The 115,343-nt window shown below is 72.3% G+C and carries 94 protein-coding genes and 2 pseudogenes (1 of these 96 cut by a window edge); 43 read left to right on the top strand and 53 right to left on the bottom strand.

What is annotated here, in order from left to right; translation table 11 throughout:
- Both AC0682_RS13285 and AC0682_RS13280 read right to left on the bottom strand, forming a co-directional pair.
- Positions 1-568, bottom strand: partial view of a DUF885 domain-containing protein gene (locus tag AC0682_RS13285; protein WP_478532822.1) — the beginning only. The gene continues 1,121 nt to the left of window position 1, outside the view; 568 of the gene's 1,689 nt are visible here — the first part of the coding sequence; its start codon is at positions 566-568; its stop codon lies beyond the left edge, outside the window.
- 115 nt (positions 569-683) lie between these two features.
- Positions 684-1,172, bottom strand: a complete 489-nt coding sequence (locus AC0682_RS13280) for an Lrp/AsnC family transcriptional regulator (protein WP_478532820.1) — start codon at positions 1,170-1,172, stop codon at positions 684-686.
- Positions 1,173-1,231: 59 nt separating this feature from the next.
- On the opposite strand from AC0682_RS13280, the gene AC0682_RS13275 reads away from it, so the two are divergent.
- Positions 1,232-2,458: a trans-sulfuration enzyme family protein gene (locus AC0682_RS13275; protein ID WP_478532819.1), complete on the top strand. Its 1,227-nt coding sequence runs from the start codon at positions 1,232-1,234 to the stop codon at positions 2,456-2,458.
- Here AC0682_RS13275 and AC0682_RS13270 read toward each other — a convergent pair.
- The 5 genes from AC0682_RS13270 to AC0682_RS13250 all read right to left on the bottom strand — a co-directional run bounded on the left by AC0682_RS13270 (position 2,379) and on the right by AC0682_RS13250 (position 10,747).
- A complete protein-coding gene (locus AC0682_RS13270; protein WP_478532817.1) occupies positions 2,379-3,776 on the bottom strand; it encodes a GNAT family N-acetyltransferase in 1,398 nt (465 codons plus the stop codon). The genes AC0682_RS13275 and AC0682_RS13270 overlap by 80 nt on opposite strands.
- A 135-nt stretch (positions 3,777-3,911) precedes the next feature.
- A complete protein-coding gene (locus AC0682_RS13265) occupies positions 3,912-6,611 on the bottom strand; it encodes a DUF7824 domain-containing protein (protein WP_478532816.1) in 2,700 nt (899 codons plus the stop codon).
- Positions 6,608-7,984, bottom strand: coding sequence for an SWIM zinc finger family protein (locus AC0682_RS13260; RefSeq protein WP_478532815.1), 1,377 nt, complete (start codon positions 7,982-7,984; stop codon positions 6,608-6,610). The genes AC0682_RS13265 and AC0682_RS13260 overlap by 4 nt, the downstream gene beginning before the upstream one ends.
- Before the next feature lie 108 nt (positions 7,985-8,092).
- The gene (locus AC0682_RS13255) at positions 8,093-9,685 is read right to left on the bottom strand and encodes an alkaline phosphatase D family protein (protein WP_478532814.1); all 1,593 of its coding nucleotides are present in this window, start codon (positions 9,683-9,685) and stop codon (positions 8,093-8,095) included.
- Positions 9,686-9,916: 231 nt separating this feature from the next.
- Entirely contained in the window at positions 9,917-10,747 is an 831-nt protein-coding gene (locus tag AC0682_RS13250) for an alpha/beta fold hydrolase (RefSeq protein ID WP_478532813.1), read from the bottom strand.
- A 548-nt stretch (positions 10,748-11,295) separates the two neighbouring features.
- Here AC0682_RS13250 and AC0682_RS13245 point away from each other — a divergent pair.
- Complete coding sequence (locus AC0682_RS13245; protein WP_478532812.1) at positions 11,296-12,060, top strand: GntR family transcriptional regulator; 765 nt, start codon at positions 11,296-11,298, stop codon at positions 12,058-12,060.
- 215 nt (positions 12,061-12,275) lie between these two features.
- Here AC0682_RS13245 and AC0682_RS13240 read toward each other — a convergent pair whose 3' ends face one another.
- Positions 12,276-13,433, bottom strand: coding sequence for an ROK family transcriptional regulator (locus AC0682_RS13240; RefSeq protein ID WP_478532811.1), 1,158 nt, complete (start codon positions 13,431-13,433; stop codon positions 12,276-12,278).
- Between the two features lie 390 nt (positions 13,434-13,823).
- On the opposite strand from AC0682_RS13240, the gene AC0682_RS13235 reads away from it, so the two are divergent.
- The gene (locus tag AC0682_RS13235; RefSeq protein WP_478532810.1) at positions 13,824-14,261 is read left to right on the top strand and encodes a hypothetical protein; all 438 of its coding nucleotides are present in this window, start codon (positions 13,824-13,826) and stop codon (positions 14,259-14,261) included.
- Between the two features lie 48 nt (positions 14,262-14,309).
- Here the strand turns inward: AC0682_RS13235 and mug are convergent, their stop codons facing one another.
- From mug to AC0682_RS13190, 9 genes are all read right to left on the bottom strand, one after another.
- Entirely contained in the window at positions 14,310-14,852 is a 543-nt protein-coding gene (gene mug / locus AC0682_RS13230; protein WP_478532809.1) for a G/U mismatch-specific DNA glycosylase, read from the bottom strand.
- An 18-nt stretch (positions 14,853-14,870) separates the two neighbouring features.
- Complete coding sequence (gene purB / locus AC0682_RS13225; RefSeq protein ID WP_478532843.1) at positions 14,871-16,304, bottom strand: adenylosuccinate lyase; 1,434 nt, start codon at positions 16,302-16,304, stop codon at positions 14,871-14,873.
- A 294-nt stretch (positions 16,305-16,598) separates the two neighbouring features.
- Positions 16,599-17,003, bottom strand: coding sequence for a peptidase inhibitor family I36 protein (locus AC0682_RS13220; protein WP_478532808.1), 405 nt, complete (start codon positions 17,001-17,003; stop codon positions 16,599-16,601).
- A 430-nt stretch (positions 17,004-17,433) separates the two neighbouring features.
- Complete coding sequence (locus AC0682_RS13215; RefSeq protein ID WP_478532806.1) at positions 17,434-18,924, bottom strand: protein kinase domain-containing protein; 1,491 nt, start codon at positions 18,922-18,924, stop codon at positions 17,434-17,436.
- Positions 18,921-19,655: an FHA domain-containing protein gene (locus AC0682_RS13210; RefSeq protein ID WP_478532805.1), complete on the bottom strand. Its 735-nt coding sequence runs from the start codon at positions 19,653-19,655 to the stop codon at positions 18,921-18,923. The genes AC0682_RS13215 and AC0682_RS13210 overlap by 4 nt, the downstream gene beginning before the upstream one ends.
- An 811-nt stretch (positions 19,656-20,466) precedes the next feature.
- Entirely contained in the window at positions 20,467-21,339 is an 873-nt protein-coding gene (locus tag AC0682_RS13205) for an SGNH/GDSL hydrolase family protein (RefSeq protein WP_478532804.1), read from the bottom strand.
- A 65-nt stretch (positions 21,340-21,404) separates the two neighbouring features.
- The gene (locus AC0682_RS13200) at positions 21,405-22,424 is read right to left on the bottom strand and encodes a hemolysin family protein (RefSeq protein WP_478532802.1); all 1,020 of its coding nucleotides are present in this window, start codon (positions 22,422-22,424) and stop codon (positions 21,405-21,407) included.
- The gene (locus AC0682_RS13195; RefSeq protein ID WP_478532801.1) at positions 22,421-23,758 is read right to left on the bottom strand and encodes a hemolysin family protein; all 1,338 of its coding nucleotides are present in this window, start codon (positions 23,756-23,758) and stop codon (positions 22,421-22,423) included. Before AC0682_RS13195 ends, AC0682_RS13200 begins: the two co-directional genes overlap by 4 nt.
- A gap of 197 nt (positions 23,759-23,955) precedes the next feature.
- Positions 23,956-24,417 carry a GNAT family N-acetyltransferase gene (locus AC0682_RS13190; protein WP_478532800.1) on the bottom strand — a complete coding sequence of 154 codons (462 nt, stop codon included), beginning with the start codon at positions 24,415-24,417 and terminating at the stop codon, positions 23,956-23,958.
- Positions 24,418-24,521: 104 nt separating this feature from the next.
- Here AC0682_RS13190 and AC0682_RS13185 point away from each other — a divergent pair, with 104 nt between their 5' ends.
- Positions 24,522-24,749 carry a hypothetical protein gene (locus AC0682_RS13185; protein ID WP_014157595.1) on the top strand — a complete coding sequence of 76 codons (228 nt, stop codon included), beginning with the start codon at positions 24,522-24,524 and terminating at the stop codon, positions 24,747-24,749.
- Positions 24,746-25,117 carry a fic family toxin-antitoxin system, toxin component gene (locus AC0682_RS13180; protein ID WP_478532799.1) on the top strand — a complete coding sequence of 124 codons (372 nt, stop codon included), beginning with the start codon at positions 24,746-24,748 and terminating at the stop codon, positions 25,115-25,117. The genes AC0682_RS13185 and AC0682_RS13180 overlap by 4 nt, the downstream gene beginning before the upstream one ends.
- A gap of 33 nt (positions 25,118-25,150) precedes the next feature.
- On the opposite strand, the pseudogene AC0682_RS13175 reads toward AC0682_RS13180, so the two are convergent.
- The 4 genes and pseudogenes from AC0682_RS13175 to bioB form a co-directional block, all read right to left on the bottom strand.
- Positions 25,151-25,264 (bottom strand): annotated as a pseudogene (locus AC0682_RS13175) (SAM-dependent methyltransferase); the annotation flags it as partial.
- 175 nt (positions 25,265-25,439) lie between these two features.
- Positions 25,440-26,135 (bottom strand): dethiobiotin synthase, encoded by a 696-nt coding sequence (bioD, locus tag AC0682_RS13170; protein WP_478532798.1) that lies wholly within the window; start codon positions 26,133-26,135, stop codon positions 25,440-25,442.
- A 44-nt stretch (positions 26,136-26,179) separates the two neighbouring features.
- Positions 26,180-27,523 carry an adenosylmethionine--8-amino-7-oxononanoate transaminase gene (locus AC0682_RS13165; RefSeq protein WP_478532797.1) on the bottom strand — a complete coding sequence of 448 codons (1,344 nt, stop codon included), beginning with the start codon at positions 27,521-27,523 and terminating at the stop codon, positions 26,180-26,182.
- Positions 27,516-28,787, bottom strand: a complete 1,272-nt coding sequence (bioB, locus tag AC0682_RS13160) for a biotin synthase BioB (protein WP_478532796.1) — start codon at positions 28,785-28,787, stop codon at positions 27,516-27,518. Before bioB ends, AC0682_RS13165 begins: the two co-directional genes overlap by 8 nt.
- 144 nt (positions 28,788-28,931) lie before the next feature.
- Here bioB and AC0682_RS13155 point away from each other — a divergent pair, with 144 nt between their 5' ends.
- Positions 28,932-30,104 (top strand): 8-amino-7-oxononanoate synthase, encoded by a 1,173-nt coding sequence (locus AC0682_RS13155; protein WP_478532795.1) that lies wholly within the window; start codon positions 28,932-28,934, stop codon positions 30,102-30,104.
- 25 nt (positions 30,105-30,129) lie between these two features.
- Here AC0682_RS13155 and AC0682_RS13150 read toward each other — a convergent pair whose 3' ends face one another.
- Positions 30,130-30,384 (bottom strand): DUF397 domain-containing protein, encoded by a 255-nt coding sequence (locus AC0682_RS13150; protein WP_478532794.1) that lies wholly within the window; start codon positions 30,382-30,384, stop codon positions 30,130-30,132.
- Positions 30,385-30,435: 51 nt separating this feature from the next.
- On the bottom strand, positions 30,436-31,296 hold the full coding sequence (locus AC0682_RS13145) for a helix-turn-helix domain-containing protein (RefSeq protein WP_478532792.1): 861 nt from the start codon (positions 31,294-31,296) through the stop codon (positions 30,436-30,438).
- Positions 31,297-31,541: 245 nt separating this feature from the next.
- Between AC0682_RS13145 and AC0682_RS13140 the strand changes: the two genes are divergently transcribed.
- On the top strand, positions 31,542-31,973 hold the full coding sequence (locus AC0682_RS13140; RefSeq protein WP_478532790.1) for an ATP-binding protein: 432 nt from the start codon (positions 31,542-31,544) through the stop codon (positions 31,971-31,973).
- 125 nt (positions 31,974-32,098) lie between these two features.
- On the opposite strand, the gene AC0682_RS13135 is transcribed toward AC0682_RS13140, so the two are convergent.
- Entirely contained in the window at positions 32,099-32,572 is a 474-nt protein-coding gene (locus tag AC0682_RS13135) for a C40 family peptidase (protein ID WP_478532789.1), read from the bottom strand.
- A 545-nt stretch (positions 32,573-33,117) separates the two neighbouring features.
- Positions 33,118-33,423 carry a hypothetical protein gene (locus AC0682_RS13130; protein WP_478532788.1) on the bottom strand — a complete coding sequence of 102 codons (306 nt, stop codon included), beginning with the start codon at positions 33,421-33,423 and terminating at the stop codon, positions 33,118-33,120.
- 1,094 nt (positions 33,424-34,517) lie between these two features.
- On the opposite strand from AC0682_RS13130, the gene AC0682_RS13125 reads away from it, so the two are divergent.
- The 7 genes and pseudogenes from AC0682_RS13125 to AC0682_RS13095 all read left to right on the top strand — a co-directional run.
- Positions 34,518-34,820, top strand: a complete 303-nt coding sequence (locus AC0682_RS13125) for an urease subunit gamma (RefSeq protein WP_070202554.1) — start codon at positions 34,518-34,520, stop codon at positions 34,818-34,820.
- 14 nt (positions 34,821-34,834) lie between these two features.
- Positions 34,835-35,155 (top strand): urease subunit beta, encoded by a 321-nt coding sequence (locus AC0682_RS13120; RefSeq protein ID WP_401688301.1) that lies wholly within the window; start codon positions 34,835-34,837, stop codon positions 35,153-35,155.
- Positions 35,148-36,869 (top strand): urease subunit alpha, encoded by a 1,722-nt coding sequence (locus AC0682_RS13115; protein ID WP_478532786.1) that lies wholly within the window; start codon positions 35,148-35,150, stop codon positions 36,867-36,869. The genes AC0682_RS13120 and AC0682_RS13115 overlap by 8 nt, the downstream gene beginning before the upstream one ends.
- 19 nt (positions 36,870-36,888) lie before the next feature.
- Positions 36,889-37,551 carry an urease accessory protein UreF gene (locus tag AC0682_RS13110; RefSeq protein ID WP_478532784.1) on the top strand — a complete coding sequence of 221 codons (663 nt, stop codon included), beginning with the start codon at positions 36,889-36,891 and terminating at the stop codon, positions 37,549-37,551.
- A gap of 55 nt (positions 37,552-37,606) precedes the next feature.
- Positions 37,607-38,284: an urease accessory protein UreG gene (ureG, locus tag AC0682_RS13105; RefSeq protein ID WP_478532783.1), complete on the top strand. Its 678-nt coding sequence runs from the start codon at positions 37,607-37,609 to the stop codon at positions 38,282-38,284.
- Positions 38,281-39,078, top strand: coding sequence for an urease accessory protein UreD (locus tag AC0682_RS13100; RefSeq protein ID WP_478532782.1), 798 nt, complete (start codon positions 38,281-38,283; stop codon positions 39,076-39,078). Before ureG ends, AC0682_RS13100 begins: the two co-directional genes overlap by 4 nt.
- A gap of 93 nt (positions 39,079-39,171) precedes the next feature.
- A pseudogene (locus AC0682_RS13095) lies at positions 39,172-39,753 on the top strand (alpha/beta hydrolase); the annotation flags it as partial.
- A gap of 171 nt (positions 39,754-39,924) precedes the next feature.
- Here AC0682_RS13095 and AC0682_RS13090 read toward each other — a convergent pair.
- The 7 genes from AC0682_RS13090 to AC0682_RS13060 form a co-directional block, all read right to left on the bottom strand.
- Positions 39,925-40,986: an NAD-dependent epimerase/dehydratase family protein gene (locus AC0682_RS13090; protein WP_478532780.1), complete on the bottom strand. Its 1,062-nt coding sequence runs from the start codon at positions 40,984-40,986 to the stop codon at positions 39,925-39,927.
- A gap of 65 nt (positions 40,987-41,051) precedes the next feature.
- Positions 41,052-41,768 carry a lysophospholipid acyltransferase family protein gene (locus AC0682_RS13085; protein WP_478532779.1) on the bottom strand — a complete coding sequence of 239 codons (717 nt, stop codon included), beginning with the start codon at positions 41,766-41,768 and terminating at the stop codon, positions 41,052-41,054.
- Positions 41,769-41,852: 84 nt separating this feature from the next.
- Complete coding sequence (locus AC0682_RS13080) at positions 41,853-42,011, bottom strand: hypothetical protein (protein WP_015607149.1); 159 nt, start codon at positions 42,009-42,011, stop codon at positions 41,853-41,855.
- A 66-nt stretch (positions 42,012-42,077) separates the two neighbouring features.
- The gene (locus AC0682_RS13075) at positions 42,078-43,025 is read right to left on the bottom strand and encodes a cytochrome c oxidase assembly protein (RefSeq protein WP_254813072.1); all 948 of its coding nucleotides are present in this window, start codon (positions 43,023-43,025) and stop codon (positions 42,078-42,080) included.
- 126 nt (positions 43,026-43,151) lie between these two features.
- Positions 43,152-44,177: a 6-phosphofructokinase gene (locus tag AC0682_RS13070; protein WP_254813073.1), complete on the bottom strand. Its 1,026-nt coding sequence runs from the start codon at positions 44,175-44,177 to the stop codon at positions 43,152-43,154.
- Positions 44,178-44,355: 178 nt separating this feature from the next.
- The gene (locus tag AC0682_RS13065) at positions 44,356-45,084 is read right to left on the bottom strand and encodes a type 1 glutamine amidotransferase (RefSeq protein ID WP_019766249.1); all 729 of its coding nucleotides are present in this window, start codon (positions 45,082-45,084) and stop codon (positions 44,356-44,358) included.
- A 34-nt stretch (positions 45,085-45,118) separates the two neighbouring features.
- Positions 45,119-46,357: a MurT ligase domain-containing protein gene (locus AC0682_RS13060; RefSeq protein ID WP_019766250.1), complete on the bottom strand. Its 1,239-nt coding sequence runs from the start codon at positions 46,355-46,357 to the stop codon at positions 45,119-45,121.
- Between the two features lie 114 nt (positions 46,358-46,471).
- On the opposite strand from AC0682_RS13060, the gene def reads away from it, so the two are divergent.
- Complete coding sequence (gene def / locus AC0682_RS13055) at positions 46,472-47,017, top strand: peptide deformylase (RefSeq protein WP_254813074.1); 546 nt, start codon at positions 46,472-46,474, stop codon at positions 47,015-47,017.
- 112 nt (positions 47,018-47,129) lie between these two features.
- Here def and AC0682_RS13050 read toward each other — a convergent pair whose 3' ends face one another.
- On the bottom strand, positions 47,130-47,804 hold the full coding sequence (locus tag AC0682_RS13050) for a TetR/AcrR family transcriptional regulator (RefSeq protein WP_254813075.1): 675 nt from the start codon (positions 47,802-47,804) through the stop codon (positions 47,130-47,132).
- A 186-nt stretch (positions 47,805-47,990) separates the two neighbouring features.
- Here AC0682_RS13050 and AC0682_RS13045 point away from each other — a divergent pair, with 186 nt between their 5' ends.
- Positions 47,991-49,217, top strand: a complete 1,227-nt coding sequence (locus AC0682_RS13045) for an acyl-CoA dehydrogenase family protein (protein WP_478532777.1) — start codon at positions 47,991-47,993, stop codon at positions 49,215-49,217.
- Between the two features lie 63 nt (positions 49,218-49,280).
- Here AC0682_RS13045 and AC0682_RS13040 read toward each other — a convergent pair whose 3' ends face one another.
- Together AC0682_RS13040 and AC0682_RS13035 are read right to left on the bottom strand one after the other, a co-directional pair.
- Entirely contained in the window at positions 49,281-49,769 is a 489-nt protein-coding gene (locus AC0682_RS13040) for a glutathione peroxidase (RefSeq protein WP_478532842.1), read from the bottom strand.
- A 58-nt stretch (positions 49,770-49,827) separates the two neighbouring features.
- Positions 49,828-50,352, bottom strand: coding sequence for a GNAT family N-acetyltransferase (locus AC0682_RS13035; protein ID WP_254813077.1), 525 nt, complete (start codon positions 50,350-50,352; stop codon positions 49,828-49,830).
- A 106-nt stretch (positions 50,353-50,458) separates the two neighbouring features.
- On the opposite strand from AC0682_RS13035, the gene AC0682_RS13030 reads away from it, so the two are divergent.
- Entirely contained in the window at positions 50,459-50,695 is a 237-nt protein-coding gene (locus tag AC0682_RS13030) for a DUF6011 domain-containing protein (RefSeq protein ID WP_437441653.1), read from the top strand.
- Positions 50,696-50,714: 19 nt separating this feature from the next.
- Here AC0682_RS13030 and AC0682_RS13025 read toward each other — a convergent pair whose 3' ends face one another.
- Both AC0682_RS13025 and AC0682_RS13020 read right to left on the bottom strand, forming a co-directional pair.
- Positions 50,715-51,590, bottom strand: a complete 876-nt coding sequence (locus tag AC0682_RS13025) for an acyl-CoA thioesterase (protein ID WP_254813078.1) — start codon at positions 51,588-51,590, stop codon at positions 50,715-50,717.
- Between the two features lie 31 nt (positions 51,591-51,621).
- Complete coding sequence (locus AC0682_RS13020) at positions 51,622-54,195, bottom strand: DEAD/DEAH box helicase (protein WP_478532774.1); 2,574 nt, start codon at positions 54,193-54,195, stop codon at positions 51,622-51,624.
- Positions 54,196-54,272: 77 nt separating this feature from the next.
- Here AC0682_RS13020 and AC0682_RS13015 point away from each other — a divergent pair, with 77 nt between their 5' ends.
- Positions 54,273-55,064 (top strand): metal-dependent hydrolase, encoded by a 792-nt coding sequence (locus tag AC0682_RS13015; RefSeq protein ID WP_254813080.1) that lies wholly within the window; start codon positions 54,273-54,275, stop codon positions 55,062-55,064.
- Between the two features lie 92 nt (positions 55,065-55,156).
- A complete protein-coding gene (locus AC0682_RS13010; protein WP_478532773.1) occupies positions 55,157-56,692 on the top strand; it encodes an ATP-dependent DNA ligase in 1,536 nt (511 codons plus the stop codon).
- 54 nt (positions 56,693-56,746) lie between these two features.
- On the opposite strand, the gene AC0682_RS13005 is transcribed toward AC0682_RS13010, so the two are convergent.
- Together AC0682_RS13005 and AC0682_RS13000 are read right to left on the bottom strand one after the other, a co-directional pair.
- Positions 56,747-58,108, bottom strand: a complete 1,362-nt coding sequence (locus AC0682_RS13005; RefSeq protein ID WP_478532772.1) for an NAD(P)/FAD-dependent oxidoreductase — start codon at positions 58,106-58,108, stop codon at positions 56,747-56,749.
- Positions 58,109-58,258: 150 nt separating this feature from the next.
- A complete protein-coding gene (locus tag AC0682_RS13000) occupies positions 58,259-59,281 on the bottom strand; it encodes an aminoglycoside phosphotransferase family protein (protein WP_478532770.1) in 1,023 nt (340 codons plus the stop codon).
- A 198-nt stretch (positions 59,282-59,479) separates the two neighbouring features.
- Between AC0682_RS13000 and AC0682_RS12995 the strand changes: the two genes are divergently transcribed.
- From AC0682_RS12995 to AC0682_RS12985, 3 genes are all read left to right on the top strand, one after another.
- Complete coding sequence (locus AC0682_RS12995; protein WP_478532768.1) at positions 59,480-60,151, top strand: hypothetical protein; 672 nt, start codon at positions 59,480-59,482, stop codon at positions 60,149-60,151.
- Positions 60,152-60,231: 80 nt separating this feature from the next.
- Positions 60,232-60,894, top strand: coding sequence for a DsbA family protein (locus AC0682_RS12990; RefSeq protein ID WP_478532767.1), 663 nt, complete (start codon positions 60,232-60,234; stop codon positions 60,892-60,894).
- 478 nt (positions 60,895-61,372) lie between these two features.
- Positions 61,373-62,929, top strand: a complete 1,557-nt coding sequence (locus AC0682_RS12985) for a fused MFS/spermidine synthase (protein ID WP_478532766.1) — start codon at positions 61,373-61,375, stop codon at positions 62,927-62,929.
- A 35-nt stretch (positions 62,930-62,964) separates the two neighbouring features.
- On the opposite strand, the gene AC0682_RS12980 is transcribed toward AC0682_RS12985, so the two are convergent.
- The 4 genes from AC0682_RS12980 to AC0682_RS12965 all read right to left on the bottom strand — a co-directional run bounded on the left by AC0682_RS12980 (position 62,965) and on the right by AC0682_RS12965 (position 69,357).
- A complete protein-coding gene (locus AC0682_RS12980) occupies positions 62,965-64,746 on the bottom strand; it encodes an ABC transporter ATP-binding protein (RefSeq protein WP_478532765.1) in 1,782 nt (593 codons plus the stop codon).
- Positions 64,743-66,578, bottom strand: a complete 1,836-nt coding sequence (locus AC0682_RS12975; protein WP_478532763.1) for an ABC transporter transmembrane domain-containing protein — start codon at positions 66,576-66,578, stop codon at positions 64,743-64,745. Before AC0682_RS12975 ends, AC0682_RS12980 begins: the two co-directional genes overlap by 4 nt.
- Before the next feature lie 202 nt (positions 66,579-66,780).
- Positions 66,781-68,271 carry a Gfo/Idh/MocA family protein gene (locus AC0682_RS12970; protein ID WP_478532762.1) on the bottom strand — a complete coding sequence of 497 codons (1,491 nt, stop codon included), beginning with the start codon at positions 68,269-68,271 and terminating at the stop codon, positions 66,781-66,783.
- Positions 68,272-68,811: 540 nt separating this feature from the next.
- Positions 68,812-69,357, bottom strand: a complete 546-nt coding sequence (locus AC0682_RS12965) for a MarR family winged helix-turn-helix transcriptional regulator (RefSeq protein ID WP_478532760.1) — start codon at positions 69,355-69,357, stop codon at positions 68,812-68,814.
- A gap of 107 nt (positions 69,358-69,464) precedes the next feature.
- On the opposite strand from AC0682_RS12965, the gene AC0682_RS12960 reads away from it, so the two are divergent.
- Entirely contained in the window at positions 69,465-71,291 is a 1,827-nt protein-coding gene (locus AC0682_RS12960; protein ID WP_478532759.1) for an ABC transporter ATP-binding protein, read from the top strand.
- 523 nt (positions 71,292-71,814) lie between these two features.
- Positions 71,815-72,672 carry an endolytic transglycosylase MltG gene (gene mltG, locus AC0682_RS12955; protein ID WP_478532757.1) on the top strand — a complete coding sequence of 286 codons (858 nt, stop codon included), beginning with the start codon at positions 71,815-71,817 and terminating at the stop codon, positions 72,670-72,672.
- Positions 72,673-72,708: 36 nt separating this feature from the next.
- Here the strand turns inward: mltG and AC0682_RS12950 are convergent, their stop codons facing one another.
- Positions 72,709-73,806, bottom strand: coding sequence for an NAD(P)-binding domain-containing protein (locus AC0682_RS12950; protein ID WP_478532756.1), 1,098 nt, complete (start codon positions 73,804-73,806; stop codon positions 72,709-72,711).
- A gap of 463 nt (positions 73,807-74,269) precedes the next feature.
- Between AC0682_RS12950 and AC0682_RS12945 the strand changes: the two genes are divergently transcribed.
- From AC0682_RS12945 to AC0682_RS12925, 5 genes are all read left to right on the top strand, one after another.
- Positions 74,270-74,716, top strand: coding sequence for a secondary thiamine-phosphate synthase enzyme YjbQ (locus AC0682_RS12945; RefSeq protein WP_478532755.1), 447 nt, complete (start codon positions 74,270-74,272; stop codon positions 74,714-74,716).
- 179 nt (positions 74,717-74,895) lie between these two features.
- Positions 74,896-76,488, top strand: a complete 1,593-nt coding sequence (locus AC0682_RS12940; RefSeq protein ID WP_478532754.1) for a TIGR02677 family protein — start codon at positions 74,896-74,898, stop codon at positions 76,486-76,488.
- On the top strand, positions 76,485-77,717 hold the full coding sequence (locus AC0682_RS12935; RefSeq protein ID WP_478532752.1) for a TIGR02678 family protein: 1,233 nt from the start codon (positions 76,485-76,487) through the stop codon (positions 77,715-77,717). The genes AC0682_RS12940 and AC0682_RS12935 overlap by 4 nt, the downstream gene beginning before the upstream one ends.
- Positions 77,714-81,820, top strand: coding sequence for a TIGR02680 family protein (locus tag AC0682_RS12930; RefSeq protein WP_478532750.1), 4,107 nt, complete (start codon positions 77,714-77,716; stop codon positions 81,818-81,820). The genes AC0682_RS12935 and AC0682_RS12930 overlap by 4 nt, the downstream gene beginning before the upstream one ends.
- Complete coding sequence (locus AC0682_RS12925) at positions 81,811-83,112, top strand: TIGR02679 family protein (RefSeq protein WP_478532749.1); 1,302 nt, start codon at positions 81,811-81,813, stop codon at positions 83,110-83,112. Before AC0682_RS12930 ends, AC0682_RS12925 begins: the two co-directional genes overlap by 10 nt.
- A 200-nt stretch (positions 83,113-83,312) precedes the next feature.
- Here AC0682_RS12925 and AC0682_RS12920 read toward each other — a convergent pair whose 3' ends face one another.
- Entirely contained in the window at positions 83,313-84,593 is a 1,281-nt protein-coding gene (locus AC0682_RS12920; RefSeq protein ID WP_478532748.1) for a glycoside hydrolase family 6 protein, read from the bottom strand.
- Positions 84,594-84,682: 89 nt separating this feature from the next.
- The gene (locus tag AC0682_RS12915; RefSeq protein ID WP_478532747.1) at positions 84,683-85,648 is read right to left on the bottom strand and encodes a glycoside hydrolase family 6 protein; all 966 of its coding nucleotides are present in this window, start codon (positions 85,646-85,648) and stop codon (positions 84,683-84,685) included.
- Between the two features lie 349 nt (positions 85,649-85,997).
- Here AC0682_RS12915 and AC0682_RS12910 point away from each other — a divergent pair, with 349 nt between their 5' ends.
- From AC0682_RS12910 to AC0682_RS12885, 6 genes are all read left to right on the top strand, one after another.
- Positions 85,998-87,011: a LacI family DNA-binding transcriptional regulator gene (locus tag AC0682_RS12910; protein WP_478532746.1), complete on the top strand. Its 1,014-nt coding sequence runs from the start codon at positions 85,998-86,000 to the stop codon at positions 87,009-87,011.
- A 779-nt stretch (positions 87,012-87,790) separates the two neighbouring features.
- The gene (locus tag AC0682_RS12905; RefSeq protein WP_478532745.1) at positions 87,791-88,789 is read left to right on the top strand and encodes an ABC transporter substrate-binding protein; all 999 of its coding nucleotides are present in this window, start codon (positions 87,791-87,793) and stop codon (positions 88,787-88,789) included.
- A 68-nt stretch (positions 88,790-88,857) separates the two neighbouring features.
- A complete protein-coding gene (locus tag AC0682_RS12900; RefSeq protein WP_478532744.1) occupies positions 88,858-90,420 on the top strand; it encodes a sugar ABC transporter ATP-binding protein in 1,563 nt (520 codons plus the stop codon).
- Positions 90,417-91,526: an ABC transporter permease gene (locus tag AC0682_RS12895; RefSeq protein ID WP_478532743.1), complete on the top strand. Its 1,110-nt coding sequence runs from the start codon at positions 90,417-90,419 to the stop codon at positions 91,524-91,526. Before AC0682_RS12900 ends, AC0682_RS12895 begins: the two co-directional genes overlap by 4 nt.
- A 38-nt stretch (positions 91,527-91,564) precedes the next feature.
- Positions 91,565-92,530, top strand: a complete 966-nt coding sequence (gene yjfF, locus AC0682_RS12890) for a galactofuranose ABC transporter, permease protein YjfF (protein WP_478532841.1) — start codon at positions 91,565-91,567, stop codon at positions 92,528-92,530.
- Between the two features lie 99 nt (positions 92,531-92,629).
- Complete coding sequence (locus tag AC0682_RS12885) at positions 92,630-93,697, top strand: aldose epimerase family protein (protein WP_478532742.1); 1,068 nt, start codon at positions 92,630-92,632, stop codon at positions 93,695-93,697.
- Positions 93,698-93,760: 63 nt separating this feature from the next.
- Here AC0682_RS12885 and mmsB read toward each other — a convergent pair whose 3' ends face one another.
- From mmsB to chvE, 3 genes are read right to left on the bottom strand one after another with little or no spacing between them, the layout of a single operon-like run.
- Positions 93,761-95,005 carry a multiple monosaccharide ABC transporter permease gene (mmsB, locus tag AC0682_RS12880; RefSeq protein WP_478532741.1) on the bottom strand — a complete coding sequence of 415 codons (1,245 nt, stop codon included), beginning with the start codon at positions 95,003-95,005 and terminating at the stop codon, positions 93,761-93,763.
- Positions 95,002-96,618, bottom strand: a complete 1,617-nt coding sequence (gene mmsA / locus AC0682_RS12875; protein ID WP_478532739.1) for a multiple monosaccharide ABC transporter ATP-binding protein — start codon at positions 96,616-96,618, stop codon at positions 95,002-95,004. The genes mmsB and mmsA overlap by 4 nt, the downstream gene beginning before the upstream one ends.
- Positions 96,615-97,724 (bottom strand): multiple monosaccharide ABC transporter substrate-binding protein, encoded by a 1,110-nt coding sequence (gene chvE / locus AC0682_RS12870; protein WP_478532737.1) that lies wholly within the window; start codon positions 97,722-97,724, stop codon positions 96,615-96,617. Before chvE ends, mmsA begins: the two co-directional genes overlap by 4 nt.
- Before the next feature lie 229 nt (positions 97,725-97,953).
- On the opposite strand from chvE, the gene AC0682_RS12865 reads away from it, so the two are divergent.
- The 4 genes from AC0682_RS12865 (at position 97,954) to araD (ending at position 103,364) form a co-directional block, all read left to right on the top strand.
- Entirely contained in the window at positions 97,954-99,000 is a 1,047-nt protein-coding gene (locus tag AC0682_RS12865; protein WP_478532735.1) for a LacI family DNA-binding transcriptional regulator, read from the top strand.
- 331 nt (positions 99,001-99,331) lie between these two features.
- On the top strand, positions 99,332-101,038 hold the full coding sequence (gene araB / locus AC0682_RS12860) for a ribulokinase (protein WP_478532734.1): 1,707 nt from the start codon (positions 99,332-99,334) through the stop codon (positions 101,036-101,038).
- Between the two features lie 65 nt (positions 101,039-101,103).
- A complete protein-coding gene (gene araA / locus AC0682_RS12855) occupies positions 101,104-102,612 on the top strand; it encodes an L-arabinose isomerase (protein WP_478532733.1) in 1,509 nt (502 codons plus the stop codon).
- A gap of 38 nt (positions 102,613-102,650) precedes the next feature.
- Entirely contained in the window at positions 102,651-103,364 is a 714-nt protein-coding gene (araD, locus tag AC0682_RS12850; RefSeq protein ID WP_478532731.1) for an L-ribulose-5-phosphate 4-epimerase AraD, read from the top strand.
- Between the two features lie 57 nt (positions 103,365-103,421).
- On the opposite strand, the gene AC0682_RS12845 is transcribed toward araD, so the two are convergent.
- The 4 genes from AC0682_RS12845 to AC0682_RS12830 all read right to left on the bottom strand — a co-directional run bounded on the left by AC0682_RS12845 (position 103,422) and on the right by AC0682_RS12830 (position 109,926).
- Positions 103,422-104,855 (bottom strand): endo-1,4-beta-xylanase, encoded by a 1,434-nt coding sequence (locus tag AC0682_RS12845; RefSeq protein WP_478532730.1) that lies wholly within the window; start codon positions 104,853-104,855, stop codon positions 103,422-103,424.
- A gap of 353 nt (positions 104,856-105,208) precedes the next feature.
- Positions 105,209-106,687, bottom strand: a complete 1,479-nt coding sequence (locus tag AC0682_RS12840; protein ID WP_478532729.1) for a glycoside hydrolase family 43 protein — start codon at positions 106,685-106,687, stop codon at positions 105,209-105,211.
- On the bottom strand, positions 106,684-108,903 hold the full coding sequence (locus AC0682_RS12835) for a beta-glucosidase (protein WP_478532727.1): 2,220 nt from the start codon (positions 108,901-108,903) through the stop codon (positions 106,684-106,686). The genes AC0682_RS12840 and AC0682_RS12835 overlap by 4 nt, the downstream gene beginning before the upstream one ends.
- A 9-nt stretch (positions 108,904-108,912) precedes the next feature.
- Entirely contained in the window at positions 108,913-109,926 is a 1,014-nt protein-coding gene (locus tag AC0682_RS12830; protein ID WP_478532725.1) for a LacI family DNA-binding transcriptional regulator, read from the bottom strand.
- A 261-nt stretch (positions 109,927-110,187) separates the two neighbouring features.
- On the opposite strand from AC0682_RS12830, the gene AC0682_RS12825 reads away from it, so the two are divergent.
- From AC0682_RS12825 to AC0682_RS12810, 4 genes are all read left to right on the top strand, one after another.
- Positions 110,188-111,480 carry an extracellular solute-binding protein gene (locus AC0682_RS12825; protein ID WP_478532724.1) on the top strand — a complete coding sequence of 431 codons (1,293 nt, stop codon included), beginning with the start codon at positions 110,188-110,190 and terminating at the stop codon, positions 111,478-111,480.
- Positions 111,473-112,456, top strand: coding sequence for a carbohydrate ABC transporter permease (locus tag AC0682_RS12820; protein WP_478532722.1), 984 nt, complete (start codon positions 111,473-111,475; stop codon positions 112,454-112,456). Before AC0682_RS12825 ends, AC0682_RS12820 begins: the two co-directional genes overlap by 8 nt.
- A complete protein-coding gene (locus AC0682_RS12815) occupies positions 112,453-113,283 on the top strand; it encodes a carbohydrate ABC transporter permease (protein WP_478532720.1) in 831 nt (276 codons plus the stop codon). The genes AC0682_RS12820 and AC0682_RS12815 overlap by 4 nt, the downstream gene beginning before the upstream one ends.
- A 354-nt stretch (positions 113,284-113,637) precedes the next feature.
- The gene (locus tag AC0682_RS12810) at positions 113,638-115,113 is read left to right on the top strand and encodes a non-reducing end alpha-L-arabinofuranosidase family hydrolase (protein ID WP_478532718.1); all 1,476 of its coding nucleotides are present in this window, start codon (positions 113,638-113,640) and stop codon (positions 115,111-115,113) included.
- Positions 115,114-115,343: the final 230 nt, after the last annotated feature.

The following is a 115,343-nucleotide window of genomic DNA, read 5'->3' as shown; positions in this document are numbered from 1 at the left end:
CGACGAGGTCCGCGAAGAACGCCGCGCTCTCGCCCCCGCCGCTCCACTCCGTGAGCTGCCCGACGAAGGTGGCGGTCGCGCGGGGTCCGGCGTACAGCTTGCGCTCCAGGCCGAGGCCGAGCGAGGCACGGTACCCCTCGACGGCGGCCGGGACGGCGCCCAGCCGTTCCAGGACCGCGGCCCAGTCCTCCTCCGTCGCGGTGGGCGTGAGCGTGAAGACCTGGACGAGGCTGTGGGCGGGCGAGTGCAGGTTGGAGACGGCCCGCAGGCCCTCCTCCGCCTCGTGCACCGCGAGTTCCGCCGTCAGCCGCTCCCGCAGGAGCCGCGCGCAGCGGCGCTCCTCGTCGCTGTCGGCGCCCGGCAGCCGCTCCGCGTCGTCCAGCTTCAGCAGCGTGGCGCGGATGAGATCGGCGGACGCGCTCTGGCCCGCCGGTGAGAGATCGGGCAGGCGGCGCGAGCTCTCCGGGACCCCCAGATAGGTGCCGGTGATGGGGTCGAGTTCGATGAGGGCGTCGACGTAGGCGTCGGCGATCTGACGGGGCAGCGCACTGCTCGAAGTCTCTGACATGCGGACATCCTCCAACGGCGGGCCCCTCCCCGTCACCACCGATACGGGGGCCACGTCCGAAAGACGATCACGGACCCCACTCACCGGACGATCACCATCCGGGCCCGGGGCCCGGTCACGGGCGGGCCGAGCCCCCCGGTGGCAGCAGGGGGCCGCACTCCCACTGCTGGAAGATCAGCCGGGTCTCCACCCGGGCCACCTCCCGGTGCGAGGTGAACTCGTCCAGCACCAGCCGCTGCAGATCCGCCGTGTCAGCCACCGCCACCTGCACCAGGTAGTCGTCCGGCCCGGTCAGGTGGAAGAGCGCCCGTGACTCCGGCAGCGCCCGGACCCGCTCGACGAACGGGCCGATCAGCTCCCGGCGGTGCGGCCGGACCTGCACCAGGAGCAGCGCCTGCAGGCCCCGGCCGAGCTTCGCCGGGTCCAGCCGCAGCTGATCACCGAGGATGACCCCGGAGCGGCGCAGCCGGGTCACCCGGTCCAGACAGGTCGAGGCGGCCACCCCGACCTCGGCCGCCAGCTCCCGGTAGGTGGTCCGTGCGTCGTTCTGTAGCAGTCGCAGAATATGCAGATCCACCGGATCCAGAGCGACAGAATCAGCCATATGGCGAACGTAGCACGGCCTTTCTCCCCTACGAGCCGGTAACTGTTCAGGCTGTTGTCATGGACAACGAAGTCTCGATGACGCCCCCTGCCCCCACCCCGACCAGGGCGCTGGCCACCGAAGCCGTGCACGCCGGACGCGACGACCTCGCCTCCCTCGGCCTGCACGCCCCTCCGCTCGACCTGTCCACCACCTACCCCTCCTACGACTCGCGGGCCGAGGCCGAGCGCATCGACGCCTTCGCCACCACGGGCGCCCGCCCGGACGGCCCGCCCGTCTACGCGCGGCTGGACAACCCGACCACCGGCCGCTTCGAAACCGCGCTCGCCCGGTTGGAGGGGACCGACAGCGCCGTCGCGTTCGCCAGCGGCATGGCGGCCCTCACCGCCGTCCTGCTGGCCCGCGCGAGCGTGGGGCTGCGCCATGTCGTCGCGGTCCGGCCCCTCTACGGGTGCAGCGACCACCTGCTGGGTGCCGGACTGCTCGGCACCGAGGTGACCTGGACCGACCCGGCGGGCATCGCGGAGGCGATCCGCCCGGACACCGGCCTGGTCATGGTCGAGACCCCGGCCAACCCCACCCTCGCCGAGATCGACATCCGGGCCGTCGCCCACTCCTGCGGCTCCGTGCCGCTGCTCGTCGACAACACCTTCGCCACCCCCGTACTCCAGCGGCCCGTCGAACACGGCGCCCGGATCGTCCTGCACAGCGCCACCAAGTACCTGGGCGGCCACGGCGATGTGATGGGCGGGGTCGTCGCCTGCGACGAGGAGTTCGCCGCCACGCTGCGCCAGGTGCGGTTCGCCACCGGCGGAGTGCTGCACCCGCTGGCCGGATATCTGCTGCTGCGGGGGCTGTCCACCCTTCCGGTACGCGTCCGGGCCGCGTCCGCCAGCGCCGCCGAACTCTCCCGTCGGCTGACCGCCGACCCGCGGATCGCCAGGGTGCACTACCCGGAGATCGGCGGGGCGATGGTCTCCTTCGAGGTGTACGGGGACCCGCACGCCGTGATCGCGGGCGTCCGGCTCATCACGCCCGCCGTCAGCCTGGGCAGTGTGGACTCCCTGATCCAGCACCCGGCCTCCATCAGCCACCGCATCGTGGACGAGGGCGACCGGCAGGCGGCCGGGGTCGGTGACCGGCTGCTGCGGATGTCGGTGGGGCTCGAGGACGTCGAGGACCTGTGGGCCGACCTGTGTCAGGCGCTCAGCGACGGGCCCCTTCCGCAGGCCCGGACGGCCGGACAGTCCGCTCGTCCACCGGTCGGGCAGCCTGTTCGGTCGTAGCGCCCGCCGGTTGTGCCGCACTGGTGCTCAGCCGTGCGGTGATCACGAGGGTGCCCTCCTCGATCTGGTAGTCGAGGGGCAGCCCCAGGGCGCGCATCGCGGCGACCATGCCGGTGTTGCGGGACTGGGTGACGGCGTACACGCTGTCGCAGCCCGCCTCCCTCGCGAGCTGCACCAGCCGGGCGAGCAGCTCCGATCCGATGCCCCGGCGCTGCCAGTCGTCCTCGACGAGGAGGGCCACCTCGGTCTCGTCGCCGTCCCAGAGCAGGTGGCCCAGCGCCACCAGCTTGCCGGAGGCGGTCTGGACCGCCAGGGTGCGGCCGAACCGCGGGCTCAGCAGGTGGTTGAGATAGCGGTCGGCGTCGCCCACCGGGCCGTGGTAGCGCAGCCCCAGGGTGTCCGGGGAGCACCGGTCGTGCATGGCGCGGGCCGCGGCGAGGTCGCTGCGGTCCGCGCGGCGCACGGTGATCTCGTTGCCCTCGGGGAGTGTGAGGATGTCGGCGCTCCGGGGCACCCGCGGCCCGAGCCGGGCATCGAGCTCCACCAGGGCGCGGGCCCGGGCGAACTCGGTCGGGGTGAACGGCAGATAGGGGCGCTCGACGGAGATGACCCCGCCGGACGGGTCGCGCAGCCGCATCACGGTCTCCTCCAGCACCCCTTCGACCGGGGCGCTCTGCCCGGTCGGGCGGCCGGTGACGGAGACGGCGGGCAGCGAGTGGATGGTGCAGCGACCGAGCAACTGGCGTAGGGCCAGTGGCAGTTCCGCCGCGTCGAGCGCCGTGCGGGTGGCCAGGGAGAGCACCCGGGTCGGGGTGTCGACCAGATCGTGGGTGTCGGCCCGCTCGATCCAGGTGGCCGTGCCGCCCGCCGCCTCGATCTGCCGGGTCAGCTCCTGCGACGGGAGCGAGGCGGGCGCCCGCAACAGGAACTCGTCGACCGTTCCCTGTGCCAGCGGGTGGGTCTGGAGCGTCAGGATGTCGATACGCAACCGGGCGATCACCAGGCACAGCGCGGCCAGACTGCCCGGGGCGTCCCGCACGGTCGTCCGCATCCGCCACAGCACGGTCTCCCCGCGGCCGGTCCCGCCCCCGGCCTCGGCGCCGTCCGCCGAACCGGTGGCCCCGTCCGGCGTCGGATCGGAGCTGCCCGGATCCTTGGGCGGGGGATCGTTGCTGTGGCGCCTGGCCCTCCAGGTGTGGAACGCGGCCATGGCCACCAGGGCCACGGTCGACGCCAGGATCAGGGCGGCCAGGAGCAGGTGGCTTCCGTCGGGCCGGTGCCCGAACAGGGTGGTCATCGCATCCGTCACATCAGTCATATCCTTACTGTGAACGCCTGGTGTTGCCTGATCACGAACACCTTGTGACTGATGGGTTAAGTGTGGATCTGATCGCCTATCGTCGGTTTTCGGCCGTATTCTGCACTCCTTGAGGTCATCGCCTCTTGAAGGTCATCACTCCTTGAAGGTCTTCGCCAGGCGGACGGCCTGCCGGACGGTCTGCGAGGACCCCTTGCGCCCGGCTGTCGCGGCCAGCCCGGCGATCGGCTCGATCCCCTCCGTACCGCAGCGCTCGGCGCACTCCGCCGCCACGGCCAGCAGGTCACCGATGCCGCGGGGCACCTTCTGGTACGCCAGCAGGGTGGGCAGCACCCGGGCCAGCACGCCGAGCACGGTCCGGTACGCCCCGGTGGCGGCGGCCGTCCGGGCGGAGTCGGCCAGCCGGTTGACCTTGACCAGATCGTGGTCCACGAGGACCCCCAGCTCCCGGCCGAGGAGTACGGTGTCCAGCCGCCCCTGGGCCGCCAGCACGAGGAGCGCGTCCACGGCGGCTGTCCGGTCCTCGGGGTGGCGTGCGCCCAGCCCGTACGCCACGGCGAGGTGCAGGGCGGCACCGGCCTCGCCGCCCGCCTCCACCAGCCGCGGCAGGCACCAGGCCCCACCCTTGGGTCCCTCGTCGGCGGTGTGCAGCAGATCGGGCATCAGCCAGGCCGCCAGGGTCTCCCCGTCCTCGGGCAGCGTGGCGGTCCAGTGCGGGCACTGGTCCGCACCCCAGTGGTAGCAGTTCCGGGAGTGGGACACGTGAGGGCGGCCCAGCCAGTGGAAGGAGCGCGGGAACTCCCTCTGGACCAGCGGCCGTTCCCCGGTGGCGAGCAGCACGTGCCGCACACCGGACGCCGACCGCTGCCACCAGTTGCCCGCCGAGGGGCGGTCGCTGGTCAGCCCGTGGCGCAGGACGGGAGCCAGCGGCTCATCGGCCCGTATCCACGCGGCCAGCCGGTCGCCCTCCGGTGTGCCGAGCGTCGAGGCGGCCTCGGCGGCCTCCTCCGCGCCGCTCCGGCGCACCCGCAGCAGGGCCTGGGAGAAGTCGGCGGGCCCCGGGGCGATCCCGAGCCGCCGATACGTCCGCAGCCGCTCGACCAGCTCCGCCGGGTCCAGCGATCCGGTGTGCCAGGTGGGGGTGGCGAGCAGGAAGGGGACCCGGTCGGTCGCCACGTCGCCGGCCGCCTCCCAGGCGCGGGCGAGCAGCACCCCGTTCAGCGCCGCGTGGGCACACGTGCCGGTGCCGGTCCAGCGGCCCGTCCCCTCGATCACGGCCTGGTACGACACCCGGCCCAGGAGCGAGCCCACCACCAGGGCGAGTGCGTGGTCCGTCGTCATGTACGCCGGTTCCGGCCGGTGGTCGATGCCGTGCTCGGCGTACCTCGTCCCGGCCAGGGCTTCGCGCAACGCCTCCGTCAGCCCGGCCCGGTCGGTGCGGGCCAGCCGGACGAGGCCGTCCAGGGTGCGCTCGAAGGCGGAGATCCCGGACGTGGCGGCCAGGGCCCCCGGCGTGGACCCCTGCCAGGAGCGCGACTTCAGCTGGGCCGCCACCTCCTCGACCAGCTCCGCCACGCTCCCCGGCGCCGGATCGAGCCGGACCGGCTCCGGCACGGGCGGCAGCAGCTCCTCGTACGGCCCCTCCGCCGCGTCCTCCTCGCCCACCGCCCCGAACAGCGCGGTGACCGCCTCCCGGTGGACCGGCCCCAACTGCCGGGCCGCGAAGCGCAGCTCCTCCCGCAGCGCGGCGTCGCCGGCCGGAAGATGGCGTGCGATCAGCTTGAGGGCCCGTTCCTGAAGCGCGACGTCCTCGTTCCCGAAGGCCTCCGCGACCACCGGCAGCAGCTCACCCGCCGTGGACGCGTCCCGGCTCAGCACCCTGCCCAGCAGGATCAACTGGCCGCGCACCAGCTTCTTCTCCCGGCGGAAGAGCACCGCACCCGAGGCCTCCGCCAGGTCCCGGGTGGACAGCTCGCCCCGGGCGTCCAGCCGCGTCAGCACGTCCTGGGCATGGGCGGCGACCACCGAGGTGCCGTCCGCCGCCATCCCCAGCCAGTCGCGGAGGTGCTCCCGCTCCTCGTCCTGGGTGATGCCCGACTGCTGGAGCACCGCGAGGAAGAACCGCTGGTCACCCGTCTTGCCCCCGCGTACCAGGCGGGTCACGCACCGCTCGGCGAGCTGCGACCGGTCGAGCACCCCCTCCTCGGCCAGGGTGCGGAGCGCGCCCGGCCAGTGGTCCGTCGAGTCCGCCGTCTCGTACCAGCCGACCTGCGCCGGAAGCTCCGCCATCTCGAACAGCCGGGGCGCGAGCACCGCGACATGCGGGTCGGAGCGGAGGATGCCGATGAGCGGTGCCCGGCCGGATCTGCCGCGCCACCGCGCCGTGCTGATCCGCTCCACCCAGCCCTCGACGAGACTGTCCGTCACCGGGATCGGGCTGCCGGCCATCCGGGCCAGCTCGCTGATGAACGTGAACTCCGCCTCGGAGTTCAGCGACTTCGCCGCCAGCCGCCGGGCGAGGTCACCGAGCCAGGCCGGATCACGGTCCCCCAGCGCCGCGAGGATCAGCGGGTACGGAGACCGGGACCAGCTGCGCAGATCCCGGCCGCCGATCCAGGCCGCGCAGCCCGCCGCCCCCCTCTGGCACCCGGCCCCGGCCACATGGAGCGCCTTGCGGATCCTGTCCTGGCGCTGCCAATCCCAGCCCCGGACCTCCTTGCGCAGCTCCTTCAGCTCGGCCAGCGCCGCCTTGCGCCCGGCCCGGTCCAGCCCGAGCACCAGGGCGGGGACCTCGCGGTGCGCTCCCGCGCGGACAGCGGTCAGCAGGTCGTTCATCGCACACCCCCGGCGACCGTCGCCCCGCGCCGGACCATCGTCACGGCCAGGGCGTGCTTGCAGGGGCCCCGCTTCCCCCGGTAGTCCGCCCACCACTGACAGGTACAGGTGAGTCTTCCGTCGCTCTCGCGCACCTGGTACCGCCGGTTGCCCGAGGCCACGGACGCCACCGGGCCGTCCAGCGAGACCGCCCCCGCACCGGCCAGCGCACGGGCCGCCACCAGCCGCGGGTTGTGCCGCTCGGCCCGGTCCGCGTCGTAGGGCAGCTCACGGTGGAAGTACGCCGCGTCCGCCAGGTCGTAGCCGACCCGGCCCGCCGTACCGAGCCGGGCGAGCGCGGCCCGTACCCGCTCGACGCTCAGGCCCGACTGCCCGGCCAGCGAGGCCGGTTCGATCGTGGGCTCCCACGCGAGGAGCACGGAGACCAGCTCGGCGTCGGCCGCCGCCTCGTCCGTGGCCAGCGCCTCCAGGACACCGCCCTCACCCGAGAACCCGCGCGCCGCGTCCGGCGACAGCGTCAGCGTGAGCCGCATCCCCGGCAGCACCACCTCCCAGGCGCTCGCCACCGGGGCCCCGTCGACGACCGGAGGCCCGTACACCCGCAGGGCCGTCGCATGGCGCAGCACCCGCTCCAGGGCCACCAGCCGCTCCGGCCCCGGCAGGCAGACCGCGCCCGGCACCGGCCGGGTCGTCGGCCGCAGGGCGGAGCCGGCGGCCACCACCCACCGGGCGCCCCGCGCCGCGTTCCCCGAACGGCGGGGCAGCGAGCGCAGGAACGCCACCGCCCGCGCCGCCGACAGCTCGGCCCGCAGACCGAACCCGGCCGAGGCCACCTGCGCCTCCGCGAACCCCCGCAGCCACCGGTCCGGCAGCGGCACCTTCTTCTCCACCAGCGGCCCGTCCACCGTCGTGACCGCCAGCTCCTCGGGGCCCACCCGCAGATGCAGCGGGTCGTCCGCCGTGATCCGCGACAGGGCGTCCCGGAGCGGATTGTTGACGTCCACATTGGTCGTGCCGTGGCCCGTCCGCTCGCCCTCCAGCCCTTCCTGGAGCACATCGAGGCGGGCGTACACCCCGCAGCAGCCGGAGAACGACTCGAAGCGGAGCCGGTCCCCGTTCCCCGTCACCACCGGGTCGAGGGAGGAGGCCAGGGTGCGCCGGTAGTAGCGGGCGGCGGCCACATCGGCCACCGCCAGCAGTCCACGGGCGGCTATCCGCGGGGCGGAGAGGAATCCGGCGAAGAACCGAGGATGCGCCTGTGCCCCGCGCGGGGTGAGACCGCCCGCGGTCTCCAGTCCCAGGGAGACCCCGACCTGCGAGGACTCCAGGGCGGACGGGCGTGCGTAGGCCAAGGCCTGAACGGATCGGGTCATGGAGGAAACGGTAGGACCCGCCACTGACAACGGCCCCTGGCGCAGCCGTCCGTGCAGGCCAGAGGCGCACTCCGGGGCTCTCCACGGGCCCGGGCCGGACGCACACCCTCACTGGCCGACGCGCCCCGGCCGCAGCACCTTGGTGAACAGCACCCCGCCGCCCTCCGCCCTCAGACGCACCGTCAGCTCCGCGCTGTCGCCGTCGATCTCGACCTCCCCGAAGAACTGCGGCGACTCCATCGGCGACACATTGGCCCGGTCCGGCGCCCGGACGAAGACCCGGTCGGGCCCGAACGTGCCGTCCAGCGCGTTGGCCGGAAACCCCCCTGCGGCCAGCGGACCGGAGACGAACTCCCAGAACGGCGCGAAGTCCTTGAACGCGGCCCGCTCGGGGGCGTAGTGCTGCGCCGAGGTGTAGTGCACGTCGGCCGTCAGCCACAGCGTGCCGGTGATCCTGCGGTGCTTGATGAACCGCAGCAACTCGGCGATCTGGAGCTCACGGCCGAGTGGGGCACCCGGATCGCCCTGGGCCACCGCCTCGAAGTCCGTCGCCCCGTCCGGGACCACCAGACCGAGCGGCATGTCGGCCGCGATCACCTTCCACACCGCACGGGACGCGGCAAGGGAGCGTTTCAGCCACCGCAGCTGCTCGGCCCCGAGGATGCCGGTGGTGTCGTCGGCCTGCCGGTTGGGGGAGTTCCGGTTGCGGTGCGAGCGCATGTCGAGCACGAACACGTCCAGCAGCGGCCCGTGGTGGACGGTGCGGTACATCCGGGACGGCCGCCCGGAGGAGCCGAACGGGCCGTGCGGCGCCGAGACCGGGAAGTACTCCTGGAAGGCGCGCGCGGAGCGGGCGGCGAGGAGGTCGATGTTCTTCTCGGTGTAGCGCGGATCGTCGAGGATCTGGCCCGGGTACCAGTTGTTGCGCACCTCGTGGTCGTCCCACTGGACGACGGAGGGGACCTGGGCGTTGAAGCGGCGCACGTTCCGGTCGAGCAGGTTGTAGCGGAAGTTCCCCCGGTACTCGTCCAGCGTCTCCGCGACCTTGGCCTTCTCCTCGGTCATGACGTTGCGCCAGATCCGGCCGTCGGGCAGGGTCACGCTCGGCTGGAGCGGCCCGTCCGCGTAGACGGTGTCACCGCTGCACAGGAAGAAGTCCGGGTCGAGGCGGCGCATCTCCTCGTAGACCCGGTAGCCGCCGATGTCCGGGTTGATGCCCCAGCCCTGCCCCGCGATGTCCCCGGACCACAGGAAGCGCACCCCGTCGCGCCGCCGGTCCGGAGCGGTACGGAACGTTCCGTACACCGGTTTTCCGGTACGGCGGGGGTCGTACGGGTCGGCCAGGGTGACCCGGTAGTGCACCTGCTCGCCCGCCGGAAGGCCGTACAGGGCAGTGGTGGCGGTGAAGTCCGTCCCCGGGCCGACCAGCGGCCCGTACCAGCGCCGGGTCCGGCGAAAGGACTCGGTCGCGGAGGTCTCCACCAGCATCCGGGCGGGCCGGTCGGAACGCACCCACACCAGCGCCGAGGAGGCGGTGACGCTCCCCACCTGCACCCCCCACGCCGCCTCCGGCCGTCCCGCCAGCGCCAGGGCGGGAGCCGCGCCGAGGGCCGCGGGCAGGGCCGCCGCCACGGGGACGAGCAGCGAGCCGCGCAGAACGGTACGGCGGCCGGGCGAGGGGATACGCGGACGGTGCGGCATCGGGGCAACCTCCAGGGCGGTGGGCGGAAGGGGCAGGCGGACACCCGGGCCGGTGCACCCCCGCGGTTCTCCGCAGGGCCGGTGCCGGTCTCCACGTCCATGCCTAGTGGCCAGCGGAAGCCACTGCCCCAACCCCAGGTGAACGGGGCCCGACAGAGGACCCGCAGCCCCCGGAAACCCGCCCCGGACCACGGGCATCCGTCCCCGAGCCACCGGAACGCGCCCGCCCCCTCAGCGGCTGGTGTCGAGGATGACGCGGGCCACCAGGGCCGGGTCGTCGTTCATGGGGACGTGCCCGCAGCCGGGCAGCCGCACCAGCCGGGCGTCCGGGATCACGCGCTTGGCGCGGATCCCCTGCCGACGCAGCAGGATGCGGTCGCGGGTGCCCCAGGCGACGGTGACGGGGACGCCCTTCACATCGTCGGTGAACAGGACGTTGCCGCCGGCCGCCAGCGTCTGGTGGAAGCCGGTCGCGCCCCGCAGGGCCAGGGTCTCGGCCACGACGGCCTCGGGTGAACGGCGGCCGGGCCGGGCGTAGATGGTGCTGGTCAGCGCCGTCCGTCCGGCCGCGCTGCGCGAGAGCCGCTCGATCGCCGGCACCGGCAGGGCCAGCGCGGCCCGGCGCATCGCCCGCAGGGTGCTGAAGGCGTAACGGCGCTCCGGCTCGTTCCAGAAGCCCGCGGGGGAGAGGGCGGTCACCGAGCGGACCAGCTCCGTGCGCCCCAACTCCAGGGCGAACAGGCCTCCGAGGGAGTTGCCGGCCACATGCGGGCGGTCCAGGCCCAACGCCGCGAAGAGGGCCCCGAAGATCGCTGGAACCGTCTCCAGGCTGTACGGGACTCCTTCCGGCAGGCCCGGGGAGGCGCCGAAGCCGGGCAGGTCGACGGCTATCACCTCCCGCTCGGCGGCCAGGATCCGCGTCACCGGCTCCCAGGCCTGGTGGTGGTGGCCGATGCCGTGGAGCAGCACCAGTGGCTCTCCCGCACCTGCCCGTTCGTACCCCACCGAGACCGGACGGGGGCCGTGCGCCGTATCGACGGTGAAGGAGACCGTGGTGGCCATGGAGCTGCTCCCTGAAGTGGGTAGACATCGCGTCAACAACAATTACCGCCCGGTAGCTTGGAGTTCAAGGGCTGGGGCGATTCCCCTGGATGCCGTCGGGTGCGTCGACGGGGTTGGGCCGGTGGGCGCCGACCCCGCGGGGAGGGAAGCCGGACGGGTTTCGCCGGCTCGATGCCCGAGGCGGCGGCATTCAATGCATCTATATCATTCGCAATGCGGACAAATTCTCTGGCCTGTCCGTGCTGTTCGCTCTCCAGCCGTTCTCCAGTCGTGCGCACTTTCCGGCCAAGAGGAATCCGGCTGGGCCCGCTCCGCGGTCGACCGCCCGCGGCCCCGCCGTCACCCCGGTGGTGCAGCTTCATGTCGCGCGCGGCTCACGGCCCCGCGAACGTCTTGTGAACGCTCTGCGCCAAAGTCCCGTTTCGTTCCGTTACGGAATAAGGATTGGTCTTGACCAAGGGGGTGTGCCGCCCTAGGGTCTCCACTTAAGACAGGAACCTTTCATAAATAGCGTCGTGGAAGTCGCTGGGCGATTGCGGAGGACAGTGGTGGGGACCACGCAGCTCGAATCGGTACCGGAGCCGAAGTACTGGCACCTCAAGACCGTGCTCAGTGAGGCGCTCGACTCGGACTTCGCGGTAGGTGAGATCCTGCCCAACGAGCGGGAACTCGCGGCACGGTTCGGAGTCGCGCGCGCCACGCTCCGCCAGGCTCTGGAGCAGCTCGAACTCGAAGGCCGGCTGCAGCGCCGCCGAGGCGTCGGTACGACGGTGGCTCCGCCGCGCGTCGGCGTGGCCGTCTCCACCTCCCAGCACGAGTGGGGGGGCGGAGTGGCCGACGAGGCCTGGCAGCCGGTCGACTGCGTCAGCGAGGCGGCCCCGAGCGCGGTCGCCGCCATGCTCGGCACCGGCACCGACCCCGTCCACGTGGTGCGGCGCATCCGCGACACCCACGGCCAGGCGGTGGCGGCCGAACTGCTCTACGTGCCCGCTTCCTCGGTCCCCGACCTCTCCGCGATCGACGCGCCCTCCGGTGCTGTGCGCGCCCGCGCCGTGCTGCGCGAGCTGCACCGGCTGGGCGTGGAGGGCCAGGACCGTTCCGTGGAGCTGGGATCGGCGCGCGCGGACGACGCCAAGGAGCTGGACCGGCTCCCCGGCGCCCCCGTCCTCGTGGTCACCACCCGCTACTTCGCCTCGGGCGGCACGGCGGCCGTCTCCGTCGCCACCTACCGGGCGGACACCTGCCGGCTCACCTTCGGGGACTCCGGTGCGCTGGAGATCAGCCACGACGGGCAGCAGCGCCGGGCTTCCTGACACCGGGCCCGTCGACGCCGGACAGACGACTCACTCCGGGTGTCCACCGGCCCACGCGCTTCACCCGATGGCGGTCCGCCGGGAAACCGGCCGGGCCGCCTCTCGGCGCGTTCCCCGGCCGCTGTGTGCCTTCGTCGGTGGTCTGTGTCTCCCGCCCGGGGCGCCGTCAGGGCGTCCGGCCGACCCGCGTCCCCGGCCCCTGCGGCGTCCGCCCCTCAGCGCCGAGTCGTCACCGCGCCCTCCACGGCGAACAACTGCTCCTCAACGTGGTCCAGCGCCAGCCGCAGGGCTCCGGTCGCGACGGCGGCCTCACCGAGCAGGGACAACGTCACCTGCGGCGGGCGCAGGCAGTAGCGGGCCAGCTCCCGGCGCAGCGGCTCCAGCACGCCGTCCAGACCGGCGGCCCAGCCCCCGACCACCACCAGCTCCGGGTCGAGCGCCAGCGCCAGCGCCGCCACGTCGTGCACCAGCCGCTGGAGGAACCGCTCGACGGCCGCCTGCGCCTCCGCGTCGCCCTGCCGGGCCTTGGCGAACACCACGGCCACCGCCTGCTCGTCCAGTGGCTCCAGCGGGGTCCCCGTGGTCGACAGCAGATGCTCCGGCGTCACGTCCCGGCCCAGCAGGTGCAGCGCGCCGATCTCCCCGGCCGCCCCGCCGAACCCCCGGTGGAGCCGCCCGCCGATCAGCGAACCCGCCCCCGGGCTCAGCCCCGCCAGGACGAACACGACGTCGTCGGACTCGGTGGCCGCGCCCTTCCAGTGCTCGGCGACGGCGGCGGCGTTGGCGTCGTTCTCCACGAGGACCGGGCAGCGGAACGAACGCCGTAGCCGCTCCCCGAGAGGGAGCCCCGTCCACCCCGGCAGCGCCGTCCCCAGCCGCACGGTCCCGTCGGCCTCCACGATGCCCGGGCTGCCGACGCCGACGGCCCGCAGACTGCTCCGGGCCACCCCGGTGCGGCGCAGGAGATCCGCGATCACGGCCCTCACCTGGTCGAGCCGCTCGTCCGCGTCGGCGGTCTCCGACACCGTACGGGAACCCGCCCCGGTCACCCGGCCGTCCAGCCCCGACAGAAGGGCCGAGACCCGGTGCGGGCCGATCTCGACGCCCAGCAGATGTCCTGCCTCGGCGCGGAAGCGGAATCGGCGGGCAGGCCGGCCCTGGCGCCGCGCCTCGCTCTCGTCGGGCTGGGCCTCGACCACCAGACCGGCCTCGAACAGCCCCTCGACCACGCCTTCCACCGTCGGCCGGGACAGACCCGTGATCCGGGTCAGGTCCGTCAGCGTCGGTGAGCCGGCACCTCGCAGGGCGTGCAGTACCACCGCTGAATTGATCCGCCGCAGCAGCGACGGATCTCCCCCGGTCAGCCGGCTCACGGTGCGTCCTCCCAGCTCTTGCGCATGTCTGCCGGATCGTACTCGCTGCTCGTAGGCCCTGCGAGCAGCACCGCAAGCCGGTATCGAGCCGCAACCTGCGTCCTCCCGGAGCCATGGACCGGACGCGTCCACCGCCCCGACCGCTCGCGTACGGCCCTGATCCCCAACTCCGCCGGAAGCGAACCGACATGGGGCCCGCTGTCTCGATATCGACGGTCGGCGCGGCGTGATCCCCGCGCCCGACAGCCTTCCGGGCCGCCAACCGGAGCACCTCCGTCGCCGCCCCGTCGGTTCCGCCGCCCCTCCATCCTCGGCCACGGCAGCGGGACGCGACCGGTTCACCGCACACCCGCACCTCCCTCTGTCGGTGGCGGACGGTTTACTGACGTCATGACGACCGCACACCATCTCCGCCTCATCGACGGGATGTGCGCCAGGGGCTTCCCCCCGGAGCGCACGCCCTCGGTGTGGGGGGTCAGCGGACCCGGCTACCACACGGCGTTTCTGCGCGCCGACCACGCACCGTGGGGCGACGACGAGTCGGCCGCCCCCGAACACCGGGCGCAGTGCCTGGCGGAGCACGACGCACTGCTCGCCCTCCTCGCCGCCCGCTGGGGCGAGCCGCAGGTGATGAGCCTGTGGAGTGCCCAGGAGCGGATGACGGCGGGCGAAGTGATAGCGGACCCCTGGGCGGATCCGGTGGCGGGATGCGAGTTCCTCCGCCTGTGGCGGGTGGAGGAGCGGTGGATCGCGGTCGGGCTGGTCCTGGAGGACGGGGGGCCGGGCTGCGAACTGACGGTGCTGGTGACGGTCGTCGATCCGCCCTGACGGGGAGAGCGCTTCGACCCGGGGCGGGAGGCGGAGGCCGGAAGGGATCTACGCCGCCTCCGAGGCCGCCTCACGCAGCCGGGCGTACTCCTCGGCCATCGTCTCGATCGTCCAATGGGCGTTGAGCCCACTGGGGTTGGGCAGGGCCCACACCCGCGCCCCGCCGATCGTGCGTTCCTGGCGGCCGATCCGGGCCCGCGGCTCCCCGAAGGCCGTGCGGTACGCGGTGATGCCGACGACCGCGAGCCACGCAGGCGCCAGGCGCTCGACCCGCTCGGTGAGGGCGACCCCGCCCTGGCGGAACTCCTCGGCGCCCACCTCGTCCGCCCGTGCCGTCGCACGGGCCACCACATTGGTGATGCCGAGGCCGAGCGGCAGCAGTTCGGCCTGGTCCGAGGGGAGCAGCCTGCGCGGTGTGAAGCCCGAGCGGTGGAGGACCGGCCAGAAGCGGTTGCCGGGGTGGGCGAAGTGATGGCCCGTCGCGGCGGTCGACAGGCTCGGATTGATCCCGCAGAAGAGCACCCGGAGACCGCCCGCGGCCACATCCGGAACGGTGCGGTCGCGGGCGGCGTTCAGCTCCTCGGGCGTCATCCGGTGAAGGGGCCCAGGTCAGAGGATCGAACCGGGGGCGTAGGCCGCGGCCTTCGGGTGCTGCTCGACGATCTCCTCGATCCGCGAGACCACCGCCGTCACCTGGTCGCCCGCCGCGCCCGTGAACGAGAGCTTGTCGGCCATCAGGGCGTCCAACTGGGCACGGTCCAGCGGGATGCGCTCGTCGGCGGCCAGCTTGTCGAGCAGCTCGTTGCGCTCGGCCCCCTGCTCCCGCATCGCCAGCGCGGAGGCGACCGCGTTCTCCTTGATCGCCTCGTGGGCCAGCTCGCGGCCGACTCCCGCCCGTACGGCCCCCATGAGGACCTTGGTGGTGGCCAGGAACGGGAGGTAGCGGTCCAGCTCGCGCGCCACGACGGCGGGGAACGCGCCGAACTCGTCCAGCACCGTCAGGAAGGTCTCCAGCAGACCGTCGAACGCGAAGAACGCGTCCGGCAGCGCCACCCGGCGGACCACGGAACAGGACACGTCGCCCTCGTTCCACTGGTCGCCCGCCAGCTCGCCGGTCATCGAGGCGTAGCCCCGCAGGATCACCATCAGGCCGTTGACCCGCTCGCAGGAGCGCGTGTTCATCTTGTGCGGCATCGCGGACGAGCCGACCTGGCCGGGCTTGAAGCCCTCGGTCACCAGCTCGTGGCCGGCCATCAGCCGGATGGTCTTCGCCACCGACGAGGGCGCCGCGGCGAGCTGGGCGAGGGCGGTCACCACGTCGTAGTCGAGCGACCGGGGGTAGACCTGGCCGACCGAGGTGAAGGCCTCGGCGAAGCCGAGGTGGGCGGCGATGCGCCGCTCCAGGTCGGCGAGCTTGTCCGCGTCGCCGCCCAGCAGGTCCAGCATGTCCTGGGCCGTGCCGACCGGGCCCTTGATCCCCCGCAGCGGATAGCGCGTGAGCAGGTCCTCCAGCCGGCCGTAGGCCACCAGCAGCTCGTCGGCCGCGGTCGCGAAGCGCTTGCCGAGCGTCGTCGCCTGCGCGGCCACGTTGTGCGAGCGGCCGGCGATCACCAGCTCGCGGTACTCCGCCGCGAGCTTGCCGAGCCGGGCCAGCACTGCCACGGTGCGGTCGCGCATCAGCTCCAGCGAGAGCCGGATCTGCAGCTGCTCGACGTTCTCCGTCAGGTCCCGGGAGGTCATGCCCTTGTGGACCTGCTCATGGCCGGCGAGGGCGTTGAACTCCTCGATCCGGGCCTTCACGTCATGCCGGGTGATCTTCTCGCGCTCGGCGATCGACGCCAGGTCGACCTGGTCGAGCACCCGCTCGTAATCGGCCAGCGCCTCGTCCGGCACCTCGATCCCGAGGTCCTTCTGAGCGCGCAGCACCGCCAGCCACAGCTGACGCTCCAGCTTCACCTTCTGCTCGGGGGACCAGAGGACGGCCAGCTCCGTGGAGGCGTAGCGGCCGGCCAGGACATTGGGGATGCGAGGCTTCGCAGACACAGCAGTCACGTGGACGGATTCTACGTGCTGTTCCGGCCAGCTCCTCCGCTCAGGCCGCTCCCACCCAGGTCAGGGGTGTCACCCCCCTTCAACCAGCCCGGAGACGACCTGGGGCACGCCCCCCGGTCGACCGCCTCGCCCGGCGCACAACGGACGGGGCCACACCGACCCGGAAAGGAATGATCAGGGCATAGTGGGCAATACGCCTGATCGTGCGACCGCCGAGGTCTTCAGCGCCGCCGACCAGGGGCCCCGCCGGTTCCGCACCGAGGGGCCCCAGCCGCTACGTCAGGCTCAGCACTTGGTGGCCCACTTGTGCGAGCGGAGCTTGTAGGTGCCCGCCAGGTTGCCCTTCTTGCCCAAGGTGGTGCAGCCCTTGCGGGTCTGGTAGTTGGCGCCGGAGTAGTAGATGACCGCCGTGTAGGTGCCGCTCACGCCGTTGTTGTAGACGGACCTCACGTTGTTGTCCGCGGCCCAGGAGCACTGGATGGCCCCGTTGCGCCAGTCATCGTCGTTGCCCGTCCACTGGCACATCTTCCCGGTACCGTTGTCGCCTGTGTAGAAGCAGATGTTGCCCGACTTGCAGTCCGCGTAGGCGGCGTGCGCGGGGGTCGCGGCGACGGTGAGGCCGAGGCCGGCGAGCAGGGTGGAACCGGCGATGACGACTGCCTTGCTGCGGAGCGCTCGTACGCGCTTCATGTGATGTCTCCTCCTGGTCAGGGATGGCTGGGGGCCGTGAACCGCTGGTCCGCCCCCGCCCCGTTTCACGTGACGCCGTGTGGCGCCTGATCACTCTCCCGGGAGGGGCGGGGCAGCGGAACCTGAAAGGTTCCAGGGTGCGGGTCGCAGCGTTGGCCGCGTGCGGCGCGGAGGCGCACTCCGCAACCCCGCCCCCGTGCGGACCCGGCAAGCCGTCCACGCCCGCGAACAGCGTCACCCGCGCGAGAGCGCCCTCGCTGGAGCGGGCTCTGCGCCGTCGTCCGCCCCTCCGGCTGGACCCGCCGTACGCCTCTGCCCCCGCCGCCCGTCCGTGGGGCCGGACAGGCCGTCAGGGTGCCGGGGCAGGTGCCGGTGCGACCCTGCCCCGGTGAGGGGTCGAGGAGCCCCGGGTGTTCCAGTGGCCGTCCGCTCACCAGCGGGTGAGGGTGTCGACGACCGCGGTGAAGGAAGAGCAGTCGGAGATCAGCCGATGGGATCGCGGGGCATAGGTGCCGGCGAGGTTGCCCATGCTGTTGATGGAGGTGCAGCCGGTGCGCTGGACGAGGCGGCGGCGGTCGGCATCGACGGGGCTGAAGCCGGGGCCGCGGAAGTAGGCCACGCCATTCAGGCCCCGCGCGGGGTCGATGTTGTTGTAGACGGACCGGACCGGTTGGCCTCCGGCCCACGCGCAGTTCCCGTCGCCCGCCAGCCAGTCGCTGTCGTCGCCGTGCCAACTGCACATCTCGCCGTTGCCGTTGTGTTCGCTGAAGAAGCAGACGGCGTCCTCGGGGCAGCGGTGGTAGCCGTAGGTGACCGCCCCGTCGGGGGCGACCGGGGCCTTCGAGGCCGCGGGCAGCGCCGCGTACACCGGTGCCCCGCCCTCCTGGTTCACGTACGCGTACCCGGCGGCCGTCGCGCACGCTGTCGCCAGGAGGGTACCCACGAGAGCCGCGGCCGGCACCGGGTGCCGGCGCCAGAAGTCCCTGCCGCGGTGGCGGCGGACCGGACCCACCCCGCCCGCAGTCTGTTCCACTCGCAGCAGGAGGGCCTGTGCATCGTGCGCGGCGGCCCGCTCCTCGTGGGTGCGGGCGAGGCAGTCGGAGATGATGTGCCGCCAGGGCTCGGGAAGTTCGGGCGACAGGCGCAGCTCCTGCGTGCCCTGTGCGTAGCGGGCGGCTGCGTCGCAGCGGGCCTCGGGGGTGGCGCCGGGCAGGGGGTGTGCGCCGGTGAGGACGAGATGGGCCAGGACGCCGAAGGCCCACACGTCGGCGGTGGGCCGGATGAGGGTTCCGCGGGCGCTGGTCTCGGGCCAGAGGAGCTCCGGCGGGGTGTAGTCGCGGGTGGCGAAGGCCGGGGAGTAGGCGTGGGTGCCGTCGAGTTCCGCGGAGGTGCTGAAGTCGGCGAGGCGGGTGGTGCCGTCCTTCATCAACAGGACGTTCGCCGGTTTGAGGTCGCCGTGCACCCAACCCGCCCGGTGCAACTGGTCCAGGCCCGCGCAGACCTGGGCGAGGAGGGCGGGGCCGGAGGTGGGGCGCGGGGTGCGGGCCAGGACGGAGTCGAGGCAGTCCTCTGCCTCTTCCAGTACGAGTACGGTGGCGCCGTCGAGTTCCGGGTGGTCCGGGTCGTCGACGGTGAGCGTCTCGAACATGCGGATCAGGCGGGGCGCCCGCAGGCGGCTGAGGAGTTCGACCTCCCTCTCGGCCAGGTCGCGCAGATGGCGCACCTGGCGCGGGGTGCGGGTGCCGGTCGCCAGGAACTTCAGCGCCGCCCGGGTCGGGAACCCGTCGGCGGGCGTGCTGGTGCGGGCCGCGTAGACCGTGGCGAACGCACCGGACGCGATCGGCCGCCGGACCTCCCAGCGGCCGACGCGGTAGCCCTGCGGCACGGGGACGACATGCGAGGTCCGCTCCTGTCCTGTCACAAGGGCATCTCGCTGCCGGTGGGGGCCTCGAGAACGATCAGATCGTCCTCGCGGACCAGGTCGAAACGCAGCGCGAGGGAGGCCAGGGACTCCTTCTTGCCGTTGAGGCGCCGCCCCGTCTCGGCGACGTCCGGGTCGGGACGGAGGCGGAGCTTGACGGCCAGGTAGTCCACGTTCCAGTAGACGGAGGACTGGTTGGCGGCGGGCCAGGTGGGGCGCAACCGCTCGACCAGCTCGTCGACCGTGGGCAGCGGGGCGTGCGGGGCCCCCCGCAGCCGGGGCTCGCACAGGGCGGTCAGTACGGCGAAGTACCGCTTCGTACGGTCCAGGGCGAACGCCGGTGCCGTGGCCGGGCCGTGATCGACGGCGCGGTGCCGGTAGCGGTGGCTCGGTGCCCAGACCTCGAAGTCGAGCAGGTCGCGAGCGGCCGGCAGGACCACCCGGGCGAATTCGAAGGGGATCGGGGCGTCCTGGCGGCCGGGGGCGACCTTGACGTGTTCGCCGGCCCCTTCCGGGTTCTCCACGACGTAGGTCTGGCCGGTGCTGTCGTTGCTCAGGATCCAGAACGAGTGATGCGCGGTGATCGTCCCGGCCATCCGTGACACGCCGGGGTGCGCGATGACGAGGTCGTTGTCCGCCGCCCGCCCGAAGGTGAGGCTCTGTCCCGGGGCGATCCTGAGCTGGCCCGCGGGTCCGCTGCCGCCGGGTGGTACCACGATGACGCTGTGCACGGAGTGAAGACCTTCCCCCTTGGTCCTGTGCCCGAGGCCAGGGCACCCATCTGCCGGGGCACGACGCCTGGTCCGGACGGCGTGCCCAGCCCTCGTCGGGCGGTCTGCCCGACTGCCATTCGGTGGTGCCCTTCCCCTGCCCACGACTCCGCTGTCATGGCTGTCCGCCTCGCACGGCGTCGCGGACCGTTCCGCGGTGGCGACTTGGCCCCTGCCGTTGCCACCGACCGGGCGCGCGAGGAGCCTGGCCGGTGCCTGCCGGGGTGGTCGTCGCGCTCAGTCTACGTGCCCGGACTGTGTGCGCCGCGGTGCTCGTCCGCGAGTCAGGCGGCCTGTCGCCCCCGTAAGCGCGACCAGGGGAACGGAACGTCGAGGGGCTCCTCGACACTCTCCGGGCCCGGCTCGGACGGAGGCCGGTTCTCGGCATGGGGGCGGCACGGCGTTCGGCTGTGGATCTGTGTGCGGCCGGCGGACTCGACCGGTCGTCGCGACACCTCCACCATGGAGATGTCCGACCCGGCCGCCCTTGGAGGACACTCTTCCGAATCGAATCGAATCGAATCGAATCGAATCGAATCGAATCGAATCGAATCGGGTCGGGGCGTGATCCTTCTCGGCCCGCGCCTTCGAGCTCTTCCCTCGACTGTCGGGCACACGGTGCCGGGCTCCGGACGCAGGCCCGTGCCCTGGGGGCGTCCGGATTCAGCGGTCCGGCGCCGCGCTCCGGCTCGTGGCCCGCCGGAGCGCCGGTGGCGAACAACCGCGGCGCCGGACGGGCCCGGCCCGCGAACCCCGGCCCCGCACGGGCCGGCTACGGCGCCCCGGGGTTCGTGCCGTCCTCCGGACCGCCGACGTCGGCCCGGCGCCATCCCGTCACCGGGCCGGGGGCCGCGGTGTCCGCGGGGGTGATCCAGAAGGCCGAGGCCGTCCCGGCGTCGAACTGGGCGCCCGTCCGGCCGTCGCCGGAGGACCGGCCGGTGATGCGGCGGCCGATCCAGGGCCCCAGGTGGCGGCGGGCGAAGCGGATGTCGTCGACCCGTCGGTCCGCCCAGCGCGGCGGCGGGGAGGCGGGGACCGGCTCCCGCCAGTCGAGCTCCGGCGGGAGCCCCAGCGTCTGCCAGACCGCCTCCGCGACGCGCCGATGCCCCTCGGCGGTGAGGTGCAGCCGGTCGGCGTCCCACATGCGGGGGTCGCCGAGCGAGGGCGCGGAGTAGAGGTCGACCACCGAGGCGCCGTGCCGGTCGGCCAGATCCTCGATCAGGGCGAACAGGGCCTCCATCCGGGGCCGGAACCGTTCGAACACCGGGCCGTTGCGGCCCGGGCTGCGCATCAGTACCAGGTGCTTGCAGGACGGGGCGAGCCGCTCCACCGCCTCTTCGAGCCGGCCCCTGACCATGCCCATGTCGCACTTCGGGCGCAGCGTGTCGTTCAGCCCGCCGACGAGGGTCACCACATCGGCCTGCATCGCTGCCGCCGCAGCCACCTGCTCGTCGACGATCTGGCTGATGAGCTTGCCGCGCACGGCGAGGTTGGCGTACCGGAACCCGGGGGAGCGGTTCGCGAGCCGGGCGGCCAGGACATCGGCCCAGCCCCGGTAGGTGCCGTCGGGGAGCAGATCCGACATGCCCTCGGTGAACGAGTCGCCCACCGCGACGAGACTGGTGTATGAGGCATTCAATTCCATGGCCCACCGATCGTACCGTCCCGCCGTGATGCTTCAGGGCTCCGCTGTGGTGTCCGGGACGCCGCTCAGCGTGACTGTGCCCGGCCGACCAGTTCCCGCAGGACGTCCTCCATCGTGACCATGCCGACCAGTCGGTCGCCCTCGTCGAGGACCGCCGCGAGATGGGTCCGGCTGCGCCGCAGCGCGGTGAGCACGTCGTCCAGCGGGGTCGCCGCCCGCACCCGGGCGATCGGCCGCAGCGCCGCCACCGGGAAGGGAGCGTCGCGGGGCGTGGCGTCCAGGGCGTCCTTCACATGGAGGTAGCCCAGGATGCGGCCCTCGCTGTCCCTCACCGGAAAGCGGGAGAACCCGGACTCGTGCGAGAGGCGCTCCAACTCCTCCGGGGTGGTGCCGACCCGGGTGAACAGCACCCGGTCCACCGGCATGGCCACATCCCGTACCGGGCGCCGACCCAGCTCCAGGGCGTGGTGCAGCCGCTCCGCCGAACGGTCGTCGACCAGCCCCGCCGCCCCGGCGTCCTGCACCAGCCGCGCCAGTTGGTCGTCCGAGAACGTGGCGGCGACCTCGTCCTTCGTCTCCACCCGCAGGAGCTTGAGAAGGGCGTTGGCGAAGGCGTTGACCGTGAAGATCACCGGACGCAGGGCGCGGGCCAGCGCCACCAGCGGCGGGCCCAGGAGCAGCGCGCTGCGGGCCGGTTCGGCCAGCGCGATGTTCTTGGGCACCATCTCGCCCAGCAGCATGTGCACATAGGTCGCCGCACTCAGCGCGATCACGAACGAGAGCGGGTGCACCAGCGAGTGCGGCACTCCCGCCGCCTCGAAGACCGGCTCCAGCAGGTGGGCGATGGCGGGTTCCGCCACGATGCCCAGGACCAGGGTGCTGAGTGTGATGCCGAGCTGCGCTGCCGCCAGCAGGGCGGAGACGTGCTCCAGGCCCCATACGACACTCCGGGCCCGCGCGCTCCCGGCTTCCGCCTCCGGCTCGATCTGGCTGCGGCGGACGGAGACCAGCGCGAACTCGGCGCCGACGAAGAAGGCGTTCACCAGCACCATCAGCAGACCGATGAAGAGCTGAAGGATGGTCACTGTTCCCTCTCCTCCCGCCCGGCCACGCCCGGCAGCGGTGCGTGCAGCAGCGCCCGCGCCGCGCGCCGGCCCGTCGCATCGACCACCTCGATCCGCCACCCTGCCAGCTCGACCGTGTCGTCCACCGTCGGAATCCGCCCCAGCTCCGCCGCGATCAGCCCTGCCAGCGTCTCGTAGGGCCCTGCGGGCACGCGCAGTCCGATCCGGCTGAGCTGGTCGGTGCGTGCGGCCCCGTCCGCCGACCACAGGGTGCGGCCGTCGGCGTCCTCACCGGCGGCGGCCAGGTCGGGCGTCTCGTGCGGATCGTGCTCGTCGCGGACCTCGCCGACGACCTCCTCCACGATGTCCTCCAGCGTCACCACGCCCGCCGTACCGCCGTACTCGTCGATCACCACCGCCATCGCGAGCCTGCCGGACAGTCGGTCGAGCAGCCGGTCCACGGTGAGCGTCGCCGGCACGAGCAGGGGTTCGCGCAGCATCTCCGAGACCCGTTTGCGGGGACGTTCGCCGGCCGGTACCGCCAGGACGTCCTTGATGTGGGCCACGCCCACCACGGTGTCCAGGCTCCCCCGGTAGACGGGGAAGCGGGACAGACCGGTGGCCCGGGTCGCGTTCGCCACGTCCTCAGCGGTCGCCCGCACGTCCAGGGCGGTCACCTGGACCCGAGGAGTCATCACGTTCTCGGCCGTCAGCTGCGCCAGATGCAACGTGCGTACGAAGAGTTCGGCGGTGTCCTCCTCCAGCGCCCCCTTCTTCGCGGAGTGCCGGGCCAGCGCGACCAGCTCCTGCGGGCTGCGCGCGGAGGCCAGCTCCTCGGTCGGCTCCAGACCGAGGCGGCGCACGATCCGGTTCGCCGTCCGGTTGAGGTGGCTGATGAAGGGCCGGAACACGGCGGTGAACATCCGCTGAGGCGTGGCGACCGCTTTGGCCACGGCCAGCGGCGAGGAGATCGCCCAGTTCTTCGGCACCAGCTCGCCGACCACCATCAGCGCCACCGTGGACAGTGCTGTACCGGTGGCGAGGGCCAGCGTGGACGCGGCGGTGGGATGCAGCCCCACCGCCTCCACCGGGCCGCGGATCAGCCTGGCGATCGAGGGCTCCGCGAGCATGCCGATCACCAGGTTGGTGACGGTGATGCCGAGCTGCGCGCCCGAGAGCTGGAACGTCAGGCTCCGTACGGCCTTCAAGGCGCTGGGCGCGCCCCGGTCCCCCCGCTCGGCGGCCCGCTCCAGTTCCCCGCGCTCCACCGTGGTCAGGGAGAACTCCGCCGCGACGAAGGCACCGCACGCGACACAGAGCAGCAGGGCGACGAGCAGCAGGAGCACTTCGGTCATCGGTTCACCTCCGTCCCATGATCGGGCACGGACCGCGGGACCGCGCGATGTCCTCGGCCGGGGGAGAGGCCGTTGGGGGGACCGGAGGGGAGGCCGCGGGAGAGGGCGCAGGGAGGTTGGCCCCCCGGGCGGCGGTTGCTCACATCGTTCGAGGACAGGGATCTCACCGTGGAGCGCCTGCCCCGCCGGCCACGCCCCTAACGCTTCGGACCGTCGAGGACCGCTCGGGCCGTCAGGTGCTTCACCCACCGGCTCCACTGCGGCTCGGGGCCGTATCCCGCTGCCCGCCAGGCAGGGTGTGCCAGGTCGTTGCGGTCCAGCACCATGGCGTCCGCCCGGCGCCCACCGAGGGCGGCGAACCGCTCCTCCGCCGCCGCGAGGAGGGCGCTGCCCACACCCCGGCGGCGCTGCTCCGGATGGACCGCGAGCCGGTAGAGATGGCAGCGCCAGCCGTCGAACCCCGCGATCACCGTGCCCACCAGCGTTCCGTCCCGCTCCGCCAGGATCAGTGCGTCCGGGTCCCGTTCCGCCAGACGTGCGACCCCGTCGCCGTCGTCGCTGATGCTGGTGCCCTCCGCGGCCACCTTCCAGAAGGCGAGCACCCCGTCCAGATCGGCCGCGGTCGCGGACCGTGTCGAGAGATCGTTCATGGCGGCCATCCCACCACCCGCCCGCTCCGGAAGTCGATCGCCTTTCCGGATGCCGGACCCGGCCCCCGGCCCTCCTCTTGCCCGTGCTAGCGCGACCACGCTAGCTTGGAAGGGTGCCCAAGACTCAGCTGAACGTTCGAGTGGACGAGGCCACCGCCGAGGCCGCGCGACAGCGCGCGCTCCAGAGGGGGATGAGCGTGAACCGCTATATAGAGGAGCTCGTCAAGCAGGACGCCGGCGAGGTGGGACACACCTTCGTCGAGGCCGCCGCCGACTTCATGAAGCAGTACGAGTCGGTCTTCGCCGAGGAGTTCGGCCCGGAGCGCGAAGGCACCCGTTGAACCTGCGGATCGACCTCTCCTGGCTGCTCATGGTCGCCGAGCACAAGACGCCAGGTGACCCCCAGGTCATCGACTGGGGCGCACTCGTCGCCGCGGTCGCCCGGCACGAGGCGGAGATCTTCGGCAGCGCCGTCTACAGCGACCCGCACGCGCGGGCGGCCGCCCTCCTGCAACTGCTGCTGCATGTGCCCGCCCTCGAACACTCCAACGCGATGTTCGCCTCGGCCGTCGCGTACGGGTATCTGGTCGCCTCCGGGCTGAAGGTCACCACCTCACCCGAGCAGGTGCGCGACCTGGCCCTTCTGGTCAAGCAGGGCAAGGCGGACGTCCGCGCCATCGCGGACGAGCTGCGCCAGTGGAGCTTGTGAGCGCGGCCCTCAGCCCGGGGAGCGGTCCCGAGTCACACCGACCGGCACCTCGGCGCCCAGCCCGCAGCGGACGGCGAACCGCCGCAGCGAGCGCTGCGGCTCCAGCGCCACGACCTTCGAGACGGCTCCCGGGTAGGGGGCGAAGTCGCGCGACCGCATGGCGGGCCTCCGGGAGGAGAGGGCGTACGGCTCTCCTGGCCGGTTCTCCCCCGAACGGAGCGGCACCCGCATGTGCGCGTACGGGCCCGGGCCCGCGCCGCACGTCACAGGCAGCACGCGCCTCGCAGGCGGCACGCATCCCCCAGGGGCGGCAGGCCCCACCTCACAGCGACGGCGCGCGCCACGTCCCACCCAGCTCCGGAGCCAGCCACCCCGACGCCCGTGCCGCGAAGTCGGCGCCGGGCAGCGCACCCGCACCGGCCGGTACGGCCCCCAGCAGCGGGGCGCCCGCCGCCACCGGCAGGTCCTCGATGTTGCAGCGGGACGCCAGGTCGGGCCGGTCCGGCATGGAGCCCACCACCACACCCCGGCACTCCAGCCCACGGGTCCGCAGCGCCTCGGCCGTGAGCGCCGTGGCGTTCAGCGTGCCCAGGCCGGCGGGCGCCACCACCAGCACCGGAGCGGCCAGCAGCCGGGCGGCGTCCGCGAGCGTGGCGCCCTCGTCGTCGAAACGCACCAGCAGTCCGCCCGCCCCCTCCACCAGCACCAGGTCGTGCTCGGTGGCCAGCTTCTGCGCCGCCTCGGCCACCTCGTAGGGCCGCACCGGGTCCAGCCCCGCCCGCCGGGCCGCGGTGGCGGGGGCCAGCGGCTCGGGGAACCGGGCCAGTTCGACCGGCGTCACATGGGCACCCGCCAGCCGGGCCACTTCCGCCACGTCCCCCGGCTCCCCGGGCGCGAGCCCGGTCTGCGCGGGCTTCAGCACCGCGACCCGCAGGCCCCGCGCGGCGGCGGCCACGGCGGCGGTCACCACCGTCTTGCCGATCTCCGTGCCCGTACCGGACACCACCAGAACGGTCACGCCGGTCCTCCCTCGCACAGCACCACGCGAACAACAGCCACGGGTCAGCCCTCCCGCGCCGCGGCACACACGGCCCGGCAGATCCGCCGTACGTCGTCGTCCCCGGTGACGTACGGCGGCATCGTGTACACCAGGTCGCGGAACGGCCGCAGCCACACGCCCTCGCGCACGGCCGCCCGGGTCGCCGCCGCCATGTCCACCCCGTGGTCGAGCTGGACCACACCGATCGCCCCGAGGACGCGTACGTCCGCGACCCCGGGAATCTCCGCCGCCTCCGCCAGACCGGAGCGCAGCCCCGCGCCGATCCGCGCCACCTCGCCCGCCCAGTCCTGTCCGAGCAGCAGGTCCACGGAGGCCGAGGCGACGGAGGCGGCCAGCGGATTGCCCATGAAGGTCGGGCCGTGAGCCAGCACCGGCACCTCACCGCGCGAGATGCCCTCGGCCACCCGCGTGGTGCAGAGCGTGGCCGCCATCGTGAGATAGCCGCCGGTCAGCGCCTTGCCCAGGCACATCACGTCCGGCGAGACCCCGGCATGCCCGGCGGCGAACAGCTTCCCCGTCCGCCCGAAACCAGTGGCGATCTCGTCGAACACCAGCAGCACGTCCAGCTCGTCGCACGCCTCGCGCAGCACCCGCAGATAGCCGGGGGAGTGGAACCGCATCCCACCCGCCCCCTGCACCACCGGCTCCACGATCACGGCGGCCACCTCGTGCGCGTGACGGGCGATCAGTTCCCGCAGGTGAGCGGTGTAGGCGGGATCCGGCTCCGCGTCGAAACCGTCCGGGGGCGCGTCGGCGAAGACCTGGCGAGGCAGAGAGCCGGACCACAGCTCGTGCATCCCGCCCTCCGGGTCGCACACCGACATCGGCTGCCAGGTGTCCCCGTGGTAGCCGCCGCGCCAGGTCAGCAGTCGGCGCTTCTGCGGACGGCCCGCCGAACGCCAGTACTGCAGGCACATCTTGACCGCGACCTCGACCGACACGGAACCCGAATCGGCCAGGAAGACGTGCTGGAGCGGCTCCGGAGTGATCTCCACCAGCCGGGTCGCCAGCCGGACCGCCGGCTCATGGGTGAGCCCGCCGAACATCACATGGCTCATCCGGTCCAGCTGGCCGCGCGCGGCCTCGTTGAGGACCGGGTGGTTGTAGCCGTGCACCGCCGACCACCAGGACGACATGCCGTCCACCAACTCGCTCTGCCCCTCGACGGGTTCGGCGAGCCGGAGCCGTACCCCGGAGGCCGACTCCACGACCAGCGGCTCCTGCCGGCCCGGCATCGGACCGTAGGGGTGCCAGACGTGCGCGCGGTCCAGCGCCCGCAGTTCGTCGGGGGTGTACGGCTTCGGCTCGGCCGGCCGGGCGAGCGCGGGGGCGTACGGCTCAGGCATTGGGCGCGAGATCCGTCCCCGCACCGCGACGCCGGACCGCCACCAGATCCGTACGCGCCGGGCCGGCCGTCTCGGTGGCCGCGGCCGGGCCGCTCTCCCCGCCGCCTCCGACGGCCGCATGACCACCGCACGGCCCGCAGCCACCGCCGCCGTGCGGACCGCAGCCGGTGGCAGCCGACGCGCCGGACGTCTCCTGCGCACCACAGCCAGTGGCCCCGGGCTCCTCGCGCGAACCGCAACCGCCGCCGGTCAGCGCGTCGGCCCGGTGACGGGGGAGCGTCGTCGTGCCCGCGCCCTCCACCTCGAACCCGGCGTCCGCGATCATGTCCAGGTCGGCCTGACCGGCCTGGCCCTCACTCGTCAGGTAGTCGCCCAGGAAGATCGAGTTCACCAGGTGCAGCGCCAGCGGCTGCATCGAGCGCAGATGCACCTCGCGCCCGCCCGCGAGCCGGACCTCCACGTCCGGGCAGACGAAGCGGACCATGGCGAGGATGCGCAGGCAGCGCTGCGGGGTGAGGTTCCACTCCTTGGCCAGCGGGGTGCCCTCGAACGGGATCAGGAAGTTCACCGGCACCGAGTCCGGGTCCAGGTCGCGCAGCGCGAAGACCACGTCGACCAGGTCCTTGTCGCTCTCGCCCATCCCGGCGATCAGCCCGGAGCACGCCGAGAGCCCGGCGGCCTGGGCCTGCTGCACGGTCTCCACCCGGTCCGCGTAGGTGTGGGTGGTGGTGATCGCCCCGTACGTCTCCTCGGACGTGTTGAGGTTGTGGTTGTACGCGTCGGCGCCCGCCTCGCGCAGCCGGTCGGCCTGGCCGTCGGAGAGCAGCCCCAGACAGGCGCAGACCTCCACGCCCTCGTGTTCTTCCTTGATCGCCTCGATGGTCTTCGAGACCCGGTCGACGTCCCGGTCGGTCGGCCCGCGCCCGCTCGCCACCAGGCAGACCCGCTTGGCCCCGCCCGCCACCCCGGCGGCGGCCGCCTTGGAGGCCTCGTCCGGCTTCAGCCAGGTGTACTTGAGGATCCCTGCCTTGGAGCCGAGCCGCTGGGAGCAGTACGAGCAGTCCTCGGGGCAGAGCCCCGACTTCAGGTTGACCAGGTAGTTGAGTTTCACGCGCCGCCCGAACCACTGGCGGCGCACCTTGCCCGCGGCGGCCACCACGTCGAGCAGGTCGTCGTCGGAGGTCGCCAGCACGGCGAGCGCTTCTTCGCGGGTCGGCAGTTCGCGCCGCAGCCCCTTGTCCACCAGCGTGTTCAGCAGGTCCATGAAAGATGATCCTGGCTTACGCCACCACCTCCAGCCAAGGAGGAACCGGACAGGAGACGTGGGGGAGGGTGTGTGTATTGCCACACCCTGACCTGCTGCGCGCCCCGCTAGGGTCTGTGAGCTGCCTACAAAAGGGACCGACCTATGTCCTTCGCCCCGCCCTCCGCCCCGTTCGACTGGATCGACGACGAGGCCCGCCGCCGGGCCGAGGCCGGACTCGTCCGGGCCCTCCGCCCCAGGAGCGCGGAAACCGGCCTCCTCGACCTCGCGAGCAACGACTACCTGGGCCTCACCCGGCACCCGGAGGTCACCGCCGCCGCCGCCGATGCCGCCCACCGCTGGGGCGCGGGCGCCACCGGATCGCGGCTCGTCACCGGCTCCACCGCGCTCCACGCCGAACTCGAACGGGAGCTGGCCGACTTCTGCGGCTTCGAGGCTGCCCTCGTCCTCTCCTCCGGTTACGCGGCCAATCTGGCGGCCCTCACCGCGCTCTCCGGGCGCGGTTCACTCATCGTCTCCGACACCGGGAACCACGCCTCCATCGTGGACGGCTGTCGGCTCTCCCGCGCGGAGACGGCCGTCGTCCCGCACGCCGATCCGGAGGCCGTGGCCAAGGCGCTGGCGGCCCACGACGGGCGGGCGCTCGCCGTCACCGACTCGGTCTTCTCGGTCGACGGGGACGCGGCCCCGCTCACCGCCCTGGCCGAGGTCTGCCGCGCCGCGAACGCGGCCCTCGTCGTGGACGACGCCCACGGCCTGGGTGTGCTCGGCGAGGGCGGACGCGGTGCGCTCTTCGCCGCCGGACTGGCGGGTGGCGAGGGGACCGTCGCCACGCTCACTCTCTCCAAGTCGCTGGGCAGCCAGGGCGGCGCGGTCCTCGGCCCGGCCCGGGTCATCGACCACCTGGTCAACACGGCCCGTACGTTCATCTTCGACACCGGCCTCGCCCCGGCGGCGGCGGGCGGAGCGCTGGGCGCGCTGCGGCTGCTGCGGCGGGAACCCGAACGCGCGGCCCGGGCCGGACAGGTCGCCACCGAGCTGTACGGGCGGCTCACCGCCGCCGGGCTGACGGCGGCCCGCCCGGATGCGGCGGTCGTCTCCGTCCGGGCCCCCTCCGCGGACGCGGCGGTGCGGTGGGCGGCCGACTGCCGTGCGGCCGCGGTGGCGGTCGGGTGCTTCCGGCCGCCGTCCGTGCCGGACGGCATCTCCCGGCTGCGGCTGACCGCCCGGGCGGACCTGACCGAGGAGCAGATCGCCGCCGCGGTGGCCACGATCGCGGCGACCGCTCCCCGGGGAGCCGTGACGCCGCGCGGCTGAGGCGTACGGCTCCACCGGGAGGCCTTCACTCCGCTCGGCGGAACCGGTGCGCCTCCAGCCCCGCCACGAAGGTGGTCCAGGCCGTCGCGGAGAAGGTGAGCGGCGGCCGCTGCACAGCCTTGGAGTCCCGTACGGCGAGGCGCGCGCCGCCGGAGCCCGGGCCGCGGTCCAGCCGCGCGGTCTCCACGCAGTTGTTCATCCCGGTGGAGCGGCTGCTGCGGCGCCAGAGCGGTGGCTCGGCGGCGGAAGGCGACGCGGGCGGTGCGAGACGGTCGGACATGATGCCCCCCTCGGGCAGTCGGACGTCCTGGCGAGTCGGCGGATCACCGTGCTAGGGGAAGCCGCGGCGGATCGCGGCGACGAGTTCGAGCGACCGGTCCGGCGTCAGTGCGTGCGTCTGCAGGGTGCGGAAGGCCGAGCCGTACGCCTCCAGGTCTTCTTTCCGCTCCAGATAGAGGCTACTCGTCAGGTGGTCGAGGACGACCACATCCAGATCCGAGATGTTCGGAAAGGAGAAGATGACGAAAGGGGAGGTGAGCCCGACATACCCGCCGATCGAGAACGGCAGCAACTGGACCTGTACGTGGGGGAGTCGCGCCATCAGCGTCAGGTGGTCCAGCTGTTCCCGCATCACCTCGGGCCCGCCCACCTCCCGGTGCAGCACCGCCTCGTCCAGGACGGCGGTGAACCGCAGCGGCGGATTCGCGCGCAGCACCTGCTGGCGGGTGAGCCGCACTTCGACCAGGGAGTCGAGACGGTCCGCCGGTAACCCGTCGATCGACGCCCGGGTCACCGCCCGTGCGTAACCGGCGGTCTGGAGGAGCCCCGGCACCACCGAGGTCTCCAGCGTCCGCACCGTACCGGCCTGGGACTCCAGGCTGATGAAGTCGCGGTACTGCGGCGGGATCAGCCCCCGGTAGGCGTGCCACCACCCCGCGCCCCCGCCACCCGCCGACCCCGCGAGCACGTCGAGCAGGGCGCGCAGCTGCGCGTCGCGCACGGCATAGGTGTCGAGCAGGCGCGTCACATCCTCTCGGCTGACCCCGCTGGCGCCCGTCTCGATGCGGCTCACCTTCGACTGGTGCCAGCCGAGCAGGCGTGCCGCGTCCCGGCTGGTCAGTCCGGCGGCGTGGCGCAGGCTCCGCAACTCCTCGCCGAGCTTCCGCCGTCGGACGACGGGGGCGTGCAGCATCCGGGTCTCCTCGCGCTGTGCGGAACGGAACGGGACCGGTACGCACCGCAAGGTCCGGGCCCGCAGAGGGGCCAGTGTGCCCGCTGCCGCGGCCGCAGATGACCCGAATTCACCGCTTCGAGCGACAGATATATGCATATCTTGGCCGAACGTCGTTACAGCGAGCTTCAACAGTGGCAGTCTGGCGCGAAGCACCATCCTGGCCGACCGCCGGTCGGCCGGGGCGCGAAAGGGACGGCGTCGCCATGGCAGATCATCAGGAAGCAACCGTCACCCTGCCGAGCGATCCGGTCTCGGTCTCCTCGGCCCGCAGACATGTGGCCAGGACATTGGCCGAATGGGGCCTCTCTGAGGAGTCGGAGCTGGCCGACACCGTCCGGCTGATCATCTCCGAACTGGCCACCAACGCCGTGCAGCACACCTTCGGCCAGTCGCCCACCTTCACCGTGGAGCTGCGCCTCGAACGTGACGAGGAGCTGCGGCTGGGAGTGACGGACAGTCACCCCCGGTGGCCCCGGCGGCTCCCTGCCGCCGTACGGCAGGACAACGGGCGAGGCATGGTGATCATTCGGTCGCTGGCCCATGAGTACGGCGGGCGGCTCACGGTCGTCCCGACGGCCGAGGGCGGCAAGACGGTCTGGATCTCGCTGCCCTGGGGAGCGCCGGTCCAGGGCTGACGAAACGGTTCGGGAGGGGCCGCACCGGGCCCCCGGGGCCCCTCCCGCGCCGGCGCGGGAGGGGCCCATGCGATCCACGGGGCAAGAGCGTCCACCTGGTGGGTCGGCGGACTACGACCAGGGGATCAGCGGACGCGTCCGTACGAGACGCTCGTGGACCAGATCTTCGCGAGCCGCACCACGTCCCCGGACTTGGGGCTGTGCCAGATCTTGCCGTTCCCGGCGTAGATGCCCACGTGGTAGACGTTCCGGCCGGAGTGGAAGAAGACGAGGTCCCCCTGCTTCCGCTGCGACTTCGCGACCTTGCTGGTCTTGTTGTACTGCTGCTGTGCCGTGCGGGGGAGCTTCTTCCCGGCCTTCTTGAACGAGTAGACAGTCAGCCCCGAGCAGTCGAAACGGCTGGGACCGGCGGCGCCGTACTTGTAGGGAGCCCCCTTCTTCGACGCGGCGACCTTGAGCGCCTTCGTCGAGTGGGCGGTGGCGGCCTCGGCGTCGTTGACGAGACCTGGTGCCATCATCGTGGTCGTCACGGCAAAGGTGAGGACCGAGGCCGTGCCGACCCGGGCGAGCAGAGACGGGACATGAACCTGCGCAGACATGCGCAACCCTTCGTCAGCCGCCTGTGAAGGATGACCTGTCGGGTTCGGGCTGGCGAAGTTGCCCGGCCGCGCGATGCGGCTTCACCCCGAGGGCCTTCCCGGTCTCCCGGTCGGCCCGTACTGCTCGGGTCCTCCACTCCTGCCGATCCACTTCCTGTCGACCAGTCATCCGGGAGGCGGCAGGACTCGGCGTCCACCCGGACCGCCCCGCCGCGGGTGGCGGGGGCTTGTCGTCCCAGGGATCTTGACCTACTCGGTGCCGGATTTCCGAGCCGAAACAGGGATTTGTGAGTCTCCTCACCACTGAGCCGTTCAGGTGGACAGGGCGGATTCGCTCCTGCCGACGAGCCGGGCGCACGCTCTCGTACCAGCGGCGAAAGCGGGCAATTCGAGTACGGGCCGCGCGCCGAACGCAAGTTGAGACGTCGCTCGTGAGGGTGGTCGCCTACGCCGAACGAGCGAGGAGAATCGATCGCGAGTCCGGGCGTGTCGCACCTGCTTGGAGCGGTCCGCTCCGGTCATGCGCGCCCGGCGTACGCAGCAGCTCAGTTCGGGGCCGGTGGCATCGCGACCCGCCCCGCCCGTCGCTCACCGTCCAGTGCCCGCAGCGCCCGTGCCAGCGTCGTCGCATGGATCTGCCGCTCGCCCCGCTCGTGCATCAGGGCCAGGGCGTCACGCAGGGCCGCCGCCCGGGAGGCCAGGGCCTGGGCGGCCCTGAGGGCGCTGTAGGTGTCGCTGCCCCGCGCCGGGTTGATACGTCCCACCTGGTCGAGCACGGCCAGATAGCAGTCGATGAACTCGCCCTCGGCGCGGGTCAGCGCGGGCAGGGGAGGGAACTCCGTCGGCTCCATGGGCGGTTCACCTCGCGTCATGCGGCGGCCGGAAGGGTGCGCGGTCGTCCACGACGTGGTCCACCGGCGTTGCCGCATGACTACCCGTCCGCCGGACGGGGCATGTCGCCTCCCGGCCACCGGAAGGCCCGTGGCGCAGGAGCGGGGCCGGCCCGGGGCGGCCCCGGGGCGCGACGTCCGCGCGCGGTCCGCTGGCAGGCGAACCCGTCGCTGTCCGCACAGTCTCCGGCTGCTCCCCCGCCGTGCCGAACCCGATGCCGAGGAGGACAGGCGCCTCGACGGCGGGCAGGACGCCCCCCTTGCGCGCCCAGCGCGGGCCGGACGACGGTGCGGGAGGCGGTGGCGGGCGGTGCGGGCACGCCCCGGATCGATCGCTGCGACGGGTGTCGCGGGTCGTTCCGGACCAGGCGCTTCGCCAGGGCAGCCGTCGGAGAGACGGCGCCGGTGAGCCGGGCGCGCCCTCAGGACCGCGTCGTCGTCGACGCCGCGAGCACATGCGGGCCTCCGGTCCGGCGACCACGGCTCCGTATACGGTCCGGTCCTGACCGCCGCCCGGGCCGACGCCTCGTCGCCGAACCGGTCCCCATCGAAGGCGCCGGCCCGCTGCTCGACCCCCTGCTCCAGTCGTTCGGCCGCCCGGCACCGGGCACCCCCCCAACAGGTCGCGGCGAAGGCCCAGAGGGCGAGGAGTCCCCGCGCGACGCGTGCCCCGCCGCGCAGCTCGACGAGGGGTACGCCACCGTACGGGGCGTCGGGGCGTCGGGGCGGCGCTGGTCGAGGCCCACCGGAGCGCGGGACCCTCCCCGAACACGTGGTGGCCGACCAGGTGGCGCGGACGGAGATCGGACCGCCCAGGGCTTCATCGTGCAGCAGGCGCTCTTCGGCGACCTGCACCCGACCGACGGAGAACGGCCTGCGCGGGCCGATGGACATCGGACCGCAAAAGGCCAGTTAACGCAACGGAAAAACTTCCGCCCTAACGTGCAATGCCTGGTCGCGGGAGCCGGGTTCCCCGTTCGACGGACTGCCGGACGGGGATAGGGTCCCGCTGCGCCCGGAGGCCGGTGCCGGGCGGGAGACGATGAGGTGGAAGCATGCAACTGACCCCGCACGAGCAGGAACGCCTGCTCATCCACGTGGCCGCCGACGTGGCCGAGAAGCGCCGGGCGCGCGGGCTGCGGCTCAACCACCCCGAGGCCGTCGCCCTGATCACCGCCCACCTCCTGGAGGGCGCCCGCGACGGCCGTACGGTCTCCGAACTCATGGCGTCCGGCCGCACGGTGCTCACCCGGGGCGAGGTCATGGACGGCATCCCCGAGATGCTCCACGACGTCCAGGTCGAGGCCACCTTCCCGGACGGCACCAAGCTCGTCACCGTCCACGACCCGATCGTCTGACGGGGGCGGCGCCGATGTCCCCCGTCGTCCCCGGCGAGATCCTGTACGGGGCCGGTGACATCGCCCTCAACGAAGGGCGCCCCGTCACCCGCCTCACCGTCCTCAACGCCGCCGACCGCCCCGTCCAGGTCGGCTCCCACTACCACTTCGCGGAGGCCAACCCCGGGCTGCGCTTCGACCGGGAGGCCGCCCACGGGCTGCGGCTGCACATCGCCGCCGGTACGGCGGTCCGCTTCGAGCCCGGCATCCCCGTCGACGTCGAACTCGTCCCCCTCGCCGGCCGCCGGATCGTCCCCGGCCTGCGCGGCGAGACCGGAGGTGCCCTCGATGCCTGATCTCCACCGGACTGTGTACGCCGACCTGTTCGGGCCCACGACCGGCGACCGCATCCGCCTCGCGGACACCGACCTCCTCGTCGAGATCGAGGAGGACCGCTCCGGCGGCCCGGGACACGCGGGCGACGAGGCGGTCTTCGGCGGCGGCAAGGTGATCCGCGAATCCATGGGCCAGGCCCGCACCACCCGGGCCGAGGGCGCCCCCGACACCGTCATCACCGGCGCGGTCGTCATCGACCACTGGGGCATCGTCAAGGCCGACATCGGCATCCGCGGCGGCCGGATCACCGGCATCGGCAAGGCCGGCAACCCGGACACCATGGACGGCGTCCACCCCGACCTGGTGATCGGACCCGAAACCGAGGTCATCGCGGGCAACGGGAAGCTGCTCACGGCCGGAGCGGTCGACGCGCACGTCCACTTCATCACCCCCACCCTCGTCGACCAGGCGCTCTCCAGCGGCATCACCACCCTCGTCGGCGGTGGCACCGGCCCCGCCGAGGGCACCAAGGCCACCACCGTCACCCCCGGCCCCTGGCACCTTGCCCGGATGTTCGAAGCACTGGAGGCCTTCCCCGTCAACATCGGGCTGCTGGGCAAGGGCAACACCATGTCCCGCGACGCCCTGTACTCCCAACTCCGTGGCGGGGCACTGGGATTCAAGATCCACGAGGACTGGGGCGCCACCCCGGCCGCCATCGACGCCTGCCTCACCGTCTGCGAGGAGAGCGGCGCACAGCTCGCCATCCACACCGACACTCTCAACGAGGCCGGGTTCGTCGCGGACACCCTCGCCGCCATCGCGGGACGCACCATCCACGCGTACCACACCGAGGGAGCGGGCGGCGGGCACGCGCCCGACATCATCACCGTGGTCTCCGAGCCGTACGTCCTGCCCAGCTCGACCAACCCGACCCGGCCGCACACCGTCAACACCATCGAGGAACACCTCGACATGCTGATGGTCTGCCACCACCTCAACCCGGCCGTTCCCGAGGACCTCGCCTTCGCGGAGTCCCGTATCCGGCCCTCCACCATCGCGGCCGAGGACATCCTCCACGACCTCGGTGCCATCTCGATCATCTCCTCGGACTCCCAGGCGATGGGTCGCATCGGAGAGGTGATCCTGCGGACCTGGCAGACCGCCCACGCCATGAAGAAGCGGCGCGGTGTCCTCCCCGGGGACGGGCGGGCCGACAACCGCCGGGTCCGTCGCTATGTCGCCAAATACACCATCAACCCGGCGGTGGCCCAGGGCCTGGACCGGGAGATCGGGTCGGTGGAGCGCGGAAAGCTCGCGGACCTCGTGCTCTGGGACCCGGCGTTCTTCGGGGTGAAGCCGCAGACGGTCATCAAGGGCGGCCAGATCGCGTACGCGCAGATGGGCGACGCCAACGCCTCCATCCCGACGCCCCAACCGGTCATGCCCCGGCCGATGTTCGGCGCCCTGGGCCGGTCGGCGGCCCGTGGCTCGTACAACTTCGTCACCGGTACGGCGATCGAGGACGGTCTGCCCGAACGGCTGGGCCTGGAGAAGGAGTTCAGGGCCATCACCAGCACCCGGACGGTCACCAAGGCGGACATGCGGGAGAACGACGCCACGCCGCACGTCCAGGTCGACCCGGACAGCTTCGCCGTCACCATCGACGGCGAACCGGTCGAACCCGCACCGGCGGCCGAACTGCCCATGTCCCAGCGCTACTTCCTCTTCTGAGCCGGGCGGACCACCAGTCATGTCACGCGCAGCCCTCCTCGTCCTCGCCGACGGCCGGTTCCCCGCCGGAGGCCACGCCCACTCCGGTGGTGCCGAACCGGCCGTCACCCAGGGGCGCATCCGCACCGCCGACGACCTCGCCGCCTTCTGCCGGGGCCGCCTCCACACCACCGGGCTCACTGCCGCAGCCCTCGCCGCGGCCGCCGCCCACGGCCTCGACCCGCTCGCGCTGGACGAGGCCGCCGACGCCCGCACCCCCTCACCCGCCCTGCGGGCCACCGCCCGCAAGCTGGGCCGCCAGCTGATGCGGGCCGCCCGCGCCACCTGGCCGAGCCCCGAACTCGACGCCCTCGCCGCAACCCGGCCGCGCGGCGCCCACCAGCCCGTCGTCCTCGGCCTCACCGCACGGGCGGCGGGGCTCGGGCCCGAGGACGCGGCGCACTGTGCCGCGTACGAGACCGTCAGCGGCCCGGCCACCGCCGTGGTCCGACTGCTCTCCCTCGACCCCTTCCACGCCACTGCCGTACTCGCCCGTCTGGCACCCGAGGTCGACCGGGTCGCCGCGCAGGCCGCGGAGGCCGCCCGGCAGGGCATCGGCACCCTGCCCGCCGCCTCCGCCCCCCTCCTCGACATCACCGCCGAGGCCCACGCCGCCTGGCCCGTCCGCCTCTTCGCGTCCTGACCGCCGCAGCCACCGCCCGGCCCCGACCGCACCCGCACCCCGACAGGAGCAGCCCATGCACCTCGGCCACACCCACGACGCCCCCGCCGCCGTCAGCGCCGACGCCACCCGCCCCGACGGCACCCGGCGCGCCCTGCGCATCGGCCTCGGCGGACCCGTCGGCTCCGGCAAGACGGCCACCGTCGCCGCCCTCTGCCGCGCCCTGCGCGACCGGCTCTCCATCGCCGTCGTCACCAACGACATCTACACCCGCGAGGACGCCGAATTCCTCCTCCGCAACGCCGTCCTGCCGCCCGAACGCATCCAGGCCGTGGAGACCGGCGCCTGCCCGCACACCGCGATCCGCGACGACATCTCCGCCAACCTCGAAGCCGTCGAGGACCTGGAGGACGCGGTCGGCCCGCTCGACCTCATCCTCGTCGAGTCCGGCGGCGACAACCTCACCGCCACCTTCTCCAAGGGGCTCGTCGACGCCCAGATCTTCGTCATCGACGTGGCGGGCGGCGACGACATCCCGCGCAAGGGCGGCCCCGGCGTCACCACCGCCGACCTGCTGGTGATCAACAAGACCGACCTTGCCCCGCACGTCGGATCCGACCTCCAGCGCATGGCCCGCGACGCCGAGGAGCAGCGCGGCGAACTCCCCGTCCTCTTCACCTCGTTGACCTCCGCCGAAGGCGTCGGGCCGGTCGCCGACTGGGTGCGGGCGCAGCTCGCCGCCTGGACCGCATGAGCGTCCACGCCACCGCCCGCCTCCGCGCCGAACCCGACGGCCGCGGCGCCACCACCCTGCCCCTCCTGGAGAGCGCCGGGCCCCTGGCGCTCCGCCGTACCCGCTCACCGCTCCCGCCCCACGCCCGGGTCACCGTCGTCGGCGCCATGAGCGCTCCGCTCAACGGCGACCGGCTGGAGATCGAGGCCGAGGTGGCGGACGGCGCCCACCTCACGGTCGACGCGGCGGCGGCCACGGTGGCGCTCCCCGGCGCGCGGCCCGACGGCGAGCCGTCCACGTACGACATCCACCTGACCGTGGGGGAGCGGGCCACCCTGCACTGGCTTCCCGAACAGCTCGTCTCCGCCCGCGGCAGCGACCTCCACCAGACCACCCGCGCCGAACTGGCTCCCACCGCGAGGATGTTGCTGCGCGAGGAACAGATCCTCGGACGGCACGGCGAACCCGCAGGCGCCCTCACCACCCGGCTCACCGTCTACCGTGCCGGCCGCCCGCTCCTGGACCAGCAGCTCGCCTACGGGCCGGGCGCACCCGGTGGCTGGGACGGCCCCGCTGTTCTCGGCGGCCATCGCGCGGTCGGCCAACTCCTCCTGGCCGACCCGGCCTTCGAGGACGCCCCGCACCCCGCCCGACTCCTCGGCCCCACCGCCGCCCTCACCCCGCTCGCCGGCCCCGCCGTCCTGGTGACCGCCGTGGCCGCCGACGCCCGCCTGCTCCGCACGATCCTGGACGACGCCTTGCGCGAGCTGCTGGACGGGCTGAAGGCGGGCGTCGGCGGCCAGGGAGTCCGCTGAGCGGACGCCCTTCACCGGTTATGGGTTCGGTAAAGAAACAGGTGTACGCCCTGGCCCCGGGGGCCCCGCAGGCGAAAGGATCCCCGGAGCGACTTCTGCCAGAGAGCCCCGTACTACGACTCCGCCTGGGCGCCCACCGCCAAGATCTGGAGCGCCTACCGGGCCGGTGACACCCAGGCGCTGATCGACGCCGCCGCCCCCGACATGGGCGACCTGGCGGGCAACGCGTCGGCCGAGAACGGCAACGCCGTCCACACCGCCGTCGAGTGCGCCGACGCCAAGTGGCCCGCCAACTGGCGCACCTGGGACCGGGACCACACCCGGCTCCACCGCGACCACCCGTTCATGACCTGGGCCAACGCCTGGGTGAACCTGCCGTGTGCCACCTGGCCCACCCAGCGGCACACCCCGCTGAACGTGAAGTCCGGCAAGGGCCTGCCGCCGGTCCTCATCGTGCAGGCCGAACGCGACGCCGCCACTCCGTACGAGGGCGCCGTCGAGCTGCGGCGACGGTTCGAGGGTTCCCGGCTCATCACCGGGAAGGGCGCTGGCTCCCACGGCGTCACCGGCATCGTCAACCCGTGCGTCAACGACCGGGTGGACGCCTACCTGCTCACCGGGAAGACCGACCGGCGCGACGTGACGTGTGCCCCGCACGCCACGACCAAGCCGTGACGGAACGGTGAACCGGGGGACCGAGCGGTGCCCCGGGCGGCCGGGACCGCCACCCAGCTCAGCGCGTGGCGGTCCCGGCCGTTCTCCGCCCCTGCTCCGCCCCTGCTCCGCCCCTGCTCGGTCAGCCGTGACGGCGGCCCCGGTCCCGGCCCTACGCTGTCGCCGCCGGGCTCAGGCACGGCGGCCCCGGTCGTACGCCGCCAGCCAGGCGTCCTCCGCCGCATAGTCGAACAGCGCCTCCCCGTAATTGCGCGCCATCTTCCAGAACGCCTCCCGCCAGTCCCGCCCCGCCAGCTCCCCGGCCAGCCACTCCACCGTCTCCGGCAGCGACTCGGCGTACCCCGTCACCGGCCGGTACCCCAGCTCCCGCTCCGCCGCGCCCATGTCGTACACCACCGGATGGGCCCCGCTCCACGGGGTGTCGCCCACACCTCCGCCGGGGCTCGGGCCGTCCAGCAGGACCGTCTCCGTCTCCGCCTCCCGGCCCAGCACCGCGTCGATCGCCGCCCCGATCTCCGCGACCGTGGGCGCCTGGGGATCCGCCGCGTTGAGCACCCGGGAGCCGGGCCCGCGGGCGGCCAGCCGGATCAGCTCGGCCGCGTTCGCCACATGGAGCGGGTGGAAGCGGGACTCGCCCCCGTACGCGAGGACCCGCCGCCGTCTCCCGTCCAGCAGCCGCTTCACGAAATACAGCTCACGTGGCGTGCGGCAGTACGGGCCGTGGACCGCACCCGCCCGGAGCAGCGTCACCGGCAGTGCGTCCCCCGCCGCCAGCAGCTCGCGCTCCAGCGCCACCTTCCGAGTGCCGTACGTCGCGTCCCCCGGCGCCACCGTGCGCTGGGTCTCCGGCAGCGGCACCGGATAGCGAGGGAAGCCGCCCGGGTCGGCCTGGGTGTCGAAGCTGCGGCCCCGGTCGTCCTCGTACACCGCACCGCTGGAGATCACCACCGCCGAGCCGACCCGTCCGGAGAGGGACCTCAGCCCGCGTGCGTGCGCCGGGGAGAACGCCACCATGTCGACCAGGACGTCACAGCCCTCACCGAGCGCGCTCTCCAGCGCCCCCTCCTCGTCCCGGTCGAGCGCCACCGACCGCACCCCGTCGTCCCACCGCCCGTCCCGCCCGCCGCCCCGCGAAACGGCGGTCACCTCCCAGCCGTCCCCGGCGAGCGCGCGCACCGCCGCCCGCCCGAGCTGTCCGGTCGCTCCCAGCACCCATGCGCGTCCCTGGCTCATGCACTCGACGCTAGAGGCAGCGGGACCGGCCGGACCAGGCCGATCTGCCGTCGGCGAATCCGCCGTCAGCGTCGCAGTCCGCGGAACTTCTTCGGAGGGGCCGCCTCCTGCTCGGCGGCCTTCACCTCGGCCGCGTACTCGTCCACGTACTCCTGGCCGGAGAGTCCGAGGATCGCGTACATGATCTCGTCCGTCACCGCCCGGATCGCGGCCTTCTGGTTCTCCATGCCCGCGTAGCGGGAGAAGTCCAGCGGCTCACCGAACCGGATGGTGACCCGCCTGATCCTCGGGACGACCTGGCCGGGCGGCTGGATCTCGAACGTACCGACCATCGCGCAGGGGACCACCGGCACCTGCGCGGTGATCGCCATGACCGCCACCCCGACCTTGCCCTTGTAGAGCCGCCCGTCGTGCGAGCGGGTGCCCTCCGGGTAGATCCCCAGCAGCTCGCCCTTGCCCAGCACCCCCAGCCCCTCCCGGATCGCCGCCTGCCCGGCGTCCCTGCCGGAGCGGTCCACCGGGATCTGGCCCGCGCCGCGGAAGAAGAAGGCGGTCAGCCGGCCCTTGATGCCGGGGCCCGTGAAGTACTCGGCCTTGGCCAGGAAGGTGATGCGCCGCTTGATGATGGCGGGCATGAGGAAGTGGTCCGAGAAGGAGAGATGGTTGCCCGCGACGATCGCCGCGCCCTTCTCCGGAATGTTCTCCAGGCCCTGGGTACGGGGGCGGAACAGCACCTTCAGCAACGGCCCCAGCACGACATACTTCAGGACGTAATAGAACACCGTGTGCGTCCACCTCGCTCTGCCGGGCCGGCGTCGGGGCTGCGGACAGTGCAGGCCCCGGCCGCCCGCCCGCGCAGCGCGCGGTCAGGTGTCCTGCGTGGCCAGCATGCCGAGGGTGCAGAGACCCAGCACCACCCAGCCGAACCAGAGCCAGCCACTGCTGCCCAGTGCCACCGTGTACGCCGTCACCGTCACCAGGGCCCCGACCGTCAGATATCCCATGGTCTTCGTCGATCCGGACATGCGCGTACCCTCCTCGTCGGCCGCGCGGCCGTCCACTCCATGGTCACCCCGCGGGCGCCCCCCGCGCTACCGTCGCGCCTGCAATGACGCGAGATAGGCGTTGTACGCCTCCAGCTCCTTGTCGCCGTCGCGGTCGGCGGCCCGGTCCGAGCGCCGGGCGGCCCGCTGCTCGGAGTGGTACCACTGGTAGACCAGCGCGATCAGCACCAGCACGGAGGGGATCTCGCTGAAGGCCCACGCGATACCGCCCGCCCAGTTCTGGTCGCTGAGCGCGTCGATGCCGAGCGAAGCCGGGGGATCGCTGTACGTGCCCACCATCGGTGTGGTCGCCATCATCAGCGCGATCCCGAAGAACGCGTGGAACGGCATCCCCGCGAACAGCTCCAGCATCCGCATCACATAGCCGGGGCGGTGCGGGCCGGGGTCGACGCCCATGATCGGCCAGAAGAAGACCAGGCCGACGGCGAGGAAGTGCACCATCATCCCGAGGTGACCGGCCTTGGAGCCCATCAGGAGGTCGAAGAGCGGCGTGAAGTACAGCGCGTAGAGGCTGGCGATGAAGATCGGGATCGTGAACGCCGGATGCGTGACGATCTTGACGTACCGGCTGTGCAGCAGCTTCAGCAGCAGCTCGCGCGGCCCGATCCGCCCCCGCCCGGCCGGCGGCAGCGCACGCAGCGCCAGCGTCACCGGGGCGCCGAGCAGCAGCAGGATCGGGGAGAGCATGCTGATCACCATGTGCTGCACCATGTGCACGCTGAACATGACCATGCCGTAGTCGTTCAGCTTGGTGCACATCACCAGGAGGATGCTCAGCACGCCCACGGTGAAGGCGATGATCCGGCCGACCGGCCAGCCGTCCCCGCGCCTGCGCAGCCGCACCACGCCGTACCCGTACAGGGCGAGCGCCAGGAGGCTGCCGGTCAGGAAGAACGGCTCCACGGAGAGCTCCAGCCCCCGTCCCAGCGTGAACGGCGGCAGATCCATGTTCATGCCGTGCCCGCTGTGATCCATCTGTCCACTCCCGATGGGGACACGTCCCCGTTTCGTGCCGGTTGTCCGGTACAGCGTAGAACTGCCCCCGGCCGCGGTTGCGGGCGGGGGCAGTTCTACGGAGGCGCGTCGTCGGGGCGGGACCCCCTAGAGCACGCACTCCGCCTCGGCGTACCGATCGGCCGGAACGGTCTTCAGCGTCTCGACCGCCTTCGCCAGCGGGACCATCACGATGTCGGTACCGCGCAGCGCGGTCATCATCCCGAACTCGCCCCGGTGCGCCGCCTCCACCGCGTGCCAGCCGAACCGGGTCGCCAGGACGCGGTCGTACGCGGTCGGGGTGCCACCGCGCTGGACGTGGCCGAGGATGACCGGGCGGGCCTCCTTGCTGAGCCGCTGCTCCAGCTCGCCGGCGAGCTGCGTGGCGACCCCGGCGAACCGCTCGTGGCCGTAGATGTCCTTGACGCCCTGCTCGAACTGCATCGAGCCCTCGCGGGGCTTGGCGCCCTCGGCCACCACCACGATGGCGAACTTCTTGCCCGCCTGGAACCGCTTGCCGACCAGCTTGGTCAGCTCGTCGATGTCGAAGGGACGCTCCGGCACGACGATGGCGTGGGCACCGGCGGCCATCCCCGAGTGCAGCGCGATCCAGCCGGTGTGGCGGCCCATGACCTCGACGATCAGCACGCGCTGGTGCGATTCGGCGGTGGTCTTCAGCCGGTCCAGAGCCTCGGTGGCGACGCCGACGGCGGTGTCGAAACCGAAGGTGACGTCGGTGGAGGCGATGTCGTTGTCGATGGTCTTGGGGACGCCGACGATGGGCAGCCCGGCCTCGGAGAGGAGGTTGGCCGCCTTGAGCGTGCCCTCGCCGCCGATCGGGATGATGGCGTCCAGGCCGAGGTCGGCGACATGGCCGCGGGCCCGCTCCACACCGTCGCGCAAGTGCGCGGGCTGGACCCGGGAGGAGCCGAGGATCGTGCCGCCGAGAGCCAGGATGCCGCCCACCGCGTCGAGGTCGAGCTTGCGGTAGTCGGCCTCCAGCAGGCCCTTCCACCCGTCGTGGAAGCCGATGACCTCGTCGCCGTGGTCCACCACCGCGCGGTGCACGACGGAACGGATGACGGCGTTGAGGCCGGGGCAGTCGCCGCCGGAGGTGAGTACGCCAATGCGCATGGCCCGGAAACCTTTGCAACGTTAAGTCGACGACCGGACCACGTCGTCCGGTTGGATCCCCGCCACCCTACCGGCGCGGGGTGGCGGGACCGAACCGGCCGTCCGCCTGCTGGACTCCGCTCGATCGAGCGGAAAACCCCTCAGGCGGACACCGCTCAAGCGAGCGGAAAGCCCCTCATCAGGCGGGCTGCGTCGCGGCGGCGATCCGCTCGGAGCGCAGCGCCTCGTACCAGCGGTCGTCCGTCGGCGGCAGCGCGTTCACATCGAGGGCCAGCTTCAGCAGGTGGTCCGCGATCTGCGGGTTGCGTGCCATGACGGGACCGTGCATGTACGTCCCGAAGACGGTGTCGTTGTACGCGCCCTCGGTGCCGTCCCCCGTGCCGTTGCCCCGGCCGAACCGCACCCGGGCGAACGGCCGTGCCGTCGGGCCGAGGTGGGTGACGCCCTGGTGGTTCTCGAACCCGGTCAGCGGCTCCAGACCGAGCTGCGGGTCGATGTCGGCCAGCACGTCACCGACGCACCGGGCCCCCTCGCCACGGGTCGAGACCACGTCGAGGAGACCGAGACCCGGCTCGCGCTCACCGAGGTCGTTGATGAACTCGTGGCCGAGGATCTGGTACCCCGCGCAGACCGAGAAGATGATCGCGCCGTTGGAGGCGGCCCGGCTCAGCCCGCCGTCACGGCGCAGCCGCTCCGCCGCGAGGCGCTGCGGCCGGTCCTCGCCGCCGCCGATCAGATAGATGTCGCCGGACGTCGGCACCGGCTGGTCGCTGCGCACGTCGACGCGCTGCACGTCCAGACCGCGCTGCCGGGCCCGCCGCTCCACGACCAGGGCGTTGCCCTGGTCGCCGTAGGTGCTGAGCAGGTCGGGGTAGACCCAGACCAGACGCAGACCGTTGTTGCTCATGCTTCGTCCTCTCCGGAGGTGGCCGGGGCCGGGGTCAGTTGCCGACACGACGGCGCAGGTCCTGGAAGGCGGTGTAGTTGGCGATGACCTCGATACGGCCCGGCGGGGCGTACTGCACGGCCTCGTCGAGGTTCTCGCAGACCCGGAAGTCGAGCCCGGCGACCTCCAGGCGGACCGCGAGGTCGAGCTTGCGGTCACCGAGCACGAAGATCGGGTGACCGGCGAGCTGGGTGTAGTCCACGTCCCAGAGCCAGGAGGTGTCGGTGCCGTCCGCGCCACGGGCGTTGACGGAGAGGATCACCGGCGTCGGCGGCGGGTCGATCAGTGAGAAGGTCTCCAGCCAGCCGGCCGGGTTCTTTGCCAGCAGCAGCCGCAGCTCACGGTTCTGGAAGTTCACGACGTCGTACCGTCCGGCGACCGCCTGCACCTGGTACATCCGCTCCAGGGCGACCTGCGGCGGCACCCCGAAGACGGCGGCGACGGCGGCCGAGCTGGCGGCGTTGGCCTTGTTGGCGCGGCCGGGCAGCTGGAGGTGGATCGGCCAGGCCGAACCGTGCGGGTCCAGGACGTAGTCGCCGTTGAGCGCCCAGCTCGGGGCGGGGCGGCGGAAGCCGCACTGCCCGCAGAACCAGTCGTCGCCGGGGCGCTGCATCACACCGCCGCAGGACGGGCAGGACCAGGCGTCGTCCTTCCACGCCTGACCGGCCGCCACCCACACCACGTTGGGTGAGGAGGAGGCCGCCCAGACGACCAGCGGGTCGTCCGCGTTGGCGATGACCACGGCCTTGGAGCCGGAGAGGCCCTCGCGCCAGTGCTCGGCCATCATCCGGGTCTCGGCCGCGCGGTCCAGCTGGTCGCGGGAGAGGTTGAGCAGCGCGATCGCCTTGGGGGTGGTGTCCCGGGCGACCCCGGCCAGATACTTCTCGTCGACCTCGATCACCCCGAACTTCGCGTCCGAGCCGCCGGCCAGCGCCGAGGTGATGCCCGCGGGCATGTTGGCGCCCAGCGCGTTCGACACGACGGGCCCGGCGGCCCGCAGCGCCTCCGCGATCAGCCGTGTGGTGGTCGTCTTGCCGTTCGTCGCCGACACGAGGATCACGTCCAGGTGCTGCGCCAGCCGCCCCAGCAGGTCGGGGTCGAGTTTGAGCGCCACCCGGCCGCCGATCACCGATCCGCTGCCCCGCCCCGCGGCGCGTGACACCGCCGCCGCGGCCTTGCCCGCCGTCACGGCCAGCTTGGCCCGCGGCGACAACGGCTCCGTGTTGCCTGCCATCGTCCTAGATCCTCCTTGCATCGGTCCGCGCCCAGCCTATCGATGTCCGCCCGGGCGACCGCACCGCGGCACCACGGGAACTCCCCGGTGACGGCGGAACGTACGCTTGCCCGCATGCGAAACCGCCCGATCCCCGGCAGTTCCGGACTCGTCCGTGAGATGAGTCTGCTCGGCGACCCGTTGCTCCACCGCGCCTGTGAGGACGTCACGGATTTCGGCCCCTCGCTCGCGCGGCTGGTCGAGGACATGTTCGCCACGATGTACGCCGCGCAGGGCGTCGGGCTCGCCGCCAACCAGATCGGCGTCCCGCTCAGGGTGTTCGTCTACGACTGCCCGGACGACGACGACGTCCGTCACCTGGGACACGTCGTCAACCCCGAACTGGTCGAGGCGGACGGTCTTACCGTACGCGGACCGGAGGGCTGTCTGTCACTTCCGGGTCTGGAAGCGGGCACGGAACGCTTCGACCACGCGGTGGTCGAGGGGCTGACGATGACGGGGGAGCCGGTGCGGATCGCGGGGACGGGGTGGTTCGCCCGGTGCCTCCAGCACGAGTGCGACCACCTGGACGGGACGGTGTACACCGACCGGCTGACCGGGCTGCGCCGGTCCTGGGCCCTGCGCGCGGCGCGCAGGGCGCCGTGGGCCCGCAAGGACTAGGGGCTGAGGACTGAGGCTCCGGTCCTCGGAACCCCGGGCCGCCGCCGTACGGGAGACGGGGCGGATCACCGTACGGGAGGCGGGGCGGATCACCGTACGGGAGGCGGGCGGGTCAGAACCCCGGGCCGCCCTGCACGTCACGGTCGCCCGCCTCCGCCAGCCGCCCCCACAGCAGGTCGGCCATGCTGCGCACCAGCCGCTCGCGGGAGCAGGGCCGGTCGCCCAGCCACCAGTCACCCGCCGCGTGCATCATGCCGACGATCCCGTGGCCCCAGATGCGGGCCATCTGCTCGCTGTCGGGCCCCAGGTCCACCCGCTCGGCGATCACCTGGCCCAGCTCCTCGCCGAGTCGGCGCAGCAGCGGGGCGGAGTGGCGGCCGACGTCGAAGCCCCGCTCGGAGGAGAGGGCCGCCTCCGCGGACGTGGCCGAGTCGTCGGCGGGGTGCATCAGGAAGCGGTAGACCTGGGGTCGGGCCTCGATCGCGGCGAGATAGGTGTCGAGCGTGGACTCGACCCGGGCGCGGCGCTCGGCGGGGGCGTCCAGGGCCGCGCGCAGCGCGCTGAGGAGGGCGTCGGTGTGGCGGGTGGCCAGGGCGCGGTAGAGGCCGCCCTTGTCCCCGAAGTGGCGGTAGAGGATGGGCTTGGTGATTCCGGCCTCGGCCGCGATCGCGTTCATCGAGGCCTGCGGTCCGTCCCTGAGCACCACCCGGTCCGCCGCTTCGAGCAGCTCGCGGCGGCGGGCCTCGGCGGCGGTCCGCTGCCGTTCGGCGCTCCGCGTGGTCTCCATGTCTTCTCTCCCGCCCCTGGCCGTGCAACTTCTTCACGTCTGCTTCTTCGCGCCTGCGCAACGTAACACCACGCCCGGCGCGCTTGTCGATCAGTACCGGGGCTGTTGACAGCGGCTACTGTCCGGTAACAGACTGCTGTTACCGCAAGTAACGCATGGCTTTCACGGCAGTGCATGGAGGGGAACATGGCCGAGTTCACGCTCGATCTCAACGACGACCAGAAGCAGGTCCGTGACTGGCTTCACGGCTTCGCGGCGGACGTGATCCGTCCCGCGGCCTCGGAGTGGGACGAGCGTGAGGAGACGCCCTGGCCCGTCATCCAGGAGGCGGCCAAGGTCGGCATCTACTCCCTCGACTTCTACGCACAGCAGTTCTTCGACCCTACGGGGCTCGGCATCCCCGTGGCCATGGAAGAGCTGTTCTGGGGCGACGCGGGCATCGCCCTGTCCATCGTCGGTACCGGCCTGGCGGCCGTCGGCGTCCTCGCCAACGGTACCGAGGAGCAGATCGGCACCTGGATCCCGCAGATGTACGGCGACGCGAACGACGTGAAGGTCGCGGCCTTCTGCTCCTCCGAGCCCGACGCCGGCTCCGACGTCGCCTCCATGCGGACGCGGGCCGTGTACGACGAGGCCAAGGACGAGTGGGTCCTCAACGGCACCAAGACCTGGGCGACCAACGGCGGCATAGCAGGCGTCCACGTGGTCGTCGCCGTCGTCGACCCCGGCCTCGGCTCCAAGGGCCACGCCTCCTTCATCGTGCCGCCCGCCACCCCCGGCCTCTCCCAGGGCCAGAAGTTCAAGAAGCACGGCATCCGGGCCTCGCACACCGCCGAGGTGGTCCTGGAGGACGTCCGCGTCCCCGGCCACTGCCTGCTCGGCGGCAAGGAGAAGCTGGACGAGCGGCTCGCCCGCGCCCGGGAGCGCGCCGAGGCGGGCGGCGAGCGGGTGAAGAACGCGGCGATGGCCACCTTCGAGGCCTCCCGCCCGGCCGTCGGCGCGATGGCCGTCGGCACCGCCCGAGCCGCCTACGAGGTCGCCCTCGACTACGCGAAGACGCGCAGCCAGTTCGGCCGCCCGATCATCGACAACCAGGGCATCGCCTTCCAGCTCGCCGACATGCGGACGCGGATCGACGCGGCCCGGCTGCTGGTCTGGCGTGCCTCCTGGATGGCCACCACCGGCAAGCCGTTCACCTCGGCCGAGGGCTCCATGTCCAAGCTGTACGCCAGCGAGACCGCCAAGAGCGTCACCGCCCAGGCGATCCAGATCCTGGGCGGCAACGGCTTCACCCGGGAGTACCCGGTGGAGCGGATGCACCGGGACGCGGCGATCTACACCATCTTCGAGGGCACCAGCGAGATCCAGCGCCTGGTGATCGCGCGCACGCTGTCGGGGATGCCGATCCGCTGACGGGCGCACGGCAGGGGCTGCCCGGGATCAGTGCCCCGGGCGGCCCCTGCCCTGCTCGGGTGCTCAGGAGGGCAGCTGCGCCTCGATCGCCGCCACGACCTCCGTCGACTCCGGCTCGCTGCTCGGGCGGAGCCGGGCGACCGGCTCACCGGCCGGGGAGATCACGAACTTCTCGAAGTTCCACTGGACGTCCCCGGCCTCCCCGTCCGTGTCGGCCAGCTTCGTCAGCTCCGCGTACAGCGGGTGCCGGTCGGCCCCGTTGACGTCGACCTTCTCCAGGAGCGGGAAGGTGACCCCGTACGTCGTCGAGCAGAACGTCTCGATCTCCTCCGCGCTCCCCGGCTCCTGCCCCGCGAACTGGTTGCAGGGCACGCCGAGCACGGTCAGCCCCCGGTCCCCGTACGTCTGCTGCAACCGCTCCAGGCCCTCGTACTGCGGGGTGAGCCCGCACTTGGACGCCACGTTCACCAGCAGGACGGCCCGGCCGCTCCAGGCGCCCAGGGTGGTCGGTTCGCCGGTGAGGGTGCGCAGCGGAATGTCGTGCAGCGTCATGAAGTTCTCTCCCTGATCATCGTGTGTGGTGCTCATCGTGCCGCTCCCCGGCTGCCGCTCACGGGCCGGTGAGTTCCTTGTAGTAGAAGGTGGTCGGCTTGAGGCTGCCCGCCGGATCGGCCGCGTATCCCGGTACGGAGCCGACCTCCGTCCACCCCGCCTTGCAGTACACCTGCTCGGCCAGGCTGCCGCTCTCGGTGTCCAGGATCAGCAGCGTGATGCCCTCCACCTCCGCGTACGCCTCCACCGCCGCCAGCAGCGCCCGCCCGAGCCCCTGCCCCCGGGCCGAGGGCCGCACCATCAGCTTGGCGACCTCCGCCCGGTGGCGGGCGTTCGGCAGCGGCGCCCGGACCAGGGCGATCGTCCCGGCGACCCGGCACCCCTCACGGGCGATCCAGATGGCCACCTCACCGCTCTCCACGGCCGCCGCACGCGCCCGCCACCAGACGGCCGCCGTCTCCCGGTCCAGCGGCGCCAGGAACCCCACCGAGGAGCCCTCCTCGACGGTCTCCACCAGCAGCTCGGCCATCTCATCGGCGTACGTGACCAGCTCGGGGCCGCTCACGTGGACGATCTCGGTCATGGGTACGGGGTCCTTTCGAGCGGAACAGTCACAGGGGAACGGGCACACCGGTCGGGCCCCGACAGCGGCTCCCGACCACGGCCCCCGATGAGGAAGGATCTCCCCCGTGCAGTCTTCCGAACCCTTCCCCGAACCGCTGCCCGCACTCGACCGCGGGGAGCATTCCGGTGACACCCCCTCCCGCCGCCCGATCCGCTGCCGCCTCTGCGGCCGCCCCCTCACCGGCGCCGGCTCCCGCCGCACCGGCCTCGGCCCGTCCTGCGACGCCAAACTGCACCCGCCGCCCCCGGCCATCCGCACCCGCCGCCACGAGGTCGACCAGGACCCGCTGCCGGGGACGTAGGGAGGGAGCGAGAGACCCCCTACCGGCCGTCCAGCCGCCGGAAGAGCCCCTCCTGCACCACCGACACCAGCAACTGCCCCGACCGGTCGTAGATCCGGCCCCGCGCCAGACCCCGCCCGCCCGTCGCGATCGGCGACTCCTGGTCGTACAGGAACCACTCGTCCGCCCGGAACGGCCGGTGGAACCACATCGCGTGGTCCAGGGACGCCATGTCGAAGCCGCGCGGGCCCCACAGCGGCTCCACCGGGATGCGCACCGCGTCCAGGAGCGTCATGTCGCTCGCGTACGTCAGCGCGCAGGTGTGCACCAGGGGGTCTTCGCCCAGCGGGCCCACCGCGCGCATCCACACCGCGCTGCGCGGATCGGCGTCCTTGATCTCCTCGTGGGTCCAGCGCAGCCGGTCGACGTAGCGGATGTCGAAGGGCTGGCGGCGGGCCATCCGCTCCAGGGCCTCCGGCAGCGAGCCCAGGTGCTCGCGCACCTCGTCGGCGACCGTCGGCAGCTCCTCCGGGTCCGGGACGGCCCGAGCGGGCGGCAGCTGGTGCTCGAAGCCCGCCTCCTCGGGGCGGTGGAAGGAGGCCGTCAGGTTGAAGATCGTCCGGCCCTCCTGGACGGCCGTCACCCGGCGGGTGGTGAAGGAGCGGCCGTCGCGCACCCGCTCCACCTGGTAGACGATCGGTACGCCGGGGCGCCCCGGGCGCAGGAAATAGGCGTGCAGCGAGTGCACCGGGCGCTCCCCGTCGGTGGTGCGGCCCGCCGCCACCAGCGCCTGGCCCGCGACCTGCCCGCCGAAGACCCGTTGCAGGGACTCCTGGGGGCTGCGGCCGCGGAAGATGTCGACCTCGATCCGCTCCAGGTCGAGAAGGTCCACCAGGCGCTCGGCCGGATTCGTCATGCGCTGCCTCTCCACTTGATCGGGGGGTGCCCTACAGCTGGCCGACCTTCGTGACCCGGACGACCGCCCGGCCCTCCTCGTCGGACGCTGCCAGGTCCACCTCGGCCTGGATGCCCCAGTCGTGGTCGCCCGCCGGGTCCGCGAACGCCTGCCAGACCCGCCACAGCCCGTGCGCCGGGTCCTCCTCGATCTTCAGCAGCTTCGGCCCGCGCGCGTCGGGACCGGTGCCGATCTCCTCGTGCGCGTCCCAGTACGCGTCCAGGGCCTCGCCCCACGCGTCCTCGTCCCACCCGGAGTCGCCGTCCAGCTCGCCCAGGTCCCGCACCCGGTCCAGCGCGGCCAGCTCCACGCGGCGGAACATCGCGTTGCGCACGAGCACCCGGAAGGCGCGCGGGTTGGCCGTGACCGGCTTGACCTCGTCCGCCTTCTCCTGGGCCTCCTCGGCGGTCTCCACCTCCGGGTTGGCCAGCTGCTCCCACTCGTCCAGCAGACTGGAGTCCACCTGGCGGACCATCTCGCCCAGCCAGGAGATCAGGTCCTGGAGGTCCTCCGACTTCAGGTCGTCCGGGATCGTGTGCTCCAGCGCCTTGTACGCGCTCGCCAGATACCGCAGGACGATGCCCTCGGTCCGGGCCAGCTCGTAGTGCGAGGTGAACTCGGTGAAGGTCATGGCCCGTTCGAACATGTCCCGGATCACCGACTTCGGCGAGACCGGGTGGTCGCTCACCCACGGGTGGCTGCGGCGGTACACGTCGTAGGCGTGCCACAGCAGCTCGCTCAGCGGCTTGGGGTAGGTGACCTCCTGGAGCCGCTCCATCCGCTCCTCGTACTCCACCCCGTCGGCCTTCATCTGCCCCACGGCCTCGCCGCGCGCCTTGTTCTGCTGGGCCGCCAGGATCTGCCGCGGATCGTCCAGCGTCGACTCGACGACCGAGACCATGTCCAGGGCGTACGACGGCGATTCGGGGTCCAGCAGGTCGAAGGCGGCCAGCGCGAACGTCGACAGCGGCTGGTTCAGCGCGAAGTCCTGCTGGAGATCGACCGTGAGGCGGACGATCCGGCCCTCCGCGTCCGGGACCTCCAACCGCTCGACCACTCCGCCGTCCAGCAGCGAACGGTAGATCGCGATGGCCCGCCGGATGTGCCGCAGCTGCGCCCGGCGCGGCTCGTGGTTGTCCTCCAGCAGGCTCCGCATCGCCTCGAAGGCGTTCCCCGGGCGCGCGATCACCGCCAGCAGCATCGTGTGCGTCACCCGGAATCGCGAGGTCAGCGGCTCCGGCTCGGACTGGATCAGCTTGTCGAACGTCGTCTCCGACCAGGCGACGAACCCCTCGGGGGCCTTCTTGCGGACCACCTTGCGCTTCTTCTTCGGGTCGTCGCCCGCCTTCTTCAGCGCCTTCTCGTTCTCGATGACGTGCTCGGGGGCCTGTGCCACCACGAACCCGGCCGTGTCGAACCCGGCCCGCCCGGCCCGCCCCGCGATCTGGTGGAACTCCCGCGCGCGCAGCGTCCGCACCCGGTTCCCGTCGTACTTCGTGAGTGCCGTGAACAGCACCGTACGGATGGGCACGTTGACGCCCACGCCGAGGGTGTCCGTCCCGCAGATCACCTTCAGCAGCCCCGCCTGGGCCAGCTTCTCCACCAGGCGGCGGTACTTGGGCAGCATCCCCGCATGGTGCACCCCGATGCCGTGGCGGACGTAACGGGAGAGGTTCTGGCCGAACTTGGTGGTGAAGCGGAAGCTGCCGATCAGATCGGCGATCTTCTCCTTCTCCTCCTTCGTGCACATGTTGATGCTCATCAGCGACTGCGCCCGCTCGACGGCCGCCGCCTGCGTGAAGTGCACGATGTAGACCGGCGACTGCCGGGTGCCCAGCAGCTCGGTCAGCGTCTCGGTGATCGGCGTGAAGCGGTACTCGTAGCTCAGCGGCACCGGGCGGGTCGCCGAACGCACCACGGAGGTGGGGCGGCCGGTGCGCCGCGTCAGGTCCTTCTCGAACATCGAGACGTCGCCGAGCGTCGCCGACATCAGGACGAACTGGGCCTGCGGCAGCTCCAGCAGCGGGATCTGCCACGCCCAGCCCCGGTCCGGCTCGGCGTAGAAGTGGAACTCGTCCATCACGACCTGGCCGATGTCGGCGTACTTCCCGTCGCGCAGCGCGATGGAGGCCAGCACCTCGGCCGTACAGCAGATCACCGGGGCGTCCGCGTTGACCGAGGCGTCACCGGTCAGCATCCCGACGTTCTCGGTGCCGAAGAGCTTGCACAGGTCGAAGAACTTCTCCGAGACCAGCGCCTTGATCGGCGCGGTGTAGAAGGTCACCTTGTCCTGGGCCAGCGCGGTGAAGTGCGCCCCCGCCGCCACCAGGCTCTTGCCCGAGCCGGTCGGGGTGGACAGGATCACGTTCGCCCCGGAGACCACCTCGATCAGCGCCTCCTCCTGAGCCGGGTACATCGTGATGCCCTGGCTCTCGGTCCATGACGAGAAGGCCTCGAAGAGGGCGTCCGGGTCGGCGGTCTGCGGCAGCTGGTCGATGAGGGTCACGCCCCCATCTTGCCTGTCTTCCGCCCGGATGAGGGAACCGGCGGACACGACGAAGATCATGGACGATACGCTGCGCATCCAACCAGCCCACGCCGTACCGGTGATGGGCCCATGACGAACTGGGGGCGGAAGCGACCATGATGGGACCGGCGCACTCTCTGTCAGGGGCAGCGGCCTGGCTGGGGGTGGGTGCGGCGGCTGCCGCGGCGGGCCACGCGATGCCCTGGCCCGTCCTCGTCGTCGGAGCGCTGATCTGCGCGGGCGCCGCGCTCGCCCCCGACCTCGACCACAAGTCCGCGACCATCTCGCGCGCCTTCGGGCCGATCTCCAAGACCCTCTGCGAGGTCGTCGACAAACTCTCCTTCGCCGTCTACAAGGCCACGAAGAGCAAGGCCGACCCCCGGCGCACCGGCGGCCACCGCACCCTGACCCACACCTGGTTCTGGGCCGTCCTCGTCGGCGCCGGCTGCTCCGCCGCCGCGATGTTCGGCGGACGCTGGGCCGTCCTCGGCATCCTCTTCGTCCACCTGGTGCTGGCCGTGGAGGGCCTGCTCTGGCGGGCCGCCCGGGTCTCCAGCGACGTGCTCGTCTGGCTGCTCGGCGCCACCAGCGCCTGGATCCTCGCGGGCGTCCTGGACCAGCCGGGCCACGGGGCGAACTGGCTCTTCGACGCCCCCGGGCAGGAGTACCTGTGGCTCGGCCTGCCCATCGTGCTCGGCGCCCTGGTCCACGACATCGGGGACGCGCTGACCGTCTCGGGCTGCCCGGTCCTGTGGCCCATCCCGATCGCCGGCAAGCGCTGGTACCCGATCGGGCCGCCGAAGCCCATGCGGTTCCGGGCCGGCAGCTGGGTGGAGATGAAGGTGCTGATGCCCGCGTTCATGGTGCTCGGGGGGGTGGGGGCGGCAGCCGCCCTCAACTTCATATGACGCACCCGCGGCCATCCGCCGTCCGGTGCGCGGGCGGCTTCGCGCCGCGCCTTCGGCGGGCGGTCCGCCCCCGCCCGTAGCACCATGGCCGCATGCTGCTCGCCGAGCTCGCCCAGGTCTCCCTGGAGGTCGCCGCCACCTCCGCCCGGTCCCGCAAGGTGGCGCTGCTCGCCGCGCTCTTCCGGGACGCCGGACCCGACGACGTACCCGTCGTCATCCCGTATCTCGCCGGGCGGCTGCCCCAGGGGCGGCTCGGCGTCGGCCGGCGGTCCCTCGGCGACCCCGTCGAACCCGCCGCCGAGCCCACGCTCACCGTCACCGGGGTCGACGCCGAGCTGACCGCGCTGGCCGCCGTCTCCGGGACCGGCTCCCAGGCGCTGCGGCGCGAACGGCTGCGGGCCCTGTTCGCCGCCGCCACCGCCGACGAGCAGCACTTCCTGAAGGCCCTTCTCACCGGGGAGGTCCGCCAGGGCGCCCTGGACGCCGTCGCCGCCGACGCGCTGGCCAAGGCCGCCGGGGCCCCGCCCGCCGACGTACGCCGGGCCGTGATGCTCGCCGGATCGCTCCCGGAGGTGGCCCGGCCCCTCCTCGCTGACGGCCCCGGAGCGCTCGCCGCCTTCCGCCTCACCGTGGGGCGGCCGGTCCAGCCGATGCTGGCCCACACCGCCGCCTCCGTCACCGAGGCCGTCGAGAAGCTCGGCCCCTGCGCGGTGGAGGAGAAGCTCGACGGCATCCGGGTCCAGGTGCACCGGGACGGCGACCGGGTCCGCGCCTACACCCGGACGCTCGACGACATCACCGACCGGCTGCCCGAACTCGTCACCGCCGTGGCCGCGCTGGAGGCCGGGCGGTTCATCCTGGACGGCGAGGTGATCGCCCTGGGGGACGACGGCAGGCCGCGCCCCTTCCAGGAGACCGCCTCCCGGGTGGGTTCGCGCCGTGACGTGGCCGCCGCTGCCGCCGGCGTACCGGTCGTGCCCGTCTTCTTCGACGCCCTCTCCGTCGACGGAGACGACCTGCTCGACCTTCCCTTCGCCGAGCGCCACGCCGCCCTGGCCACGCTGGTCCCCGAGACGCTGCGGGTCCGGCGCGCGCTCGTGCCCGACCCGGCGGACGCGGACGCCCGCCGGGCCGCAGAGGCGTTCCTTGCCGCGACCCTGGAACGCGGCCACGAAGGCGTCGTCGTCAAGGACCTCGCCGCCGCCTACAGCGCGGGCCGTAGGGGCGCCTCCTGGCTGAAGGTCAAGCCGGTGCACACCCTGGACCTGGTGGTGCTGGCCGCCGAGTGGGGGAGCGGGCGGCGCACCGGCAAGCTCTCCAACCTCCACCTGGGCGCCCGCCGCCCCGACGGCACGTTCGCCATGCTCGGCAAGACCTTCAAGGGGCTCACCGACGCCCTGCTGGAGTGGCAGACCGAGAAGCTGCGGGAACTGGCGACCGGCGAGGACGGACACGTCGTGACCGTACGCCCCGAACTCGTCGTGGAGATCGCCTACGACGGACTCCAGCGCTCCACCCGCTACCCGGCCGGTGTCACCCTCCGCTTCGCCCGCGTCCTGCGCTACCGCGAGGACAAGACCGCGCGGGAGGCCGACACGGTGGAGACGGTCCTCTCGCAGCAGCGCTGAGCCGCGCCCCCCGGGACAGCGGGGGCGCGGCTCGGACGCCGGTGCTCAGTGTGCTCAGTGCTTGATGACCGACGACTGCGTGTGCTCCTTGATCTGCTCGGGCGTCAGGTAGGCGCCCGTGTACTCGAAGTCCCGCAGGGTCGCCGGCTTGCGGGACTGGAACCCGGTCCGTACGAAGTCGTCCCCGGCGACCGCGTTGAGCAGCCAGTTCGTCATGACCCGGGTCTTGGCCACGTTCGTCCGCAGCGCCGACCAGTGGTAGCCGCGCGCCACCGCCTGCGCGGGCAGCCCGTGCAGCTCGATGCCGAGCGGCTTGGAGACCGCGTCCTTGCCGCCGAGGTCCACGACGAGCCCCAGGTCCTTGTGGACGTAGTCCCTGAGCGGCTGACGGCGCAGCGAGGCGATCAGGTTGTCCGCCATCACCTTGCCCTGGCGCATGGCGTGCTGGGCGGTCGGCGGGCAGACGGCCCCGTCGCCCTTCGCCAGATCGGGCACCGCCGCCGCGTCCCCGAGCGCGAACACCCCGTCCGCCCCCGGCAGCCTCATCTGCGGGGTCACGGCCAAACGGCCGCGTACGGTCTCCGCGCCCAGCGTGGCGATCAGCGGGCTGGCGGCCACCCCCGCGGTCCAGATCAGCGTCCGACAGGGCAGCACCCTGCCGTCGGTGAACGTGACCTCCTCGGCGGCGGCCTTGGCGATCGAGACGCCGAGCGACACCTCGATGTCCCGCCTGCGCAGCACGTCCAGGGCGGCGCGGCCCAGCTTGTCGCCCAGCTCCGGCATCAGCTTGGGCGCGATGTCGATCAGATGCCACTTGATCAGCTTCGGGTCCAGCCGCGGATAGTGCCGGATCGCGTTGGTGGTCAGGCGCTGGAGGCAGGCGGCCGTCTCCGTGCCCGCGTAACCGCCGCCGACCACGACGAACTGGAGGCGGGACGCCCGCTCCGCCTCGTCCTGGCTGGCATCGGCCAGATCGAGCTGGGCGATGACGTGGTCGCGGACGTACGCCGCCTCCGCCAGCGTCTTCATCCCGCGCGCATGGTCCAGCAGCCCGGGGATGTCGAAGGTCCGGGTCACACTGCCGGCCGCCAGCACGATGTAGTCGTACGGCTCGGTCACGACCTCGTCCGTGATCTTCCGGATGACGCAGACCTTGGCCTCGGTGTCCACACCGATCGCGCCGCCGGGGATGATCCGGGTGCGGTGGCGGCGGCTGCGGCGCAGCGAGACCGCCACCGACTGGGGGGTGAGCACGCCGGAGGCCACCTGGGGCAGCAGCGGCAGATAGAGCTGGTACGAGAACGGCGTGACGAGCGCGATCTCGGCCTCGCCCGGAGCGAGCCTGCGCTCCAGCCGTTGTACACATTCGACACCTGCGAAGCCGGCGCCGACGACGAGAATCCTGGGTGGTGCCACGGTCTGCGTCCCTTCTCGGGCTTGCGTGGTTCTGCGCTCGCCTGCCCCGTATACCGGCCGATGCACTCCTCATCCTCACCGGATGCACCCCGCTCCGCCTCCCGGCGGGGGTGAACGGGCCGCCGCACGGTGGACGCGCGGCGGCCCGGATCACAGGGGCGGCTCGGTGTGCAGCTCGCGCAGCCAGTGGGCCGTCTCGGCGCCTCCGGGGGCGGCCGGAGCGTCCGGAGCAGGGAACATCCGGCCCCAGGAGGCGGCCCGGCCCAGCGCCGCCAGCCGCCACGCCGGGCCCACCGCCCGCCGCAGCTCACCCGCCGTCACCCCGTCGCCCGTCCACGGCTCCAGATAGGCGTCCCGCAGCCGGGGCAGGGCCTCGGGACCGAACCGGTCCTCGGCCGACCGCGCGGGGACCAGCAGACTGCAGAATGGGTGGCCGACCAGGGCGTCGCCCCAGTCGAAGAAGGTGAACCGCCCGGGGGCGGGTCGGAAGAGCTGGCCGTCGTGGAGATCGGCGTGGTCCAGCGAATCGGCCACGCCCACCGCGGCCAGCTCCTGGCACCACTCCACCAGCCGGGGCCGCAGCGCCACCAGTGCCACCCGCTCCTCCCGGCCCAGCGCCGTGTTCTCCGCCACCAGCGTGTCGAACAGCCCCGGCAGTTCGTCCGGCCGGGCACTCGGCACCCCCAGACCGGCCACCTTCTCCGCGTACGGGACGAGCGCCCGCTGCGCCACCGCGTAACCGCGCAGGGCGTCCTCCCAGTCCGCTAGCGTGCCCGCGCCCTCGTCCAGAACCTGCCGCAGCAGCGGCCCGCCGTCCGGCAGCAGCAACCAGCCGCGCTCCACGTCGACGGCGAGCGGCGTCAGGACATGGTCCGGCACCCAGTCGGCCAGGGCGGCGGAGAGGCCCGCCTCGAAGGCGGCGGCCGGGGGTACGGCCTTGAACCACACCGGCCGGTCACCGGGGCCACCAGTGACGGAGAACCGCACGAGCACCGACCAGGGCCGCAGCCGTACCTTCCGGGGGCCGGACTCGCGCAGCCCGCGGTCCGCCAGCCGCCCCAGCACCCACTCCAGGGCCTCCGCCCGGCGGTCCGGGTCGTCCCAGGGGGTCCGGGCGTCGGGGAAGCGCCCGCGGTCCAGGATCTCGGCCGTGCCGTCGTCATTCTTGTGCATCGGACGATTCGATCATTCGGCCGATCGGCCCCGCATCCCTATTTGGGACCGCCGCCCGCCCGGCCCCGTGACCCGTCGGAGGGCGGGGGAGGAGCGGCGAGTACGCTGCCGGTGCGTGCGCGGCCGTGCGGGCGCAGGCTCGGTCGCCCCGGCCGACCCCGATCCCTCTCCTTTTCTCTCTTCTGCTCTCCCTCTCCCGTGAAAGCCACTGGTATGCCGCCGCTCCGCCCGCCCGGCCCCGCCTCCGCGGCGGCCGGGGTCGTGCGCGGGGTGCGGGCGGGGGCGCTCGCGGTGCTGTGCGTGTCGCTGCCGCTGGCCGGTCATCTGCTCGCCCGCTGCGAGGCTCCCGCGTGGGTGCTCGTCGCGACGGCCGGGATGGTCGCGGGCCCGGCGGCGGTGACGCTGACCCGGCGGCGGCTGTCGGACGCCCAGGTCGTGGGGGTCCTCGCCGCCTCCCAGCTGGCCTACCACCTGGCGTACGCGCTGCCCGGCGTCTGCCGTGCGGTGGGTACGGCAGGGGTGCCGCTCTGGTCCGGGCACGGCGCGACCACCCATGTCCCCACGGGCGTGCTGCTCTCCGGGCAGCTGGTCGCCCTGCTCGTCGCGGCCCGCGCCCTGGGCCTGACGCAATTGCTGCTCGGTCGGGGGCGGCCGCTCCTGGCTGCGGTCGGCCGCCTCCTCACCCTCGTACGGCCCCCGGTCTCCGGCCCCCGCGTCCCGTGGCCGCACGGCAGGCACCGGGGGCGCACCCGGCGCCCGAAGTCGGCCGTCCTCGCGCGGCTGCGGTCGGGGCGGGCCCCGCCGCCCACCGTCCTCGCGCCGCCCTTCCGCACCGGACCGGCTCCGGTCGGCGGCCTCTGCCTGCCCTGACGGGCCCCGCGGGAGCCCGTCCTGCCCTGCCGGGCCCACGGCCCGCCGTGCCCGGCCCGTTCCGTGAGGACGAACGACCCATGAAGAAGCATCTGATCGTCGCCGCAGTGATCCTGGCGGCCTTCGCCGCAGGCCTCGGCTCCTTCCTGCTGCTGGCGCCCGACGACCGCGACCGGGGGCTGGCGGAGGTCGAAGCCGCCGCCCAGGCCCAGCCCGTACGGGAGACCAGCCACCGGCTCACCTCGCCCGAGCGGAGCGAGCTGACGGTGGTGGAGTTCCTGGACTTCGAGTGCGAGGCGTGCGGAGCGGTCTACCCCGCCGTGGAGAAGCTGCGCGCGGAGTACGGCGACCGGGTCACCTTCATCGCCCGCTACTTCCCCATGCCGGGCCACAAGAACGCCCAGCTCGCCGCCCGTACGGTCGAGGCCGCCGCCCAGCAGGGCAAGTTCGAGGAGATGTACGGCAAGCTCTTCGCCACCCAGGCCCAGTGGGGCGAGGCCACCGAGTCCAAGGAGGCCCTCTTCCGTGAGTACGCCGAGGGACTCGGCCTCGACATGGAGAAGTTCACCGCCGCATTGAACGACCCGGCCACCACCGAGCGGATCGAGGCCGACCAGCGCGACGGCCTGGGCCTGGGGGTCCAGGGCACGCCCACGTTCTTCGTCGACGGGCTCAGGATCCCCAACCCCGCCTCGTACGAGGAGTTCCGCGCGCTCATCGAGAAGAGGCTCGCGCGCACCTGACGCCCGCGGCGCCCACAGCCTGAACGAGGGGCGGCGGGCGCGGCTCGGCCCGGGGTCCGACGCCGGATCCCGGGGCTGACGCCCCACCCGCCCTGATCCCCCGCCCCCTGCCGGTGGCCTCGGATCCGCTCGGCCGGCCACGGAGGGGCCGCGGCCTCGGATCCGTGCGCCCCGCAGGAACGGCATCCCGCTGCGCGCCATCGACTCGTAGCGCCACGGCACCCGGCCTCGGCGAGCAGGAGAGGCGCCAGAGCGCGACGCTCACCGCGGCGGTGGCCGTGAGCACGCACACGTGACCCTGGTTGGTGGACCGCCCGGGACGACGGTCGGAGGCCACGGGGGAGGGCTCCTTCTCCCTCGGCCGCCGACCGCGGGGTCGTGCGGAGGCTGGGCCACGCGTCCTCAGCAACCTCGTGGCCGGAGTCCAAGCGTCCTCCGTCCGCCCGGAGTTCCGGCGCCCGCATGCGAGGATGCTGCGGTGACCACACCGTCCTCCCCGCCCGTGGCCGACGACTCTCCCGCCCCCGACGGGCCGCCCCGCGACCGGGGCATGGGCCAACGCGCCGCGGCGGTCCTCGTGTTCGGCTCCTCGGCCGCCGTCCTGGTGGTCGAGATCGTCGCGCTGCGGCTGCTGGCCCCCTACCTCGGCCTCACTCTCGAAACCAGCACCCTGGTCATCGGCATCGCCCTCACCGCGATCGCCCTGGGCTCCTGGCTGGGCGGGCGGGTCGCGGACCGGACCGACCCGCACCGGCTCATCGCCCCCGCCCTCGGGGTCTCGGGCGTGGTCGTCGCGCTCACCCCGCTCCTGCTCCGCACCACCGCGGAGTGGGCGGCCCCGGCGTTGCTGCTGGTCGCGGCGGGGACCCTGCTGGTGCCGGGCGCCCTGCTGTCGGCGGTGACCCCGCTCGTCACCAAACTGCGGCTCACCAGCCTCGCGGAGACCGGGACGGTGGTGGGGAGGCTCTCCGGCGTGGGCACCTTCGGCGCCATCGTCGGCACGGTCCTCACCGGCTTCGTCCTGATCTCGCGGCTGCCCGTCAGCTCCATCCTGATCGGCCTCGGCGCCCTGCTGGTGATCGGCGCCGTCCTCACCGGCCGGCGGGCCCGCCGCTGGCGCCGGGCCTCGGCCGTGGCCCTGGCCACCGTCGTCGTGGGCTCCCTCGCCACCGCGTTCGCCCCCGGCGGCTGCGACGCGGAGACCCGCTACCACTGCGCCCGGATCGTCGCGGACCCCGAGCGGGCCACCGGCCGCACCCTCGTCCTGGACGGGCTGCGCCACTCCTACGTGGACGTCGAGGACCCGACGTACCTCAGCTTCGGTTACGTACGCGCCATCGCGGCGGTCGTCGACACCGAGTTCCCCGCGGGCGAGCCGCTCGCCGCCCACCACATCGGGGGCGGCGGCCTCACCTTCCCCCGCTATCTCGCGGCCACCCGCCCCGGCACCCGCAGCCTCGTCTCCGAGATCGACGGCGGGGTCGTCCGTATCGACCACGAGCGGCTGAACCTCGGGGCCTCCACCGGCATCGACGTCCGCGTCGAGGACGCCCGGCTCGGCCTGAAGCGGTTGAAGGCCGACAGCCGCGACCTCGTCGTCGGGGACGCCTTCGGGGGTGTCAGCGTGCCGTGGCACCTCACCACGTCGGAGGCGTTGCGGGACGTACGGCGGGTGCTCAAGGGCGACGGGCTGTACGCGGTCAACCTCATCGACCACGGCCGGCTGGAGTTCGCCCGCGCCGAAGTCGCCACGCTGGCCCGGGTGTTCCGGTACGTCGCCGTGATCGGCGCCCCCGAGGACATCGGCCTGGACCCGGCCGCCGCGCCCGTGGGCGGCAACATGGTGGTGCTCGCCTCCGACCGGCCCTTCGACGCGCCCGCCGTCCAGGAGGCCCTGGACGCCCGGGAGACGGACTGGCGGATCGCCACGGGCGACACCGTCACCGCCTGGACCGGGGACGCCCGGGTCCTCACCGACGACCACGCCCCCGTCGACCAACTCCTCCAGCCCCACCGCACACCGACCGTACGGTGACCTCCGGCGCTTCGGGGCCTCCGCCCCGGACGGCCTCACCCGTGCCAGGACCGCCACAGCGCCGCGTACGCCCCGTCCGCCGCCACCAGCTCGTCATGGCTGCCCAGTTCGCTGATCCGGCCGTCCTCCACCACCGCGATCACGTCCGCGTCGTGCGCGGTGTGCAGCCGGTGCGCGATGGCCACCACCGTACGGCCCTCCAGCACCCGGGCGAGCGAACGCTCCAGGTGGCGGGCAGCCCGCGGGTCGAGGAGCGAGGTCGCCTCGTCCAGGACGAGGGTGTGCGGGTCGGCCAGCACGAGCCGGGCCAGCGCGATCTGCTGCGCCTGCGCCGGAGTCAGCGCGAAACCGCCCGAACCGACCTCCGTATCCAGCCCCTTGTCCAGCCCCTTCGCCCAGCCGTCGGCGTCCACCGCGGTCAGCGAGGCCCACAGTTCGGCGTCCTGCGCGCCCTCCCGGGCCAGCAGCAGGTTGTCCCGGAGCGAGCCGACGAAGACATGGTGCTCCTGGTTGACCAGGGCCACATGTTTCCGGACCCGCTCCGCCGTCATCCGCGACAACTCGGCCCCACCGAGCGTCACTTCGCCGGTGCGCGGGGCGTAGATCCCGGCCAGCAGCCGGCCCAGCGTCGACTTGCCCGCGCCCGAGGGGCCCACCAGGGCGAGCCGGGTGCCCGGCGCCACGTCCAGCGACACCCGGTGCAGGACGTCCACGCCCTCCCGGTAGCCGAAGCGCACCTCGTCGGCCCGCACGTCCCGGCCGTCCGGCCCGACCTCCGCGCTCCCGGCGTCCGGCTCGATGTCCCGCACGCCGACCAGCCGTGCCAACGACACCTGGGCGACCTGGAGTTCGTCGTACCAGCGCAGGATCAGCCCGATCGGGTCGACCATCATCTGGGCCAGCAGCGCCCCCGTGGTCAGCTGCCCGACCGTCAACCACCCCTCCATCACGAACCAGCCGCCGAGCAGCAGGACCGCGCCGAGGATCGTCACGTACGTGGCGTTGACCACCGGGAAGAGCACCGAGCGCAGGAACAGGGTGTACCGCTCCCACGCCGTCCACTCCGTGATGCGCCGGTCCGACAGCGCCACCCGGCGCGCGCCGAGCCGGTGGGCCTCCACGGTCCGCCCGGCGTCCACGGTCTCGGCGAGCATCGCGGCGACGGCCGCGTAACCGGCGGCCTCCGAGCGGTACGCGGAGGGCGCCCGCCGGAAATACCAGCGGCAGCCGACGATCAGCACCGGCAGCGCCACGATCACGGCCAGCGCCAGCGGGGGAGCGGTCACGGTGAGCGCGCCGACCAGCAGCCCGGCCCACACCACACCGATCGCCAGCTGCGGCACGGCCTCGCGCATCGCGTTGGCCAGCCGGTCGATGTCCGTGGTGATCCGGGAGAGCAGATCGCCCGTCCCGGCCCGCTCCAGGACACCCGGCGGCAGCCCCACCGACCGCACGAGGAAGTCCTCGCGCAGGTCGGCGAGCATCTCCTCGCCCAGCATGGCCCCGCGCAGCCGCATGGACCGGGTGAACACCGTCTGGATCACCAGCGCCAGCGCGAAGATCGCGGCCGTGCGCTCCAGATGCAGGTCGGTGACCCCGGCGGACAGGTCCTCCACCAGCCCGCCGAGCAGATACGGTCCGGCGATCGACGCGATGACCGCCACCGCGTCGGCGCCGATCAGCAGCGCGAACGCCGTGCGGTGGCGCCGCAGCAGATGCCGTACGTAACTCCGTACGGTCGAGGGGCTGCCGACGGGAAGGGTGGTGGCCGACTCCGGGGCGGCCGGGTCGTACGCCGGAGGTGCGACGCCGATCATGCCCTCTCCTCGATTTCCTGGGCGTTCTGCATGGCGTTGTTCAGGGCGGGGACCGTGACGTCGTCCGCCGCGATCTCCTCGTCGGTCTCACGGGTGACGACGGCCCGGTAGCGCGGTTCGGTGCGCAGCAGTTCGCGGTGGGTGCCCACGGCGACCACGGACCCCTCGTGGACGAGGACGACCCGGTCCGCCAGGTCCAGCAGCAGCGGGGACGAGGCGAACGCGACCGTCGTACGGCCCCGGCGCAGCGCCGCCACCCCGGCGGCGACGCGTGCCTCGGTGTGCGAGTCGACGGCGGAGGTCGGCTCGTCCAGGACCAGCGCCTCCGGATCGGTGATCAGCGACCGGGCGAGCGCGAGGCGCTGGCGCTGGCCGCCGGAGAGCGACCGGCCCCGCTCGGTGATCCGGGTCCGCATCGGGTCGCCGTCGTTGTCGGGGGAGGCCTGGGCGAGTGCGGCGAGCACATCGCCGCACTGCGCGGCCTCCAGCGCGGCCTCCGCGGTGACCAGGCCGGAGGAGGGGACGTCCAGCAGCTCCCGGAGCGTGCCGGAGAGGAGCACCGGGTCCTTGTCCTGGACCAGGACGGCGGTCCGCGCGGTCTCCAGCGGGAGTTCGTCCAGCGCCACGGCACCGAGCAGCACGGACGGGGCCCTCTCCGCGGGCTCGGCGGGGTCGTCGTCGGTCCGGGCGTGGCCGCCCAGCCGTTCGGCCAGCCGTCCCGCCTCGTCCGGGTCGCCGCAGACGACGGCGGTGAACTTCCCCTGAGGGGCCATCAGCCCGGTGGCGGGGTCGTACAGGTCGCCCGACGGCACGCCCGACGCGGTGGCCGTCAGGTCGCTGCGGCGCAGCGACAGCACCCGCACGGCACGCTGCGCGGACGGACGGGAGAAGGAGTAGGCCATCGCGATCTCTTCGAAATGGCGAAGGGGGAAAATCATGAGGGTGGCCGCACTGTAGACCGTGACCAGTTGGCCCACCTCGATCCGGCCGTCCCGGACCAGCGTCGCCCCGTACCAGATCAGGGAGATCAGCAGGAGGCCCGGCAGCAGCACCTGCACCGCCGAGATCAGCGCCCACATCCGGGCCGAGCGCACGGCCGCCCGGCGGACCTCCTGGGAGGCGCGGCGGTAGCGGCCGAGGAACAGCTGCTCGCCGCCGATGCCGCGCAGCACCCGCAGTCCCGCCACGGTGTCCGAGGCCAGCTCGGTCGCCTTGCCCGCCTTCTCGCGCTGCTCGTCGGCGCGCCGGGTGGCGGGCGGCAGCAGCGGCAGCACGGCGAGGGCCAGCACCGGCATGGCGACGGCGACCAGCACGCCGAGGGTCGGCAGGTAGACGAGCAGCCCCACGCAGACCAGGACGAGGGCGGTGGCGGCCGCCGCGAAGCGCGAGAGCGCCTCCACGAACCAGCCGATCTTCTCCACGTCCCCGGTCGACACGGCCACGACCTCACCGGCCGCGACGCGCCGCGTCAGGGCCGAGCCCAGCTCGGCGGTCTTGCGCGCCAGGAGCTGCTGCACCCGCGCGGCGGCGGTGATCCAGTTGGTCACGGCCGTCCGGTGGAGCATGGTGTCGCCCAGGCCGATCGTGATGCCCAGAAGCCCCACCAGACCGCAGGCGAGCGCCAGACCGGAGCCGGAGCGGTCCACGACGGCCTGCACGGCGAGGCCGACGCCGATCGGGAACCCGGCGATGCTCAGCTGGTGGAGCAGGCCCCAGCCGAGGGCCTTGAGCTGTCCGCCGAGCTGATTGCGCCCGAGCCAGTACAGGAAGCGTGGGCCCGACCGTACGTCGGGGGCGCCGGGATCCTTATACGGAAGATCGCGAATCTGCATGACGTCCCAGGGCTCGGTACGCGCGCGACCGCGCGGATACGGGATGACCAAACCGTGCAAGGTTCGCCTCCCGCCGCCCCTGGGGGCAACCGGTTTTCGCGGCGCTCCCGCCGCCGCGCGGGTGCCCGGTTCCGTCGCCGCCCCACCGTCCCCGCACGGGCCCGTCGGGGCCCCGGGCCGAGCCGCCCGGGACCCCGAGGTGTCAGGCGGCCGGCTGCTCCGAGTCCATGCCGGACCTGGCCTTCTGCCACGCGCCCCGGGTGAAGTCCGGTATCGGCAGCGGGGCGCCCTTGGCCTTGATGGAGAGGTGGCTGAGCGGCACGGGGGCCGTCCAGACGGCGGCGTCGTACACGTCGAAGTCGGGGACCAGGCCGAGCCGCATGCACTGCATCAGCCGGAAGACCATGATGTAGTCCATCCCGCCGTGCCCGCCCGGCGGATTGGCGTGCTCCTTCCACAGCCAGTGGTCCCACTCGGCGTACTTCTTGAAGTCGTCCCACCGGTGGTCGGTGTTCGTGGGCTCCAGATAGATCCGCTCCGGATAGTCCTCGAAGACCCCCCGGGTGCCGCCGAGGCTGTTGATCCGGGAGTACGGGTGCGGGGACGACACGTCGTGCTCCAGCCGGATCACCCGGCCCTTGGCGGTCTGTACGAGGCTGATCGTCCGGTCGGCGCCGATGTACGACTCCTTCCAGCTCGGGTCGCCCGGCGGCATGTGCTCCTTCCGGTACGCGGCGAGGCCGAGGGCGGGGGTGCCGACGCTGGTGATGGAGACGGCGCGGTCGCCCCGGTTGACGTCCATGTAGTTGGCGACGGGGCCGAACCCGTGGTTGGGGTAGAGGTCACCGCGCAGCCGGGTGTGCCAGAGCCGCCGCCACGGGCCCTCGTAGTAGTCCGGGTCGAACATCAGCTGCCGGAGATCGTGGTTGTACGCCCCCGCGCCGTGCAGCAACTCCCCGAAGAGACCGGCGTGCGCCATCCGTAGCACCCGCATCTCGTTCTTGCCGTAACAACAGTTCTCCAACTGCATGCAGTGGCGCCGGGTGCGCTCGGAGAGGTCGACGAGCTGCCACAGCTCCTCCAGGCGCATCGCGATCGGGCACTCCACGCCGACGTGCTTGCCGTTGAGCATCGCCGCCCTGGCCATCGGGAAGTGCGTCTCCCAGGGGGTGGCCACATAGACGAAGTCGATGTCCCCGCGCCGGCAGAGGTTGACGTAGTCGTCCTCGCCCTTGGCGTAGACGGCGGGGGCGGGCTGCCCCGCGGCCGTCACCTTGGCGGCGGCCCTCACCGCCTTCTCCCGGACCGGATCGCAGACCGCCACGACCCGCACACCCGGCACCGCGAGGAAGAGGCCGATCATGCTGTCGCCCCGGTTGCCGAGGCCCACGATCCCGACCCGCACGGTCGAGCGCCGCTCGAAGGGGACGTCCGTCATCGTACGGCCCTGCCGGGCGGGGACGGCTGCCACGGCCTCCACGGCCCGGACGGCTTCGGCGGCCTCCGGTGCGGCGCTCCCGGCCGCCGCCGCGGAACCCCCCGCCAGGGAACTGAGCCCGAGTCCCGCACCGGCCACGCCCGCCGTGGTCCACAGCACCGAACGGCGGCTGGGATCCTGCCGGTCCACTTCGTCGCCGGTAATCCGCGGGGGGAGGTCCCCCGGTGTCCGTCCGGGCCGGGCGTCGTCGTTCATCGAGCCTCCAGGTGGGATGTGGGGGTTCTGGACGTGCGCGAGCGGGGCCCGGTCCCCTGCGGGCGCGAGTGCGCCGGGACCGGGCCTCGGTAGGACCCTGGACGGTGAGGCCGACGGTGCGCAAGAGAGCCCCATTGGACTCCCGTACTCAAACCATGGACTTTTCTCGGGGGCAGGCGAAAGCCCCGACTGGTTCAACCAGTCGGGGCCTCCGGAGCAGTGCCCATCAGGGCTTTTCGGGGCCTCGCGGACCTCGTGTGCGCTGCGGTCCGGCGGTCGGGCGGTGGCCCGTTCCACCTCGATCAGGACGGACCGGCAGGGTGGCCGGTGGCCCGTGCCCTGCCGATCTCGCACCTGGGGTCGGCCGAGAGACAGGCGTCATACGTACGGGAGTCGGCCTCGGCCGCCTCCTGGACCGTGGCGGAACCGCCCGTCGGCATCCCCTCCGCGTTCGGTACGGCCCGCGCGCGGAGCCGGGCGATGCGGCGCGCACCGACCCGGTGGGTACGGCTCGCGCGCGGGTCCCCCCGGCGCCCGCTCTCAGCAGTGGCGCTCCGGCATCGCGTCGACCAGGGCGGAGAGCAGCCCACCGAGCACCTCGCGCTGCTCGGCGGTCAACGGCGCCAGGATCTCCTCCGCGGCGGCCCGGCGCGCGTTGCGCAGGGAACGCAGCGTGGCGCGCCCCTCGTCCGTGATCTCGATCCGCACCACCCGGCGACTGTCCGGATCGGGCGCGCGGCGGACCCGCCCGCTCGTCTCCAGGGCGTCGACCAGCGTGGTCACGGCGCGGGGGACGACGTCCAGGCGCTGGGCGAGATCGGCCATCCGGGGGGCCGCGTCGTAGCCGGCGACGGTCCGCAGCAGCCGGAACTGGGCCGGGGTGATCCCGATCGGCTCCAGCTGGCGGCTCTGAATGCGGTGCAGCCGACGCGTCAGCCGCAGCAGCTGCTCGGCGAGCATGCCGTCGGGGTCGCGGTCCCGGTCCCGCTCGGAGGCGTGGGCAGGGCGGGGTACGGGGCCGGGGGCCCGGCCTGCCGGTCCGGCCGCATCCGGCGCGTCGGCGGCCGGGGAATCTGAGGCGTCCATACGCGAACGATATCAGGACCTCGTTCATTGTGAGTATAGGTAACAATGAGCTAAGCTCTGAACGTCGGACCTGTCCGGCCGTTCCTCACGCCCCACCGAAGGAGCCCATGAAACCCGACGAACCCACCTGGACGCCCCCACCCGATGCCCGCCCGGTCTCCGACCGCGCGCCCGGTGAGGTGCGCCGCATCCTCCGCCTCTTCCACCCGTACCGCGGCCGGCTCGCCGTGGTCGGGCTGCTGGTCGGCGCCTCCTCCCTGGTGTCGGTCGCCTCCCCGTTCCTGCTGCGCGAGATCCTGGACACCGCCATCCCCCAGGGACGCACGGGACTGCTGACGCTGCTCGCGCTCGGCATGATCCTCACCGCCGTGCTGAACAGCGTCTTCGGTGTCCTGCAGACCCTGATCTCGACGACCGTGGGCCAGCGCGTCATGCACGACCTGCGCACCGCCGTCTACACCCGGCTCCAGCGGATGCCGCTCGCCTTCTTCACCCGGACCCGCACGGGCGAGGTCCAGTCCCGCATCGCCAACGACATCGGCGGTATGCAGGCGACGGTGACCTCGACCGCCACCTCGCTCGTCTCCAACCTCACCGCCGTCATCGCCACCGTCGTCGCCATGCTCGCGCTCGACTGGCGCCTCACCGTCGTCTCGCTGCTCCTGCTGCCGGTGTTCGTCGCGATCAGCCGCCGCGTCGGCCGGGAGCGGAAGCGGATCACCACCCAGCGCCAGAAGCAGATGGCCGCCATGGCCGCCACGGTGACCGAGTCCCTCTCGGTGAGCGGCATCCTCCTCGGCCGCACGATGGGCCGCTCCGACTCCCTCACCAAGGGGTTCGCCGAGGAGTCCGAGCGCCTGGTCGACCTGGAGGTGCGCTCCAGCATGGCGGGCCGCTGGCGGATGTCGGTCATCGGCATCGTCATGGCCGCCATGCCCGCCGTCATCTACTGGGTGGCCGGCCTCACGGCACAGCCCGGCTCCACCGCCGTCTCCCTGGGCACGCTGGTCGCCTTCGTCACGCTCCAGCAGGGGCTGTTCCGCCCGGCCGTCAGCCTGCTCTCCACCGGTGTGCAGATGCAGACCTCCCTCGCGCTCTTCCAGCGGATCTTCGAGTACCTGGACCTCAGGGCGGACATCACCGAGCCGGAGAACCCCGTCCGCCCGGCCCGCATCCGTGGCGAGATCGCCTTCGAGAGCGTCGACTTCAGCTATGACCGCCAGGACGGGAAGGGCGCCCCCACGCTCCGGGGCATCGACGTGACCGTGCCCGCGGGCACCAGCCTCGCCGTCGTCGGCCCCACCGGCTCCGGCAAGTCCACACTCAGCTACCTGGTCCCGCGCCTCTACGACGTCACCGGAGGCCGGGTCACGCTCGACGGGGTCGACGTCCGCGACCTGGACTTCGACACGCTGGCCCGCGCGGTCGGCGTGGTCTCCCAGGAGACCTACCTCTTCCACGCCTCCGTCGCCGACAACCTCCGCTTCGCCAAGCCGGAGGCCACCGACGAGGAGATCGAGGCCGCCGCCCGCGCCGCTCAGATCCACGACCACATCGCGTCCCTGCCCGACGGGTACGACACCCTTGTCGGGGAGCGGGGCTACCGTTTCTCGGGTGGCGAGAAGCAGCGCCTCGCCATCGCCCGCACGATCCTCCGCGACCCGCCGGTGCTGATCCTCGACGAGGCGACCAGCGCTCTCGACACCCGTACGGAACACGCCGTGCAGGGAGCGATCGACGCACTCTCCGCAGGCCGCACCACGCTCACCATCGCGCACCGCCTCTCCACCGTCCGCGACGCGGACCAGATCGTCGTCCTGGACGGCGGGCGCATAGCCGAGCGCGGCACCCACGAAGAGCTGCTCCACCGGGACGGCCGCTACGCCGCGCTGGTCCGTCGTGACTCCCACCAGGCCCGGATCCCGACCTCCTGAGGGGGTGTGACAGGCAGCCGCCTCCCCGGGTATCTCCGCCCTCGGGTCCGTACGACATGATCGCCGCGCTCGAGCGCTCACCTCGGGGGCGCACTCCCCGGCTACCGGGCCGTCGACACCGTACGACCGGTCCCCACGACCGCTCCGTACACGCAGCGGCGCCGCCGCTCCCGTGGGACGGGGAGCGACGGCGCCGGGCGGAGCGATGGTCAGACGAGCCAACCCACGAAGTGGACGATGCCGGCCAGCAGGTTGGTCAGGAAGTTCATCTGGTCTTTCTCCTTGCGCGTGATGCATGTGTGGGACGTGCGCAGTAGCGGTCTGCAGCCCGGTGACTGCGCTCTGCAATCATCGCGCCCCGGAAGGGTGAAGAGCGACGAATCCGGTGACGATCACGCGTTCCAGCGAACATCCGATCCCCTGTTCGTGTGTTCTGGTGGTGCGGTACGGCGTTCGTGTCGCCGGAGCCGACGCCGCAGCCGGGCTACCGGCCCGGGGGAGCGCACCGGGTTAACGTGCCCGCATGGTGAACGAGTCCCCGGACGCCCGTCCCCGTCGCAGACTCCGCCCGACCCGCCGCGGAAAGATCGTCCTGGTCGTCGCCGCGCTGCTCGTCGTGTCGGCCGCCGTGCTGATCCCGCTCTCCCTGCTCGGCTCCGACGAGAAGGAGAAGAAGCAGGAGCGCCCGCAGAGCACCCTGGTGATCCCGGAGGGCTGGCGCGCCTCACAGGTGTACGAAGCCGTCGACCGGGCGCTCGGCCTGAAGCCCGGCTCCACGAACAAGACCGTGGCCACGGTGGACCTGGAACTGCCCGAGCAGGCCGAGGGGAACCCTGAGGGGTACCTCTTCCCGGCCACGTACCCCATCGACTCCACCACCACCCCCACCAGTCTCCTGCGCTACATGGCGGACACCGCCCGCAAGCGGTTCGGGGCCGACCACATCACCGCCGGAGCCCAGCGCAACAACGTCACCGTCTACGAGACGGCCACCATCGCCAGCATCGTCCAGGCCGAGGCCGACACCGCATCCGACATGGGCAAGGTCGCCCGGGTCATCTACAACCGGATACTCAAGGACATGCCGCTGCAGATGGACTCCACCATCAACTACGCCCTCAAGCGCTCCACCCTGGACACCACGACCGCCGACACCCAGCTGGACAGCCCGTACAACAGCTATGTACGCAAGGGGCTGCCGCCGACGCCCATCGGCAACCCGGGGGAGGAGGCCCTGCGCGCCGCCATCACCCCGACGCCCGGCCCCTGGCTGTACTTCGTCACGGTCGCCCCCGGGGACACCCGCTTCACCGACAGCTACGACGAGCAGCAGAGGAACGTCGAGGAGTTCAACCGCAACCGCCGAGCGGCCACGGGCTGATCGCCCCGCCGGAAGCAGCCGTCACCCCGGCCCTCCTCACACCGCCGCCCCGGCCCTCTCCTCCGCACGCCGCGGGCCACCGGTCTCCGCCAGCAGCCGCAGCACCGAGCGCACGGCGGCGCGCCCGGCCCGGTTGGCGCCGATGGTGCTGGCGGACGGCCCGTACCCGACGAGGTGGACGCGTCCGTCCCGGACGGCGCGGGTGTTCTCGGCCCGGATGCCCCCGCCCGGCTCGCGCAGCTTCAGCGGGGCCAGGTGGTCCACGGCGGGCCGGAAGCCGGTCGCCCAGAGGATCGTGTCCGCCTCCACCGCGCGGCCGTCGTCCCAGGCCACCCCGGTCGGCGTGATCCGGTCGAACATCGGCAGCCGGTCCAGGACCCCCTGCTCACGGGCGCGCCGCACCGCGTCGTTGAGGGGCAGCCCGGTCACGCTCACCACGCTCTGCGGCGGCAGCCCGTTGCGTACCCGCTCGTCCACCATCGCCACGGCGGCCCGCCCCCACTCCTCGGTGAACGGCCCGTCGCGGAAGACGGGTTCGCGCCGGGTCACCCAGAAGGTCTCGGCGGCGTGCTCCGCGATCTCCATCAGGTGCTGCGTACCGGAGGCACCGCCCCCGACCACGACGACGCGCAGCCCCGCGAACTCCTCCGGCCCCGGATAGTTCGCCGTGTGCAGCTGCCGCCCCCGGAATGTCTCCTGCCCCGGGTAACGGGGCCAGAACGGCCGGTCCCAGGTGCCCGTCGCGTTGATCAGCGCGCGCGGGGCGTAGGCCCCCTCGGACGTCTCCACGAGCAGCCGCCCCCCGCTTCCCTCGCGTACGGCACGCACCTCGACGGGCCGGTGCACCCGCAGGTCGAAGCGGTCCTCGTACGCCGTGAAGTACTCACCGATCACCTCGGACGAGGGACGGCCGGGGTCCGCGCCGGTCAGCTCCATGCCGGGCAGAGCATGCATCCCGTGGACCTTGCCGTACGTCAGCGAGGGCCAGCGGAACTGCCAGGCACCGCCCGGCCGGGGCGCGTGGTCCAGGACGACGAAGTCACGGTCCGGCTCCAGACCGACGCGGCCCAGATGGTGGGCCGCGGACAGCCCCGCCTGCCCGGCGCCGATCACGACCACATCCAGCTCGCGCATCCCATGAATGTTCACGTTTCTACTAACTGGCGGGGTGCCCGGGATCTTCCCGAGCACCGCGGCCCTGCCTCGCGCGAGGAGTCGCGCGAGATGGCGGGGGGGCCGGATGCCGGACCGGACTGTCGGCCCCAGCTCCTCGGCTCGTCCACGGTTCCCGTCGACCTTCTCCTTCACCCGGTCCGGGGCCACGTCCTCGGACAAACGTCGCCATGCCGGGCGGCCGCCATCCGTGCGGCGGCCGCCGCCGTCATCACCCCGGCGGGACGCCCGCCGGGGACACCGGCCGCCCGGTGTCTCGGGCGAGCGCCACCGTGGTCAGCCGGTCGTCCTCGCACCACGTGGCGACGCGGCCGTGCGAGGAGAGCGGGGCATGGTGCTGAGCGCCGTCATCCCTTCAGGAGACGACGAGAGCGTCTCGGGGTCCGGACGTGGCATCCCGCGCCCCGGAAGGGAAGATGGAGGCATGTCCGATTCCTTTACCACCACGGTCCTGAACATCTCCACGGGCACGGCGGAGACCGTCATGGACCTGACGCGGCGGTGCGAGGAGTTCCTCTCCCGCTCGGCCTCCGGCCGCGACGGCCTCCTCAACATCTTCGTACCCCACGCCACGGCAGGCATCGCCGTTCTGGAGACGGGCGCGGGCAGCGACGACGACCTCCTGGCCGCCCTCCACCACCTGCTCCCGGCGGACGACCGCTGGCAGCACCGCCACGGCAGCCCGGGCCACGGCCGCGACCACGTACTCCCCGCCCTTGTCCCGCCCCACGCCACGCTCCCGGTGATCGGGGGGCGCCTGGAGCTGGGAACCTGGCAGTCGGTGTGCCTGGTGGACACGAACAGGGACAACCCGGACCGGAAGGTGCGGTTGTCGTTCCTCGGGGCAACGGCGGACGCTGCGGATATGTAGGCGGCAGACCAGGCCCCCCGGGGTAACCGTTCAGCGCCGGGCCCTTGCGTGAGGGGTGCGCTCCTGTCGGCTTGCCGGGTGGCCCCGGCTGCCGTGGCTCACCGGTCACGACAGCGTGAATCGGCCAGGTACTCCGGTTCCTGCCGGTGGGAGTGGCGCCTGGGGGAGAATGGCCGACGATGACCGCACCCTCTGCCACCGCCTCGGCCGGTCCGGACCCCGAGCCGGACGGATTCGGCCCCTTCGCCCACCTCACCGTGAAGAACACTCCGCTCTACCGTCAGGTGATGCGGGTGTTCCTCGTCGCCAAGGAGCGGTTCGCGGTCCATCTGCGTCCTGAGGATGTGCACGCCGGGCTGCCGGCGGACGTCCGCCCCGTCGAGCCGGAGGCCGTCGTCGTCGCGCTCGACAGGCTCGTCGTCTGGGGCAACCTGCGGGCCGACCCGGATACGGCCCGTGTGACCGCCGTCGAGGACTTCTACCGGAAGCGGTTCATCTACCAGCTCACGCGCGAGGGGGAGGCCGCCGAGGAGGCGCTGTCCGCCTACGACGAGGCACTCGGCCGCCGTGGCGCACTCCAGGCCGTCGCCCTGCACGACATCGTCACCCACCTGCGCGCCCTGCTCGTCCTGGCCGCGGAGGAGGAGCCCGACCCGGCCAAGGCACACCTGGCGCTCGACGCGCTGGCCAGCCGCTTCGCGGCTCTCGCGGACAACGCCCGCGCCTTCATGGGATCTCTCCAGCGGACCATCGACCTGCACGACGTCGAGGAGGAGACCTTCCTCGCGTACAAGGACCGGCTCATCCAGTACCTGGAGCGCTTCATCCAGGACCTGATCACGCTGGGCGGGCGCATCGCCCGGCTGATCCTGGAACTGGAGGAGGACGGAAGGGTCGAGTCCCTACTGGAGGCCGCTGCCCGGCGGGAGGCCGCCGACGCCTCACCGGAGGCGGCCGCCGACGCCGAGCGCGGGGTGTACGAGCGGTGGGCCGGGCGCTGGGAGGGGCTCGGCGCGTGGTTCGTCAGCAGGGACGGGCGCGAGTCACAGGCCCGGCTTCTGCGTGGCCGGGCGCTCGGTGCGATCCCGCAGCTCCTGGCTGTCGTACGGGCACTGAACGAGCGCCGCTCGGGGCGCTCGGACCGGTCCGCCGACTTCCGGACCCTGGCCCGCTGGTTCGCCGAGGCCCCCGACGACGACGCCCGGCACCGGCTGTGGCGGGCCGCCTTCGGGCTCTATCCTGCCCGGCACCTCACCGTCGACGCCGACACACTCGCCGCCCGCGCGGCGCGTCCTGTCCCGGCAGCCACTGCATGGGCCGAGGCGGAACCGCTGCGGATCAGCCCCCAGCTGCGCCGCACGGGGAGCTATGAGCGGCGCGGGAAGCCCCGCAAGGTCGAGGATCGGGAGGAGCGGCGGCGTGTTCTCGCCGAGACGGCCGCCAAGCAGGCCGCGGAGACCGCGGCCGCCCGCGCCCGGCTCGCCACCGACGGCGTCACGCGCCTGTCGGGCCTCGGCGAGCTCGACCCGGCATCGTTCGGGCTGTTCCTCCAACTGCTCGGAGACGCGCTGGCCATGTGGCGACCCGGTATGAGCCACACCGCGGCCACCAGCAACGACGGCTCCATGGAGATCAGGCTCACCGCGCTGACCGACGGCGCCATCGCCGAGATCCGCACACCCGGCGGAGTCTTCAGCGGCCCGGACCACCTCATCGAGATCGTCGACCTGACGGACGGAGACGACCTGACGGACGGGGACCCCGACCGATGACCGCACCACCCACCGAGGTGCTGGACGGCCAGCACGCCGCCGACCTGCGTAAAGCAGCGCGCGCCCTGCTGAAACACCCCCTCATCCTCGCGCGCGGTCGGCGCGCCGACGAGTTCCGACTCGTCCGACGGCACACGTCCGAACTGCGGGAGTGGTTCGATCGCAACACGGGCTGGTCCCTCCAGGTGGACGCCGAGGCGGCGCGGCTGCGCAAGATCCCCGGCGTCCTCGCCGACCCCACGCACCCGGCCCGGGAGGCGAGCCGGGGCGCCGCCCCCTTCACCCGTCGCCGCTACGTTCTGTTCTGCCTCGCACTCGCGGCCCTCGAACGGGGCGAGGCCCAGATCGCCCTCGGCCGCCTCGCCGGCCAGATCGTCCTCGACGCCGCCGACCCCCGACTCGCCGCCGCGGGCGTCGAGTTCGCCCTGGAGCGCCGAGACGAGCGCCTCGACCTCGCCGCCGTCGTACGGCTCCTGCTCGAACTCGGCGTGCTGCGGCGTGTCGCGGGCGAGGAGGAGGCGTACGTCAGCGGGGTCGGCGACGTCCTGTACGACGTGGAACGCCGGGTCCTGGCCGGTCTCCTCGCCACCCGGCGGGGCCCCTCCACCGTCCACGCCGAAGCTCTCGACGGCCGCCTTGCCGAACTGGTCGCCGAAACCGCCCTGGACAGCGACGAGCTGCGCTTCCGGGCCATGCGCCGCTCGCTCACCCGCCGACTGCTCGACGACCCGGTCCTCTACTACGACGACCTGACCGATGCCGAGCTCGGCTACCTCACCCGCCAGCGCGGCTTCCTCACCGCCCGGATCACCGAGCTGACGGGACTCGTCGCCGAGGTGCGGGCCGAGGGAATCGCCATGGTCGACCCCGACGACGACCTCACCGACCTCCGCATGCCCGAACAGGGCACCCACGGGCACATCACCCTGCTGCTCGCCGAGCACCTCGCCGGCGCCGACGGGCCGGTCGCCCTCGGCGCCCTGGCCCTGCGGGTGCGAGAACTGGCAGCCGAGCACGGGGGCTTCTGGTCGAAGTCCGCACGAGAGCCGGGCATGGAGAGTGAGCTCGTCGAACAGGCCGTCGCCCGGCTCACCGCCCTCGGCCTTGTCTCCCGTACCCCGCACACGGTCGTGGCCCGCCCCGCCCTCGCCCGGTACGCGGTCGGCGAGACCGTCGTCCGCGAGCCCGGCTCCGCCTCCACGCCCCCGCAGCGAAAGGCCACCTCGTGATCCGCCTCCCCACCCCGCGGCGTACCCGCTGGCAGCCCCTGCGCGTCGGGCTCGTCGACCTGTTCCACTACGACGTGGAGGAGTTCCACTTCCGGGACGGGCGCCTGCTGCTCCGAGGCAACAACGGCACCGGCAAGTCCAAAGTGCTCGCGCTGACCCTGCCGTTCCTGCTTGACGGCGACCTCGGCCCGCGCCGCGTCGAACCCGACGGCGACCCCGGCAAGCGGATGGAGTGGAACCTGCTCCTGGGAGGCGAGCATCCGCACTCCGAACGGCTCGGCTATACGTGGATCGAGTTCGGCAGGCTCGACGACACGACCGGCGAGCAGCACTTCCGTACGCTGCTGTGCGGACTCAAGGCCGTCAGCGGGAGGGGCATCGCCCGCCACTGGTACGCCGTCACCCGCCAGCGTGTCGACCACGGGTCCACCGAGCGTACGGAGAGGACCTTCCGGCTGCTCGACGCCACCGGTACGGCCCTGTCCCGGGACCGGCTCGCCGAAGCGGTCGCCGGGCACGGCATGGTGTACGACCAGGCCAAGGCGTACCGCCGCGCCGTCGACGAAGCACTCTTCGGCCTCGGAGAACAGCGGTACGCCGCCCTGGTCGACCTGCTCATCCAGCTGCGCCAGCCCCAGCTGTCCAAGCGGCCCAACGAAGCCGCCCTCTCCCGCGCCCTCACCGAGGCACTGCCGCCTATGGACCAGGCGGCCATCGCCGACGTGGCAGAGGCGTTCCGCTCCCTCGACGAGGAGAAGGACGAGCTGGCCGCCGCCTCCGCCGCGGAGCGAGCCGCCTCCGCCTTCCTGGAGCACTACCGGCGCTATGCCCGTATCGCCACCCGCCGCCGGGCACGGCTTCCGCGTGCCGAACACTCCCGCTACGAGCGCGTGCAACGGGATCTGGCCGAGGCGCAGGAACGGCGGACGCGCGCCGAGGAGAAGCGGGCCGCGGCCGGGGAGGAGATCAGCTCCCTGGCAGAGACCGCGGAACGCTTGCGAGCCCAGGACAAGGCCCTGCGCGAGGCGCCCGAGATGCGTGACGCGCGCGACCTGGAACACGCCGCGGTGGCGGTGGCACGAACGGCACGAGCGGCCGACCAGGCCCGGGGCGACCGTGAGCAGGCGGCCGCCCTCCACACCAAGGCGCTCGGGCGGCTCGGCGCCGCGGAGAACAGGCTCCGTGCCGCGCGGATCAGGGCCCAGGAAGCCTTCGCCCGGGCACAGGAGCACGCCACCGCCGCGCACGTCGCCCTGCCCCTCGACGAGCATCTGCCCGAGCCAGAACTGCGGCGCGCCGCGGAGGACTCCGCGGGCCGCGCCCAGCGCTCCCTCGCCCACGTCGAGGGCCTCCTGGAAGCGGCCGAGCGGGCCGCCGCCACACACCGCCGAGCAGCGGGCCGCCTCGACGAGGCGGAGACCGACCTCACCCTGGCCGCCGAGTCGCATGCCGAAGCGGAGGAGGGCTGCGCGCGGGCCGGACAGCTCCTCCTGGACGGAGTACGCGAGCGCGCCCGGGCCTGGACGGAGCTGGCCTTCCCCGACGGGACCGGCCTCCTCGACGAACTCCAGGAATGGACGCGCCACCTCGACGGCCCCTACCCGGCACGTCTCCACGCGGCCAGGGCGCACACCGTGCGCTCGGCGGACCTCGCCGACCAGGCGGCCGAAGCCGCTCGCAGGGACTCGGAGCTGGCAGAACTCGCCGACACGGCACGGCGGGAGCTCGCCGCGCTGGAAGTCGGCGGCGGACGCGAGCCCCAGCCTCCCGCCACCCGGACACCCGGCCTCCGGGACCAGCTGCCGGGCGCCGCGCTCTGGCGCCTGGTCGACTTCCGCGACGACCTGTCCGAACCAGAGCGCGCTGGTCTCGAAGCGGCCCTCGAAGCCTCCGGCCTCCTCGACGCCTGGGTGCTCCCCGACGGCTCCGCCCTCGCCGTGAACGGGCACGACGTCCTTCTCAGCCCGTCGACCGGTCCGGTGAGCGGCCCGTCGCTGGCCGATGTGCTGCGCCCGGCCCCGGACGACGGTGACGGGCGGTCCAGGGCCCCGGACGAAGCGACGGTGGCCGGTCTGCTCGCCGCCATCGGCCTGGACAGCGGGGGAGGGGCAGGGACCTGGGTGTCAGCGGACGGCCGCTTCCGGGTCGGCGCGCTCACCGGCACGTGGGCCAAGCCCGCCGCCGCATACATCGGCGAAGGCGCACGGGAGGCGGCGCGGAGGGCCCGCGTCGTCGCGCTCGGCGTCGAACTCGCCTCTCTGCGCGAGGAATCGGAAGCCGTCGCGGCCCGCTCCGAGGCGATCGCGGGCCGCCGCCGCACGCTCGACGCCGAACTCGCCTCCGTACCTGACGAGTCGCCGCTCACCCGGGCCCACGCGCTCGTGAGCGCCGCCGCCGACACCGTGGGCAAGGCCCGCATACGGTGCGAGGAGCGGGCGGCCGAGGCGGCCGAGGCGGCCGGGCAGGCCGAGCGGGCCGCCACCGAACTCACCGAGGCCGCCACCGACCTGGGGCTGCCCGCCGACCGGTCCGCACTCACCGCCGTACGTCATGCCCTCGGCTCCCTTGCCACCGCGCTGGCCTCCCTGTGGCCCGCCGTGCGCGAACAGGCGGAGGCGGCACGCCAGGTGGACGACGAACGCGCCGAGACGGCCGACGCGGAGCAGCGGGCCGTCGACCTCGCGCAGCGGGCCGCGGACGCGGAGCGCGAGGCGGCAGCGGCCGACGAGCGCCATCTGACCCTGCGCTCCACCGTCGGAGCGGCCGTCGCCGAACTCGAACGGCGACTCGTCGAGACCGCCGAGGCACAGCGGATCTGCGAGGCCGGCCAGAAGGCCGCCCTACGGCGTCACGCGGAGGCGGACCGGGAGGCCGGCCGTGCCGAGGGGCGGATCGAGCAGTTGGAGAAGGACCTCACGGAAGCCGTCGGCGCGCGCGCGGAGGCCATCGCCACGCTCCAGCGCTTCACCGCCACGGGCCTGGTCGCCATCGCGCTGCCCGAGCTCGTGATCCCCGCCGCGGCCGACGATCCCTGGGCCGCCACCCCGGCCATCGTGTTCGCCCGCGCCATCGAGACCGGCCTCTCCTCGGCCGACGACACGGACGCCGCCTGGGAACGCGTCCAGCGCAGGCTCAGCGAAGAACTCAAGACCCTGCAGGACACCCTGTCCCGGCACGGGCACAGCGCATCCGCGCGCATGGTCGAGGACGGCATGGTCGTCGACATCGTGTACCAGGGCCGGGAGCGGGCCGTACCCGAACTCGCCGAAGCGCTCGCCACGGAGGTGGGCGAGCTGACCCGCATCCTGTCCGCCCACGAACGGGAGATCCTCGAAACCCATCTGATCACCGAGGTCGCCGGCACCCTTCAGGAACTCATCGGTGCGGCCGAGCGTCAGGTGCGGGACATGAACTCCGAACTGGAGGACCGCCCCACCTCCACCGGTATGAGGCTCCGGCTGGTCTGGCGGCCTTCGCGCAAGGCTCCGCCCGGACTCGCCCGGGCCCGGGAGCGACTGCGCCAGTCCGCCGACGCGTGGACCGCCGAGGACCGCGCGGCGGTGGGCGAGTTCCTCCAGGCCCAGATCGCCCGTCAGCAGTCCGACGACGGGTCGGGCAGCTGGCTCGAACACCTCACCGCGGCGCTCGACTACCGGTCCTGGCACGAGTTCGGCGTCGAACGCCACCAGCACGGGCGCTGGGTCCCGGCCACGGGCCCCGCCTCCGGCGGCGAACGCGTGCTCGCCGTCTCCGTGCCCCTGTTCGCCGCCGCCTCCTCGCACTACGCCAGCGCGAGCAGTCCGGACGCCCCCCGCCTGGTCACGCTGGACGAGGCGTTCGCGGGAGTGGACGACGACTCGCGAGCCAAGTGCCTCGGCCTGCTGAGCGCCTTCGACCTCGACGTGGTGATGACCAGCGAACGGGAATGGGCCTGCTACCCCCAGGTTCCCGGCATCGCCATCGCCCAGCTGTCCCGGATCGACGACGTGGCAGCGGTCCTCGTGACCCGCTGGGAGTGGGACGGTACGAGGCGGCACCGCCGGGAGGACCCCCTACGCGGTCCGGCATCGGACGCGGCCGGTCGGGAGCCGCAGTGGAGCTGACACATGACGTGCCTGCGGCACCCGGTGCCCCATCGGAGCCGGTCGCGCACGCCACGGTCGACGTGCCGCGACTGCACCGCCTTCTCGGCGTGCCGGAACTCGGCTGGCTCGTCGAGCGGGTACGCGGCCGACTCGTGGCCGGGCACCCTCTGACAGGCGCGGTCTCGCTGGCCGCTCCCACTCCGGGGCAGCGGTCCGCGGTCGAACGGCTGCTGGCCCGCCCCCCAGGTGGTGGCCGTTCCCTCACCGTACGGCTGGAAGCGGTCGACGGCGTGCTGCGCCGGTCGGGCATCAGCCCCGACGGCCTTGCCGCCGCCGTCACGGTGCTCACCGGCCCGATCACCCCGCTCGCCCAGGCCAGGGCAGAGCAGGACGCCGCCTGGGACCGGGCGTACGCGCCCCTCGACACACTGGTCGGGGACGACCGGCCCGAACTCGCCGCCTGGGCCGCGAGAGTGCGTGCCGATGGCCTTGCCCGGCGGCTGGGCCGTACTCCCGACGCCGTGCACACCCTGCTCGCCGGGGTCCGCGCCGCGCTTCGTGTGCTGCCCGTCGAGCCCGCCGTCTCGCGGGCCGCCTTCGCCGCCCGCGTCCTCGGCTCGGCCCATGCCCTGGACGACGGCACCCCGCAGGCCACGCTCACGCTGTCCGGGATCCTCGCACTGACCGGGTTCGCGGACGGAAGCGGAGCGCAATGGCGGCGGGACGCCTGGGCATCGGCGGGTCTGCTGAAGGACGAGCTGTCATCGACGGTCCTCACCCTCAACCTGCGAGGCACTCCCGCCCTCGACTGGACGGCCGACGAGGGCGAACCCTCAGTGCTGACCCTTCGCCAACTCATCCGGAGACCGCCCTCCGTCGCCTCTCCCGTGGTACGGGTCTGCGAGAACCCGGCCGTGCTCGCCGCGGCGGCGGACGCTCTGGGCCCCGCCTGCCCGCCCCTGATCTGCCTCCAGGGCCAGCCCTCGGCCGCGGCCCTCGCGCTCCTGCGCCACCTGCACGGCAACGGCTCGGACCTCCACTACCACGGCGACTTCGACTGGGGTGGCCTTCGGATCGCCGGCACCCTGCTGCGCCGCGTCCCGTGGCACCCCTGGCGGTACACCGCCGCGGACTACCGCGCGGCTCTGGCCGCGAGCGACCCGGAACACCCGCCCGGGCCTCTCACCGGGACCCCGACCCGGGCCCTCTGGGATCCGGACCTTCCCGCCGCCCTCGCAGAAGCCGGCGTCCGCGTCGAGGAGGAGCGAGAGCTGGACCTGCTGCTGTCCGACCTGGGGGGAGGGCCCTGAACGCGGGGTCCGGATTCCGCTTCTGCATGGGGATGCCGGCAGGGCTTGCGCATACGCCCGCGCCCTCAGCGGTGGCGACGTGGGGCAGCCGGACAGGAGGCCCACCCGTCCTGCGGGGAGGCGAGCCGGTCGAGCCCGGGTGAGGGCGTCCGGCCCCGGGCGAGCGGATTCCCGGAGCCGGACGGGGGCGGAGGCGCGGCTCAGCGGTTGAAGGTCAGCCGCGGCGCCGCGTTGCGGGCCAGGGTGTGGGCCTGATCGGGCCACCAGGTGCCGGCGGGCGGGTCGACGATGCCGTACTCGGGGTCGATCGTGCCTCCCGTGTTGCGGGTGCAGCTGCCGTCGGACTCACCGGGGATCTTGATCCACAGATAGGCGTCGACGAGCGGGACACCGGTGTCGGCCGTCGGGCGCGCGCCGAGGCCGCGGCCGGGCGCGTTGCACCAGATCTCCGGGTCGCCGCTGTACTTGCCGGGCTCCGGCGTCCAGGCGCCGAGTCCGTTGCGGCTGGTGTCTATCACGAAGTGGTGCAGCGCGTCGTTCGGCGGGGCCCCCACGCTCTGGTCGAACCAGGAGTCGGTCCACCGCCAGGTGGCGGGATCGGCGGAGTCGACCGCGTTGCCCGGGGCGCCGTCGTTGGGCGCGGCGGGCGAGTAGTACTGGGTGGCGCACCAGTCGGTGTGACCACGGGCGTGCGCGGGTCCTTCGGTGGCGTACCACATGCACTTGGCTATCCAGGTGCCGTAGCGCGCGTTGTGATCGGTGGGGTGGGTGTTGGACACGTTGAGGGCGAAGCCGTCGCTGTCCTGGACCCCGGCGTCGAGCAGCCGCTGTGCCATGGCGCCCACGGGCCGCCACAGGACGTTGCCCGCGTCGAGGTAGACCGCGGTGCGGGCCTTGGACTTGATGGTCCTGACGGCGTACGCGAGGTCGGCGACGCGGGCCGCCGTGAGTTCGCCGGTCGGGTCCACGTCCGGTCCGCAGTCGCTGGGGAGGAGGGCCAGGCCGTCGGGCTCGACCACGACGACGGCCTTGCTGTCACCGATGCCGTCGGCGAAGGCGTCGATCCACTGGCGGTAGGCGGCGGAGGACGCGGCGCCGCCGCTGGAGTACTGGGTGCAGTCCCGGCCCGGCACGTTGTAGGCGACCAGGACGGGGGTCCGGTCCACCGCCCGGGCCTTGCGGGCCAGGCTCTTGACCTTGGCCCGGACCTCGGCGGGTGTGCCCTCGGTGAACCACTCGGCCTGCGGCCAGCTCGCGAGCCTGGCCATGTTCACGGCGTTCGTGAGGTCGCCCTTGCCGAGGTCGGCGAGTGCCTGCCTGGCGGCCTTGCTCTGCGGGTCCACGTAGAACCTCGTGGACGGGGTCAGCGTGTTCGCGGTGGATGCGGCCTGGGCCTGTCCCTGCGTGGCGGTGAGGGCGGCGCAGGCCGCGAGCGCCGCGAGGGCGGCGGTCGCACGGCGCCCTAGGGTGCGTTGCTTCATGGGGTCTCCTGATCGATGGGGCGGGGACGAGGGGGCCGGTGGTCCCGGGGGCCCGGCCGCGGCGGACAGCGGGCCGCGGGGGCCGGAGGTCAGTAGCCGTGGATCATCTTGTAGGCGACCTCCGGAAGGAACTGGCCGGCCGTGGAGCCGAGTCCGACCCCGCAGTTGCCGTCGGACTCGCCCGGGGTCTTGATCCACAGCAGCATCTCGGCGCCGCCGCCCAGTCTGGTGGGCGTGCCGGTGCGGCGGCCGGCCGCGTTGCACCACTCGCCGTTGGAGCCGTTGCCGTTGCGGCTGGTGTCGACGACGAACGGCTTGGTGTAACCGTAGCGGGTGGCCAGTTCGCTGTTGACGGCGTTGCCGTAGGCGGTGTTCTGGGCGGTGGTGTAGTAGTTCGAGACGTTCAGGGAGAAGCCGCGCGCCTGTCGGAGTCCGGCCCCGTGGAGGCGCTGGGCCATCGTGGCCGCGCTCACCCAGCCGGGGTTGCCGGCGTCGAGGTAGACCCAGGTGTTGGGTGCCTGGCGGTTGAACTCGGCCACGGCGCCGCCGATGAGGCCCTGGCGCTCACGGATCTGGCTCTGGTTCAGGCAGCCGTAGTCCGCGAGGGAGTCGGGTTCGAGGACGACGACGGCCGGGCGGTGGGCGATCCCGCCGGCGAACTGCGCGATCCAGCTCGCGTAGGCGGAGGCCGACGGGGCTCCGCCTCCGGAGTGCCCGCCGCACGAGTCACGGAGGAAGATGTTGTACGCGACCAGGACGGGCAGCTTGTCGTGGTGGTCCGCCGCCCCGGCGTACGCGCCCGTCGCGGTGCCGATCGTGCCGCTCCAGGAGCCGAACCAGCGGGCCATGGGGGTGTTGGCGAGGGACGCGTTGATCGAAGGCGCCCGGCCGTCACCGGGGTGGCCGGCGACCCACTTCTTCGCGCTGGAATCCGGGTCGACGTAGAACCCGCTGGTCAGGGTGGTGGGGTCAGCGGCGTGGGCGGGCGGGGCGGCGGTGAGCGCCAACGGCAGCGCGGAGAGGGCTGCGAGGAGGGCGCGGATTCTGCGGCGCATGACGGTACCTCGATTTCCTGGCGGCGGACGCGTCGCGCGCTCTCGTCCCGAGCGGTGCGACGCACTGAGGAAGTGCGGTGGTGCGAGGCCCCCGTGCGGCGGGGCATCAGTGGGGGCACCAGCATCCAGCGGACCCGCAGGAGCTCGTGGAAGCGCTCCCACTGGAAGCGGTCCCAGACGAGGAACTGTGAGGCCGAGGTGTGGCCGTATCGTGAGGTGATCCGACTGGCACTGTCAAGTGTCGCTGCATGAACAGCACTTCACAGGAGGAGGGGGAACGTTTACAGTCCTGAAACTGGAAGCGCTACCAGTGCTCCAGGCGTTCGGACAGGGATGGGGAAGGCAGGTCATGGCCCAAGGTGTTCCGCACCGGCCGTCGACGCTCGACGAGGTGGCCGAACTGGCCGGAGTCTCCAGGTCGGTGGCCTCGCGTGTGCTCAACAACGCCCCGCATGTCAGCCGTGCCAAGCGGGAGGCCGTCGAGCGGGCCGTCCATCGACTCGGGTACGTGCCGAACCCGACCGCCCGGGCGCTGGCGACCCGCCAGACCGGCGCGGCCGCTCTGGTCGTCTCGGGGGAGGATCCGTCGATCTTCGCGGACCCGTTCTTCGCGCAGGTCATCGTGGGCGCCTCGGCCGCGCTGGAGGAGGCCGAACTGCACCTGATGCTGTGTCTGGCCGCCTCCGACCGGGGGTGTCGGCGCGTGGAGCGGCTTCTGCGGTCCAAGGGGGCCGACGGGGTGATGCTGATGGCGCTGCGCGAGGACGATCCGTTGGCCCGCATGGCGGAAGAGGCGGCGATTCCCGTGGTGTTCGGCGGGCGCCCGATCGGTCTGGAGCCGCGGTGGTACGTGGACGTGGACAACCTCGGAGGAGCACGCGCGGCGACCGAGCACCTGATCTCGCTCGGCCGGACCAGGATCGCGACGATCTGCGGGCGGCTGGACACCGAGGCGGGGCGTGCCCGTCACCGCGGTTACCGGGACGCCATGCTGGCGGCCGGCCTCGAACCGCTCCCTCCGGAAGGCGGTGACTTCACCGAGCAGAGCGGCGCGGCGGCCATGGCGGCGCTGTCGGTGCGCCACCCGGACCTGGACGGAGTGTTCGCCGCCAGCGACAACATGGGGGCGGGGGCGTTGCGCGCACTGCGGGATGCCGGCCGCCGTGTCCCCGCCGACGTCGCCGTGATCGGCTTCGACGACCTGGCCGTGGCCAGGGTCTCCGATCCGCCGCTGACCACGGTGCACCAGCCCGTGGAGGGCCTCGGTCGCGAGATGGCGCGCATGCTCGTCGCGCTCATCGACGGACAGGCCCCCACCCCGCTGATCCTCCCCACGTGGCTGGTCACGCGCGCCAGCGCCTGACGGGCAGCCTCGCGACCGACCGGGTCGGCCCCCTCCGCTCCGCCGCGCCGTCGTGCGCCCCCTTCCACGGGCGCCCGTTCGCGACGCGCTCCATCCGGCCCGGCGGCCACCCGGGCGGGCCGGCAGGGGCGCCGAGCGCGGCGCGGCACTCCTGGGAGCCCGGCGGCGGTCGACCGGATCCACCACCCGGCAGATCGGCTGCTCCGCCACCACCTCGCGGCCGTCCCCCCAGCCTGCCGCCGGAATCGGTGGGCCCGGCTGCCGTCCTGTGTCTCCCCGCTCGGCGCCTTGGCGGGGGCGTACGGACACGATCGGCGTTCCGGCGCCGTCCGCGTCGGTCGCGTCCCCTGCGCCCGTCCCGGAGCGCAGTCTCCTTCGGTACGCCGTGTCCATGGCAGCGAACGCGCTCCCGGCTCCGGGCCGTACGGGGGGAACGGAACCACCCGGCGCGGGGTTGCAGGGCCCGCGCGAACTCATCGACGCCCCCCCGCCGGCCTGTGAGGAGGCCTTGCCGCGTCCCGTCTGTTAGCGCTCACAACAGTCGCCATTCTCTGCCTGGGCGGCGAGAGGTTCTCCGTATCAAAAACCGGTAACGACCGTACGAACCCTTGAGTTACCTCGCTGTTAGCGCTCACAATGTGTCGCGTTCGGCAGCTCATAGGTCGTCGGATGCCGACGCACACGCCGACCCAACCACCGCTGTGCGGCCACGCCTTCGCCGGGCCCGTCCCCTTCCGGGCTCCGCCTGGTACGACGCACGTCCCGAGAGGAACCACGACATGGCCCGCAGAGCCCTCCGCCTCATCGTCGCCGTCGCCCTGGCCGGCGGCGTACTGACCGCCTGCACCACCGAGCCCGCGGACCCCGGCACCACCGGCACCGGCAAGGGCTCCTCCGACGGCAAGCTGGTGCTCGGGTTCGCTCAGGTGGGAGCCGAGAGCGGCTGGCGCACCGCCAACACCAAGTCCGTACGCGAGGCGGCCGAGAAGGCCGGTATCACGCTGAAGTTCTCCGACGCTCAGCAGAAGCAGGAGAACCAGATCAAGGCGATCCGCACCTTCATCCAGCAGAAGGTGGACGTCATCGCCTTCTCCCCGGTGGTGGAGTCGGGCTGGGACACCGTCCTGAAAGAGGCCAAGAGCGCCGGCATCCCCGTGATCCTCACCGACCGTGCGGTCGACTCGCAGGACACCTCCCTCTACCGCACCTTCCTCGGCTCCGACTTCGTCAAGGAGGGGCAGGAGGCCGGCAAGTGGCTCGTGAAGGAGTACGAGGGGACCTCCGACCCGGTCAACATCGTCGAGCTCCAGGGCACCACCGGCTCCGCACCCGCCAACGACCGCAGGGCCGGTTTCGCCGAGGTCACCAAGGGCGACGCCAAGTTCAAGGTCGTCGCTTCCCAGACCGGCGACTTCACCCGCGCCAAGGGCAAGGAGGTCATGCAGGCCTTCCTCAAGTCCCACAAGGACATCGACGTCCTGTACGCCCACAACGACGACATGGCCCTGGGCGCCATCCAGGCCATCGAGGAGGCGGGCAGGAAGCCGGGCACCGACATCAAGGTGATCTCCGTCGACGGCATCAAGGACGCCTTCGTCGCCATGCAGGAGAAGAAGATCAACGTGGTGGTCGAGTGCAACCCGCTCCTCGGCGACCAGCTCATGGACCTCGCCAGGAAGGTCGCGGCGGGAGAGAGCGTCCCCCGACGCGTCGAGGTCGAGGAAGGCGTCTTCACCCAGGACCAGGCCGCGGCCGCGCTGCCCGGACGCCAGTACTGAGCCCTCGCCCGCAACCGACCGGGGGACGGCGCTCGCGCCGCCCCCCATCCCTCAGGAGAGGAGGGCGGATGGCAGCCCCACCCACCCCCGGCACACCCCCACGCACCGACCGGCCGGTCCTGGAGGCCCATGGCATCCGCAAGGCCTTCCCCGGAGTCCTCGCCCTCGACGGCGTGGCCCTGCGCCTCTTCCCCGGCGAGGTCCACGCGCTCATGGGCGAGAACGGCGCCGGAAAGTCGACGCTCATCAAGGTGCTCACCGGGGTGCACCCGCCCGACGCGGGAACGGTCTCCGTCGACGGCATCCCCCACCGGTTCACCGAGCCACTGGAGGCGCAGCACGCCGGAATCAGCACGGTCTACCAGGAGGTGAACCTGTGCCCCAACCTCTCGGTCGCGGAGAACATACTCATCGGGCGTGAACCCCGCCGCCTGGGGCTGGTCCACTGGCCGGCCCTCCACGCACGCGCGGCACGGCTCATCACCGAGCTGGAACTCGACCTCGACGTCCGCCTCCCGCTGAGCGCGCACTCCCTCGCCGTCCAGCAACTCGTCGCGATCGTCCGGGCCGTGGACATCCGGGCGAAGGTACTCGTCCTCGACGAGCCCACCTCCAGCCTCGACCGGGACGAAGTCGCCCAGTTGTTCACCCTGGTCCGCAGACTGCGTGACCGGGGTGTCGCGATCCTCTTCGTCACCCACTTCCTCGACCAGGTCTTCGACCTGTGCGACCGGGTGACCGTCCTGCGGAACGGCCGCCTCGAAGGCGAGTACCGGATCGACGAGCTGACCCCCGTCACCCTCGTACACCGCATGGTCGGCAGCGAACTCCGCACCCTCGACGAACTGGCCGAGACGTCGCACCCCGGCGCCACGGCCGGCCCCGGCCCCGGGGGCACCCCCTTCCTCAGCGCCCGCGGGCTCGCCCGTTCCGGCGCCGTCCACCCCTACGACCTGGACATCCACCGCGGCGAGGTCATCGGCCTGGCCGGGCTCCTCGGCTCCGGACGCACCGAGGCGGCCCGGCTGCTCTTCGGAGCCGACCACGCCGACGGCGGCGAGCTCCGGATCGACGGTGAGCGTGCCTCCCTGCGGTCCCCGCGCGCCGCGATCGCCCGCAAGATCGCCTTCTGCTCGGAGAACCGCAAGGCCGAGGGCCTGATCGGCGAACTCACGGTGCGCGAGAACATCGTGCTCGCCCTCCAGGCCGCGCGTGGCTGGACCAGGCCCCTCTCCCGCGCCCGGCAGGAGGAGATCGCCGCCCGGTGGATCGAGGCCCTCGACATCCGCCCGGCCGCCCCCGAGGCACAGGTCCGCAACCTCAGCGGAGGCAACCAGCAGAAGGTGCTGCTCGCGCGGTGGCTGCTCACCGCCCCCGATCTGCTGATCCTGGACGAACCCACCCGGGGCATCGACATCGGCGCCAAGACGGAGATCCAGAAACTGGTCACCCGCCTGGCCGCGGAGGGCACCGCGGTCCTCTTCATCTCCGCCGAACTGGAGGAAGTGCTGCGGCTGAGCCACCGCGTGGGCGTCCTGCGCGACCACCGCCTCGTCGCCACCCTCCCCAACGACCCGGCCCTGACGCCCGATCGGATCCTCGGCACCATGGCCACCGGAGCCACCTCATGACACCACCTGACGACACCGGCGCCGGGCGGCGTCCGATCCGGGCGCCCGGCGCCCGGCGGCTCGCCGAGCACCGCCTGTTCTGGCCCGCCGCCGTGCTGGCCGTCCTGCTGCTGGGGAACGTCGCGCTCACCCATGACTTCCTCGCCGTCCGCGTCCAGAACGGACACCTGTACGGCAGTCCGATCGACATCCTGCAGTTCGGCGCCCCGCTGATCCTGGTCTCGCTCGGCATGACGCTCGTCATCGCCACCCGGGGCATCGACCTCTCGGTCGGCTCGACGGTCGCCATCTCCGGCGCCCTCGCGTGCGAGCACATCGCCACCGCGAAGGAACCCGGAAGCCTGACCACCCTCCTGTCGGCGATCGCGCTGGCGGTCGGCGTGGCCGCCGCGATCGGACTGCTGAACGGCCTCCTGGTCGCGCGGCTCGGCGTCCAGCCCATCGTCGCCACGCTGGTGCTCATGGTCGCCGGGCGCGGGGTGGCCCAGTTGATCACCGACGGCCAGATCATCAGCGTCTCCAGCAGCGCCTACAAGATGATCGGCGGCGGCTACTGGCTCACCCTCCCCTTCGCCGTCCTGCTCGCCGCGGCCCTCGTCGCCGTCGCCGCTCTCGTCACGCGGCGGACGGCGCTCGGCATGCTCATCGAATCAGTGGGCGGCAACCCGCTCGCGAGCCGGCTCGTCGGCATCCGGGCGGCGGGCCTCCTCGTCACGGTCTACGTCGTCAGCGCCGTGTGCGCCGCGGTGGCCGGCCTGATGATCAGCTCCAACGTGTCCAGCGCCGACGGCAACAACGCGGGCCTGTGGATCGAGCTGGACGCGATCCTCGCCGTGGTCATCGGCGGCACCGCCCTGACGGGAGGCCGCTTCTCGCTCGGCGGCACGGTCCTGGGCGCACTGATCATCCAGACCCTCTCGACCACGATCTACACCCTCGGCGTTCCGCCCGAGACCACGCTCGTCTTCAAGGCCCTGGTCGTCATCGTCGTGTGTCTCGTCCAGTCGCCCGCGTTCCGCGCGCGACTCGCACGCCGTGGCCGCCCGGCCGGCCCGGCCCCCGCGGCCGACGGCACGGCGGCCCCCCGGCAGGAGGTCCACCCGTGAGTACCACCCTCAGCTCTCTCACCGGGCCGCTCCAGCGGCTGTCGGTACGGCACACCGCCCACCTGCCGCTCCTGGTGACGGCCACCTTGCTGATCGCCATGTTCTCGGTCGGCTCCCTGCGGTACGAGGGCTTCTTCTCCGCGCAGGTCCTGCTCAACGTCCTGATCGACAACGGCTTCCTGCTCGTCGTGGCGATCGGCATGACGTTCGTCATCCTCACCGGCGGAATCGACCTGTCGGTCGGCTCCATGGTGGCCCTGTCGACCATGCTGACGGCCTCGCTCGTCGAACGCAACGGCCTGCCGCTCGCCGTGGCGGTGCCGCTGGTCCTGCTGGTGGGGGCAGGCGGCGGCGCCCTCATGGGCTGGGTGATCCACACCTTCGAGATCCAGCCCTTCATCGTCACCCTCGCGGGGATGTTCCTCGCTCGCGGCCTCTGCTACATGATCAGCACCGAGTCCATCTCCATCACCGACCCGGCCACCACGCGGATCGCCCAGACCCGAGTGCTCCTGCCCGGGGGACTGTTCGTCTCACCCGCTGTGGTCATCGCCCTGGTGGTGCTGGTGCTCGCCTTCGTCGTCCTCCACCACACCCGCTTCGGCCGCACCGTTCACGCCCTGGGCGGCAACGAGTCCTCGGCCCGTCTCATGGGCCTGCCCGTGGGACGTACCAAGGTCGCGGTGTACGCCGTGAGCGGCCTGTGCTCCGCCCTCGGCGGTCTGCTGCTGACCTTCTACATGCTGTCCGGCTACGCCCTGCACGCCGTCGGCATGGAACTCGACGCCATCGCGGCGGTCGTCATCGGGGGGACGCTGCTCACCGGAGGCTCGGGCTTCGTCCTGGGAACGGCACTGGGCGTGATGGTCCTCGGCCTGATCCAGACCGTCATCAGCTTCCAGGGCACGCTCAGCTCGTGGTGGACGCGCATCGTCATCGGCGGCCTGCTGTTCGTCTTCATCCTCCTCCAACGGCTCTTCGGCGGATCCCGCCCGGCGCACTGACCTCCCGGCGGCCGACCGCGCGACGACCGCGCCCGGAAAGGGGGCAGGGCGTACCTGCCCCCTTTCCGGACAGCACCCCACTGCGGACAAGGAACCCCCATGAACCTCTCCCCTCCCGCCTTCTCCGGAGGACCGCCGGTCCGCCGTCCCTGCGCGGACTCCGGGGAACGCTGGACCTTCGGCTTTCCCGGCGGCATCACGGCGGAGGTGCACACCCGCGGCGCCCGCCTCCACGGGCTGTGGACGCCGGACCGGTACGGCACACCGGCGGACGTCGTCCTCGCTCCCGGCGACCCGGCCCTGACGGCCACCGCCGCCCGGTACTTCGGCGCCACCGTCGGCCGCTACGCCAACCGCATCGCACGCGGCCGGTTCTCTCTGGACGGAGAGCCGTACGGGCTGACCACACAGGAGGACGGCCACTGCCTGCACGGCGGGACCGAGGGCTTCGACACCCGGATCTGGGAAGCCGAGAGCGTGCACACCGCCGAACGGACCGGCGTGCTCCTGCGCCTCCGCAGCCCCGACGGCGACCAGGGCTTCCCGGGAAACCTGGACGTCACCGTCGGCTGCCTCGTCGGCCGCGACGACGAACTCACCTTCTCCTACGCGGCGGTCACCGACACGGCGACCCTGGTCAACCTGACCAACCACGCCTACTTCAATCTCGAAGGCGAGAGCGCGGGCGACATCCTCGACCACGAGCTGACCGTCGACGCCTCCCACTACACACCGGTCGACGCGGATCTCATCCCCTCCGGGGACCACCGCCCCGTCTCCGGCACCGCGTTCGACCTGCGGCGGCCGCTCAGGATCGCCGACGCCCTGGCCCGCCCCGGCGCCCCCGGCGGGTACGACCACAACTTCGTCCTGACCCCGCACCGCGACCGGACACCGCGCCGCGCCGCCGTCCTGTACGCGCCGGCCACCGGCCGCCGTATGGAGGTGCTGACCACGGAGCCCGGACTGCAGGTCTACACCGCGGGCCAGTTCGACGGGACGGTCCTCGGCAAGAGGGGTACGCCCTACGGGGCGGGCGCCGGCATCGCGCTGGAGACCCAGCACTTCCCCGACTCCCCGAACCGTCCCGGTGACCCGTCGACGGTGCTGCGGCCGGGCGAGGAGTACAGGTCGAGGACGGTCCTGCGGTTCACCACCCGCCCCTGACGGGGGACATGACGGTGCCCGTCGGCTCCTTGGCCGACGGGCACCGTCATGCCCGAAGCGGAGTCAGGCACCCGCCCTGCGCTTGTTCCACACGTCGAAGCCGACCGCCGCGAGGAGCACGAGCCCCTTGATCACCTGCTGCCAGTCGGTGCCCACCCCGACGAGGTTCATACCGTTGTTGAGCACGCCGAGGACCAGGCCGCCGATGATGGCTCCCAGGACGGTCCCGACACCCCCGCTCATCGACGCCCCGCCGATGAACGCGGCGGCGATGGCCTCCAGTTCGAAGGTCACACCGGCCTTCGGCGAGGCGGCGTTGAAGCGGGCCGCGAAGACGAGTCCGGCGAGCGCGGCGAGCATCCCCATGTTGAGGAAGACCGCGAAGGTGACCTTCCTGTCCTTCACCCCGGAGAGCTTCGCGGCGGGCAGGTTCCCCCCGATCGCGTAAACATGCCGCCCGATGACGGCGTTGCGCATGACGTACCCGAAGCCGACGAGCAGCGCGGCCAGGATCAGCAGCACCACGGGCGCGCCCTTGTAGCTGGCCAGGAGCAGGGTCGTGACCAGGACCGCGGCGACCAGTCCCGTCACCTTGAGCGCGAACAGGCCCGGGGGGACGGCCTCCGGGGAGAACTCGCGCCGGCGGCGGCGGTCCCGTACCTCCTGGAAGACCAGGTAGCCGGCCACCCCCAGGCCCAGGAGCAGGGTCAGGTTGTGGTAGTCGGTCCGGGGCCCCACCTCCGGGAGGAAGCCGTTGGAGATCTTCTGCAGGCCCTCCGGGAACGGGCCGAGCGTCTGCCCCTTGAGGAAGATCTCGGTGAGCCCGCGGAACAGCAGCATGCCCGCGAGGGTCACGATGAACGACGGTATGCCGACGTACGCGATGAAGAAGCCCTGCAGGGCCCCGGCGACGGCTCCCAGGAGCAGGGCGAGCAGCACCGCGACGGGCCAGGGCAGCTGGTGCTGGACCATGAGCACCGCCCCGACGCCACCGACCAGGGCCATCAGGGAGCCCACGGACAGGTCGATGTGCCCGGAGATGATGACGATCATCATGCCGATGGCCAGGATGAGGATGTAGCTGTTCTGGAGCACCAGGTTGGAGACGTTCCGCGGCAGCAGGAGATCGCCGCCCGTCCAGATCTGGAACAGCAGCACGATCAGGCCGAGCGCGAAGAGCATCCCGTACTGGCGCGTGTTCCGCCGGACACCGTCCAGGAGTGTCCGGGTCAGCTGCGTCGCCTGCGCGGGGGCGGCACCCGGGGGCGCCGGGTCGCTCTTGTCCATGCCGATGCCGGTGCTGCTCATTCCTGGTGTCCTTCGCTGGAGGCGGCGCCCGCCGGGGGTGCGGGGATGTCCCGCGTCATGTGTCGCATCAGCGCTTCCTGGGTGGCGTCCTCGCGGGAGACCTCGCCGGTCAGCCGCCCCGCCGCCATGGTGTAGACCCGGTCGCACAGGCCGAGCAGTTCGGGCAGTTCGGAGGAGATGAGGAGGATCGCCTTGCCCTCGGCGGCGAGCCGGTCGATCACGGTGTAGATCTCGTACTTCGCTCCGACGTCGACTCCGCGAGTGGGCTCGTCGAGGATGAGGACGTCCGGCCCGGCGAGGATCCACTTGCTGAGGACGACCTTCTGCTGGTTTCCGCCGGAGAGGCGCCCGACCGGTTCGAGGACGCTCGGAGCCTTGATGCCCATGGTGGCGCGGTACCGCTCGGCGACCCTGCGCTCCTCGTGACCGTCCACGATGCCGCGGCGGGCGAGGGTGCCCAGCGACGCGAGGGAGATGTTCCGGCTCACCGAGTCCCCGAGGTCGAGCCCGTAGTGCTTGCGGTCCTCGGTGACGTACGCGATGCCGTGGGCGACCGCCTCGGGGACGGTACGGGTGCGCACCTCGCGGCCGTCCTTGAGTACGGTGCCCCGCTCGTAGTGGCCGTAGGAGCGGCCGAAGACGCTCATCGCGAGTTCGGTCCGGCCGGCACCCATGAGTCCCGCCACGCCGACGATCTCCCCGCGGCGCACCTGGAGCGAGACCCCGTCGACGACCTTGCGGCCGCGGTCGAGGGGGTGACGCACCGTCCAGTCCCGGATCTCCAGGACCGGGCCGGCGTCGGCCGGGCCCTCGTACGGCGTGCGGTCGGGGAAGCGGCTGTCGAGGTCCCGCCCCACCATGCCGCGGATGATGCGTTCCTCGGTGGTGGCGGGGTCCCGGACGTCGAGGGTCTCGATGGAGCGCCCGTCACGCAGGATGGTGACGGAGTCGGCGATCCGGGCGATCTCGTTCAGCTTGTGCGAGATGATGATCGACGTGATGCCCTGACGCTTCAGCTCCCGCATCAGCCGCAGCAGCTTCGCGCTGTCCTCGTCGTTGAGCGCCGCGGTGGGCTCGTCGAGGATCAGCAGGCGGACGTTCTTCGCCAGCGCCTTCGCGATCTCCACGAGCTGCTGCTTGCCGACGCCGATGTCGGCGACCCGTGTCCTGGGGTGTTCGTCGAGCCCGACCCGTCGGAGCAGTTCGCCGGCACGGCGCAGCGCCTCGTGCCAGTCGATGATCCCGCGCCGGGACGGCTCGTTGCCGAGGAAGATGTTCTCGGCGATCGACAGGTGGGGGACGAGGGCGAGTTCCTGGTGGATGATGACGATGCCCTGCCGCTCGCTGGCCCTGATGTCCTTGAACCGGCACGGCTCGCCGTCGAAGAGGATCTCGCCCCCGTAGGTGCCGTGCGGGTGGACACCGGAGAGGACCTTCATGAGCGTCGACTTGCCGGCACCGTTCTCGCCGCACAGCGCGTGCACCTCGCCGCGCTCCACGGACAGGGTCACCTCGGACAGCGCTCGGACGCCGGGGAAGGTCTTCACGATGGACCGCATCTCCAGGACGGGGCCGGCGGTCGCGGACGGGGCCGGGGCCGGGGCGGGTGTCATCGCAGTTCCCCGGCGTCGATGTAGCCCGAGTCGACGAGAACCTTCCGGTAGTTCGACTTGTCGACGCTCACCGGGTCGAGCAGGAAGGCCGGGACCACCTTCTTGCCGTTGTCGTAGGTGGTCTCGTCGTTGATCTCGGGCTTCTTGCCGGCCAGGACGGCCACCACCATGTCCGCGGCGACCTGCGCCAGCGCACGTGTGTCCTTGTAGACGGTCTGGGTCTGCTGTCCCGCGATGATCGACTTCACGGAGGCGACCTCCGCGTCCTGACCGGTGACGACCGGCAGCGGCTTCGCGGCGCCGCCGTAGTCGTCGGACTTCAGGGCGGACAGGATGCCGATGGAGATGCCGTCGTACGGGGAGAGCACGGCGTCCACCCGGGCCGTGGAGTACGCCGAGGTCAGCAGGTCGTCCATCCGCTTCTGGGCCGTCCCTCCGTCCCACCGCAGGGTGGTGACCTGGTTGAGCCGGGTCTGGCCGGAGCGTACGACCAACTGCTTCTTGTCGAGGTAGGGCTTCAGCACCTTCATGGCGCCGTCGAAGAAGTACTTGGTGTTGTTGTCGTCGTTGGAGCCGGCGAACAGTTCGATGTTGAAGGGGCCCTTCTCCGATCCGGCCTTCAGCCCCAGCTTGTCGACGATGTACGTGGCCTGGAGCTCGCCGACCTTCTCGTTGTCGAAGGAGGCGTAGTAGTCGACGTGCGGGGAGCCCAGGATGAGCCGGTCGTAGGAGATCACCGGGATGTCGGCGTCCGCCGCCTGCCGCAGGACGTTGGACAGGGCCTCGCCGTTGATCGCTGCCACGACCAGGGCGTCGACGCCCTGGGTGATCATGTTCTCGATCTGGGCGACCTGCTGGTCGGGGTCGTCCTCGCCGTACTGCAGGGTCGTGGCGAAGCCGGCCTTCTTCAGACTGTCGGTCATGTTGCGGCCGTCGGCGATCCACCGCTCCGAGGACTTCGTGGGCATGGCGATGCCGATGGTGAGGTCCTTCGTGCCCTTCGCCCCCCGGCTGCCGCCCTCGCCGCTCTGCCCGCAGGCGGTCAGGAGCAGGGCACAGCTGGTGGTCACGGCCAGGAGGGCGGATGCGGATCGAAACTTCTTCATGGGCGTTACCTGGCAATCCCGTCGTCGAGGGCGGCTTCGGCCGGGGGACGTGCTCGGCGGCAGCGCGTGTCCTCGCACCACCGGGACGGCACCGTTCCGGCTGGGTGGCCGGGGCGTCCGCACCCCGGTCGAGCTAGATTGTTAGCGCTCACAACAGCGTGATACAAGAGGCGCTAAGGTTTTTCTCGTATCGGCACCCGGCCGTAAGCGCAGGAGAAGGGAGGCGAACGTGGCGCATCCCGCGGAAGACGTCCGCCCGCCGACGATGGCCGACGTCGCTCGTGAGGCGGGAGTCTCCCACCAGACCGTCTCCCGCGTGCTCAGCGGTCATCCCAACGTGCGCGCGGCCACGCGGGAACAGGTCACCCTGGCCATCGAGCGGCTGGGCTACCGCCGCAACTCCGCGGCGCGTGCCCTGGTGACGCGCCGTACGAGGACGCTGGGCGTCATCGCCGTCAACACCGCCCTGTACGGCCCTGCCAGCACCCTGACCGGCCTGGAGGAAGCGGCCCGGGAAGAGGGCTACCTCGTCTCGACCGTCAGTCTGCGCACCGGAGCGGGCCAGGGGCTCAAGGACGCCATCGACCACCTCGCGGCCTGGGGCGTGGAGGGTGTCGTCGCCATCACCCCGCAGCGCTCGCACGTGCAGGCGCTCGCCGAACTGGACGCGCCCTTCCCCGTGGTCACCGTGGAGGGCGGTCATCAGCTCGACCTTCCCGGGGTCTCCCTCGACCAGGAACTCGGCGCCCGGATGGTCACCGAGCACCTGCTCGCCGCCGGGCACCGGAACGTCTGGCACGTGGCCGGTCCCGGCGACTGGCTGGAGAGCGAGGCCCGCACCGCGGGGTGGCGTGCCGTCCTGGAGGACCACGGCATCCGGCCTCCGCGCGTCCTGTCGGGTGACTGGAGCCCGCTGTCCGGGTACCGGGCGGGGCAGGAACTCGCGGGCCTCGCCATGGCGCGCCGCGGGGAGACGCCGGTCACGGCCGTCTTCGTCGCCAACGACCAGATGGCGCTCGGCGTCCTGCGGGCACTGCGCGAGGGCGGGATCCGCACCCCCGCGCAGGTGGCCGTCGCCGGCTTCGACGACATTCCCGAGGCCGAGTACTTCCCTCCGCCGCTGACGACGGTCCGCCAGGACTTCGCCGCCATCGGGCGCCGGAGCATCGGCCTCCTGGTGGACCACATCGAAGGGCGCGCCCGAAAGGCCGAGCACCTCCTGGTGGAGCCTCAGCTCATCATGCGCGCGAGCACCCGCCCTCCAGGCCAGGCCTGACGGCTCGGGCGGTCGCCGCCGCGCTCCGGTCGCCGACGGGCCCTGCGTTCGCGCGGACGCGCACGGATCGCCCGCGTCCGCGTCCGCGTCCCCGTCGGCCGCCGGGCCGCATCGGCAGGGCCTCGTACCCCTCGTACCGGCCTGCCGCGCCATGCCGCGCCGAACCGGCCGAGGTTCTCCGGACTGCCCTTCGCGTGCGTTAGCGCTCACTTCTGGAGCCCTTGCCGTCGCTCGTTATTCGACAGAATCGCTCGCAGCTCTTGTTCAACTGAAATGTGAGCGTTAACAATCAGGGTCTCACCCCTCCCGCTCCGACGAGAGAGAACGCATCGTGACCCCACGAGCCCTTTCCGGCCCGGCAGCCCCGCACCACCCCGAGGCATGCACCATCGGAGTCGACTTCGGCACCCTCTCCGGGCGTGCCGTCGTGGTCCGGGTCCGGGACGGCGCCGAACTCGGTTCGGCGGTCCACGAGTACCGCCACGCGGTCATCGAGGACCACCTTCCCTCCACCGGCGCCCCCCTGCCCCCCGACTGGGCCCTGCAACACCCCGAGGACTGGCGCGACGTCCTGCGCACCGCCGTTCCCGCGGCGCTCGCCGACGCCGGAGTCGACCCGGCCCGGATCATCGGCATCGCCACCGACTTCACCGCCTGCACGGTCCTGCCGACCACCCCGGACGGCACCCCGCTCGCCCTGGCACCCGCATGGGCCGACCGCCCGCACGCCTGGCCGAAACTGTGGAAGCACCACGCCGCCCAGGCCCAGGCCGACCGCATCAACGCCCTCGCCCGCGCACGCGGCGAGAAGTGGATCGCACGGTACGGCGGCAGGATCTCCTCCGAGTGGCAGTACGCCAAGGCCCTGCAGATCCTGGAGGAGGACCCGGCCGTCTACGCCGCCTGCGCCCGCTGGATCGAGGCGGCCGACTGGATCGTCTGGCAGCTGACCGGCACGGAGTCGCGCAACACCTGCACCGCCGGCTACAAGGGCATCCACCAGGACGGGGCCTACCCCTCGCCCGGCTTCCTCGCCGGACTCCACCCGGACTTCGCCGACTTCCCCGCCACCCGCCTGGAACACCCCCTCTCCCCGCTGGGCTCCCGTGTCGGCGCCCTGAGCGACCGGGCCGCACACTGGACCGGCCTCCCCGAGGGCATCGCCGTCGCGGCGGGCAACGTCGACGCCCATGTCGCCGCACCCGCGGCCGGCGCTGTGGAGAACGGCCGGATGCTCGCCATCATGGGAACCTCCACCTGCCACGTCCTCAACGGCGCCGACCTGGCCGAGATACCCGGCATCTGCGGGGTCGTCGACGGCGGCATCGTCGAAGGCGCGTACGGCTACGAGGCCGGTCAGAGCGCGGTCGGCGACATCTTCGCCTGGTGGCTCCGCCAGGGCGTCCCGGACCACTACCGCGCAGAGGCCGAGGCCTCGGGCGAGGACCTCCACCAACTCCTGACCCGCAAGGCCGCGGACCAGCCGGTCGGCGCGCACGGCCTGGTCGCCCTGGACTGGATGAACGGCAATCGCTCCACCCTGGTCGACCACCACCTCTCCGGAGTCGTCGTCGGCCTCACCCTCGACTCCCGGCCCGAGGACGTCTACCGGGCCCTGCTCGAATCCACCGCCTACGGCACCCGGATGATCGTCGAGAGCTTCGAGGGCGGTGGAATCCCCGTCGAGGAGTTCATCGTCACCGGTGGGCTGAGGAAGAACGCGCTGCTCATGCAGATCTACGCCGACGTCCTCCGCCGACCCGTCTCCCTCGGCACCTCCGAACAGGGGCCGGCGCTCGGCTCCGCCATCCACGCCGCCGTCGCCGCGGGCGCCTACCCCGACGTCCGCTCCGCCGCAGCCGTGATGGGGAGCGTCCAGCGCCGGGCGTACGTGCCTGACCCCGCTCGGGCGGACGTCTACGACGCGCTGTTCCAGGAGTACCGCGCCCTGCACGACCACTTCGGTACCGGGGCAGACCTCCTCCTGCACCGCCTGCGGCGGATCCGCAACACCGCCCGCCGCGTCACCACCGGCTGACCGGGACGCCGCCGCGCCCCCGCCCCGACCTCTTCGCCCCAGCACCTCCGAGGAGCACACCCGACATGACGCTCGCCCAGCCCGACCGCGAGATCTGGTTTCTCACCGGCAGCCAGGCCCTCTACGGCGACGACACCCTGGCCCAGGTCGCCGACCAGTCCCGCGCCATCTGCGACACCCTCGCCGGGCAGCCCCGGATGACCGTCCGCCTGGTGTGGAAGCCGGTCCTCACCGACGCGGCCGCCATCCGCGCGGTCTGCCTGGAGGCCAACGCGGACGACCGCTGCATCGGCCTGATCGCCTGGATGCACACCTTCTCCCCGGCCAAGATGTGGATCGCCGGCCTCGACGCCCTCAGCAAGCCGCTGCTGCACCTGCACACCCAGGCCAACCGCCGACTGCCCTGGTCCACCATCGACATGGACTTCATGAACCTGAACCAGGCCGCCCACGGCGACCGCGAGTTCGGCTTCGTCCAGACCCGCCTCGGTGTCCCGCGCAAGACCGTGGCGGGCCACGTCTCCGCCCCCGACGTCGTCGACCGTATCGCCGGATGGGCACGCGCCGCCGTCGGCCGGGCCGAACTCACCACCCTCAGACTCGCCCGGTTCGGCGACAACATGCGCGACGTCGCCGTCACCGAGGGCGACAAGGTCGAGGCACAGCTGCGGTTCGGGGTCTCGGTCAACACGTACGGCGTCAACGACCTCGTCGCCGCGGTCGACGCCGCCCCCGACGACACCGTCACGGCCCTCGTCGAGGAGTACCAGGACCTCTACGCCCTCGCGCCCGAGCTGCGGCCCGGCGGCGGGCGCCACGACTCCCTGCGCTATGCCGCCCGCATCGAAGCCGGTCTGCGTGCTTTCCTCACCGAAGGCGGTTTCCGCGCGTTCACCACCAACTTCGAGGACCTCGGAGGCCTGCGCCAGCTGCCCGGTCTCGCCGTGCAGCGGCTGATGGCGGACGGCTACGGCTTCGGCGGCGAAGGAGACTGGAAGACCTCCACCCTGCTGCGCACTCTGAAGTCGATGGCCCACGGCCTGCCCGGCGGTACCTCCTTCATGGAGGACTACACCTACGACCTCACGCCCGGCAGGGAGCTCATCCTCGGCGCCCACATGCTGGAGGTCTGCCCCTCCCTCACCACGGCCGCGCCCGCCTGCGAGATCCACCCGCTCGGCATCGGCGGCCGCGAGGACCCCGTCCGCCTCGTCTTCGACGCGGACCCGGGCCCGGCCCTCGTCGTCGGTCTCGCCGACATGGGCGACCGGTTCCGCCTCGTCGCCAACCACATCGACGTCGTCGCCCCGCCCGAGCCGCTGCCGAAGCTCCCCGTCGCCCGGGCCGTCTGGCGCCCCCGCCCCGATCTGCGCACCTCCACCGAGGCCTGGCTGACGGCCGGAGCGCCGCACCACACCGTCCTGACCACCGCCCTCGGCGGGGAGGAGCTGGACGACCTCGCCGAGATGCTGCGCACCGAACTCGCCGTCATCGACGAGGACACCACCATCCGGCGCTTCACGCGCGAGCTGCGCTGGAACCAGGCCTACCACCGTCTGGCGCAGAGCCTGTGAGAACCCCCGCCCCCACTCCCACCAGGACGGAGCCTCCCGTGAGCACCGCCGTTTCGAAGGAACTGCGCCGAGAGGTACTGGAGGCCAACCTCCGCATCCCCCGAGCCGGGCTCGCCACGCTCACCTGGGGCAATGTGAGCGGGGTGGACCGCCAGGCCGGTGTCTTCGTGATCAAGCCCTCGGGCGTGGCCTACGACGCGCTGGGCGAGGACGACCTGGTCGTCGTCTCCCTGTCCGACGGGAGCGTCGTGGAGGGCCGTCTGCGCCCGTCCACCGACACGGAGACGCACCGCAGTCTCTACCTGGCCTTCCCCTCCATCGGCGGCGTGACCCACACGCACTCCACCCACGCCGTCGCCTTCGCCCAGGCCCGGCGTCCGATACCGGTGCTCGGCACGACCCACGCGGACACCTTCAACGGGCCCGTTCCCGTCACCGGGGCCCTCACCCCCCAGCAGTGCGCCACGGACTACGAGTACAACACCGGCCAGGTCATCGTCGACCTGCTGGGCGGCGACGACACCCGGGCCCGGGAGGTCCCGGGCGCCCTGGTCGCCCACCACGGCCCGTTCACCTGGGGTGCCGACGCCACCACGTCGCTGGAGCACGCCGTCATCTGCGAGGCGGTGGCCGAGATGGCCCTCCACACCATCGCCCTGGGCACGGTCGAGCCCCCGCAACACCTGCTGGACCGTCACTTCACCCGCAAGCACGGCCCCGACGCCTACTACGGCAATCCTCCCTCCGCCTGACGGCGCCGAGGGGAGCCAGGGTCGTCCTGGCTCCCCTCCATGGCGCACCGCGGTGGATCAGGTGCGGCTCCAGCGCTGGTTGGCGCCGTTCCAGCAGGAGTAGAGCTGGATCAGGGTGCCGTTGGCAGTGCCGTTGGCGGCGGCGTCGAGACAGAGGCCGGACTGGACGCCGACGATGGTTCCGTCGGAGTTGAGGCGCCACTTCTGGTTGTCGCCGCCCCAGCAGGCGTAGATCTGCACCTTGGCGCCGTTGCCGGTGCCGGCGGCATCCAGGCACTTGTCGCCGTAGACCCTGAGCTCACCCGTGGTGGTGTGGGTCCACTGCTGGTTGGTGCGGTTGTTGCAGTCCCACAGCTGGAGCTGGGTGCCGTCGGTGGTCGCGGCACCGGGCACGTCCAGGCAGCGGCCCGAGGCGACGCCCTTGATCGGTCCGGAGCCGGGGGGCGGGGTGGGGCCGGGGGAGGCGGCGTTGAGCGCGTTGAGGACGGAGGTGTAGGCGGGCTTCTTGCTGCCGTTGCCGTTGAACAGCAGGGGAGCGTGCTCGGGACGCCAGGAGTCGCTGTCGCGCACGCCCCAGACGGTGATGCCGAGGCAGCGGGGGACGGCCAGGCAGTCGTTGGTCACGTTGGCGTAGGTCGTGCTCGAGGCGCCCTGGATGTCGAGTTCGGTGACGGCGACGTCGACGCCGAGCGCCGCGAAGTTCTGCAGAGTGGTGCGGAAGTTGCTGTTGTAGGGGCTGTCGTTGTTGAAGTGCGCCTGGAAGCCGACGCAGTCGATGGGCACGCCGCGTTGCTTGAAGTCCCGGACCATGGCGTACATGGCCTGTGTCTTGGCCCAGGTCCAGTTCTCGACGTTGTAGTCGTTGTAGCAGAGCTTGGCCGCCGGGTCGGCGGCGCGCGCGGTGCGGAAGGCGACCTCGATCCAGTCGTTGCCGGTGCGCTGCAGGTTGGAGTCGCGCCGGGCCCCCGAACTACCGTCGACGAAGGCTTCGTTCACGACGTCCCACTCGGCGATCTTGCCTTTGTAGTGGGCCATCACGCCGTTGATGTGGTTGATCATGGCCTGACGCAGCGCGCCGCCACTGAGGCTCTGCATCCAGGCGGGCTGCTGGGAGTGCCAGGCCAGGGTGTGGCCCCGCACCCGCTTGCCGTTCTGCGCCGCCCAGTTGTACACGCGGTCGGCAGCGGCGAAGTCGAACCGGCCCTGCTGGGGTTCGGTGGCGTCGATCTTCATCTCGTTCTCGGCCGTCACCGAGTTGAACTCGCGGTTCGCGATGGTCGTGTACGTCGAGTCGTTGAGCCTGCCCGACGCGATGGCGGTGCCGAAGTACCGGCCGCTCTGCGCCGCCGCGCTGCCGAGCGTGCTCTCGGCGGCCTGCGCGGTCGGCGGCGCAACCAGCACGGTGGCGGGACCGAGGACGCCGACGACCAGCGCCGCGCAGAGACTGCCTATTTTCCTGCGGACGGTGGACGGGGTGGCGTGTAAACGCATGACTGGACCTCCAGTACGGAAATCACGGATGGATGCGAGCGCGGCAAAAAGGATTCCGCGACGGTGATGTCCGCGTCTGGGGAAAAGAGCGCGGACCATCAGGCGTAATGTTTCGGGGCCGGCGCCGCGGCACGGAGGAATAGGGGGAGGCGGCGCCTCGGGAATCAGTCTGGAAACACGGCAGGGGCATGTCAAGTATTTCGAAGAGTTTTCGGTAATGCGACCGGATAAGCGGGCCGGAGCGGTCCCTCCGGAGGCCCGTCAGGAAATTCGGAAGTGCCATGACGAAGCGGTCCTCGTCGAAAGAGTTTCGACAGGGACCGCTTCTTCCGCCGGCGAGGTCCTGCCCCGGTTCAGCGGTCGTGGTCGTCGATGCCCCTCGCCCCGGAGGGCCGGCCGGGATACGTGAGGTCGAACCGGGTGAAGTGGGCCTGGTTCGTGGACGGGCGGCCGTGGGAGGTGGCGTAGAGGCCGAACTGGACGCTGGTGAACAGCGGTCTGAGGAAGGTGGCTTCGACGGTGGTCAGGTCCTGCCAGGCACCGTCCGGTACCGCGTGGGCGAAGGTGTGGCTGAAGCCCCGGACGCGGACCCCCAGGCGTACGGGCCCCGGGGGGACGGGAACACCGGCCAGGACCTCGGGTCCGCGGCGCAGGACGAGCCCCTCCTGCGTGCGGAGGAAGAGGAGGTGGGCGTCGTCGTCGAGGACGACGGCGAGGCCGGCCTGTTCGCCCGGTGCCGCGGGAGTGAACCGGAGTTCGGTGGCCACGTCGCAGTCGGGGTGCTCCTGGGGGCGCGCCAGGAGGGACGGGGCGGTCCGCTCGCCGAGGTGGTCGGGGCGGAGCCGGAGGCGGAGCCCGTCGCCGACCGTCCAGAACCGCGTGCGCGGGGTGCGCAGCGTGCTCCAGTCGGCGGCAAGGGCGGCGAAGTCGTCGTGGAGGGGGCGGCGGGGGCCCCGGTGGCCGACAGGGGAGAAGACCGGCCGCCCGTCATCCCACGTGACCTCGCTGAGGAAGGTCTCGCGGCCGATGGCGGAGCCCGGGCGGACACCCAGCAGGACGGCCCGCCAGTCGCCGTCCGGGGTCTGCACGAGGTCGGCGTGACCGGTGCAGGTGACGGGGCCCTGCCGAGCGGGAGGGAGGACCGGGTTGCCGGGGACGCCCTCGTACGGGCCGGTCACCCGGGCGGCACGGGCGGCCACCACGCTGTGGTCCACGTCGGTACCGCCCTCCGCGGTGAGCAGGAGAAAGGCACCGTCGACACGGTAGAGGTGGGGGGCCTCCGACCAGCGGGCGCCCGCCCGGCTGCCCGACCACAGGACGTACTCGGGTCCGGTGAGCCGCCGCTCACCGGGAAGGTACTCCCGCATCCAGATCTCGGTACGGCCCGCGACCTCGTCCGTGACACGGGCGGCGGTGAACCAGGCCCGGCCGTCTCCGTCCGGCCCGTCGTCGAAGAACAGCGACGGGTCGAAGCCCTCTCCCTCCAGCCAGTACGGCTCCGACCACGGACCGGCGGGGTCGGCCGCCGTGACGACGAAGTGTCCGGGGCCGTCCATCAGCGTGCAGACGAGGTGGAAGAGCCCGTCGTGGTGCCGGATCGTCGGCGCGAACAGGCCGCGTGACGGCTCGCACCCGTCGAGGTCGAGCTGGGAGGGCCGGTCCAGCGCGGAGCCCAGACGCCGCCAGTTCGCGAGATCGCGGCTGTGGAACACGGGAAGCCCCGGGAACCACTCGAAGCTCGACGTCACCGCGTAGTAGTCCGCCCCCGCCCGGCAGACGGACGGGTCGGGCCGGAAGCCGGGCAGCACGGGATCACCGAAGGCCCCGCTCATCGGACCGGGACGATCTCTACCGGCACGGACAGCACACGGTCGGCCGCCGGGTGACGTACGGGGCCGAGCAGGGTGAAGGAGCCCCGGAGCGGAAGGTCCCCGCTGGACCGCCCGACGGCCACGCCGATCTCTCCGGGCTCCACCCTCCTGCGCAGGTCGACCCCGGTGAAGGAGGTCCGGTCGGCGTGGACGGAGAAGGTGACCCGGGCGGCCTCGCCCGGCCGCAGCCCGACCCTGGCGAACCCGGCCAGCCACCGCCGGGGCCGGACGACGGACGCCTCGGGGTCCGACAGGTACAGCTGGACCACCTCGGTCCCGGCCACCTCGCCGACGTTGCGTACGGTGACCGCGACCGAGACGGCCCCGTCCGTCGGGGCGGTGGGATCCACCGAGAGATCCGAGCAGGTGAAGCTCGTCCAGCTCAGCCCGTGCCCGAACGGGAACAGCGGGGTCGGGTCCACCGAGCTCCAGTCGGTGCGCCCGCCCAACGCGGAGTGCAGGTAGGTGCCGGGCTGCCCGCCGGGCCGGCGGGGGATGGAGACGGGGAGCCGCCCGGACGGCTCCGCGGCCCCGCTGATGATCCGGGCCAGCGCCGTCGCGCCCTCTTCACCGGGGAAGAAGGCCTGGACGACGGCCGCCGCGCGGTCGGCGAGCGAACCGAGCGCGTAGGGGCGTCCGGAGACGAGGACCAGGACGGTGGGCACGTCGGAGTCCAGCACGGCGGAGGCGAGTGCGGCCTGGTCGCCGGGCAGGTCGAGGGTCTCGGCGTCACAGCCCTCTCCCGAGGTGCCCCGGCCGAACATGCCGGCCCGGTCACCGAGTACGAGCACGTTCACCTCCGGATCCACCGCGGTGACCGTGAACCCGGCGGAGGTCAGCGCCTCGCCGAGCGTCGGTATCTCCAGCCCGGGATCGCCGGGCAGCGCCACGTGGTTGGGGAAGGAGTAGCAGCCGAGGAAAGCGTGGGGGTCGTCGGCGTACGGTCCGCTGACCGCGACCCGGCACGGGCGTAGCGGAAGGACGCCGTCGTTGGCGAGCAGCACGGTGGACCGTTCGGCCAGGAGTTTGGCCAGTGCCCGGTTCTCCGGCGGGTCGAGGTCGACCGGCTCGGGTCTGACGGGCTCCCAGTCGGGATCGAGCAGGCCGAGTTCGGCCTTCTGCAGCAGGACCCGCTCCGCGGCCCGGTCGACGAGCTGCCCGGAGACGTCTCCCGACCGTACGCGTGCGGTCAGCGGCGGGCCGTAGCAGCGGGCGGTGGGCAGCTCGACGTCGATTCCGGCGGTCAACGCCAGCGCGCCCGCCGCGCCACGGGATCCGGTGACGCCGTGCCGGGTCTCCAGGAAGGAGACGGAGTAGTAGTCGGCGACGACGACACCGCCGAAACCGAGTTCGTCCCTGAGCAGTCCGGTCAGCAGGTGTTCGTCGGCGGCGACCGGGACGCCGTCCACGTCGGTGTAGCTGTTCATCACCGACCGGGCGCCTCCCTCGCGCAGCGCCCGTACGAAGGGCTCGACCAGGACGTCGGCGAACTCGCGCGGCCCGGAGGCGACGGGGGCCATGTTCCGGCCGCCGCGGGAGGCCGAGTATCCGGCGAAGTGCTTGAGCGTCGCCACGACGCCGGCGCCTTCCAGACCCTGCACGTAGGCGGTGCCGATCGCCGCGACGAGATAGGGGTCCTCGCCGATGCACTCCTCGGTCCTGCCCCACCGGTAGTCGCGGACCACGTCGAGCACCGGGGCCAGCCCCTGATGGACGCCGACCCGGCGCATCCCCTCGCCGATGGCCCCGGCCATCCGCCGCACGAGAGAGGGGTCGAAGGACGCACCCCAGGCGAGCGGCCCGGGGAAGACCGTGGCTCCGAGCGTCATGAACCCGGTCAGGCATTCCTCGTGAGCGATGGCGGGGATACCGAACCGGCCGGCCCCGGCCACCTGGCGCTGGAGCGATGCGAGGCGCTCCATCCCGGCCTCCGCGGTGACCGGCGCGGTCCCGTACACCCGGGTGAGCTGGCCGAGCCCGTACCCGACGATGTCGTCGAGGCCGGGCGCGGGCTCGCCGGAATCGTCCTCCATCGGCGCTACGGGGGCTCCGGGATTCGAGGGCAGGGCCCAGAAGCCGGTGAGCTGCCCCACCTTCTCCTCCAACGTCATCCGGCTCAGCAGATCGGCGACGCGTACGGAAGCGGGCAGGAGAGGATCACGCCAGAGCTCGGTCAAGGGGTTCTCCTAGGGACGGGGCGAGGCGGTGGAGAGCCGGACCTTGAGCTCGGTCGAGAGCTCCATCCGGGGGCTGACCAAGGGTTGGTTCTCCAGAAGCTGGAACAGCGTGCGGGCGGCGAGCCGGCCCATCTCCTCCAGCGGCTGACGCACCGTCGTCAGCGGAGGTGACAGCCATTCACACGTCGGCAGGTCGTCGAAACCGACCACACTGAGGTCCCTCGGGATGCTCAGTCCGCCCTGCCGGGCGGCCTCGTAGACGCCCATCGCCTGCTGGTCGCTCCCGGCGAAGACGGCCGTCGGCGGCTCGGGCAGGGCGAGCAGATCCCGGGCACACCGGAACCCGCCCTCGTGCTGGAAGTCGCCGAACCGGATCAGGTCGCGGTCGACCTCGATCCCGGCCCGCTCCAGAGCGGCCCGGTAGCCGTCGATGCGGGCCTGGCTGCAGAGCATCTCCCTGCGCCCGCCGATCGCGGCGATCCGGCGGTGCCCCATGTCCAGCAGGTGCTCGGTGGCGGCGAGGCCGCCCGCCCAGTTGGTCGCGCCGATGCTCGGCACGCCGTTGTCCGGCAGGTCGATCGGGTCGATGACGACCAGCGCCACCCCGCCCCGCTCGACCTGCGCGCGCTGGGCCTGGGTGACCGAGGCGGTGACGAGGATGACGCCGTCGCTGTGGTGCCGTACCGGCAGGGCGGCCCAGCTCGACGGCGTGGCCTCGCCCGGCGGTACGAGCGACACGACGGTGCCGACGCCCCGCTGGGCGCACTCGGCCTCGACCCCGCGCAGTATCTCCACCGCCCACGCGCTGTCCAGGCCGCCGATGATCAGGTCGACGAGGCCGGATCTGCGAGCCCTGTTCTGCCGGCCGGGCTGGAGGTAGTTGTGGGATCGCAGCAGAGCCTCGATCCGCTCGCGTGTCGAGGGCGCGACGTCGGACCGGCCGTTGATCACCTTGGAGACGGTGGCCTGGGAGACCCCCGCCTCCGCGGCGATGACCGCCAGGGTCGCACGCTGCTCGCTCAACTTCTCTCCTCCTCGACGCCGTCGGTCGACGACGGGTATCGCAAACTTTCGAAGAGTTTCTGGTCGGCGCGACTGCTTGTCAAGCCCGGGATCAAGCGGTCTTCCAAGATAGATCGGTGAGAAGTCTTGACCGTGCAGCCCGGCGTTCCTAGTTTATGGCACCACGGAATTCGAGAGTATTTCGAAAAGTTTTCGAGCGCGGAACCGGAGATGAACCCGGCAGCGGCGCCATCGAACCCGGCATCCCCTCACGGAGGTCCCATGGCCAGCACCCACCCGAGCCGACGAAACTTCCTGTCGCTCGCGGGCTTGACCGCACTGTCCGTCCCCCTGAGCGCGGCCTGCGGTGCCGACGCATCGGGCGGCGGGCCGGCGGCCGACGGCAAGGTGGCGTTCGAGTGGTGGAACATCGCGACGACGGAGCCGGGCAGATCCCTCTTCCCGCAGATCTCCTCGGCGTACACGACCGCTCACCCGAACGTCGCGATCAACACGACCTCGCTGGAGAACGAGGCCTTCAAGTCCAAGCTGACCGCCACCACCTCGTCGGGCAGACTCCCCGACGTCTTCCAGACCTGGGGCGGCGGGGTGCTGCGGCAGCAGGTCGAAGCGGGGCTGGTCGAGGACCTCACCGAGGCCCTGGACTGGTCGAGCGAACTCACCCCGGTCTCGCTGGAGCCCTACCAGTTCGACGGCCGCACCTATGCGGTGCCGTACGACATCGGCATGGTCGGCTTCTGGTACAACAAGAAGCTGTTCGCCGAGGCCGGGATCACCGCCCCGCCCGCCACCTGGGCCGAGTTCCTCGACGGCGTCGGGAAGCTCAAGGCGGCGGGCACCACCCCCATCGCCCTCGCGGGCAAGGAGAAGTGGCCGGGCCACTACTACTGGGCCTACCTCGCGATGCGCGTCGCCGGCCTCCCCGCGCTGCGGGAGGCCGCGACCACCAAGGACTTCACCGGTGCCGGCTTCGTCCGGGCGGGCGAGCACCTCAAGGAACTCGTCGACCTCCAGCCGTTCCAGACGGCCTTTCTCGGCGCGGGCTACGCCACCCCCGGCGGACAGGCCGCGACCATGGGCAACGGCAAGGCCGCCATGGAGCTGATGGGGCAGTGGGGGCCGTCGGTGCAGAAGGACGCGGGCGCCGACCTCGGGGCGGACCTGGGCTTCTTCCCCTTCCCCGCCGTCGACGGAGGCGTGGGGGCGGCAACCGAGGTGCTCGGGGGCGGCGGCGGCTTCGCGTTGCGCAAGGGCGCTTTGAAGGAGGCGCTGGACTTCCTGAAGTTCTTCGTCCTGGAGAACCAGTCCAAGCTGCTGGCCTCCAACGGCTACCTGCCGGTGGTGAAGGGCGCGGAGAGCCAACTCACCGACGCCAACAGGAAGGTGGTGGCCGCGAGCCTGGTCGAGGCGACGGGTTTCCAGCTCTTCCTCGACCAGGCGTACCCGCCGGCGGTCGGTCAGGAGGTCAACGACAGCGTCGCCGACCTCATAGCCGGCAAGAAGACGCCGGAGCGGGTCACCACGTCGATCACCGAGGCTGCGAAGAGTGCCTAGCTCCCTGTCCGCCCCGGCCGAGGAGCGGAAGGAGGAAGCCCCGCCGACGCGGCCGCCCGCCCCGGCCCGCTCGCGCGGGTGGGGCGACTGGGTGTCGGTCGCCTGGTTCCTCGTCCCGGCTCTCGTCCTCTTCCTCGTCTTCGTCCTCGCCCCGATCGTCGTCGCCGTGTGGACCGGCTTCTTCAAGTGGGGCGGGATCGGCCCCATGGACGACTTCGTCGGCTTCGCGAACTACACCAGGCTCCTCGACGACGAGGTCTTCCTCGGCGACCTGGGGCGCGGACTGTACCTGATCGTCCTGTCGATCACGATCCAGCTGCCGTTCGCCCTCTTCACCGCGGTCCTGCTCAACCAGAGGCTCCGCGGCCGGGCCGTCTACCGGATGCTGTTCTTCGCGCCGTACATCCTGTCCGAAGTGGTCACGGCGGTCCTCTTCACGATGGTCTTCCTGCCCGGCGCCGGCATGGCCGACCACCTCGCCGGCCTCCTGGGCCTGGACGGGCTGCAGGGCAGGTGGCTCGCCGATCCCTCGACGGTCATGCCCACCCTCTTCGTGGTGATGGTCTGGAAGTACTTCGGCTTCCACATGATGCTCTTCCTCGCCGGACTGCAGAGCATCCCGTCCGAGGTCCTCGAGGCCGCCGCCATCGACGGCGCCGGGGCCTGGCGCCGCTTTCGGCATGTGACGCTGCCGCTGCTCGGCCCGACCGTCCGGATCAGCGTCTTCCTGTCGATCATCGGGTCCATCCAGCTCTTCGACCTGGTCTGGGTCATGACCGCGGGCGGACCCAACCACTCCTCCGAGACGATGGCGATCGCGATGTTCCAGTCCGGGTTCCAGCGGTACCAGGTCGGCTACGCCAGTGCGATCAGTGTGGTGCTGTTCATGATCAGCCTGGTCTTCTCCCTCTTCTACCAGCGCTACGTGCTCCGCCGTGACCTGAGCGGAGCCGTCACCTCGGGAGGAGGCCGATGAACGCCCGCCGGACCGCACGCGGTCTGTCCCTGCACGCCGTGGTCTGGCTGATCGCCGCGTTCGTCGCCGTACCGCTGCTCTACGCGGTGATCTCCGGATTCAAGAGCAGCGGCGAACTCACGACGAATCCGTTCGGGCTGCCGGAGCAGTGGAAGACCGGCAACTACACCGGAATTCTCGGCGACGGAATGTTCTGGCGGCAGATCGCCAACAGTGCGGGAATCGCGATCGGCACGACGGTCTGCACGGTCGCGGCCTCCGCGATGGCGGCTTTCGTGCTGGCGCGCTATGCCTTCCGGGGACGGGAGTTGTTCTATACGCTGTTCACGATCGGGCTGATGTTCCCGTTCGCGGTGGCCGTTCTGCCGCTCTTCCTCATGCTGCGCACCTTCGGCCTGCTCGACAATCCGCTCGGAGTGATCCTCCCGCAGGCGGCTTTCGGGCTTCCCCTGACGATCGTGATTCTGCGTGGTTTCTTCCGCACCATCCCGGCGGAGATCGAGGAGGCCGCCACCATGGACGGCTGCGGCAAGCTCCGCTTCTTCTGGCAGATCCTGCTGCCGATGGCACGTCCGGCGCTCGGTACCGTCTCGGTGCTGGCGGTCGTCGCGAGCTGGAACAACTTCTTCCTTCCGCTGCTGGTGTTCAACGATCCCCGATGGCAGACGATCCCGGTCGGCGTCCAGCAGTTCCAGGGCCAGTACTCGACCGACTACGCCCTGGTCCTCGCCTACATCGTGCTCGCCATGGTCCCCGCGCTCGCCTTCTACGCCGTGGCCGAACGGCAGTTGATCGGCGGCCTCACCGCGGGAGCCACCAAGGGCTGACCCGCGCCACGCGACCCGCACCCCCGAGGAGACCCTGTGAAACGTCCGACCACTCCGAAAGGCGTCGTAATGTTAGCGCTAACATTACAGGTCGGGGCTCCCTCGCCCCGACCCCTGGCCGAAATCTCGGGGCCGACCCCGTACGGCTGGGCAGCCGCCGAAGGGCGGCGCGGCGCCACCCCCGCCACGGCGGCCGTCCCGTACGCGGCGACGTGTCGGGGCCACAGGGCCCGGGGCAACCGCTCTTCGGCGTGTACGCCCCTCTCCACGCCTGTTCCGTCCCCGTCCTGCTGACGGGGGCGGCCGCCGCGCGGTTCGTCCGCTTCTCCACCCACCCTCGAAGGAGCCCTTCTGATGAGGTTTCGCCATCCACCCCTGGTCCTGAGTCTCGTCCTCGCGGTCCTGTCGTCCTTGCTGCTCGGGGCCGCTCTCCTCAACGCCCCGCCCGCCGCCGCGGCCACCATCGACACCAACGCCTGGTACGTGCTGGTCAACCGCAACAGCGGAAAGGCCCTGGACGTCCACAACCTCGCGACCGGCGACGGCGCCCGCATCACCCAGTGGACCAGGAACGACCAGAACCAGCAGCAGTGGCAGTTCGTCGCCTCCGGAGACGGCTACTACCGCGTCAAGTCCCGCCACTCGGGCAAGGTCCTGGACGTCCAGAACCGTTCCACCGCCAACGGCGGCGCGATCGTCCAGTGGACGGACGTGAACGGCGGCAACCAGCAGTGGCGGCCGGCCGACAGCTCTGACGGTCACATCAGGCTCGTCGCCCGCCACAGCGGCAAGGCCCTCGAAGTCCAGGGCGGCTCCACCGCCGACAACGCCAACATCGTCCAGTACGACGACTGGGGCGGCACCAACCAGCAGTGGCGGCTCGTCAAGGTCGCCGACGGCACCCCCGGCACCTGTGCCCTCCCCTCGACGTACCGCTGGTCCTCCACGGGCCCGCTGGCGCAGCCCAGGGCCGGGTGGGCCTCGCTCAAGGACTTCACCGTCGCCCCGCACAACGGCAGGCACGTCGTCTACGCGACGACGCACGGCACCCCGGGGACGGGAGTGGGCTGGGGCACGATGAACTTCACCCCGTTCACCGACTGGTCCCAGATGGCCACGACGGGCCAGAACAGGATGCCGCATTCCGCGGTCGCGCCCACGCTCTTCTACTTCGCGCCGAAGAACGTCTGGGTGCTCGCGTACCAGTGGGGCAGGACCGCCTTCTCCTACCGGACGTCGAGTGATCCCACCGATCCGAACGGCTGGTCGGCGGAGCGGGAGCTGTTCTCCGGGAGTATCGCCGACTCGAGTACGGGGCCGATCGACCAGACGCTGATCGCCGACGACCGCAACATGTACCTGTTCTTCGCCGGTGACAACGGCAGGATCTACCGTGCGAGCATGCCGATCGGGAACTTCCCCGCGAGCTTCGGCTCGTCGTACACGACGGTCATGAGCGATACGACGAAGAACCTGTTCGAGGCGCCGCAGGTCTACAAGGTCAAGGGCCAGAACCAGTACCTCATGATCGTCGAGGCCCGGGGCGCGAGCGAGCAGCGCTACTTCCGCTCGTTCACCGCCTCCAGCCTGAGCGGTGCGTGGACCCCGCAGGCGGCGACCGAGAGCAACCCCTTCGCGGGCAAGGCCAACAGCACAGCCACCTGGACCGACGACATCAGCCACGGCGAGCTGATCCGCGACAGCGCCGACCAGACCTTCACGATCGACCCCTGCAACCTGCAGTTCCTCTACCAGGGGCGTGATCCCAACTCCGGCGGTGACTACGGCCAGTGGGCCTACCGCCCGGGTCTGCTGACGCTGCGGCGCTGACGAAGCGGCGGGCTCGGCGGTCGTCCGAGCCCGCCGTGGTCACGGCCGGGGCCGCGTTCGGGGCCGGAGCGGCCTTCGCCGTCCTTCCTTGAGCGTGTGGCCGTCCGCTCTCCCTTGGGCAGGTGGCCCTCTGCCCGTACGGCGGCGGGGCGGGGGGGGGGGGGGGGGGGGGGGGGGGGGGGGGAGGGGGGGGGGCAGGGAGGGGAAAGACCCCCTCCTTTTCCCCCCCA

Source organism: Streptomyces sp. NPDC043746 (assembly GCF_056436485.1).
Note: the sequence above shows the minus strand (reverse complement) of the source record. Positions and strands in the feature narration are given on the sequence as shown.

Coding starts and splice junctions, on each gene's coding strand:
- AC0682_RS13280 (WP_478532820.1), bottom strand. CDS start 1,172: ATGGCTGATTCTGTCGCTCTGGATCCGGTGGATCTGCATATTCTGCGA.
- AC0682_RS13275 (WP_478532819.1), top strand. CDS start 1,232: ATGGACAACGAAGTCTCGATGACGCCCCCTGCCCCCACCCCGACCAGG.
- AC0682_RS13270 (WP_478532817.1), bottom strand. CDS start 3,776: ATGACTGATGTGACGGATGCGATGACCACCCTGTTCGGGCACCGGCCC.
- AC0682_RS13265 (WP_478532816.1), bottom strand. CDS start 6,611: ATGAACGACCTGCTGACCGCTGTCCGCGCGGGAGCGCACCGCGAGGTC.
- AC0682_RS13260 (WP_478532815.1), bottom strand. CDS start 7,984: ATGACCCGATCCGTTCAGGCCTTGGCCTACGCACGCCCGTCCGCCCTG.
- AC0682_RS13255 (WP_478532814.1), bottom strand. CDS start 9,685: ATGCCGCACCGTCCGCGTATCCCCTCGCCCGGCCGCCGTACCGTTCTG.
- AC0682_RS13250 (WP_478532813.1), bottom strand. CDS start 10,747: ATGGCCACCACGGTCTCCTTCACCGTCGATACGGCGCACGGCCCCCGT.
- AC0682_RS13235 (WP_478532810.1), top strand. CDS start 13,824: ATGACGACCGCACACCATCTCCGCCTCATCGACGGGATGTGCGCCAGG.
- mug (WP_478532809.1), bottom strand. CDS start 14,852: ATGACGCCCGAGGAGCTGAACGCCGCCCGCGACCGCACCGTTCCGGAT.
- AC0682_RS13220 (WP_478532808.1), bottom strand. CDS start 17,003: ATGAAGCGCGTACGAGCGCTCCGCAGCAAGGCAGTCGTCATCGCCGGT.
- AC0682_RS13205 (WP_478532804.1), bottom strand. CDS start 21,339: ATGGAATTGAATGCCTCATACACCAGTCTCGTCGCGGTGGGCGACTCG.
- AC0682_RS13195 (WP_478532801.1), bottom strand. CDS start 23,758: ATGACCGAAGTGCTCCTGCTGCTCGTCGCCCTGCTGCTCTGTGTCGCG.
- AC0682_RS13190 (WP_478532800.1), bottom strand. CDS start 24,417: ATGGCCGCCATGAACGATCTCTCGACACGGTCCGCGACCGCGGCCGAT.
- AC0682_RS13165 (WP_478532797.1), bottom strand. CDS start 27,523: ATGCCTGAGCCGTACGCCCCCGCGCTCGCCCGGCCGGCCGAGCCGAAG.
- bioB (WP_478532796.1), bottom strand. CDS start 28,787: ATGGACCTGCTGAACACGCTGGTGGACAAGGGGCTGCGGCGCGAACTG.
- AC0682_RS13155 (WP_478532795.1), top strand. CDS start 28,932: ATGTCCTTCGCCCCGCCCTCCGCCCCGTTCGACTGGATCGACGACGAG.
- AC0682_RS13150 (WP_478532794.1), bottom strand. CDS start 30,384: ATGTCCGACCGTCTCGCACCGCCCGCGTCGCCTTCCGCCGCCGAGCCA.
- AC0682_RS13145 (WP_478532792.1), bottom strand. CDS start 31,296: ATGCTGCACGCCCCCGTCGTCCGACGGCGGAAGCTCGGCGAGGAGTTG.
- AC0682_RS13140 (WP_478532790.1), top strand. CDS start 31,542: ATGGCAGATCATCAGGAAGCAACCGTCACCCTGCCGAGCGATCCGGTC.
- AC0682_RS13135 (WP_478532789.1), bottom strand. CDS start 32,572: ATGTCTGCGCAGGTTCATGTCCCGTCTCTGCTCGCCCGGGTCGGCACG.
- AC0682_RS13130 (WP_478532788.1), bottom strand. CDS start 33,423: ATGGAGCCGACGGAGTTCCCTCCCCTGCCCGCGCTGACCCGCGCCGAG.
- AC0682_RS13125 (WP_070202554.1), top strand. CDS start 34,518: ATGCAACTGACCCCGCACGAGCAGGAACGCCTGCTCATCCACGTGGCC.
- AC0682_RS13120 (WP_401688301.1), top strand. CDS start 34,835: ATGTCCCCCGTCGTCCCCGGCGAGATCCTGTACGGGGCCGGTGACATC.
- AC0682_RS13115 (WP_478532786.1), top strand. CDS start 35,148: ATGCCTGATCTCCACCGGACTGTGTACGCCGACCTGTTCGGGCCCACG.
- AC0682_RS13110 (WP_478532784.1), top strand. CDS start 36,889: ATGTCACGCGCAGCCCTCCTCGTCCTCGCCGACGGCCGGTTCCCCGCC.
- ureG (WP_478532783.1), top strand. CDS start 37,607: ATGCACCTCGGCCACACCCACGACGCCCCCGCCGCCGTCAGCGCCGAC.
- AC0682_RS13100 (WP_478532782.1), top strand. CDS start 38,281: ATGAGCGTCCACGCCACCGCCCGCCTCCGCGCCGAACCCGACGGCCGC.
- AC0682_RS13090 (WP_478532780.1), bottom strand. CDS start 40,986: ATGAGCCAGGGACGCGCATGGGTGCTGGGAGCGACCGGACAGCTCGGG.
- AC0682_RS13080 (WP_015607149.1), bottom strand. CDS start 42,011: ATGTCCGGATCGACGAAGACCATGGGATATCTGACGGTCGGGGCCCTG.
- AC0682_RS13075 (WP_254813072.1), bottom strand. CDS start 43,025: ATGGATCACAGCGGGCACGGCATGAACATGGATCTGCCGCCGTTCACG.
- AC0682_RS13070 (WP_254813073.1), bottom strand. CDS start 44,177: ATGCGCATTGGCGTACTCACCTCCGGCGGCGACTGCCCCGGCCTCAAC.
- AC0682_RS13065 (WP_019766249.1), bottom strand. CDS start 45,084: ATGAGCAACAACGGTCTGCGTCTGGTCTGGGTCTACCCCGACCTGCTC.
- AC0682_RS13060 (WP_019766250.1), bottom strand. CDS start 46,357: ATGGCAGGCAACACGGAGCCGTTGTCGCCGCGGGCCAAGCTGGCCGTG.
- def (WP_254813074.1), top strand. CDS start 46,472: ATGCGAAACCGCCCGATCCCCGGCAGTTCCGGACTCGTCCGTGAGATG.
- AC0682_RS13050 (WP_254813075.1), bottom strand. CDS start 47,804: ATGGAGACCACGCGGAGCGCCGAACGGCAGCGGACCGCCGCCGAGGCC.
- AC0682_RS13045 (WP_478532777.1), top strand. CDS start 47,991: ATGGCCGAGTTCACGCTCGATCTCAACGACGACCAGAAGCAGGTCCGT.
- AC0682_RS13040 (WP_478532842.1), bottom strand. CDS start 49,769: ATGACGCTGCACGACATTCCGCTGCGCACCCTCACCGGCGAACCGACC.
- AC0682_RS13035 (WP_254813077.1), bottom strand. CDS start 50,352: ATGACCGAGATCGTCCACGTGAGCGGCCCCGAGCTGGTCACGTACGCC.
- AC0682_RS13025 (WP_254813078.1), bottom strand. CDS start 51,590: ATGACGAATCCGGCCGAGCGCCTGGTGGACCTTCTCGACCTGGAGCGG.
- AC0682_RS13020 (WP_478532774.1), bottom strand. CDS start 54,195: ATGATCTTCGTCGTGTCCGCCGGTTCCCTCATCCGGGCGGAAGACAGG.
- AC0682_RS13015 (WP_254813080.1), top strand. CDS start 54,273: ATGATGGGACCGGCGCACTCTCTGTCAGGGGCAGCGGCCTGGCTGGGG.
- AC0682_RS13010 (WP_478532773.1), top strand. CDS start 55,157: ATGCTGCTCGCCGAGCTCGCCCAGGTCTCCCTGGAGGTCGCCGCCACC.
- AC0682_RS13000 (WP_478532770.1), bottom strand. CDS start 59,281: ATGCACAAGAATGACGACGGCACGGCCGAGATCCTGGACCGCGGGCGC.
- AC0682_RS12990 (WP_478532767.1), top strand. CDS start 60,232: ATGAAGAAGCATCTGATCGTCGCCGCAGTGATCCTGGCGGCCTTCGCC.
- AC0682_RS12980 (WP_478532765.1), bottom strand. CDS start 64,746: ATGATCGGCGTCGCACCTCCGGCGTACGACCCGGCCGCCCCGGAGTCG.
- AC0682_RS12975 (WP_478532763.1), bottom strand. CDS start 66,578: ATGCAGATTCGCGATCTTCCGTATAAGGATCCCGGCGCCCCCGACGTA.
- AC0682_RS12970 (WP_478532762.1), bottom strand. CDS start 68,271: ATGAACGACGACGCCCGGCCCGGACGGACACCGGGGGACCTCCCCCCG.
- AC0682_RS12965 (WP_478532760.1), bottom strand. CDS start 69,357: ATGGACGCCTCAGATTCCCCGGCCGCCGACGCGCCGGATGCGGCCGGA.
- AC0682_RS12960 (WP_478532759.1), top strand. CDS start 69,465: ATGAAACCCGACGAACCCACCTGGACGCCCCCACCCGATGCCCGCCCG.
- mltG (WP_478532757.1), top strand. CDS start 71,815: ATGGTGAACGAGTCCCCGGACGCCCGTCCCCGTCGCAGACTCCGCCCG.
- AC0682_RS12950 (WP_478532756.1), bottom strand. CDS start 73,806: ATGCGCGAGCTGGATGTGGTCGTGATCGGCGCCGGGCAGGCGGGGCTG.
- AC0682_RS12945 (WP_478532755.1), top strand. CDS start 74,270: ATGTCCGATTCCTTTACCACCACGGTCCTGAACATCTCCACGGGCACG.
- AC0682_RS12940 (WP_478532754.1), top strand. CDS start 74,896: ATGACCGCACCCTCTGCCACCGCCTCGGCCGGTCCGGACCCCGAGCCG.
- AC0682_RS12935 (WP_478532752.1), top strand. CDS start 76,485: ATGACCGCACCACCCACCGAGGTGCTGGACGGCCAGCACGCCGCCGAC.
- AC0682_RS12920 (WP_478532748.1), bottom strand. CDS start 84,593: ATGAAGCAACGCACCCTAGGGCGCCGTGCGACCGCCGCCCTCGCGGCG.
- AC0682_RS12915 (WP_478532747.1), bottom strand. CDS start 85,648: ATGCGCCGCAGAATCCGCGCCCTCCTCGCAGCCCTCTCCGCGCTGCCG.
- AC0682_RS12910 (WP_478532746.1), top strand. CDS start 85,998: ATGGCCCAAGGTGTTCCGCACCGGCCGTCGACGCTCGACGAGGTGGCC.
- AC0682_RS12905 (WP_478532745.1), top strand. CDS start 87,791: ATGGCCCGCAGAGCCCTCCGCCTCATCGTCGCCGTCGCCCTGGCCGGC.
- AC0682_RS12900 (WP_478532744.1), top strand. CDS start 88,858: ATGGCAGCCCCACCCACCCCCGGCACACCCCCACGCACCGACCGGCCG.
- AC0682_RS12895 (WP_478532743.1), top strand. CDS start 90,417: ATGACACCACCTGACGACACCGGCGCCGGGCGGCGTCCGATCCGGGCG.
- AC0682_RS12885 (WP_478532742.1), top strand. CDS start 92,630: ATGAACCTCTCCCCTCCCGCCTTCTCCGGAGGACCGCCGGTCCGCCGT.
- mmsB (WP_478532741.1), bottom strand. CDS start 95,005: ATGAGCAGCACCGGCATCGGCATGGACAAGAGCGACCCGGCGCCCCCG.
- mmsA (WP_478532739.1), bottom strand. CDS start 96,618: ATGACACCCGCCCCGGCCCCGGCCCCGTCCGCGACCGCCGGCCCCGTC.
- chvE (WP_478532737.1), bottom strand. CDS start 97,724: ATGAAGAAGTTTCGATCCGCATCCGCCCTCCTGGCCGTGACCACCAGC.
- araA (WP_478532733.1), top strand. CDS start 101,104: ATGACGCTCGCCCAGCCCGACCGCGAGATCTGGTTTCTCACCGGCAGC.
- AC0682_RS12845 (WP_478532730.1), bottom strand. CDS start 104,855: ATGCGTTTACACGCCACCCCGTCCACCGTCCGCAGGAAAATAGGCAGT.
- AC0682_RS12840 (WP_478532729.1), bottom strand. CDS start 106,687: ATGAGCGGGGCCTTCGGTGATCCCGTGCTGCCCGGCTTCCGGCCCGAC.
- AC0682_RS12825 (WP_478532724.1), top strand. CDS start 110,188: ATGGCCAGCACCCACCCGAGCCGACGAAACTTCCTGTCGCTCGCGGGC.
- AC0682_RS12815 (WP_478532720.1), top strand. CDS start 112,453: ATGAACGCCCGCCGGACCGCACGCGGTCTGTCCCTGCACGCCGTGGTC.
- AC0682_RS12810 (WP_478532718.1), top strand. CDS start 113,638: ATGAGGTTTCGCCATCCACCCCTGGTCCTGAGTCTCGTCCTCGCGGTC.